The 113885-nt window shown below is 62.0% G+C and carries 106 protein-coding genes, 1 tRNA gene and 1 pseudogene (1 of these 108 running past the window's edge); 50 read left to right on the top strand and 58 right to left on the bottom strand.

Annotated features, from left to right (window positions below):
• Positions 1–459, bottom strand: partial view of a phosphoribosylamine--glycine ligase gene (purD, locus tag CORTU0001_RS11030; RefSeq protein ID WP_034668830.1) — the 5' end (the start) only. Its footprint begins 816 nt before the window's first position; the window shows 459 of its 1275 coding nt (coding positions 1–459); it begins with the start codon at positions 457–459; the stop codon falls past the left edge of the window.
• Positions 460–494: 35 nt separating this feature from the next.
• Between purD and CORTU0001_RS11025 the strand changes: the two genes are divergently transcribed.
• Positions 495–923: an HIT family protein gene (locus tag CORTU0001_RS11025; protein WP_005330004.1), complete on the top strand. Its 429-nt coding sequence runs from the start codon at positions 495–497 to the stop codon at positions 921–923.
• Here CORTU0001_RS11025 and CORTU0001_RS11020 read toward each other — a convergent pair.
• The 3 genes from CORTU0001_RS11020 to CORTU0001_RS11010 form a co-directional block, all read right to left on the bottom strand.
• A complete protein-coding gene (locus CORTU0001_RS11020) occupies positions 920–2431 on the bottom strand; it encodes a sensor histidine kinase (protein WP_005330002.1) in 1512 nt (503 codons plus the stop codon). The two genes, CORTU0001_RS11025 and CORTU0001_RS11020, sit on opposite strands and share 4 nt — an antisense overlap.
• A 12-nt stretch (positions 2432–2443) precedes the next feature.
• On the bottom strand, positions 2444–3148 hold the full coding sequence (locus tag CORTU0001_RS11015; RefSeq protein ID WP_005330000.1) for a response regulator transcription factor: 705 nt from the start codon (positions 3146–3148) through the stop codon (positions 2444–2446).
• Between the two features lie 186 nt (positions 3149–3334).
• The gene (locus CORTU0001_RS11010) at positions 3335–5080 is read right to left on the bottom strand and encodes a pyruvate dehydrogenase (protein ID WP_005329998.1); all 1746 of its coding nucleotides are present in this window, start codon (positions 5078–5080) and stop codon (positions 3335–3337) included.
• Positions 5081–5262: 182 nt separating this feature from the next.
• On the opposite strand from CORTU0001_RS11010, the gene CORTU0001_RS11005 reads away from it, so the two are divergent.
• Both CORTU0001_RS11005 and CORTU0001_RS11000 read left to right on the top strand, forming a co-directional pair.
• On the top strand, positions 5263–6774 hold the full coding sequence (locus tag CORTU0001_RS11005) for an MFS transporter (RefSeq protein ID WP_005329997.1): 1512 nt from the start codon (positions 5263–5265) through the stop codon (positions 6772–6774).
• Positions 6740–7294 (top strand): TetR/AcrR family transcriptional regulator, encoded by a 555-nt coding sequence (locus CORTU0001_RS11000; protein WP_005329996.1) that lies wholly within the window; start codon positions 6740–6742, stop codon positions 7292–7294. Before CORTU0001_RS11005 ends, CORTU0001_RS11000 begins: the two co-directional genes overlap by 35 nt.
• A 225-nt stretch (positions 7295–7519) precedes the next feature.
• Here the strand turns inward: CORTU0001_RS11000 and CORTU0001_RS11315 are convergent, their stop codons facing one another.
• The 9 genes and pseudogenes from CORTU0001_RS11315 to CORTU0001_RS10960 form a co-directional block, all read right to left on the bottom strand.
• Positions 7520–8338, bottom strand: a complete 819-nt coding sequence (locus CORTU0001_RS11315; RefSeq protein WP_050776611.1) for a hypothetical protein — start codon at positions 8336–8338, stop codon at positions 7520–7522.
• Between the two features lie 15 nt (positions 8339–8353).
• Positions 8354–8503 (bottom strand): annotated as a pseudogene (locus CORTU0001_RS12095) (WhiB family transcriptional regulator); the annotation flags it as partial.
• Between the two features lie 141 nt (positions 8504–8644).
• Positions 8645–9169 (bottom strand): hypothetical protein, encoded by a 525-nt coding sequence (locus tag CORTU0001_RS10990; RefSeq protein ID WP_005329994.1) that lies wholly within the window; start codon positions 9167–9169, stop codon positions 8645–8647.
• A 13-nt stretch (positions 9170–9182) separates the two neighbouring features.
• Complete coding sequence (locus CORTU0001_RS10985) at positions 9183–9911, bottom strand: hypothetical protein (protein WP_005329993.1); 729 nt, start codon at positions 9909–9911, stop codon at positions 9183–9185.
• Positions 9912–9924: 13 nt separating this feature from the next.
• Positions 9925–10368 carry a hypothetical protein gene (locus CORTU0001_RS10980; protein WP_005329992.1) on the bottom strand — a complete coding sequence of 148 codons (444 nt, stop codon included), beginning with the start codon at positions 10366–10368 and terminating at the stop codon, positions 9925–9927.
• A 297-nt stretch (positions 10369–10665) separates the two neighbouring features.
• On the bottom strand, positions 10666–12093 hold the full coding sequence (locus CORTU0001_RS10975; protein ID WP_005329991.1) for a DNA primase family protein: 1428 nt from the start codon (positions 12091–12093) through the stop codon (positions 10666–10668).
• Between the two features lie 22 nt (positions 12094–12115).
• On the bottom strand, positions 12116–12601 hold the full coding sequence (locus CORTU0001_RS10970; protein WP_034668810.1) for a hypothetical protein: 486 nt from the start codon (positions 12599–12601) through the stop codon (positions 12116–12118).
• 228 nt (positions 12602–12829) lie between these two features.
• Positions 12830–13117: a hypothetical protein gene (locus CORTU0001_RS10965; RefSeq protein WP_034668809.1), complete on the bottom strand. Its 288-nt coding sequence runs from the start codon at positions 13115–13117 to the stop codon at positions 12830–12832.
• Between the two features lie 69 nt (positions 13118–13186).
• Entirely contained in the window at positions 13187–13375 is a 189-nt protein-coding gene (locus CORTU0001_RS10960) for a helix-turn-helix transcriptional regulator (RefSeq protein WP_005329988.1), read from the bottom strand.
• A gap of 152 nt (positions 13376–13527) precedes the next feature.
• On the opposite strand from CORTU0001_RS10960, the gene CORTU0001_RS11765 reads away from it, so the two are divergent.
• Both CORTU0001_RS11765 and CORTU0001_RS10955 read left to right on the top strand, forming a co-directional pair.
• Positions 13528–14148 (top strand): hypothetical protein, encoded by a 621-nt coding sequence (locus CORTU0001_RS11765; protein ID WP_157749127.1) that lies wholly within the window; start codon positions 13528–13530, stop codon positions 14146–14148.
• Positions 14105–15289, top strand: coding sequence for a tyrosine-type recombinase/integrase (locus tag CORTU0001_RS10955; protein WP_005329987.1), 1185 nt, complete (start codon positions 14105–14107; stop codon positions 15287–15289). The genes CORTU0001_RS11765 and CORTU0001_RS10955 overlap by 44 nt, the downstream gene beginning before the upstream one ends.
• A 69-nt stretch (positions 15290–15358) precedes the next feature.
• Here CORTU0001_RS10955 and CORTU0001_RS10950 read toward each other — a convergent pair.
• Positions 15359–15431, bottom strand: a tRNA-Thr gene (locus CORTU0001_RS10950).
• A gap of 151 nt (positions 15432–15582) precedes the next feature.
• On the opposite strand from CORTU0001_RS10950, the gene thrE reads away from it, so the two are divergent.
• The 5 genes from thrE (at position 15583) to otsB (ending at position 20553) form a co-directional block, all read left to right on the top strand.
• Complete coding sequence (gene thrE / locus CORTU0001_RS10945) at positions 15583–17319, top strand: threonine/serine exporter ThrE (RefSeq protein ID WP_005329986.1); 1737 nt, start codon at positions 15583–15585, stop codon at positions 17317–17319.
• A gap of 86 nt (positions 17320–17405) precedes the next feature.
• Positions 17406–17777, top strand: coding sequence for a hypothetical protein (locus CORTU0001_RS10940; RefSeq protein WP_005329985.1), 372 nt, complete (start codon positions 17406–17408; stop codon positions 17775–17777).
• 14 nt (positions 17778–17791) lie between these two features.
• Positions 17792–19234, top strand: a complete 1443-nt coding sequence (locus tag CORTU0001_RS10935) for an alpha,alpha-trehalose-phosphate synthase (UDP-forming) (RefSeq protein WP_005329983.1) — start codon at positions 17792–17794, stop codon at positions 19232–19234.
• Positions 19231–19752 (top strand): META domain-containing protein, encoded by a 522-nt coding sequence (locus tag CORTU0001_RS10930; protein WP_005325746.1) that lies wholly within the window; start codon positions 19231–19233, stop codon positions 19750–19752. Before CORTU0001_RS10935 ends, CORTU0001_RS10930 begins: the two co-directional genes overlap by 4 nt.
• 18 nt (positions 19753–19770) lie before the next feature.
• Positions 19771–20553, top strand: coding sequence for a trehalose-phosphatase (gene otsB / locus CORTU0001_RS10925; protein WP_005329982.1), 783 nt, complete (start codon positions 19771–19773; stop codon positions 20551–20553).
• 26 nt (positions 20554–20579) lie between these two features.
• Here otsB and CORTU0001_RS10920 read toward each other — a convergent pair whose 3' ends face one another.
• The gene (locus tag CORTU0001_RS10920; protein ID WP_208853871.1) at positions 20580–21677 is read right to left on the bottom strand and encodes a LacI family DNA-binding transcriptional regulator; all 1098 of its coding nucleotides are present in this window, start codon (positions 21675–21677) and stop codon (positions 20580–20582) included.
• Between the two features lie 80 nt (positions 21678–21757).
• Between CORTU0001_RS10920 and CORTU0001_RS10915 the strand changes: the two genes are divergently transcribed.
• The 5 genes from CORTU0001_RS10915 (at position 21758) to CORTU0001_RS10895 (ending at position 26238) form a co-directional block, all read left to right on the top strand.
• Positions 21758–22723 carry a metal ABC transporter solute-binding protein, Zn/Mn family gene (locus CORTU0001_RS10915; protein WP_239236026.1) on the top strand — a complete coding sequence of 322 codons (966 nt, stop codon included), beginning with the start codon at positions 21758–21760 and terminating at the stop codon, positions 22721–22723.
• Positions 22723–23424 carry a metal ABC transporter ATP-binding protein gene (locus tag CORTU0001_RS10910; RefSeq protein WP_005329980.1) on the top strand — a complete coding sequence of 234 codons (702 nt, stop codon included), beginning with the start codon at positions 22723–22725 and terminating at the stop codon, positions 23422–23424. The genes CORTU0001_RS10915 and CORTU0001_RS10910 overlap by 1 nt, the downstream gene beginning before the upstream one ends.
• Positions 23402–24316 (top strand): metal ABC transporter permease, encoded by a 915-nt coding sequence (locus tag CORTU0001_RS10905; RefSeq protein ID WP_208853870.1) that lies wholly within the window; start codon positions 23402–23404, stop codon positions 24314–24316. The genes CORTU0001_RS10910 and CORTU0001_RS10905 overlap by 23 nt, the downstream gene beginning before the upstream one ends.
• Before the next feature lie 11 nt (positions 24317–24327).
• Complete coding sequence (locus CORTU0001_RS10900; protein ID WP_005329978.1) at positions 24328–25164, top strand: CE1 family esterase; 837 nt, start codon at positions 24328–24330, stop codon at positions 25162–25164.
• Positions 25165–25227: 63 nt separating this feature from the next.
• Entirely contained in the window at positions 25228–26238 is a 1011-nt protein-coding gene (locus CORTU0001_RS10895; protein WP_005329977.1) for an HNH endonuclease signature motif containing protein, read from the top strand.
• A 15-nt stretch (positions 26239–26253) separates the two neighbouring features.
• Here CORTU0001_RS10895 and rlmB read toward each other — a convergent pair whose 3' ends face one another.
• From rlmB to CORTU0001_RS10870, 5 genes are read right to left on the bottom strand one after another with little or no spacing between them, the layout of a single operon-like run.
• On the bottom strand, positions 26254–27201 hold the full coding sequence (gene rlmB / locus CORTU0001_RS10890) for a 23S rRNA (guanosine(2251)-2'-O)-methyltransferase RlmB (protein ID WP_005329975.1): 948 nt from the start codon (positions 27199–27201) through the stop codon (positions 26254–26256).
• Between the two features lie 22 nt (positions 27202–27223).
• Positions 27224–28612, bottom strand: a complete 1389-nt coding sequence (gene cysS / locus CORTU0001_RS10885) for a cysteine--tRNA ligase (RefSeq protein WP_005329969.1) — start codon at positions 28610–28612, stop codon at positions 27224–27226.
• 44 nt (positions 28613–28656) lie between these two features.
• On the bottom strand, positions 28657–29139 hold the full coding sequence (ispF, locus tag CORTU0001_RS10880; RefSeq protein ID WP_005329967.1) for a 2-C-methyl-D-erythritol 2,4-cyclodiphosphate synthase: 483 nt from the start codon (positions 29137–29139) through the stop codon (positions 28657–28659).
• Positions 29132–29854, bottom strand: a complete 723-nt coding sequence (gene ispD / locus CORTU0001_RS10875; RefSeq protein WP_005329966.1) for a 2-C-methyl-D-erythritol 4-phosphate cytidylyltransferase — start codon at positions 29852–29854, stop codon at positions 29132–29134. The genes ispF and ispD overlap by 8 nt, the downstream gene beginning before the upstream one ends.
• Positions 29826–30410 (bottom strand): CarD family transcriptional regulator, encoded by a 585-nt coding sequence (locus CORTU0001_RS10870; RefSeq protein ID WP_005325718.1) that lies wholly within the window; start codon positions 30408–30410, stop codon positions 29826–29828. The genes ispD and CORTU0001_RS10870 overlap by 29 nt, the downstream gene beginning before the upstream one ends.
• A 192-nt stretch (positions 30411–30602) precedes the next feature.
• Between CORTU0001_RS10870 and CORTU0001_RS10865 the strand changes: the two genes are divergently transcribed.
• Together CORTU0001_RS10865 and radA are read left to right on the top strand one after the other, a co-directional pair.
• Positions 30603–31190 (top strand): hypothetical protein, encoded by a 588-nt coding sequence (locus tag CORTU0001_RS10865; protein ID WP_005329965.1) that lies wholly within the window; start codon positions 30603–30605, stop codon positions 31188–31190.
• Between the two features lie 73 nt (positions 31191–31263).
• Positions 31264–32634, top strand: a complete 1371-nt coding sequence (gene radA / locus CORTU0001_RS10860) for a DNA repair protein RadA (protein WP_005329963.1) — start codon at positions 31264–31266, stop codon at positions 32632–32634.
• A 3-nt stretch (positions 32635–32637) separates the two neighbouring features.
• Here radA and CORTU0001_RS10855 read toward each other — a convergent pair whose 3' ends face one another.
• Both CORTU0001_RS10855 and CORTU0001_RS10850 read right to left on the bottom strand, forming a co-directional pair.
• The gene (locus CORTU0001_RS10855) at positions 32638–33342 is read right to left on the bottom strand and encodes a flagellar basal body-associated FliL family protein (RefSeq protein ID WP_005329961.1); all 705 of its coding nucleotides are present in this window, start codon (positions 33340–33342) and stop codon (positions 32638–32640) included.
• Positions 33343–33406: 64 nt separating this feature from the next.
• The gene (locus tag CORTU0001_RS10850; protein ID WP_005329958.1) at positions 33407–34021 is read right to left on the bottom strand and encodes a carbonic anhydrase; all 615 of its coding nucleotides are present in this window, start codon (positions 34019–34021) and stop codon (positions 33407–33409) included.
• Positions 34022–34056: 35 nt separating this feature from the next.
• On the opposite strand from CORTU0001_RS10850, the gene CORTU0001_RS10845 reads away from it, so the two are divergent.
• Positions 34057–34917 (top strand): HhH-GPD family protein, encoded by an 861-nt coding sequence (locus tag CORTU0001_RS10845; protein ID WP_005329955.1) that lies wholly within the window; start codon positions 34057–34059, stop codon positions 34915–34917.
• Between the two features lie 56 nt (positions 34918–34973).
• Here CORTU0001_RS10845 and CORTU0001_RS10840 read toward each other — a convergent pair whose 3' ends face one another.
• Positions 34974–35144, bottom strand: coding sequence for a DUF4236 domain-containing protein (locus CORTU0001_RS10840; protein WP_080970400.1), 171 nt, complete (start codon positions 35142–35144; stop codon positions 34974–34976).
• A 196-nt stretch (positions 35145–35340) separates the two neighbouring features.
• Complete coding sequence (locus CORTU0001_RS10835; protein WP_005329940.1) at positions 35341–38109, bottom strand: ATP-dependent Clp protease ATP-binding subunit; 2769 nt, start codon at positions 38107–38109, stop codon at positions 35341–35343.
• A 219-nt stretch (positions 38110–38328) separates the two neighbouring features.
• On the opposite strand from CORTU0001_RS10835, the gene CORTU0001_RS10830 reads away from it, so the two are divergent.
• On the top strand, positions 38329–39528 hold the full coding sequence (locus tag CORTU0001_RS10830; RefSeq protein ID WP_005329936.1) for a hypothetical protein: 1200 nt from the start codon (positions 38329–38331) through the stop codon (positions 39526–39528).
• A gap of 13 nt (positions 39529–39541) precedes the next feature.
• On the opposite strand, the gene CORTU0001_RS10825 is transcribed toward CORTU0001_RS10830, so the two are convergent.
• On the bottom strand, positions 39542–40963 hold the full coding sequence (locus tag CORTU0001_RS10825; RefSeq protein ID WP_005329935.1) for an MDR family MFS transporter: 1422 nt from the start codon (positions 40961–40963) through the stop codon (positions 39542–39544).
• 112 nt (positions 40964–41075) lie between these two features.
• Here CORTU0001_RS10825 and CORTU0001_RS10820 point away from each other — a divergent pair, with 112 nt between their 5' ends.
• The 3 genes from CORTU0001_RS10820 to crtI are packed head-to-tail and all read left to right on the top strand — an operon-like array spanning position 41076 to position 44952.
• Positions 41076–42512 carry a GuaB1 family IMP dehydrogenase-related protein gene (locus tag CORTU0001_RS10820; protein WP_005329933.1) on the top strand — a complete coding sequence of 479 codons (1437 nt, stop codon included), beginning with the start codon at positions 41076–41078 and terminating at the stop codon, positions 42510–42512.
• Positions 42513–42537: 25 nt separating this feature from the next.
• Complete coding sequence (locus tag CORTU0001_RS10815) at positions 42538–43413, top strand: phytoene/squalene synthase family protein (protein WP_005329931.1); 876 nt, start codon at positions 42538–42540, stop codon at positions 43411–43413.
• A 9-nt stretch (positions 43414–43422) separates the two neighbouring features.
• Complete coding sequence (crtI, locus tag CORTU0001_RS10810; protein WP_005329930.1) at positions 43423–44952, top strand: phytoene desaturase family protein; 1530 nt, start codon at positions 43423–43425, stop codon at positions 44950–44952.
• 62 nt (positions 44953–45014) lie between these two features.
• Here crtI and lysS read toward each other — a convergent pair whose 3' ends face one another.
• The gene (gene lysS, locus CORTU0001_RS10805; protein WP_005329928.1) at positions 45015–46592 is read right to left on the bottom strand and encodes a lysine--tRNA ligase; all 1578 of its coding nucleotides are present in this window, start codon (positions 46590–46592) and stop codon (positions 45015–45017) included.
• Positions 46593–46782: 190 nt separating this feature from the next.
• Between lysS and CORTU0001_RS10800 the strand changes: the two genes are divergently transcribed.
• The 6 genes from CORTU0001_RS10800 (at position 46783) to CORTU0001_RS10775 (ending at position 54660) form a co-directional block, all read left to right on the top strand.
• Positions 46783–48885 (top strand): PhoX family protein, encoded by a 2103-nt coding sequence (locus CORTU0001_RS10800; protein ID WP_005329926.1) that lies wholly within the window; start codon positions 46783–46785, stop codon positions 48883–48885.
• Between the two features lie 226 nt (positions 48886–49111).
• The gene (locus CORTU0001_RS10795) at positions 49112–50824 is read left to right on the top strand and encodes a carbon starvation CstA family protein (RefSeq protein WP_005329923.1); all 1713 of its coding nucleotides are present in this window, start codon (positions 49112–49114) and stop codon (positions 50822–50824) included.
• The gene (locus tag CORTU0001_RS10790) at positions 50808–51065 is read left to right on the top strand and encodes a cory-CC-star protein (protein ID WP_005329921.1); all 258 of its coding nucleotides are present in this window, start codon (positions 50808–50810) and stop codon (positions 51063–51065) included. Before CORTU0001_RS10795 ends, CORTU0001_RS10790 begins: the two co-directional genes overlap by 17 nt.
• Complete coding sequence (locus CORTU0001_RS10785; RefSeq protein ID WP_005329920.1) at positions 51056–51997, top strand: ArsA family ATPase; 942 nt, start codon at positions 51056–51058, stop codon at positions 51995–51997. The genes CORTU0001_RS10790 and CORTU0001_RS10785 overlap by 10 nt, the downstream gene beginning before the upstream one ends.
• 49 nt (positions 51998–52046) lie before the next feature.
• A complete protein-coding gene (locus CORTU0001_RS10780) occupies positions 52047–53345 on the top strand; it encodes a C1 family peptidase (RefSeq protein WP_005329918.1) in 1299 nt (432 codons plus the stop codon).
• Positions 53346–53358: 13 nt separating this feature from the next.
• Positions 53359–54660: a C1 family peptidase gene (locus tag CORTU0001_RS10775; protein WP_005329916.1), complete on the top strand. Its 1302-nt coding sequence runs from the start codon at positions 53359–53361 to the stop codon at positions 54658–54660.
• A gap of 12 nt (positions 54661–54672) precedes the next feature.
• Here CORTU0001_RS10775 and CORTU0001_RS10770 read toward each other — a convergent pair whose 3' ends face one another.
• Genes CORTU0001_RS10770 through dacB form a run of 13 tightly spaced genes read right to left on the bottom strand, consistent with a single transcriptional unit; the run spans position 54673 to position 66026 of the window.
• Positions 54673–55293: a GNAT family N-acetyltransferase gene (locus CORTU0001_RS10770; protein ID WP_005329915.1), complete on the bottom strand. Its 621-nt coding sequence runs from the start codon at positions 55291–55293 to the stop codon at positions 54673–54675.
• Positions 55293–56183, bottom strand: a complete 891-nt coding sequence (locus tag CORTU0001_RS10765; protein ID WP_005329913.1) for a pantoate--beta-alanine ligase — start codon at positions 56181–56183, stop codon at positions 55293–55295. Before CORTU0001_RS10765 ends, CORTU0001_RS10770 begins: the two co-directional genes overlap by 1 nt.
• Entirely contained in the window at positions 56180–56854 is a 675-nt protein-coding gene (locus tag CORTU0001_RS10760) for a Rossmann-fold NAD(P)-binding domain-containing protein (protein WP_005329912.1), read from the bottom strand. The genes CORTU0001_RS10765 and CORTU0001_RS10760 overlap by 4 nt, the downstream gene beginning before the upstream one ends.
• On the bottom strand, positions 56855–57892 hold the full coding sequence (locus CORTU0001_RS10755; RefSeq protein ID WP_034668822.1) for a DUF6779 domain-containing protein: 1038 nt from the start codon (positions 57890–57892) through the stop codon (positions 56855–56857).
• 5 nt (positions 57893–57897) lie between these two features.
• Positions 57898–58371: a DUF3180 domain-containing protein gene (locus tag CORTU0001_RS10750; RefSeq protein WP_005329908.1), complete on the bottom strand. Its 474-nt coding sequence runs from the start codon at positions 58369–58371 to the stop codon at positions 57898–57900.
• Entirely contained in the window at positions 58368–58853 is a 486-nt protein-coding gene (folK, locus tag CORTU0001_RS10745; RefSeq protein WP_005329907.1) for a 2-amino-4-hydroxy-6-hydroxymethyldihydropteridine diphosphokinase, read from the bottom strand. The genes CORTU0001_RS10750 and folK overlap by 4 nt, the downstream gene beginning before the upstream one ends.
• Positions 58853–59233, bottom strand: coding sequence for a dihydroneopterin aldolase (folB, locus tag CORTU0001_RS10740; protein ID WP_005329905.1), 381 nt, complete (start codon positions 59231–59233; stop codon positions 58853–58855). Before folB ends, folK begins: the two co-directional genes overlap by 1 nt.
• A gap of 3 nt (positions 59234–59236) precedes the next feature.
• Positions 59237–60199 carry a dihydropteroate synthase gene (folP, locus tag CORTU0001_RS10735; RefSeq protein ID WP_005329903.1) on the bottom strand — a complete coding sequence of 321 codons (963 nt, stop codon included), beginning with the start codon at positions 60197–60199 and terminating at the stop codon, positions 59237–59239.
• Between the two features lie 37 nt (positions 60200–60236).
• Entirely contained in the window at positions 60237–60830 is a 594-nt protein-coding gene (folE, locus tag CORTU0001_RS10730) for a GTP cyclohydrolase I FolE (RefSeq protein ID WP_005325658.1), read from the bottom strand.
• Positions 60830–63187: an ATP-dependent zinc metalloprotease FtsH gene (gene ftsH / locus CORTU0001_RS10725; protein WP_005329901.1), complete on the bottom strand. Its 2358-nt coding sequence runs from the start codon at positions 63185–63187 to the stop codon at positions 60830–60832. Before ftsH ends, folE begins: the two co-directional genes overlap by 1 nt.
• A gap of 12 nt (positions 63188–63199) precedes the next feature.
• On the bottom strand, positions 63200–63787 hold the full coding sequence (hpt, locus tag CORTU0001_RS10720; protein WP_005329899.1) for a hypoxanthine phosphoribosyltransferase: 588 nt from the start codon (positions 63785–63787) through the stop codon (positions 63200–63202).
• A gap of 12 nt (positions 63788–63799) precedes the next feature.
• The gene (gene tilS, locus CORTU0001_RS10715; protein WP_034668804.1) at positions 63800–64750 is read right to left on the bottom strand and encodes a tRNA lysidine(34) synthetase TilS; all 951 of its coding nucleotides are present in this window, start codon (positions 64748–64750) and stop codon (positions 63800–63802) included.
• Positions 64740–66026 carry a D-alanyl-D-alanine carboxypeptidase/D-alanyl-D-alanine endopeptidase gene (dacB, locus tag CORTU0001_RS10710; protein WP_034668802.1) on the bottom strand — a complete coding sequence of 429 codons (1287 nt, stop codon included), beginning with the start codon at positions 66024–66026 and terminating at the stop codon, positions 64740–64742. Before dacB ends, tilS begins: the two co-directional genes overlap by 11 nt.
• Positions 66027–66093: 67 nt before the next feature.
• Between dacB and CORTU0001_RS10705 the strand changes: the two genes are divergently transcribed.
• The 5 genes from CORTU0001_RS10705 to CORTU0001_RS10685 all read left to right on the top strand — a co-directional run bounded on the left by CORTU0001_RS10705 (position 66094) and on the right by CORTU0001_RS10685 (position 72416).
• The gene (locus tag CORTU0001_RS10705; protein WP_218840696.1) at positions 66094–66582 is read left to right on the top strand and encodes an inorganic diphosphatase; all 489 of its coding nucleotides are present in this window, start codon (positions 66094–66096) and stop codon (positions 66580–66582) included.
• 242 nt (positions 66583–66824) lie between these two features.
• Positions 66825–67646, top strand: a complete 822-nt coding sequence (locus tag CORTU0001_RS10700; protein ID WP_005329893.1) for an endonuclease domain-containing protein — start codon at positions 66825–66827, stop codon at positions 67644–67646.
• A 53-nt stretch (positions 67647–67699) separates the two neighbouring features.
• On the top strand, positions 67700–67996 hold the full coding sequence (locus tag CORTU0001_RS10695) for a rhodanese-like domain-containing protein (protein ID WP_005325643.1): 297 nt from the start codon (positions 67700–67702) through the stop codon (positions 67994–67996).
• A 37-nt stretch (positions 67997–68033) separates the two neighbouring features.
• The gene (locus CORTU0001_RS10690; RefSeq protein ID WP_005325642.1) at positions 68034–68492 is read left to right on the top strand and encodes a MarR family winged helix-turn-helix transcriptional regulator; all 459 of its coding nucleotides are present in this window, start codon (positions 68034–68036) and stop codon (positions 68490–68492) included.
• Positions 68493–72416 (top strand): Pls/PosA family non-ribosomal peptide synthetase, encoded by a 3924-nt coding sequence (locus CORTU0001_RS10685; protein WP_005329890.1) that lies wholly within the window; start codon positions 68493–68495, stop codon positions 72414–72416.
• 22 nt (positions 72417–72438) lie between these two features.
• Here CORTU0001_RS10685 and CORTU0001_RS10680 read toward each other — a convergent pair whose 3' ends face one another.
• The 7 genes from CORTU0001_RS10680 to CORTU0001_RS10660 form a co-directional block, all read right to left on the bottom strand.
• Entirely contained in the window at positions 72439–74085 is a 1647-nt protein-coding gene (locus tag CORTU0001_RS10680; protein ID WP_005329888.1) for a metallophosphoesterase family protein, read from the bottom strand.
• A gap of 105 nt (positions 74086–74190) precedes the next feature.
• Positions 74191–75339, bottom strand: a complete 1149-nt coding sequence (locus CORTU0001_RS10675; protein WP_005329885.1) for an alpha/beta hydrolase — start codon at positions 75337–75339, stop codon at positions 74191–74193.
• Between the two features lie 276 nt (positions 75340–75615).
• Positions 75616–76515: a polyphosphate kinase 2 gene (gene ppk2 / locus CORTU0001_RS10670; protein WP_005329883.1), complete on the bottom strand. Its 900-nt coding sequence runs from the start codon at positions 76513–76515 to the stop codon at positions 75616–75618.
• A 153-nt stretch (positions 76516–76668) separates the two neighbouring features.
• Positions 76669–76803, bottom strand: coding sequence for a hypothetical protein (locus tag CORTU0001_RS12025; protein ID WP_005329882.1), 135 nt, complete (start codon positions 76801–76803; stop codon positions 76669–76671).
• 35 nt (positions 76804–76838) lie between these two features.
• A complete protein-coding gene (locus tag CORTU0001_RS11760) occupies positions 76839–77012 on the bottom strand; it encodes a hypothetical protein (protein ID WP_005329879.1) in 174 nt (57 codons plus the stop codon).
• Between the two features lie 688 nt (positions 77013–77700).
• Positions 77701–79347 carry a chaperonin GroEL gene (gene groL, locus CORTU0001_RS10665; RefSeq protein WP_005325634.1) on the bottom strand — a complete coding sequence of 549 codons (1647 nt, stop codon included), beginning with the start codon at positions 79345–79347 and terminating at the stop codon, positions 77701–77703.
• A gap of 232 nt (positions 79348–79579) precedes the next feature.
• Positions 79580–81550 carry an OPT family oligopeptide transporter gene (locus CORTU0001_RS10660; protein ID WP_005329877.1) on the bottom strand — a complete coding sequence of 657 codons (1971 nt, stop codon included), beginning with the start codon at positions 81548–81550 and terminating at the stop codon, positions 79580–79582.
• A 228-nt stretch (positions 81551–81778) separates the two neighbouring features.
• On the opposite strand from CORTU0001_RS10660, the gene CORTU0001_RS10655 reads away from it, so the two are divergent.
• Positions 81779–83146 carry a dipeptidase gene (locus CORTU0001_RS10655; protein WP_005329875.1) on the top strand — a complete coding sequence of 456 codons (1368 nt, stop codon included), beginning with the start codon at positions 81779–81781 and terminating at the stop codon, positions 83144–83146.
• Between the two features lie 33 nt (positions 83147–83179).
• Here the strand turns inward: CORTU0001_RS10655 and CORTU0001_RS11755 are convergent, their stop codons facing one another.
• Complete coding sequence (locus CORTU0001_RS11755; RefSeq protein WP_157749126.1) at positions 83180–83347, bottom strand: hypothetical protein; 168 nt, start codon at positions 83345–83347, stop codon at positions 83180–83182.
• Positions 83348–83490: 143 nt separating this feature from the next.
• Between CORTU0001_RS11755 and CORTU0001_RS10650 the strand changes: the two genes are divergently transcribed.
• From CORTU0001_RS10650 to CORTU0001_RS10620, 7 genes are read left to right on the top strand one after another with little or no spacing between them, the layout of a single operon-like run.
• Entirely contained in the window at positions 83491–86472 is a 2982-nt protein-coding gene (locus CORTU0001_RS10650) for a Na+/H+ antiporter subunit A (RefSeq protein ID WP_005329874.1), read from the top strand.
• A complete protein-coding gene (locus CORTU0001_RS10645) occupies positions 86473–86973 on the top strand; it encodes a Na(+)/H(+) antiporter subunit C (protein WP_005329872.1) in 501 nt (166 codons plus the stop codon).
• Positions 86966–88792 carry a Na+/H+ antiporter subunit D gene (locus CORTU0001_RS10640; protein ID WP_005329870.1) on the top strand — a complete coding sequence of 609 codons (1827 nt, stop codon included), beginning with the start codon at positions 86966–86968 and terminating at the stop codon, positions 88790–88792. The genes CORTU0001_RS10645 and CORTU0001_RS10640 overlap by 8 nt, the downstream gene beginning before the upstream one ends.
• Positions 88785–89312, top strand: coding sequence for a Na+/H+ antiporter subunit E (locus tag CORTU0001_RS10635; protein WP_005329869.1), 528 nt, complete (start codon positions 88785–88787; stop codon positions 89310–89312). Before CORTU0001_RS10640 ends, CORTU0001_RS10635 begins: the two co-directional genes overlap by 8 nt.
• On the top strand, positions 89312–89587 hold the full coding sequence (locus tag CORTU0001_RS10630; RefSeq protein ID WP_005325614.1) for a monovalent cation/H+ antiporter complex subunit F: 276 nt from the start codon (positions 89312–89314) through the stop codon (positions 89585–89587). The genes CORTU0001_RS10635 and CORTU0001_RS10630 overlap by 1 nt, the downstream gene beginning before the upstream one ends.
• Positions 89584–89964 carry a monovalent cation/H(+) antiporter subunit G gene (locus CORTU0001_RS10625; RefSeq protein ID WP_005329867.1) on the top strand — a complete coding sequence of 127 codons (381 nt, stop codon included), beginning with the start codon at positions 89584–89586 and terminating at the stop codon, positions 89962–89964. The genes CORTU0001_RS10630 and CORTU0001_RS10625 overlap by 4 nt, the downstream gene beginning before the upstream one ends.
• A gap of 15 nt (positions 89965–89979) precedes the next feature.
• Positions 89980–91464, top strand: coding sequence for a glycosyltransferase 87 family protein (locus CORTU0001_RS10620; RefSeq protein WP_005329865.1), 1485 nt, complete (start codon positions 89980–89982; stop codon positions 91462–91464).
• Positions 91465–91488: 24 nt separating this feature from the next.
• Here the strand turns inward: CORTU0001_RS10620 and CORTU0001_RS10615 are convergent, their stop codons facing one another.
• The 3 genes from CORTU0001_RS10615 to CORTU0001_RS10605 all read right to left on the bottom strand — a co-directional run bounded on the left by CORTU0001_RS10615 (position 91489) and on the right by CORTU0001_RS10605 (position 93915).
• Positions 91489–92625: a glutamate--cysteine ligase gene (locus CORTU0001_RS10615; protein ID WP_005329863.1), complete on the bottom strand. Its 1137-nt coding sequence runs from the start codon at positions 92623–92625 to the stop codon at positions 91489–91491.
• 181 nt (positions 92626–92806) lie between these two features.
• The gene (locus CORTU0001_RS10610; protein ID WP_244262115.1) at positions 92807–93616 is read right to left on the bottom strand and encodes a LytR C-terminal domain-containing protein; all 810 of its coding nucleotides are present in this window, start codon (positions 93614–93616) and stop codon (positions 92807–92809) included.
• 23 nt (positions 93617–93639) lie between these two features.
• The gene (locus CORTU0001_RS10605; RefSeq protein WP_208853869.1) at positions 93640–93915 is read right to left on the bottom strand and encodes a DUF3263 domain-containing protein; all 276 of its coding nucleotides are present in this window, start codon (positions 93913–93915) and stop codon (positions 93640–93642) included.
• Between CORTU0001_RS10605 and CORTU0001_RS10600 the strand changes: the two genes are divergently transcribed.
• The 4 genes from CORTU0001_RS10600 (at position 93914) to cls (ending at position 97922) form a co-directional block, all read left to right on the top strand.
• Complete coding sequence (locus CORTU0001_RS10600) at positions 93914–94537, top strand: peptide deformylase (protein WP_005325608.1); 624 nt, start codon at positions 93914–93916, stop codon at positions 94535–94537. The two genes, CORTU0001_RS10605 and CORTU0001_RS10600, sit on opposite strands and share 2 nt — an antisense overlap.
• On the top strand, positions 94537–95526 hold the full coding sequence (locus CORTU0001_RS10595; RefSeq protein WP_005329855.1) for an N-acetylglutamate synthase, CG3035 family: 990 nt from the start codon (positions 94537–94539) through the stop codon (positions 95524–95526). The genes CORTU0001_RS10600 and CORTU0001_RS10595 overlap by 1 nt, the downstream gene beginning before the upstream one ends.
• 122 nt (positions 95527–95648) lie before the next feature.
• The gene (locus CORTU0001_RS10590; protein ID WP_005325598.1) at positions 95649–96458 is read left to right on the top strand and encodes an exodeoxyribonuclease III; all 810 of its coding nucleotides are present in this window, start codon (positions 95649–95651) and stop codon (positions 96456–96458) included.
• Positions 96459–97922 (top strand): cardiolipin synthase, encoded by a 1464-nt coding sequence (gene cls, locus CORTU0001_RS10585; RefSeq protein WP_005325597.1) that lies wholly within the window; start codon positions 96459–96461, stop codon positions 97920–97922.
• 115 nt (positions 97923–98037) lie between these two features.
• On the opposite strand, the gene CORTU0001_RS10580 is transcribed toward cls, so the two are convergent.
• The 3 genes from CORTU0001_RS10580 to CORTU0001_RS10570 are packed head-to-tail and all read right to left on the bottom strand — an operon-like array spanning position 98038 to position 100340.
• The gene (locus tag CORTU0001_RS10580; RefSeq protein WP_005329852.1) at positions 98038–98817 is read right to left on the bottom strand and encodes an ABC transporter permease subunit; all 780 of its coding nucleotides are present in this window, start codon (positions 98815–98817) and stop codon (positions 98038–98040) included.
• A gap of 6 nt (positions 98818–98823) precedes the next feature.
• Positions 98824–99816 (bottom strand): ABC transporter ATP-binding protein, encoded by a 993-nt coding sequence (locus CORTU0001_RS10575; protein WP_005329850.1) that lies wholly within the window; start codon positions 99814–99816, stop codon positions 98824–98826.
• A 29-nt stretch (positions 99817–99845) separates the two neighbouring features.
• Entirely contained in the window at positions 99846–100340 is a 495-nt protein-coding gene (locus tag CORTU0001_RS10570) for an NUDIX domain-containing protein (protein WP_005329848.1), read from the bottom strand.
• 70 nt (positions 100341–100410) lie between these two features.
• Between CORTU0001_RS10570 and CORTU0001_RS10565 the strand changes: the two genes are divergently transcribed.
• The 3 genes from CORTU0001_RS10565 to CORTU0001_RS10555 are packed head-to-tail and all read left to right on the top strand — an operon-like array spanning position 100411 to position 105439.
• Complete coding sequence (locus CORTU0001_RS10565) at positions 100411–101856, top strand: hypothetical protein (RefSeq protein ID WP_005329846.1); 1446 nt, start codon at positions 100411–100413, stop codon at positions 101854–101856.
• Positions 101856–102869, top strand: a complete 1014-nt coding sequence (locus CORTU0001_RS10560; protein ID WP_005329844.1) for a glutamate ABC transporter substrate-binding protein — start codon at positions 101856–101858, stop codon at positions 102867–102869. The genes CORTU0001_RS10565 and CORTU0001_RS10560 overlap by 1 nt, the downstream gene beginning before the upstream one ends.
• Positions 102866–105439 carry a serine/threonine protein kinase gene (locus CORTU0001_RS10555; protein WP_005329837.1) on the top strand — a complete coding sequence of 858 codons (2574 nt, stop codon included), beginning with the start codon at positions 102866–102868 and terminating at the stop codon, positions 105437–105439. Before CORTU0001_RS10560 ends, CORTU0001_RS10555 begins: the two co-directional genes overlap by 4 nt.
• Before the next feature lie 115 nt (positions 105440–105554).
• Here CORTU0001_RS10555 and CORTU0001_RS10550 read toward each other — a convergent pair whose 3' ends face one another.
• Both CORTU0001_RS10550 and pta read right to left on the bottom strand, forming a co-directional pair.
• The gene (locus tag CORTU0001_RS10550; protein ID WP_005329836.1) at positions 105555–106778 is read right to left on the bottom strand and encodes an acetate kinase; all 1224 of its coding nucleotides are present in this window, start codon (positions 106776–106778) and stop codon (positions 105555–105557) included.
• On the bottom strand, positions 106779–108140 hold the full coding sequence (pta, locus tag CORTU0001_RS10545) for a phosphate acetyltransferase (protein ID WP_005329835.1): 1362 nt from the start codon (positions 108138–108140) through the stop codon (positions 106779–106781).
• A 228-nt stretch (positions 108141–108368) separates the two neighbouring features.
• Here pta and CORTU0001_RS10540 point away from each other — a divergent pair, with 228 nt between their 5' ends.
• Both CORTU0001_RS10540 and CORTU0001_RS10535 read left to right on the top strand, forming a co-directional pair.
• On the top strand, positions 108369–109730 hold the full coding sequence (locus tag CORTU0001_RS10540) for an FAD-dependent oxidoreductase (RefSeq protein ID WP_034668793.1): 1362 nt from the start codon (positions 108369–108371) through the stop codon (positions 109728–109730).
• A gap of 3 nt (positions 109731–109733) precedes the next feature.
• Positions 109734–110216 (top strand): GNAT family N-acetyltransferase, encoded by a 483-nt coding sequence (locus tag CORTU0001_RS10535; RefSeq protein ID WP_005329833.1) that lies wholly within the window; start codon positions 109734–109736, stop codon positions 110214–110216.
• Here the strand turns inward: CORTU0001_RS10535 and purT are convergent.
• The 3 genes from purT to CORTU0001_RS11750 all read right to left on the bottom strand — a co-directional run.
• Positions 110213–111565, bottom strand: coding sequence for a formate-dependent phosphoribosylglycinamide formyltransferase (gene purT, locus CORTU0001_RS10530; RefSeq protein WP_005329832.1), 1353 nt, complete (start codon positions 111563–111565; stop codon positions 110213–110215). The two genes, CORTU0001_RS10535 and purT, sit on opposite strands and share 4 nt — an antisense overlap.
• A 151-nt stretch (positions 111566–111716) precedes the next feature.
• Positions 111717–112574, bottom strand: a complete 858-nt coding sequence (locus CORTU0001_RS10525; protein ID WP_005329825.1) for a class F sortase — start codon at positions 112572–112574, stop codon at positions 111717–111719.
• A gap of 155 nt (positions 112575–112729) precedes the next feature.
• Positions 112730–113885, bottom strand: a 1156-nt coding sequence (locus CORTU0001_RS11750; RefSeq protein WP_005329816.1) for a VaFE repeat-containing surface-anchored protein, incomplete at its 5' end; no start/stop codon positions are given.

The following is a 113885-nucleotide window of genomic DNA, read 5'->3' as shown; positions in this document are numbered from 1 at the left end:
GGCCAGTCCGTCGTCTTTGACCACGAACTGCGGGCCGAAGCGGTCGAGCGCGGCCTCAATGTCGTCCTCGCCCGCACCTGGGCGCAGCTGTTCCGCGCGGGCGGTTTTGACGCCGGCGGACTCCATGACGTCCTTGGCAAAAGCCTTGGATCCCTCGATCTGGGCTGCGTCCTTGCTAGGTCCGAAGACAGCGATGCCGGCCGCGCGCAGGGCATCGGCCACGCCGGCGACGAGGGGAACCTCAGGTCCGATGACAACGAGGTCCGCGGCGATGCTCTGGGCGAGCTCCACCATGCGATTAGCGTCATCTACCTCGGAGTAGTCCGGGTGGACGGTAGCGAGGGCGGACATGGCCGCGCTGCCTGGCGCGGCGTGGATTTCGGTGCTCTTAGGGTCGGCGGACAGGCCCTTGACAAGGGCGTGTTCACGGCCGCCCGAACCAATTACGAGAATGCGCATGCCCACCATCATAACCAGCGGGTAGCCTGGCACACATGGCTTCTGTATTTACAAAGATCATTAATGGTGAACTACCCGCTCGCTTTGTCTACCGCGATGAGACCTGCGTGGCTTTCCTCTCCATCGAGCCGCTGCGTTACGGCCACACCCTGGTCGTGCCCATCGAGGAAGTAGATAAGTGGACCGACCTGGATCCACAGACCTGGGCCCACCTCAACGAGGTCGCCCTGGAAATCGGCGGCGCTATCAAGACCGCGTTTGATACCCCGCGCACCGGCTACATCATCGCCGGATTCGATGTCCCGCATACCCATATCCACCTCTTCCCCACCGAGAAAATGGAAGAGTATGACTTTGCCAAGGCCTTCGACGCCGATAACACAGACGATGCCGCGATGGATGAGGCGGCCGCCCGCATCCGTCAGCACCTCGGCTGCAACGAGGACGGCGTTCGGGAGGACTAGGTCTCAGAGGGGGCGTCGGCAAGCGCGGGCAGGCGCACCGTAAAGGTGGTGCCGCGGCCGAGCTCGGAGTCGACGCTAATGCTGCCATCGTGCTGCTCCACTAGGGAGTGGACGATGGCCAAGCCCAGGCCGGAGCCGCCGGTATCGCGGGTGCGCGAGGTATCGGCGCGGTAAAAGCGCTCGAAGATATGCGCCGCATCTTCCTGGGACATGCCCTTGCCATCATCGCTGACATCGACCAGTACATCATTGGCCTCGCGGCGCAGGCGCAGCGTCACCGCGGCATCCTCGCCGCCGTGGCGGATGCCGTTGGTCACCAGGTTGAGCAGCACCTGATGCAGGCGGCTGGCATCGCCATTGACCACCGGGATGGACTTGGCATCATTGGCCACCTTAATCTCGCGGCCGGGGAAGGCGGCACGCGCGGAAGAGCCCACAGACAAGGCCAGCTCCAGCAGGTCTACGGGGTGCAGGTCTAGGCGCGTCCCCTCGGCGCGGGTAAGAGCCAACAGGTCCTCCACCAGCAGGGACATGCGCTTGGACTCATCATCGATCTTAGAAAAGACCAGATCCACGTCTTTGGTGGCGCCCGAGCGATAGAGCTCGGTATAGCCGCGCAGGCTGGTCAGCGGCGTGCGCAGCTCATGCGAGGCATCGCCGACGAAGCGACGCATCTGTTCCTCTTTCTCCTGCGCGCGCACGACGGAGCGCTGCAGCTGCCCCAGCATGATATTGAGTGCGGCGGCCAACTGGCCCACCTCGGTGTGCAACGGCCACTTGGGAACTCGCTTGTCTAGGTCACCTGCCGCGATTTCTGACGCCGTCTTTTCCACCACCCGCAGCGGCCGCAACGCCCTGCGGATAAACCAGAAACCCACGGCCGCAATGGCAGCCAGGGCGATGGCGGCAATGGTCACTTGGACCATGGCTAGGCCGTGCAGGATTTCCTTCTCGTGGGTCATATCCTTGGCAATGACCGTGATGACGCCGTTGGAATCCGCGAAGGCGAGCGCGCGCCACTTGGTGTTGTTCTCGATGGAACCCACGGTGGTGGGGTAGCCGCCGAGCGGGATCTTCTCCGCATTCGGGGTAGTCGACGATGGTCCCGAGTAGCGGATGGTGCCATCGGGCAGGTAGTTCAGCACCACGTATTCGGTAGGCGGGCGCTTGGTGTGATCGCCGATGAAAAAGTCATTGCTGATATCGCGCCCCCATGTGGTCGACGCGGAGCGCAGCTCATCATCGACGTTATTGAAGAGCACGTTGCGCATGATGGAATTCACCGCAAAGGACGAGCCCGTAATGCCGAGCCCGGAGACCACGACGAGGAGGATGACCAGCCACGTACGCAGCGGCATTGCCTGGGGAATCTGGGAAAACATCCGCCGCTTGGAGGACTTTTTCTCCCCCTCGCCTTGGCCCAGGCCTTCATGCCACATGGACTGCGGGCGCGCCGTCGCCGTCGCGGGCGCAGGTGCCTGACCTTTGGTCTCCTGTGAATCTTCCATCACTTAAGCACTTTAGGAGCGCGGGGTGCGCAGTACATAACCCACGCCGCGCACAGTGTGGATCAGCTGCGTCTCGCCGGTATCGATCTTGCGGCGAAGGTAAGAGATATAGGACTCGACCACGTTGCCATCGCCGCCGAAATCGTAGTGCCACACGTTGTCCAAAATCTTGGACTTAGACAGCACCACTTCCTTGTTTTGCATGAGGTAGCGCAGGAGGTTGAACTCGGTGGGCGAAAGCTCGATGAGCTCACCGGCCTTGGTGACCTCATGGGTGTCATCATTGAGCGTTAGATCCGCGTAGCTCATGGTGGCATCGTTGGTGGATTCTTCCGCCGCGCCACCGCGGCGCATGATGACGCGCAGGCGGGTGATAACTTCTTCCAGGCTAAATGGCTTGGTCACGTAATCATCCGCGCCGATGGTCAGTCCGTGGATGCGCTGGTCCACACCGTCCTTAGCGGTGAGGTAGAGCACCGGGCCGTCCAGGCCTTCTTGACGCAGCTTGCCCAGCAGCTCGAAGCCATCCATACCCGGCATCATGACGTCCAAGATGTAGGCATCTGGGTTTACTTCGCGGGCAATGCGCAGCGCCTCGTTACCGGAATTGGCGCTGTAAACCTCGAAGTCCTGGAACTTCAGCGATACGGTAAGCAGCTCCACAATATTGGGTTCGTCATCGACGACAAGAACCTTGGCGAGTTTAGTGTCTTCCATGTTCTCCTCAGACTCCCTTAAAGGTTGTGATTTTCTAACACGTCATCATGGCACGCTTGCTTTCCAGCCTACTGAAGAGTTTCTGCCTGAATCCTGTGAACGTGGATGCTCGGCCTGCTCGGCGCAAAAGAAAACCACGCCCCTCCCCAGGTGAGGAAGGGCGTGGCAGCTAGCGCAGCGCGCTATTTAGAAGTCCTGCGGGCGCGGGATATTGCGCAGGTTGGACTTTGCCATGGTGATCATCTGGCCAACGCCACCGTCCAGAACGGTGCGGGTGGCAGCCTTGGAGAAGCCCATGAGCTGCTCGATGGTCAGCGTCGGTGGCAGGGAGAGGGCGTTGGGGTCAGTGACGACGTCGATAAGAGCCGGGCCGTTATAAGCCAGCGCCTTCTTGATCTGCTCCGGTGCATCCTTCGGATCCTCGATGCGGAAGTGCTTGATGCCGGAAGCCTCTGCAATCTTGGCAAAGTTGACGGAATCGTGGTCGGTCTCGTGCTCCGGCAGACCCTGCACCAGCATCTCCAGCTTGACCATGCCCAGGGAAGAGTTGTTGAACACGAACATCTTGATAGGCAGGTTGTGCAGCTTCACGGTGAGCAGCTCACCCATCAGCATGGACAGTCCGCCGTCACCGGAGAAGGTGATGACCTGGCGGCCCGGGTTAGCGGCCTGTGCACCCAGTGCCTGTGGCAGGGCGTTGGCCATGGTGCCGTGGCGGAAGGAGCCGATCTGCTCGCGCTTGCCGTTAGCGGTGATGTAGCGAGCGCCCCACACGTTGCACATGCCGGTATCGACGGTGAAGATGGCATCTTCATCCGCGTTCTTGTCAATGAGGTCAGCAACGTACTCTGGGTGGATCGGGGTGTGCTTGTCCACGTTGGAGGTATAAGCCTCAACGACGTGCTCCAGCTTGCCGTAGTGCTTCTTGAGCATCTTGTCCAAGAAGGAGCGATCCTTCTTCTCATCCACGTGCGGCAGGATGTTCTCGATGGTGGCGGCTACGTCACCGGTGACCGGGTAGGAAATCTTGGTGCGGCGGCCGATGTGGGAGCCGTTGATGTCCACCTGTGCCACGTTGGCATCCGGCAGGAAGTCGTTGTACGGGAAGTCGGTACCCAGCAGGATGAGCAGGTCAGCCTCGTGGGTGGCCTCGTGTGCCGCACCGTAGCCCAGCAGGCCGTTCATGCCTACGTCGAACGGGTTCTCGTACTGGATGTACATCTTGCCACCCAGAGCGTGGCCGATGGGAGCCTTGATCTTCTCCGCCAGCTTGAGCACCTGCTCGCGGGCGTCCTTGACGCCGGCGCCAACGAACAGGGTGACGGAATTAGCCTCGTTGATGGCCTGGGTCAGGGCAGCAGCCTCGGCCGGATCCGGGAAGACGACCGGGCGGCCGGCAGAGATCTTGGACTCGACGAAGGAGTCATCCTCAGCGTCCTGCATGGAAACGTCACCCGGGATAACGAGGACGGAAACGCCATTGCCGGCCATGGTGGACTGGATAGCGTGGTGCAGGACAACGCCGCCCTGCTCAGCGGAGTTGACCATCTCGCAGTAGCCAGAGCACTCCTGGAAGATTGCCTCTGGGTGGGTCTCCTGGAAGAACTTGGAGCCGATCTGGCGAGATGGGATGTGGGAAGCCAGTGCCAGCACCTTAGCGCCGTTACGGTGGGCGTCGTACAGGCCTTGGATCAGGTGGGTATTGCCCGGGCCGCAGGATGCGGCACATACGGCCAGCTTGCCGGTGGTAAGGGAATCTGCCTCGGCAGCGAAGGCTGCTGCTTCCTCGTTGCGGACGTGAATCCACTCGATGGAGGAGCGACGAACGGCATCCACGATCGGGTTCAGGGAGTCACCGACGAGGCCATAAATGCGCTCGACACCCTGCTTTTCCAGGGTGTCAACTAGCTGTTCTGCATAGTTACGTGCCATTAAAAATCATCCTTAACTCTTAATTGGTGTTAATACCACTGTGCTACTTAGACCGCAGTAAAGTCCACTGTTCTCTTATACACTCACACACTGCGCCCAGCTGTGAGGAAGGTAATACTAACCTATCTTGAGCTGCAAACTGCAACGACCGTTCGGTACTGTTTGGTACTGTTTACTGCGCTATGAGTATCCACCCGCCCCGCGCACAAGACCACGCCGCTGCGGCCTCCACGGCCGCCCAGCGGTGGTCTTTCTGCGCCGTCATCTCTCTGGGGTTACTCATGGTTGGGCTGGATAATTCCATCCTCTACACCGCATTGCCGCAGCTATCGCAGCAATTGCACACCACCGATACCCAGCAACTCTGGATTATCAACGCCTACGCGTTGGTGCTCTCCGGCCTCCTTCTTGGCGCCGGCACGCTGGGCGATCGCACCGGCCACCGGCGGATGTTTCTCATCGGCTTGGCCGTCTTCGGCGGCGCTTCCCTGCTCGCCGCGTATTCCCCCAGCGCTTGGACGCTGGTCTTAGGCCGCGCCTTCTTGGGCTGCGGCGCCGCCATCATGATGCCGTCTAGCCTGGCGCTTATCCGCCTGACTTTTCCCGATGAGGTGGAGCGCAACACGGCCATTGGCATCTGGGGTTCTGTCGCCGTCATCGGCGCGGCGGCTGGCCCCACCGTGGGCGGCTTCTTTTTGGAGCACTTCTGGTGGGGCTCGGTCTTTTTGCTCAATGTCCCGGTTGTGGTCGTGACCATTGTGCTGACCTTGTTCCTTGCCCCGCCAAACGCTCCGAACCCCCTAAAACACTGGGACTTCCCCTCGTCCCTGTATTCCCTTATCACTCTCGCCAGCCTAGTGCTGGCCATTAAATCCCTGGCACACAACTGGCCGGTGAGCGCCGCCGCAGGCATCGTCTTCATCTGCGGCGCGCTCGCCTTTGGCCGCCGCCAGGCTCGCTTGTCAGATCCCCTGCTGACCTTCGACATCTTTAGCTCCCGCATCTTCAGCGGCGGGTCCCTAACGGCCGGCGGCGCCATGTTCGGCCTCTCCGGCCTGGAGCTGGTGAGTACCCAAAAGCTGCAGCTTGTCGACGCCCTCTCGCCCCTCCACGCCGGCCTCATCATCTCCGCCATGGCGCTCTCTGCCATCCCTACCTCCATCTTGGGTGGTGCCACCTTGCATCGCGTGGGGTTCCTCCCACTCATTAGCGGCGGATTCTTGCTCATGGCCGCCGGCATGGCCCTAGTGGTGGTGAGCCGGGGTGAGACGCTTCCCCTACTCGTCTCCGCCCTCGTGCTCACCGGCCTAGGCGCGGGCCTGGCCATGTCCGTGTCCTCCACCGCCATCATCAATGCCGCTCCACTTCATCGCACCGGCATGGCCTCCGGCGTAGAGGCGGTCTCCTATGAATTCGGCACCCTGATCTCCATTGCACTGACCGGCACCCTCGTGCCGCTACTCATGGCCCGCGAACTGCCGCCCCACCTCGCGGAACTGGGTACCGACGCGCTGCATCACCCCGCTTCCCACGCGGCCGCCGCGAGCGCCTACAATGCCGGATATCTTTCCACCATCGGCGGCCTAGCTTGCTTCGCCTTGCTCCTAGCCGCGATAACCGCCTGGTGTTTCCGCGATAACCCGAAATCAGGAGATCCCTATGCCGCGACTCAACAAAAAGACCGCAGCCCTTGAAGCTGCGCTCGACATCATCGCCGCCGAGGACGTCTCTGGCTTGACCTACGAATCCCTGGCGCAGGCGACCGGCATGTCCAAGTCCGGACTCATTTATCACTTCCCTACCCGCCATGATCTGCTCGTAAACTGCCATGGATTTTGCGCCGCACGCTGGGAAGCAGAACTCGAGAAGCTGGCCGGCGGCCACCCGGCAAGCGAGCTCAGCTGGGCCGAGCGTTCCCGCGCGCTCGTATTGTCGATGGGCAAAAATGATCCGCTCATCAAGCTGTTGATGTGTGTACATTCCCAGACCCACCCGGATTTTTCCGCCCAGTGGGCCGAGGTGGATGCGCGCTGGATGGTCGATCCTTCCGCCGCCGAGACGGACGAGGATAATCTGCTGATCATGCTTCTTAGTACCGGCCTGTGGGTGCACGATCACCTCAACCAGCGCAAGCTGTCCCCCGCCAATCGCCAGCGCATGGTCGACCGGCTTTTTCGGCTTATCGACGCCCCCTCGAAAACCACCGAAGGCTAGGCCCACGCCGGGGCCCAGCCTCCTTTTGAGCTGGAGACGAGACTTGAACTCGCAACCTACGCTATACAAGTGGCAAGTTTGTGCTAATAATTCAGGGAATGTAGCAACCTGCATTTTGTGGCACTTTATCCCATCTACCTGCAGTTACCGTACTGCATGGAACAGTTTGGAAACGGGAACAATTTTTCAAAATAGCCAATAGATAGCCACCTCTCCGGGCTTAAATCAGAGCGGGGGAACCTCCGCTTCAACTAGCCAATGACGGCCCCATTTATTGACCACTTCCACGCCCCGGCCATGCAGCCTTGTCAGCATCTCCGAAACGGTAAAGCCATGCATCTCCGAAAGGTATTCCAAGTTCACTACCTCAGCCACGGGTACGCAAAGCTCCTCAGCGGCCTTAGCACGTGATTTCGCCTCACGCTTTTGGACTAGCGGAGACTCATAACCGAATGCCCCAAGATTGACGTGGAGGTTCGCCTGCCTACAGTAGGGAGATCTGTCCATCCTCCAGAGCGCCCCGGATTTAGTCGCCCTGCTTTTCGTCTTGCCCTTAGTGAACCCTAGACACTTTGCAGCGTCTTTCAGGGGAACTATGTAGTCAACGGGTACGCCCAATTCAACGGCAATTTCTTTGCGCTTGCGGTTGATGTAACGGTGACGCTTCAGATGGGCTTCCCGCCCGTGGTGGTGGCGCTTACGGTCAACCACTTTCATTAGGCCGCGCCTAACCCGGCGCTCCTCTTCAGGCAAGGAATCCAGATACGCCTTTAATGCCGTCCTGCAGTCCACACAGAATTGGCGGCTGTAGTGCATGACCATGCCGGGCGGAATCTCCTCCGGGGTACGTGTCCAGCCATGTAAGGTGCGCCCACAATTCAGGCACGGCTTCCCGGTAACATTCCCCTGCTTTCTGGCACGGCCCTCATAGACCGGGGCTGCTATCCCGGCTATCATCTCCAGCTCGTGAACGGTGCTTTTGCCGTGTGTGACTACCCCGGCCATGATTACCCCGTCCGCTGGAAGTTTCTCCCCCGTCAACATGCTGCCTGCTTCTAGCGCAACACGTGCGCATTCTTTGCGCATTGGGCAGTGCTCGCACATACGGATAGCGGCGTTAATCGACCGTTGGGGAACGTTGTCCGGGTCGATGAAAGCGCGGTTTCGGGTGTTAATGCAGGGCGCGTTAGTCAGTGTTGGGGCTGTCACCCCAATGTTCTATTAAAAATGCCGTGGCGGTTAGTTAGTGCAGGTCAAGACGTTTAAGTCACTGTTACTTTTGGCATGAAAAAGCCCGCCATTTCGGAAAAGAGTACAAACGAAACGGCGGGTCTTTTAGGGTTACGGGAGTTAGATCCGGTCTAGGTCACGACCATATCGACCGGGCGTGATGGAACCCTTTTGCATCACGTTGCCATTGTGCATGTAGAACGGGGCGCGGTCTGTCACGATGTGGCCGTCCTCATCGCGTTCCGGTTCGTCTAGCTGCTCTACGAGGCCGCGTAGGTTGCGATATGCCTCCACCTCAACGGCGCGGGCCTCACGGTAGGCAGGCAGGCCCTTAATGGCCTCCTCGTGAGCCTCAGCGGCCTTAGCGGTGGCCTCCTCCAGTACGGTGTACGCTTCCTCCACCGCTTCCATAACAGCGTCCTGTTGGGCGGTGTGGCGCTTAGCGGCCTCAGCCTTAGACTTATCTACCGCTGCCTTTTCCTTACGGCGTGCTTCCAGCTCGGCGGTGTACTTATCTAGCTCACGGCGGGCTAGTGCCTCTTTCCAGTCGGGCACCTCAGCCCCACTATTCCTATCGTTCTGCAGCTCAGCCAACTGCTCACGGAGGGCCTTAAGAATGGCCTCTAACTGCTCGATGGTGCGCATAGTCTCTTGTCTCCTATTCCGTTGGGGCAGGGGTATTGAAAGCAGGTGCCGGGCGTAGCTTTTCAAAGGTGATATGGCTGTCCGTCTCCATATCGTCGCTGAAGTAGTTCACGAGATAGTTCTTAATCTGGTCTAGCTTCATGGTGTCGCCTGCAGTGCTCATGCGCGGGTTCTGCAGGGAGGTTTCCAGATCGTCCAGCTGCTCATTGACAAGGCGGGCGGTGGTTTCAGCGGCGTTAGCGGTGTGCTGTGCGTTCCTCAGCGCCGGGTTTTCCTCAGCTTCACACCCTCGCATTAATTCCGCATTGGTAATCCCACGGGCCTGCATCTCCTCGAACAGCATGGTTCGGGCTGGAGACGGGCCCATCTCCTTAAACACCGCTTGAAGGGCTGCAAGGTTGTTGTTGTCTCCGTCCGTCTTAGTAAGGTCTTCACGCTGCAGGTAACGCTGTGTTGCCATTTCTGCAGCCAGTGTCTCAGTGGAGTCTTTGGCCCGTGGGTAGACCTTGGCGTACTCCCCGGCCTGTTCCTTGGCTACGGCTTCTGGGAGGGCAGCTGCGGCTTTTCGTAGCTTGCTGATGGCGGCGGTGTAGCCGTGCTGGTCAGCTACTCGCTTCAGCTGGTTGCGCTTGCCCTCGTCTGAGTAGTCAGGGTTCTTGGCGAACCACGTGATTGCCTTGTCCATCTCAGCGCTTAGAAACGTGAGCTGAGGCGTTAAGTTGTTGAAGTTGAATGTGGTCATTGGTTTGGGTCTCCTATAGGTAGGTGTTCAGCGGGTCGAGCGCGTCCAGGGCCTTGTCCAGGGCCTTGTCCTGTTCTCGTTGTTGTGGGGTGCGGTCGTTGTGCTCCTTGTGCTCAGCGACATGCGCGGCAATCTCTAGGTCGCGTTGAATTGCGATAGCAGCGGCGGTGACGTGGCGGCGAATGTCCGCGTCCTCTCCCTCAGCACTCAGTGCCTTATCCAGCTCACGTTGTGCCAATGCGCGGAACTTAGCGGCGACCTCATTGCGCTCATTAGCAGCGCGGCGCGACCGTACTCGCACAGCCGTGGTGGGGATCTTCCCCTCCCACGTGATGCCCAACTCGCGGCAAGCACGATCCACTTGGTGAGTGGTGGTGCCTAATTCCTTGGCAATTGCGTTCCGTCCCCGGCCCTGGTCGTACAGTTCCCGGACGGCCTGATAATCAATATCGCTCACGATATGCTCAACTCTTTTTTAGTCGGTCGATTAGTTGACCACCCCATTAAAAGGACTCTGGGAACGCGGTCGCCCCCCGTTTGCAAGCTCTGTAATTACGTCCAGACGAAATTTGTCGCTCTGAAGTTGGTTGGAACATGTTCTTGGTGTTCTTGCTGGTCAGGGCGTTATGTGGTTTGTTCCAGAACATAGATTGTGTGTTCCTGTGTTCCGGCGTTGATTATTGGTTTGTTCCGGAACACGGTTGGAACACGCTAAAAATTAGGCGTGACCTGTTGGAACACATGGAACATGTTCCTAGGCACTTTGCTGGTGAGATTCTTTAGCTAGGACAAGGGGAATACTTTTGATACCAAACACATACCGGCCCTTTTTGGTGTACGCATCCGGCTTAGTGTTCTTAACCTCAATATCGGGCGAGACTGAATCCAATTGTTGGGCAAGGTTTTGCTGATTCATGTTCGAGCGCCCTACCTCTTCACACCAGCTCTTGTACGCCGCATGAACCGCCTTTAGCTCTACATAATCACTTGGGTTGCCTGTAACCCTGTAGGTGGGTTCTTCGTCCAGGAAGTTCGCCACGGGGCTGTTGAGGTCGCTCATCATGGATTGAATATCAGCCATCGTTTCCGGCTCCGTGAAGTGGTGTTGCTGTTCCAGTCGTTTCAGTCCATCCAATGCCCAGTTAAAGATGCCGGGTAGCTCCGCTTTGAGCTTCGCTCCTAGTTTTTCGTCCCTCTCCTCTTCTGGCACGGACTTGCTCAGCTTAACGGCAACGAATCGTCGAATCATCGCGCCGGATGCGTCCGGGAACCTTGGCACCTCATTTGATACCAGCATGATGCGCGTAGGCAGGGTGCCATTCCAGTAGGACTGATTCTTTCGGTTAATGGATACCGCATCTTCTCCGATAATGGATAACAGGCGTTCCACGGTGGTTCCGCTGGTGTGGCTGTAGTCGCTACGTGCGTCTTCAATGACGGCTAGGGGTTTGCCGATTAAGTCCGATAGTCCAAACTCACTACCTAGTTTCGTTAAGGATGGGGAGACTACGTTTTCGACTCCTACAAGTTGTTGGATTGTGCGGCTTAAAGTTCCTTTACCACCACCCGGTGGCCCTACTAGCACCAGCGCCTTTTGCAGGTCTGTACGTCCACTTATGGCGTATCCTGCGAACTCTTGGATTGCTGCGCGTCCTGCAGGATCGTGGGCGAAAGTATCGTCTAGAAACTTTTCAAAGGTTGGGCATGTGGCGGTGGCATCGTAGGAAAAAGGAAGCGACCAGGTATTAAACAGCTCCATATGGTTGCCCTGCATGAATTTACCTGTGCGGAAGTTGAGCACACCATTTTGCAGAACAATAAGGTCATGAGGGTTCATGATGTGGCCCTGCTCAATCCAGAATGGCGCATCCTTTTTGTCTTTGAGCATAAGGGCAATCTTTAACGGTTCCATGAGATTCGAGACACTGGCTGTCGTTGGCGACCAGGGCTCCGCGCCTTTGGGCTTGGATAGCATGACTTCACCTAGGCGTGTCCAGATGGGGCGTTTGACTTCTAGCTCGTTTTCTTCCTGTTCCCAGTGGGTGCCGTTGAACAGCCACCACTGTCCGCGCCAGTACGCGGTGTTACGATTCCCCTCCGTACTGAATACGTCACCCACCAGCTTTTTCGCCACAAGCATAGCGTTGGAAATCGGCGGGTAGAACTCTGGTTCTTCGGCCATAGTGTTATCAGTCTCCTTGGGTTTAGGCGGCGTTTACGGCTGTTACAGGGCGTATGCGCATCCGGGCGGCGCGTACTTGGTCTATGCCCTTTAGAATCGCGTCCAGCTCCTCTAGTGCGCTGTTATCGGCGTTAGTGACTAGACGTTCGCCGTAGTCTTTGACTTCACGCCGGTAGGCTTCATCCACCACTTGGGACACGAATCGCGGTAGCTGCTCCGGGTGCCCGCGTGTTTCGAGTAGCGCGTTTAGCTCCGCACGTAATCCGTTATCCGCGTCTTTAAGCTCCCCAGCCTCAAGAAGTAGGGAATGCAGTTGGATGATTACACTTCCGGGTTCTTGGTGGTTGGCGAACTCTACGGTGTCCAGGGCGTGAAAGATGCGCTGGTGTATCCAGTTCGGGAAGTCTGCGGCCTGTAGACGGGCCATAGCGGCGTTAGCTTGCTCGGCGGGTGCTGCTATCACCGATGCCAGTACTTCACGACTTAACGTGGTTTCTAGGGCGCTCATCGTAGGCCCCCTACTCTGGCTAGACGATGGTTAGATGCGTAGCCGGGTAATGGTTCACAACGTGCAGCAGCTGCTTTGCGTCGCTTGTATTGACGGCGGCGCTGATTTGCCTCCTCCATCGCCTGTGCGCTGGGGCGGTATTTTTCTTGGGCTGCTTTGAGATCCGCAATCATCTCCGGTGTAAGACTGCTCCGAAAGTTTTTGTCTGGTGACGTTGTAATCCCGTTGTTAGGCATGGTCGCTCCTCTTGTCCGCTGGAATTCCAACGGGGTAAAGGTTGATTGGCGTTAGTTCTTGCGCAATCTTTTCTGCGTCACTCAGCTTTTCAATGAACTGATGAATCTCCTGAGTAGAAAAGTCCACGGCTCCCCACCAGTCACCAAAGGTTGGCTGGAGGCGAATTACGGGTTCCCCGTCTTGGGGATCACGTGTCACTTCGATGTTGAATAGACCAAAGGGCGCGTTCGCTTCCACTTGAACGTAGAAGTCGCTATCATTGAGATGTGCTTGAGGCATCTGATTGTCTCCTTTAACCCCCCTTGTAGCTGCAACTACTTGGGGGTTCTTTCGTGTTTTGATCGGGTTTTAGGCGGCTGCGATTTCTTTATCCAGCCATTCTTGAACTGCAGTGTTGAGGTAGTAGATGCGGCCAGCGATACGAATAAATTCCGGCCCTTTGCCCCGACTTCTCCACGTTGCAAGCGTGGCAACCGATAATCCGATTTGCTCAGATACCTGCTTTGCCGTCATGGCATCTCGTTTCAGATTTAGCATTGGACAATCCTTTCTTATAGTCAGTGTCAGACTTTGAGGGAGTGTGCATATCTTTGCTTGCACAATTTTGAGACTAATTATAGACTCTAACCCTGTCAAGCTTTGAGGGAATTTGTCTTGACCCTAAGAACTCAATAGTGGACACTCGATTTATGAGCAAATGGCATGTGACCTCCGTAGGAGAGTGGCAAGAAAGGCCCAACAGTAAAGGAAAATTCGGCAAAGGGCCTTTCATCGAGGATGCTTCAAAGGGAGCACCAGCACATGCGTACTGCATCATCGACAACGGAACACAGCGACTCTCATTAGAACTTGTCTTTACTGACTTCGGAAGATATGAAGTTGAGGGCATCGTAGCTTTCGACCCCGAAGACTCTTATATAGGCAGTTCCACGCTTCGCCAGTTGCCCCTATCCCGCCTCGCCAATGAAGCAACAACAAAGCTGGGGGAGTACTACGGTGCAACGTTTGGTCGGGGTATTAAGCCGATACCGACGGTGCCAGATCATGTAATAAAAGAATGGCCTCGTGGAAATACTTCCCTTGTACTTGAGTGGGTAAGGGACGTTTACCAAGCAGCACTCAACACTGGAGTTCCCCCAACTCGCACAGTATCCGAACAATTTGGTGTGAGCCGCGACCGGGCGGCATATATGGTTCGCCGCGCTCGTGAATTAGGTGTCCTACAAGTGAGCTCTGAGAATCACCCCGGAAAGCGAACTACAGAACATGCCAAGAAAGAAACTACCCGTAGGACAAATAGGGACGATTAGGTATGAGGAAGTAGGCTACCGCCGCTGGAGAGCACTAGCCTACGTCCGCACTTTTGCCGATAAGCGTATCCGCGTCACTGGCACCGGGCGCACAAAAAGCGACGCTGAAGCCACCCTGAAAGCCAACGCCAACGATCGCGTCTTTGAGAATGCAGGGGCCATTATCGACGGCAACACCACCCTGCAAGAACTCCTAGAACTAACCGTAAAAGCTATGCGCGCTGGCACTATCGGCAATAAGAAACTACGCATCCAATCGGTTAACACCTATGAACGTCAACTATCCCTTTTCGAGGGGACGCGGGGTGAAAGGGCGATTGGTAATCTTCGCCTCTGCGAGTGTGACAAGTCGATAATCGCTAACTGGCTAGTGAAGCTGTCAGAGCGCACCCCCGCTAACGCTAAGCTCGCAAAGATTCTACTGTCCCGCGCCTATGACCTAACCGTCGTCCACGGCGTGAATGTGTGGCCTATCAACCCAACGCACGGAGTAAAGCTCCGGGCCAATGACAGTGAAGAATCTGAACCGGTCGCTTTGTCTCTCGCTGAGATTCAACAGATTTGGGAAAATGTTCAGTCTTGGCAGACACCCTACAAGCACACTGATTTAGTGGGAATTGTGGGCGCGCTTATCGCCACGGGGTTCCGCCCGTCTGAGGTGCTGGCGCTCCAGTGGTCTGATTTCCAGCTAGACGCTAAGCCAAAGGCTAAGGCGACGCTCTCCGGTGCGATTGTCAGGCAGGACGGGAAGCTAGTCCGCCAAGGCTACACAAAGACCAATAGCGGCTTTCGTACGGTTACCCTCCCCGATTGGTTCAGAGACATGCTCATTGAGCGTTTAGTGAATGCCGACAATGTACTTGTCTTTCCGAATAACCGGGGCGGGTTCCTAGACATTGTGAATGTTCGTAGACAATTTCGGGAAGCGCGGGGTGAGGTATTTTCTCACGTGAAGTTTAAGTCTTTCCGCTCCTCGGTTGCTACGGCCATTGAGAATGTGGACGGCGTAGAGGAGGCCGCTAGGCAGTTGGGGCACGCTTCCCCGGCGATTACGGGTCGCTATTACGTGAAGCGGGCGGCTGATGCCGGTGACCATACGGCGGTGTTGGAAATGTTTGCGCCTGCGCAAAGTAGCCAATAAATAGCCACTTTTACTACTTGTAAACGTTAACCCCCCTAACTGTTTATGCAGCTAGGGGGTAATCTTTTGAGCTGGAGACGAGACTTGAACTCGCAACCTACGCATTACAAGTGCGTTGCGCTACCAATTGCGCCACTCCAGCACCGCGGGAGAAATCCCGCTCGTTGCATAGTACCCGAGCACCGCCGCCGAGGGGAAAGCCGGTCCCCCATCTATGCATTGACAGGGTGCAGGGGCTAAAGTTCAGGCAGAATCTATCCCACATTCCCAGCGCTTTTTCGAGGGTTATTTCCGTGTCATTTTTGTCCGCTATGCGGGAGCGCCTGCGCGCTTCCTCGGGCCAGGTAGCCATCATCGACGCGGCTAAAGCCGCACCGCCGCCATCACCACTCGCCCCGGTCGATCTCACCGACGCCGCCCAGGTCAGCGGCGTTATGGAGATCGCCGCTCGCATTGGTGAAATCCTCATCGGAGCCGGCACCGCCAACTCGGATGCGCGCGCCCAAGTGCACCTGGCAGCGTCGTCGTATGGCTTGCACTACTGCCACGTGGACATCTTGATGAATACCATCACCATCCACACCACCATTGGCACCGGCGAGCAGCGCAAGAACCTGCACGTCTTCCGCGTGGTGCCGAGCATTGGCGTGGATTTTTCCAAGCTCGCGGCCGTCGATAAGCTCATTCGCTCCATCCACTCCGGCCAGATGCCGCCGGCCATGGCGGAGCAGCGCCTCGATGAGATCGACCGCATGCCCGCGCCCTATAAGCCGTCCACGGTGATGCTCGGCTGGGGCGCGATGGGTGGCCTGATTTCCATGATGCTCGGCGGCGACCTGCTCGTCGGCGTGGTGGCGTTTGTAGTCTCCGCGTTCATCATGGGCTTAAACGCCTGGTTGGCTAGTTACCGCCTGCCGCCCTTTTATCAGAATGTGGTCGGCGGATTTTTCGCCGTCTTCCCGGCCGCCATTTTGTACAACATCGCGGCCTCCTTCGGCATTAATTTCTCGCCCACGCAGATCATTGCCTCCGGCATCATCGTGCTGGTGGCGGGGCTGACGTTGGTGCAATCGCTTGTCGACGGCATCACGCGCGCCCCCGTGACTTCCTCCGCCCGCTTCTTTGAGGCGCTGCTATCTACCGGCGCCATCATCGCCGGCGTCGGTGTGGGCATCCAGATGGCCGATTCCCTGGGCTTTAACCTGCCGCCGCTGGCCACGCTGGCCCCGCCGGTCTACCACGAAATTCCGCTGCTAGTGCTGCTTGGCGGCACGGGTTCTGCTGCCTTTGCGCTGGCCTGCGGCGCGGCCTGGATTGAGATCACCATGTCCGGCCTTACGGCCGCGGCCGGCATGATTTTCTATTACTTCGTGGTGGTTTCCTTCGGCATCGGCCCGGTGATTGCCTCGGGCCTGTCTGCCGTGGTCGTCGGCCTGGCCGGCGGTTTGATGTCGCGCCGCTGGGGAATCCCGCCGCTTATCACCATGATCGTGGGCTATACGCCGATGCTGCCCGGCCTCATGCTCTACCGTGGCATGTACGCCTCGCTCAATAAGCAGATGATTACCGGCTTTACCAATATCGCGATGGCGCTGGCCATCTCCGGCGCCTTGGCCGCCGGCGTGGTACTGGGCGAGCGCGTGGCTCGCCGCCTGCGCCGCCCGCAGTATTTCCGCCCTTACTCCACCTTTAAGCGCATCGGCCGCTTCTCCTTCCACAAGGCCACGCACTTGGCCCGCAAGGCCCCGCGCATCCCGCGCGTGCCGATGTCCCCGTTTGCCCCGCGCGTCAATCGCCCAGAGCTACCACCGAAGCTCGGGCCGAAACCGCCGCAGCAACACCCGCGCCACGAGGCCCAAAACCATGCGCCACACACCCGCTCGGCCGCAGACCTATGGCCGGAGGATTCCCAGTGGCCGGCGCAGCCGCAGCAGCGCGAGAAGACCACCTATACCGTGCCCGGCACCGAAACGTTTCGCGCCCAGAAACCGGAGCAGCCAGGCCCCGAATCCGGACCCGAACGGCCCTAAACGCCGCCGGTAGCGTACAATATTTGCTCTGATAGCTTTTCTTGCAAGCGCTTAAGTAGTTTCCACAACGTTCAGGAGGACACGTCGTGCCACCCAAGGTCCAAGACACCCACCCACAGGCTGACCAGAATCACGCCCTTGAGGAGGAGACCTCCCGCGCAGCCCGCCGCATCGTGGCCACCTATGCGCAGGACTTCCTCGACGGCGTGACCCTGATGTCCATGCTGGGCGTGGAGCCAAAGGGCCTGGTGCACAAGAAGGTGCTGGCGGAGCAGGCCGACGCCGCTCCAAAGAAGTCGACCAAGAAATCCAGCAAGAAGGCCACGAAGAAGTCGACGAAGAAGTCCACCAAGAAATCGACGAAGAAGTCGACCAAGAAGGCTACAAAGAAGGCCACCAAAAAGGCGACGAAGAAGGCCTCCAAGAAGGCAACGAAGAAGTCCACCAAGAAGTCTTAAGTTATTCTTGCACCATGAGTGAGCGTGGCAATGACTTCGTGGTGGTGGCCAACCGCCTGCCGGTAGATCTAGAAACCCGGCCCGATGGCAGCCATACCTGGACGCCCTCACCGGGCGGTCTGGTCACCGCCTTGTCTCCAGTCCTCGAATCGCACCAGGGGTGCTGGGTGGGCTGGCCCGGTGTGGCCGATGCCGCACCAGAGCCCTTCCGCACCGATGCCGGCGTGCTGCTGCACCCGGTCAAGCTCACCGAGTCCGATTTCGAGGGCTTTTATGAGGGTTTTTCTAATGCCACCCTGTGGCCGCTCTACCACGATCTCATCGTCACCCCTACCTATGACCGCGATTGGTGGCACGCCTATCGCGAGGTCAACCTGCGTTTCGCAGACGAGGTAGCCGAGGTCGCCGCCGAGGGCGCCACCGTGTGGGTACAGGACTACCAGCTGCAGCTTTTGCCCGGCATCCTGCGCCAAAAGCGCCCGGATCTCACCATCGGATTCTTCCTGCACATCCCCTTCCCTTCTGCCGATCTTTTCCGCCAGCTGCCCTGGCGCGAGGAGCTCGTGCGCGGGCTACTTGGCGCAGACCTCATCGGCTTCCACCTGGAGGCCAATGCCCGCAACTTCTTGGAGCTTGCCCGCCGCCAGGGCCTCGACGTACAAGGCGAGGCCAGCACCCGCGAGGTCACCGCGCATATTCGCCTGCCGCAGGGGCGCACCATCGGCGTGGGCGCCTTCCCCATTTCCATCGCCGCGAAAGACTTTGCCGCGTTCACTGGAGAGGAGAAGGGGGACGTCGCCAAGCTGCGTAAAGAGTTGGGCTCACCCCAACGCATTATTTTGGGCGTGGATCGTCTCGATTACACCAAAGGCATCCTGCAGCGGCTGACCGCCTTTGAGGAGCTGCTGGACACCGGCGCGCTCGACCCGGAGGAGGTGACGCTGGTGCAGCTCGCCACGCCGTCGCGCGAGCGCCTCGACCACTACAAGGCCACCCGCTCCAAGGTGGAAGAGGCCGTCGGCCGCATTAACGGCCGCTTTGCCCGCGTGGGCCACCCGGTGGTGCACTACCAGCACCGGGGCGTGGCAAAGAGCCTCCTGCGCTGCTACTACCGCATGGCCGATGTCATGCTGGTCACTCCCTTCAAGGACGGCATGAACCTGGTGGCCAAGGAATACGTGGCCTGCCACGACGATGGCTCGGGCGCGCTGGTGCTCTCCGAGTTCGCCGGCGCGGCCGATGAGCTCAACCAGGCCTACCTGTGCAATCCCTTCGATATCGAGTCCGTCAAGGCCGCCTTGCTCAACGCGCTCAAGGCGCTTGACGACGCCCCCTCAACCATGACCCAGCGCATGCTCACCATGCACCAGCAGGTCACCGAGCACGACGTGCAGCTATGGTCCCAGTCCTTCCTGGGCTGCCTGCGCCAAGCAGAAGAACAGGGGGCGGGCGCATGATGTCTCGCTTTCCCCGCCTGGCCGCAGTGCCCATTGCCGCGACCTGCGCCGCCGCATTACTGGCCGGCTGCGGCTCCGGCGACGAGGAGCCCCAAGCCCCTGGCGATGAGCAGATCTTGGATAAGCAGTGGCAGGTAGTCTCCATCAACACCACCCCGGATGCCGCCTCCACCATCCCGGAATCCATCCCGCAGGCACCCACGTTGAGTTTTGGCCAATCCACGATGGTGGGCACCACCGGGTGCGCCCAAATGGTGGGCAAGGTGACCTATTCCGCCGATGATGAGCGCCAAAACATCCGCGAGGGCAACCGCCTCCACTTCGATGAGGTGGAGTTTGACGAGACCGCCGAAGATTGCCACGGCGCGTCCGTGTGGGCCGATAACCTGCTGCGCAACCTGATTTCCGCGGACCACGATTTTCACTACACCGTCAATTCCAATAACCAGCTCGTCTTGGAACTGGTCACCGATGAGGTGGACTCGCCGTCTATCAAGTTGGTTTCCCTGGGCGGTTAATTGCGTAGGCTGGAGGCCATGACGCTTTCAACTGCCATCAAGGCCCTTGCCGCCGCCGAGCACCTCGCGGTGGTCTCGGATTTCGACGGCACGCTCTCCCCCTTCGCCACGGCCATCTATGAGGTCGAAATGAACCAGGAATCACTGCGCGCCCTGGATAAACTGGCCCACCTGCCGGACACCACCGCGGCCGTGCTCTCCGGCCGCCACCTCGAAGGCCTCAAGCGCGTGTGCCCTCTGCGCGAGCCCGTTCTCTTCGGCGGCTCCCACGGCGCCGAGTCCTCGTGGGAGGACACGGAACTGACCCCCGCGATGCGCGAGCACCTCGCCACCAAGGAAGCCGAGATCCGCGCGATCATGGAGCGCTTCCCCGGCGCGGATATCGAGGTCAAACCCTTCCAGCGCGTATTGCACCTGCGCGCGCTCGAGGATTCCGATCCAGAAGCTGCCGCCCAAGCCTATGAAGCCGCCCTCGCGCTCGATCCGAGCGGCTTCCCCCGCACGGCCGGCAAGTCCGTGGTGGAGTTCTCCGCCACCCAGGCCACCAAGGGCACGTGGATTGAGAACCTGCGCGAGCGCACCGGAGCCACCGCCATGGTCTTCTTGGGCGATGACGTCACCGATGAGGACGGTTTCCGCGCCCTGCACCAGCCGCCAGACGTTGGCGTCAAGGTCGGCGAGGGCGATACGTCGGCCGTAGTGCAGCTTGCCGACGTCGACGCCGTCGCCCACTTCCTCACCGAGCTCGCCGCCGCCCGCGCGGCCCATGTCGGCCGCCCCGACAACGGCGGCGCTGCCTAACGCGCCGCTGCCTAGCGAAGCGGCACCTAGCGCGGCGGAGCCACCGTCCGCCCGGCCGCGAAGCTGGTCTGCAGCACGCGCCGTAGCATCGCGGCTTCGCTCGCGTCCGAGCCCTCCGCGCCGGCGATAAGCTTGGCGAGCATGTGGCCGGCGGCCGCGCCCTTGGCCTTATTGGGCTGGACGATCGTCGTCAAGCCAAGGCGCTGCGCCGCATCAATGCCGTCGAAGCCGGTAACGGACAGCTCGCCGGGGACGTCGATGCTCCGCTCGCGCGCATAGGTCATCACGCCCAGCGCCATGGAGTCGGTGGTGCACAGGACGGCGGTGAGGTCTGGGTGGGCGTCGAGAAGCAACTGCGCGGCCGCACGCGTGGTCTGCGCATCGTTGATGTGCTGGGTAACCACGGGCACGGTCTCGGGCGCGATGCCCGCCTGTGCAAAGACGTCCATGGCTCCCATGACCCGGGCGCGCTGCACGTGCATATCGGCGCCCTGGAGCTCACCCCACGAAATGGGGCCATCGTGGCGCTCGCGCTTGAGGCGAATCGCCAGCACGCCGATCTTGCGGTGGCCGGCCTCCACCAGCGCGCGGGCGGCCGGGGCAATCGCCGCGCGGTCATCGATGCCCACGAACGGCAGGCCCGAATCCGTCGGCTGATCGCAGACCACCACCGGCAGCCCGCGGCCGCGCGCCGCCTCGAGGTAGGCGTCCCCGGCCGCCACGGAGTAGACCACAAAGCCATCCACCGCGGCCGAGCCCACCAGGCTGGCCGCCTCCGCCTCGCCCTCCGGGCCGGCGGGGATGAGGGTGAGCGTGGTCTGCGCGCCGGCCGAGGCTTCTGCCATGCCGGCCAGGAAATCCACCGAGGCCATGTCCTCGAAGGCATAGGACAGGTGCTCGGTCAGCAGCACGCCCACCGAGCCCGCGCGGCGGGTGCGCAGGCTGCGGGCCGTGGGGTCCGGCCCGGGGTACCCGCGCGCCTTCGCCGCCGCCAGGATGCGCTCGCGCGTTGCGGCCGAAAGCTGATCCGGCCGGCTATAGGCATTGGAGACCGTCGTGCGCGAAACACCCAGCTCGGCGGCCAGCGAGGCCAGCGTCTTGCGGGTGGGGCTGCGTTTCACCATGACCGCAAGCATACCCTGCGGCCGTATTTTCAATACATATTCAATTGACAATGGTTCCCATCAAACGCACACTGGAAACTATGCATACCTCACTTCGCGCATCCGCAGCCCTCCTCGCGGCCGGTGGCCTCCTGCTGACCGCCACCGCCTGCTCTTCCGACACCGAGGACTCGGCCGCCGAGCCGGGCGCCCAGAAGAAGATTTCCATCGTCGCGTCCACCTCCATCTGGGCCGACGTCGCCCAAGCCGTGGCCGATACCGCCTCCGGCGTGGACATCGAGGTCAAACCCATCGTCGAGGGCAACGGCGTTGACCCGCACCACTTCGAGCCTTCCGCGGCCGATATCGCCAAGGCCGAGGACGCGGACCTGCTCGTGGTCAACGGCGGCGGCTACGATTCCTGGATTTACCAGGCCGTTTCCGATCAGGACAACATCGTCTCCGCCCTGCCGCTCACCGACCACGGCAAGCTGGCCGATGACCCCAATGTCATGACCATCGACGCCGCCAAGGCCACCGCCAAGAAGGACCCGGAGAAGGTCACCAACATCGAGGGCAACGAGCACATTTGGTACGACCCGGCCGCGCTCGACGAGGTCGCAGGAAATATCGCTGACCAGATCAACGAGCTCAATACCGATGCCAACGCCAGCACCGAGCGCGTGGATTCCCACGTCGACCGCCTGCGCGACAAGCTCAAGGAACTGCCGGGCGATCTCTCCTACGCGCAGACCGAGCCGATTGCGGACTACATCATGAAGTACACCTCCGGCAAGGACGTCACCCCGGAGGGCTACCGCAAGGCCACCATTTCTGAGGGCGAGCCCACCGCGGCCGACCTCGCCGCTTTCACCAAGGCCATCAAGGAAGACAAGGTAGACCTGCTCATCTTTAACCCGCAGACCGAAACCGATACCGCCGGCCGCATCAAGTCCGCCGCGGAGGATGCGGACGTCTCTATCGTCGAAATCGGCGAAACCCCGCCGGATGGCAAAGAATTCTGGACCTACTATGACGAGGTCACCGATTCCCTGGGGAAGCTCTAGTGCTCATCCACTTTCATGACGCAGCGGTTGCCCCGCTGTGGTCCAGCCTTAACCTCGCCGTTGACCGCGGCGAGTTTATCGCCGTTTTGGGCCCCAACGGCGTGGGCAAATCCACCCTGCTCGGCACCATCTTGGGAACCCGCAAGCTCACGGCCGGCAGCGTCGACGTTAACTGCCGCGTCGGCTTCATCCCGCAACAACGCATGTTCCCGGCCGACCTGCCCCTGCGCGCCCGCGACTTAGTCTCGCTCTCCCTGGCACACGGCGCTTTCCGACGCCGCCGCCCGCCCCGCCATCGCGTCGACGAGCTCCTCGCTGAGGTCGGTGCCACCGGCCTGCGCGACCGCCGCGTCGGACAGCTTTCCGGCGGCCAGCAGCAGCTTATCCGCCAGGCCCAGGCGCTGGCCAATGACCCCGAGCTCATCCTCGCCGACGAGCCGCTGCTCTCGCTCGACCCGGCGCGCCAGCAGGCCACCGTGGACAAGCTGGATGCGCTGCGCCGCGAGCGCGGCACCTCCATCATGTTTGTCACCCACGGAATCAACCCGGTGCTCGGCGTGACCGATAAGGTGCTCTACCTCGCCCCCGGCGGCCATACCTTCGGCACCGTGGATGAGGTCATGCGCTCCGATGTCCTTTCCGAGCTCTACGGTTCCAAGGTCAACGTCTTAAACGTCGATGGGAGGCTCATCGTTGTCTAGCTTTATGGAAGACACCCAGTACTTGCTCAGTGTGGATTTTGTACAGTCCTCGCTCATCGCCTCCGCGCTGCTGGGCATCCTGTCCGGCGTGATGACCTCGCTCATCGTGTTGCGCCAGATGTCCTTTTCCGTCCACGCCACCTCCGAGCTCGCGCTCATGGGTGCCTCCGCCGCACTGCTTTTCGGCCTCAACCTCGGCTTCGGCGCCGTGGCCGGCGCCATCGTGGCCGCCATCATCCTCGCCGTACTGGGATTCAAAGGCCAGCAAGACAGCGCCATCGGCGTGGTCATGAGCTTTGGCTTGGGCCTCTCGGTGCTGTTTTTGCACCTCTACCCCGGCAACGCGAATACCGCGATGACGCTGCTGACCGGCCAGATCGTCGGCGTCTCTTCCGCCTCGGTATGGCTCTTGGCCGCGACCACCGTGGTCATCCTCGCCGCCGTAGCCATCCTGTGGCGGCCCATGCTCTTCGCCTCGGCCGACCCGGTCATGGCCCAGGCCGCCGGCGTACCCACCCGCTTCATTTCCGTCGCCTTCGCCGTGCTCGTAGGCTTGGCGGCCGCGCAGTCGGTACAAATCGTCGGCTCGCTGCTCGTCATGGCGCTGCTCATTACCCCGGGTGCGGCGGCCGTGCAGATTACCTCCTCGCCCCTGCGCGCGGTCATGTGGGCCACCATTTTCGCCGAGGTCTCGGCCGTCGGTGGCTTTGTCTTATCGCTCGCGCCCGGCCTTCCGGTCTCGGTCTTTGTTACCACGATTTCTTTTGTCATTTACCTGGTGTGCCGCCTCATTGGCTGGCAGCGCAATAAAAAGGCGGTGCGCGACGAGGTCGCCGCAAAGCGCTTCCACGCCGACTGCCACAGCACCGCCGAAGAGCACCACGCCGACTAGACTGGGCGGCTATGCACGTACACCGCCGCACCGCGGATGTGGATGGCCGCACCCGCCGCTTTCTCGTCATCGCGCCGGATAACCCCGGCCCGCGCCCGAACCTCTTGCTCTTCTTCCACGGCTCGCTGCAGTCCGGAAACGTGATGCGCCGCTTTACTAACGGCACCTTCGACGAGCTTGCTGATGCCACCAATACCGTCCTCGTCTACCCCGACGGCGTCGACCGCCATTTCAACGATTGCCGCAGCATCCTGCCCGTCACCGCCCGCGCGGAGAACGTGGACGACGTTGCCTTCGCCGCCTACCTCGTCGAGGAGATGCAGCGCGAATTCGGCACCGCCCGTACCTTTGCCTGCGGCTATTCCAACGGCGGGCAGATGGTGCTCCGCTTGCTTTTCGACGCCCCCTTTAGCCTCACCCGCGCTTGCATCTTCGCCTCCACCCTGGGCGAGGGCGATAACCACGCGCCCAGCAACCCGGCCGGCTACCGGCCCACGCCGCTGCTGTTTTTCCACGGCACCGCCGACCCGTACGCGCCATACGAGGGCGGGGTCGCCGGGCTGGACGCCGAGCGCACCCGCGGCCGTGTGCTTTCCGCCCCGGCCACCGCCGAGCACTTCGCGCTGGCCAATGGCTGCCAGCCACCCCGCGACTACCACCCCACCGCGGATGTCACCGCCACCGCATACGACGGCGATTTCCCCGTCGAGCTGTGGACCATGGAGGGCCTCGGCCACGTGATTCCCTCTAGCATGAAAACCGACCCACGCATAGGCCCAAATACGGATTCCTTCCGCGCTGTGGATAAAGTCCGTGAGTTCTTCGGCCTCGACGACGCGCAGGCCTAGTTATCCACAGCTGCGCGCCACGCACCGCGCGCCGGCGTGCACCCGCACTTAACGTGTGGAGCCGTGAACGCGCTACAGAATTTCTTGACAGGCCTGGCCGCCGGCATGGACATTATCGCCGACTGCCACGGCCTTACTAAGCGCGCGCTTATCGACGCCGGCTGCCCCGACACCACCGCCGCCCGCCTGCTTGCCCTCGCCGATACCTACTTCGGCCCCACCGCCTTTAGCCGCCTCCAGCGCGGATCCATCACCGCGGCCCGCACCAACGAGCACAGCCTCACCGCGCTGCTGGCCATCGAGCGCCACGCCACCAAGCTGAAGAATAAGCGCCAGGCCTGGGCGCTGCGGCGGGAGCTGTGTGGGATGAAGGGGGATGCGTCGGACGTCGACAAGCAGGGGCGCAAGCGCGTGCGCGAGATTAAAGGTCCGCCGCAGCGCAAGCCCGGAGTCAAGCTCTACCGCCGCGCCGATGGGCCGTGGACCATGACGATTACCGGCAAGTCTGCGGACATCGCGGATATGCACGCCGCGCTCGATAAGGACGCCCCGCTCGATTCGGTGCGCAAGATTTTTCAAGGCGACGCCGCCGCTTCCCGCACGGCCGTGACCACCAATGTGGTGCTGCGCCTGGACGAACTCGACCGCGTCGTCGACACCGCCGGCGATGACATCACCCTGCAGCTGACCAATGGTGCCCGAATGACCGGCGCGGACCTAGTGCGCCGCGCCTTTACCGCGCACGGCTACGTCACCTTGATCCACCCCGTGAGGGGCCCGGTAAACCTGTACCGCAGCGAGCGGCTCGCCTCGCCGAAGCAGCGCACGATGGCCGCCGCGGAAAACCCCACCTGCCCGTGGCCGCAGTGCAATTACCCCGCCGATGAATGCCAAGTCCACCACCTCACCGCGTGGCGCCACGGCGGCGAGACCAACCCCGAAAATCTCACCATCGCCTGCCCGTATCACAACGGCGTCAACGACGATGATCCCAACGCCCCGCCGCTGCGCGGCCGCCTGGCCAGGGTGGATGGAACCATTAAGTGGCTGCCACCCTGGGCGGAAAGCGACTAGAAACCTCGCCGGAGGTTACTGGGCCGCGCGGCGCTGGCGTGCGAATTCGGAGAGCACGGAACCGGCCGCGACGGAAGCATTGAGGGACTCGACCCAGTCGGTCATCGGAATGGACATGATGACGTCGCAGTTCTCGCGCACGAGGCGGGAGATACCCTTGCCCTCGGAGCCGATGACGATGACCACGGGATCCGTCGCGCCGTTATAGGTGTCCAGCGTGTGCTCGCCGCCGGCGTCTAGGCCGATGACCTGGTAGCCGCTCTTTTGGAATTGCTGCACGGTGCGGGTGATATTCGTCGCGCGGGCAACCGGCAGGCGCGCCGCCGTGCCGGCCGAGGTACGCCACGCCACCGCGGTTACGGAGGCGGAGCGGCGCTCAGGAATGATGACGCCATCGCCGCCGAAGGCCGCCACAGAGCGGATGACCGCGCCGAGGTTGCGCGGGTCGGTGATGTTATCCAAGATGACGAACATGCCTGGGCGTGCGTTCTCGGCCGCACGGGCGATGAGCTCATCGACATCGGCGTACTTATACGGCGGGATCTGCAACCCGATGCCTTGGTGCATGCCGTTACCGGTCATGCGGTCCATCTCGTGGCGCTGCACCTCGATGATGGGGATATTGCGGGTATTGCACATGGCCACGGCCTCGGACAGTCGCTTGTCGTTGCGGGTACCGGCCACGATGTAGAGCGTGGTGGCCGGCACCTTGGCGTGCAGGCACTCGATGACCGGGTTGCGGCCCACGACCATCTCGGCGGTCTCTTTCTGGTGGCGGCCGGAGTTGCGGCGGTCGCGCTCCAGCTTGGCCTTGTGCTTGGCGTGGTAGATGCGGTCCTCTGCCTTGGGCGTCGGGCCCTTACCGGCCAAGCCCTTGCGGCGCTGACCGCCGGAGCCCTTGGTTGCGCCCTTCTTATTGGTCTTGCGGATTCCCGCGCCACCGCGGCCGTGGGTACGTGCCATAATTTATGTCCTTTCGGAGTGCTTAACGCTGCGCCAGCGACCAGGTCGGGCCGTCTGGGGTATCGGTGATGGTGATGCCGGCGGCCGCGAGGCGGTCACGGACGGCGTCGGCAGTAGCGAAGTCCTTATCCGCGCGCGCCTGGGTGCGCCGCTCCAGCTCAGCGTGTACCAGCGCATCCAGCGCGGCATCCGCCCCGCTAGCTTGCGCTCCATCTTCCCACTCCAGCGGGTCAAAACCAAGTACGTGCGCCATCGCGCGGACCTGGCCAGCCAGCGTGCGTGCCTCGGCCTCATCGCCGGCCGCGAGCGCCTTATTGCCAGCGCGGACGGTGGTGTGGATTTCCGCCAGGGCCTTGGGCACCGCGATGTCATCATTCATCGCGTCTGCAAAGCCCTGCGTCCACTCGCCAAGCTCCAGATCGTCAAAGTGGCCGAGGAAGTCCTCGATGCGGCGGTAGCCAGCGGCGGCCTCGGTCAGCGCGGTCTCGGAATACTCCAGCACGGAGCGGTAGTGTGCCGAGCCCAGGTAGTAGCGCAGCTCCACCGGGCGCACCAGCTCCAGCATATTCGGAATGGACAACACGTTGCCCAGGGACTTCGACATCTTCTCGCCTGACATCGTCACCCAGTGGTTGTGCATCCAGTAGTTGGCGAACTTATCGCCGGCCGCATGCGACTGCGCGATTTCGTTCTCGTGGTGCGGGAACTGCAGGTCTAGGCCGCCGCAGTGGATATCGAAATTAGAGCCCAGATAATAGGTGGACATGGCCGAGCACTCCAGGTGCCAGCCAGGGCGGCCGTCGCCCCACGGGGTAGGCCAGCTGGGCTCGCCCGGCTTCGCGGCCTTCCACAGGGCAAAGTCCTGCGCGCCGCGCTTGGCGGAATCCTCGCCCTCGCCCTGTTCCATTTCCTCTACCTTGTTGCCGGACAGCGAACCATAATCGGAGCCTTCGGCCTTGGTCCACGCGGCAACGTCAAAGTAGACGGAGCCATCGGCGGGGTAGGCAAAGCCGGCGTCGATAAGCCGTTGCATATAGTCGACCATCTGGGTGACAAAGCCGGTTGCGCGCGGCTCGACAGAAGGCGGGATAACGCCCAGGGTGTTATAGGCCTTGGTGAACTCGCGCTCATAGGTGGACACCCATTCCCACCAGGGGCGATTATTCTCGGCCGCCTTGGTGAGGATCTTGTCATCGATATCGGTGACGTTGCGCACCAGGGCTACGTCATAGCCTTGGGCGAGCAGCCAGCGGCGCAGGATGTCGAAGGCGACACCGGAACGCAGATGCCCAATGTGCGGTTGGGCCTGCGGGGTGGCGCCGCACAGATAAATCGAGGCGTGGCCGGGGCGAATCGGATCGAAATCGCGTTGGCTGCGGGTGGCTGTGTCATAAATGCGCAAAGTACTCACGCCACCCAGTCTAATTGACGCGTGCGCGGGGTTAGTGTGGTGGGCTAGGCGCGCCAGACTACCGCCGTGGCAACCGCCGCGCGGCCCTCCTTACGGCCGGTAAAGCCCATATGGTCCGTCGTGGTGGCAGAGACGGACACGGGGGCACCAAGGATTTCGCTCAGTACCGCTTCGGCCTCTTCGCGGCGCGGGCCCATCTTGGGGGTCTGGCCGATGAGCTGCGCTGCGGCGTTGCCGATGATAAAGCCTTCGGATTCGAGGAGTTCGCGGCATTCGCGCAGCAGTTTCGCTCCGGATACGCCGTCGTATTCGGGCCGGCCGACGCCCACGAAGGAGCCGAGGTCGCCGAGGTGGGAGGCGGATAAGAGGGCGTCGACAAGCGCGTGCGCTACCACGTCGCCATCGGAGTGGCCCTCGCAGCCAGCATCGCCCTCGAAGAGCAGGCCGGCGATCCAGCAGTCCTTGCCGGCCTCGATCTGGTGGGCGTCGGTGGCGATGCCAACACGCGGGATAATCGGGTTAGTCATGGGTCTCCTCAGTCAGGGCGTGGGCCAGGGTGAGATCGATGGGCGTGGTGATTTTGAACGCCAGGGTATCGCCTGGCACGGTCGCCACGTGCTCGCCGTGCCATTCCATGAGGCTGGCGTCATCCGTAGCGGTGAATTCGGGCTGCTCGGCCCAATAATCGAGGTTGGCCTGGCGCAGCGCGGACAGGCGGAAGGCCTGCGGGGTTTGCACGGCGCGCAGGCGGGAGCGGTCGGGAGTGCTCACTACGGCGTCGGCCGCGACTTCCTTGATGGTATCGGCCACGGGAACCACGGGCACGGCCGCGGGGGCGCCTTCGAGCACACGCTTAGCGACGCCCCGCACCATCACCGGCGGAGTCAGCGCCCGGGCTGCATCGTGGATGAGCACGACGGCGTCGTCGTCGGGGATTGCCTGGAGGCCGGCCCACACGGAATCGGCGCGCTCGCTGCCGCCGTGCACGAGGCGGATGGGCGCGGCGTCGATGCGGCCGATGATGCGGGCGGCCTCGGGTTCCATATCTGGGCTGACCAGCACAATGACCTCATCGACCACGCCGGAGGCCAGCAGCGCGCGTACGGAGCGCTCCAGGAGGGTGCGCCCGCGCAGCTCGACATAAGCCTTGGGCACCTCGGCACCGAGGCGGGTGCCCTGGCCGGCGGCCGCGATGAGCGCGATGACGCGCGGTTTAGTCTTCGTCGTCGAAGGAGAGGTCATCGAGATCGATGTCGTTGTCGATATCGGTGGTGATGGACTTATCGTCTACCAATCCGGCCGCGCGATGGCGCTCGATGGTGGCATCGATCTCTTCCATCATGGTGTCGGCCTTCTTCTCGTCGACCGGCTTGGCCAGCGCGAGCTCGCCCACCAGGATGGTGCGGGCCTTGCCCAGCATGCGCTTCTCGCCGGCCGAAAGGCCACGGTCCTGGTCGCGACGCCATAGGTCGCGAACGACCTCGGCGACCTTATTGATATCGCCGGAGGCCAAGCGCTCCTGGTTAGCCTTATAACGGCGGGACCAGTTGCCAGCCTCTTCGACGTCCTCGTCACGCAGCACGGAAAAGACCTTTTCTAGGCCCTCCTTGCCCACGACGTCGCGCACGCCGACGTTATCGGCGTTCTTGATGGGCACGCGGACGACTAGGTCGGACTGGTTGATGTGCAGCACCAGGTATTCCAGCGTCTCGCCACCCATCTCGCGGGTCTCGATGTCCTCGATGACGGCCGCACCGTGGTGCGGGTAGACGACGACCTCGCCGACCTTATACTCCATTGCCACTCCTTGTGTTCCCGATTTATCCCGGTTGACTAAGGCCGCCATTTTATCACGAGCGGCCGCCCCGCCTGCGGATACCCCCGTATACCCCCACGGTCTACCCGCCCGGTTTGGGACTAACTGTGTACTTTATTGCCAAAGGGACTAGGCTAAAGCGTTGACAAGCCCTGTGATCGCAATTGATGGAGGATGCTCAACGTGCAGTCCCTGAAGTCCGCCGCCCGCCGCGGTGCCATTATTTCCGTAACCGCCGTCTCCGCTCTGGCGCTGGCTTCTTGCTCGGCGGGCCAGGTCGCCCAGACCGCCGAAAAGGTGGCTGCGGTCGATGGCGCTTCTGCAAGCACGGAAGACAACAAGGTTGCGGTTCGCGATGTCACCATCCTGGTAGAACCGGACGGCTCCGCTGCCCTGAAGTTCACCGCCGTAAACCAGGGCTACGACACCGATGTCATCTCCCTGGAGTCCGTCAAGGTCGACGGCCAGCGCGTCGAGATGGACAAGGCTCAGCCACTGCACCGCGACCAGTCCATCATCGCGGATTCCCAGAAGAACCTGGACGCGACCACCCAGCAGGATTCCGAGACTGTCCAGTACATCGCCACCTCCCTGAAGAACGATGACTTCGGCTACGCCGGCAGCCGCCCGGTTACCTTCGAATTCTCCAATGGTTCCATCGACGTGGACGCCACCATTGCCGCCACCCAGATGCAATCCGGCGAGTTCGACCGCGACGTCGAGTCCTCCGAGGGCTACTCCTCCGAGGCTCCAAAGAACTAAGCCCCGCCGCCCCAAAGTCTCGCCTCCAGCCCGTTTCGGGCCGGGGGCGTTTGCGTGTTTTAGGCTAGAGGCCATGGCCAAGAAATCTCGCCCCATCCACACCTGTTCCGAATGCGGCTACGTCTCGCCGAAATGGCTCGGCCGCTGCCCCGACTGCGGGTCCTGGGGCACGTTGGAGGAAAGGGCGCCGGTGGTGGCAGGGCCTGGGACAGCGGGGACGTCGGCAAGCAAGGGCGTAGCGCCGTCGAGCCCGGCGCAGCCGATTACCAAGATTGGGGCGCAGGCGACCAAGACGGTGCGCACCGGCATCGGCGAGCTCGACCGCGTGCTAGGCACCGGCATTGTGCCCGGCTCAGTGGTGCTCATGGCCGGCGAGCCCGGCGTGGGCAAATCCACGCTGCTGCTGGAAGTAGCCTCGCGGTGGGCCCAGCTCGGCCGCACCGTGCTCTATGCGACGGCCGAGGAATCCGCCGGCCAGGTCCGCTCCCGCGCCGAGCGCACCGGGGCGCTGCAGGAATCGCTGTACTTGGCGGCCGAGTCCAACTTGGATGCGGTCTTTGGGCACGTGGATAAGCTCAAGCCGAGCCTCATCATCGTCGATTCGGTGCAGACCATGCACGCCGTGGGGGTGGAGGGCGTATCGGGCGGCGTGGCGCAATCGCGCGCGGTAACGGCCGCGCTGACTTCGCTGGCGAAGTCCACCGGCATTCCGGTGCTGCTGGTGGGCCACGTGACCAAGGACGGCAACGTGGCCGGCCCGCGCGTGCTGGAGCATCTTGTCGACGTCGTCTTGAACTTCGAGGGCGACCGCCAATCCAGCCTGCGTATGCTGCGCGGCATCAAGAATCGCTTTGGCGCTACCGACGAGGTGGGTTGCTTCGAGCAGACGGCCGGCGGCATTCGGGAAGTCGCGGACCCTTCCGGGCTGTTTCTCTCGCACCGCGGCACGACGCCGGATGGCTCGGCCGTGACGGTCGCGATGGACGGCGTGCGGCCGATCCTCGCAGAGGTGCAGGCGCTGACGGTGGACCCGGTGGCAAAGAACCCGCGGCGCGTGGTGACCGGGCTAGATTCCAACCGCGTGCCGATGGTGCTCGCGGTGCTGCAGGCGCGTGCGGGCCAGCGCACCAACGATAAGGATGCTTATGTCGCCACGGTGGGCGGCATGCGGATTACGGAGACCGCCACGGATCTGGCGGTGGCGCTGGCAACGTGGTCCTCGCTGCACGAGCAGCCGCTGCCGGCCAAGACGGTGGTCATCGGCGAGGTGGGCCTGGCCGGCGAGTTGCGGCCGGTGCCCAATGTGGAGCGGCGCTTGATGGAGGCCGCGCGGCTGGGCTACAAGCACGCGATTGTCCCACGCGGGGATATCGAGCCGGTAGAGGGCATGCGTGTGCACCAGGCCGGGACGCTGGGGCAGGCCATCGCCGCGGTGTCGAAGTAGCGCCTAGCGCAGCGTGAAGTCCTGCGGCGGGGAGGAGTTATCGCCGATGACGGTGTGGGCGAAGTAGGCCCCAGGTTCGGCCGCGGGGCGGTCGGTGCACTCGCCCGGCTTGGAAGCCTGGCGGGACCATTCGGCCTCGAATTTCACGTCCTTGCCGGCCGGGAAGGTCTGCGAGCCGGTCTGCACGGAGGCGTAGCAATCCGTATCGGACCACACGCGCTGGTTATCGGCCATCTTGTAGACCTCGAAGCGCAGCAGGTTCTTATCTAGGTCGATTTTGCAGTCCGCGGCCGTGGGGTTGGTGACCGTCATGAAGAACTTCGGCAGCTCGCCCTCCGGCACGGAGTAGTTCAGCATGGAGGTGCGCACCTGGAGGTCCGCGAGGTCGCAGGTCTTCTTGGCCGCCTCGGAGCTTGCAGGCGCAGCGCTCAACTGCTCGCTTTCGGCCGCCTTGCTTTCCGATGCCCCCTCGGCCGAGGTCTCCGCAGCCGTCTCCGAGGCGGCTTCGGAGGTCTTCGGGGCGGCAGAAGACGAGGTCTGCTCCGGCGTGGGCGCAGGGGCGGCGGTATCGGCCGGCTCATCGCTACTGCCCCCGAAGGCGGCCACGGCCGCCCAGATCAGCACCACGGCCAGCACGAGCACGATGATGAGCGCCGCCACGCGGCGGCGCTTGTAGATCTCTTCAGGTAGGGGCTTTTTCTGCGTCACGCTGTCAATTTTAAGCGGTGGGTGCGGGCCGGTGCGCTAAGCCCGCGCCGCGTGTCAGGCTGAGCTACTTCACGCCGAGGGTCTGCAGTGTTTCCACGCTGGAGTCTTCCAGCAGGTAGCGCGCGCCGATAACGCCCAGGGCGCCCTCATCCAGCAGGCGGCGCACGTTGGGAACGCTGGCCACCAGCTGGGCGACGGTCTGGCGGGTGTGTTCCCGCTCGACGTCGTCAGTCGTGGCATTCGGGCCCGCCACTAGGGCGGAGGCGGCAACCTTCTCGATAATTGGTCGCTGCAGGCCGGTGGGTAGCTCGCCGCCGCCAACGAAGCCGGTAGCCGCGCCCACCGCGCCGCAAGATTGATGGCCGAGGACCACCAAAAGGTTGGGCTTGAGGGCGGCGAGGGCGTAGTCGAGGGAGGCTAGGACGGCGTCGTCAAGAATGTGGCCCGCGGTGCGGATGACAAAGGCATCGCCGAAGCCGATATTGAAGACGTGCTCGATAGGGGCGCGGGAATCGGAACAGGAAATGACCACCACGCGGGGATCCTGGCCATGGGTCAGGCCTTCGCGGTTATAAATCTCGCGTACGTCGACGGTCTCGCCGTCCAGTACGCGCTGATTTCCCGCCTTAAGGGCCTCCCATACGGCCTGCGGTTCGTGGGCAACATTACGTAAAGGCATAGGCCACATTCTAATGCCCTAGACTATCTCCCACGATGGATTCGCAAGCTCTTCTTTCCTGGTTCGATGCCAATGAACGCGACCTGCCATGGCGCCGGCCTGGCACGAGCGCGTGGGGCGTGCTGCTCAGCGAGGTCATGAGCCAGCAAACCCCGGTCGCGCGCGTGGCTCCGGTGTGGGAGGAATGGATGCGGCGCTGGCCCACCCCGGCGGACTTTGCCCAGGCCTCCCGGGCGGAGGTCCTGCGCGCCTGGGGCAAGCTGGGCTATCCGCGGCGCGCGCTGCGTCTGTGGGAGTGCGCGGCGGCCATTGGCGAGGGCGAGGTGCCGGCGGACGTCGATGAGCTGCTGCGCCTGCCGGGCATCGGTGACTACACCGCACGCGCCGTGGCCTGCTTCCACTATGGGGTAAATGTGCCGGTGGTCGATACCAATGTGCGCCGGGTGTATGCACGCGCGGAGGACGGTAGGTTCTTGGCGCCGCAACCGTCGAAGCGGGAGTTGGCGGCCGTAGCGGAGCTGCTGCCGGCCGATAATGGGCCGCGCTTTTCGGCCGCGCTCATGGAATTGGGAGCGCTAGTGTGCACGGCGAAGAACCCCTCCTGCGAGCAGTGCCCGCTGCGCGCAAGCTGTGCGTGGCAGCTCGCTGGCCGGCCGCAGCCCAGTGCAGAGGAGCAGGCACGGGCGAAAAAGCGCGTGCAAAAATTCGTCGGCACGGACCGACAGGTGCGCGGCAAGATTCTGGACGTGCTGCGCGCGGCGGAGCGGCCGGTGCCGCAGTCCGAGATTGACGTGGTCTGGCCCGATGCGGCGCAGCGCTCCCGGGCGTTGGCTTCGCTGCTTGCCGACGGCCTCGCCGAGCAAACCGACGCCGGCCTGTTCCACCTCCCTATTTAGGGGGTTAATAATGGCCGGCTATAATCGCAGGTCGCGATCCCGAAGGTGTGATCTGGTTAACGCCAACGGCCGCGGAAATTGAATCCACCCGGCAAGTTCACCCACATGCCGCCGCGGGAATTGAAGGTGACCGGCCCTACCTTGGTAGACATCGACGCGCCGGATCCAGAGACGTTGATCCAGCTATTCTTGCCGGTCTTTTTTCTTGAACGATACTGAAGTCCCATAAGCATATATTTTAGCAATTCCACTTCCACCGTTCCTACTGCGCAGTAGGTTTTGGGCATGGAAAAGATTTGACGGGAAACCGGCATCTTCTGATTGCGCGGGCTAAATGGGGTCCGAGCCCGCGGAACTGCACAGAAAAAGCCACCCAGCCTCGCAGAAAGCGAAGTGCTGGGTGGCTTTAATCCTTGCCCCGAGTTACATCGGCTGGCCGGCGCCTGCTGGCGGCGGGTTGTGGCCGTCGTCATCGGAGTCGGAACCGGAGCCGGACTCTAGGTCGGTTCCGGCGGCGGTGGAGCCGCCATCGCCCGGAACGTCCGGGGTGATGGTGTCGGGCTCGCCGGCATCGGTGGAATCGGCGTCGTTTTCCCGCACCTCGGCATCGTCAAGCTGCGGCTCCTCGGTGTCCTCCGGCAGAGGCTTCGGGCGCGGGCTGAAGGTGAACTTTGCGCCCGTGTTGTCCTTGGACTCGCCGTCCCAGCCCTCGACGTCGACGGTGATGATCTCACCGGCGCCGATTTCGCCGAAGAGGATCTTCTCGGAGAGCTGATCCTCAATCTCGCGCTGAATGGTGCGGCGCAGCGGACGAGCGCCCAAGACTGGGTCAAAGCCTCGCTTAGCCAGGAGGTCCTTGGCCTTCTGCGTGAGCTCGATGCCCATATCGCGCTCATCCAGCTGCTTGGCCACGCGGCCGATGAGTAGCTCGACCATCTCCACAATCTGCTCTTGGGTGAGCTGGTGGAAGACGACGATGTCATCGATACGGTTCAAGAACTCTGGGCGGAAGTGCTTCTTCAGCTCGTCGTTGACCTTCTGCTTCATCCGGTCGTACTGGGCATCCGAATCGTTTTCGGAGGAACCGGTAAAGCCCAAGCCCACCGGCTTCGAGATGTCCTGGGTGCCCAGGTTCGAGGTGAAGATGAGAACGGTGTTCTTGAAGTCGACGACGCGACCCTGGCCGTCAGTAAGGCGGCCATCTTCCAGCACCTGCAGGAGGGTGTTGTAAATCTCCTTGTGAGCCTTCTCGATCTCGTCGAAAAGCACGACGGAGAACGGCTTGCGGCGAACCTTCTCGGTCAGCTGGCCACCCTCTTCGTAGCCGACGTATCCCGGAGGGGCACCGAAGAGGCGGGAAGCGGTGAAGCGATCGTGGAACTCACCCATGTCGATCTGGATGAGGTCATCATCCGAACCGAAGAGGAAGTTAGCCAGGGACTTCGACAGCTCAGTCTTACCCACACCGGACGGGCCGGCGAAGATGAAGGAACCGGACGGGCGGCGCGGATCCTTGAGGCCCGCACGGGTGCGGCGGATGGCGCGGGAGACGGACTTGACCGCCTCGTCCTGGCCGATGATGCGCTTGTGCAGCTCCTCTTCCATGTTGAGCAGACGGTTGGATTCCTTCTCCGTCAGCTTCAGCACCGGGATGCCGGTCCAGTGCGCCAGAACCTCGGCGATCTGGTCCTCGCCTACCTCGGCGATTTCCTCCAGGTCGCCAGAGCGCCACTGCTTTTCCTTCTCTGCGCGCTCCTCGCCCAGCTTGCGCTCCTTATCGCGCAGGCCGGCTGCCTTCTCAAAGTCCTGGGCATCGATGGCCGCTTCCTTTTCCTTGCGGACCTCAGCGATGCGGTCATCGACCTCGCGCAAGCCCTTCGGCGCGGTCATGCGCTTGATGCGCATACGAGCACCAGCCTCATCGAGGAGGTCAACGGCCTTATCCGGCAAGAAACGGTCATTGATGTAGCGGTCCGAGAGGGAAGCTGCAGCATGCAGCGCCTCATCGGTGTAGGACACGCGGTGGTGCGCCTCGTACTTATCGCGCAGGCCCTTCAGGATCAAGAAGGTGTCATCCAGGGAAGGCTCCTCCACCTTGACTGGCTGGAAGCGGCGCTCCAGGGCGGCATCCTTCTCGATGTGCTTGCGGTATTCCTCAAGGGTCGTAGCACCGATGGTCTGCAGCTCGCCACGAGCCAGCTTCGGCTTCAGTAGCGAGGCTGCGTCGATGGCGCCTTCAGCAGCACCAGCACCAACCAGGGTGTGGATCTCATCGATGAACAAGATGATGTCGCCGCGCTGGTTGATCTCCTTGAGCACCTTCTTCAGGCGTTCCTCAAAGTCACCGCGGTAACGGGAGCCGGCAACCAGGGAGCCCAAGTCGAGCGAGTAAAGCTGCTTGTCCTTGAGGGTCTCCGGAACCTTGCCGTTGACGATGTCGAGCGCCAAGCCCTCAACGACGGCGGTCTTACCAACGCCCGGCTCACCGATGAGAACCGGGTTATTCTTCGTACGGCGAGACAGCACCTGCATGATGCGCTCTACCTCGGACTCACGGCCAACGACCGGATCGAGCTTGCCGTCCTTAGCGGCCTGAGTGAGGTTGCGGCCGAACTGGTCGAGCACCAGGGAATTGGAACGCTCGCCGGAACCGCCGGAGCCGCCACGGCCGCCCGCGCCGGCACCTGCACCAGCACCCGCGCCGACCGGACCGGAGCCCTGGCCGTTGGAGGAACCACCCTCCTGCTGGCCGCCCTCATAACCGGACAGCAGCTGGATAACCTGCTGGCGCACGCGCGGCAGGTCGGCGCCGAGCTTGGTCAGCACCTGGGCGGCAACGCCGTCGCCCTCGCGAATGAGACCCAATAGCAAGAACTCAGTACCGATGTACTTGTGTCCCATCTGCAGGCCTTCGCGCAGGGAAAGCTCCAGCACCTTCTTGGCGCGTGGGGTAAAGGGGATGTGGCCGGTATGCGGCTGGCTGCCTTGGCCGATGATTTCCTCGACCTCGCGGCGGACATCCTCCAGGGAGATACCCATGGATTCCAGCGCCTTGGCGGCTACGCCTTCGCCCTCATGGATAAGGCCGAGCAGGATGTGCTCGGTGCCGATGTAATTGTGGTTAAGCATGCGTGCTTCTTCCTGCGCCAACACAATGACGCGGCGAGCACGATCGGTAAACCTCTCGAACATGATTCCCCTATACTTTCGCTTCTAATGTGATACCCACTCTAACGCGGCAGTCCGCCGATAATTTCCCGTTTTGTTCCCAGATGCCCGCAATACCGCCAGAATCCACCATATGCGCAGCTCACACGGGTGTACGCCGGTAGCGAACAGGGGCATGGGCATGTAATCTAGAATCGTTTTATCGTTCCCTGCCCCTCCCTACGATTTAAGGACGTCGCGACCGTGCCCCAGCTTCCTGAGTTCTTTGCCACCCAGCACAATCTGCACGAATTGGCCGTGTTGGATGAGGCTCCATCGTCTACCCTCTTTGCGGTCGAAGATGGAAACACGCACCAGCAGCTGAGCGTGGAAATCTTCGCGCCGGAAATTACCGGCGTGGTGGACAAATCCACGGCACTGCATGGGTTGCACCACCCTGCCATCGCGCCGCTGGTAGGCACGGGCACTACCGCGGACGGGCAGGAATTCATCGTGCGCGAAGGGGTTTCCGGAACCCAGCTTTCTGAGCTTCCCAATGATCTCAGCCGCGAGGAGGCCGCCGACGTCTTCGGTCCGCTGGCGGGTGCGGTGGACTTCCTAGTTTCCCGCGGGCGGGCAGATTTTGCGGTGCATGGGCTAAGGGAGGCACGGGTGGGCGTCGATAAGCAACGCCAGGTTTCGGTGCTGGCTGCGGCCGGTCCGTCCGGCGAAGAGCACGGCGATGCAGTGGCGGCGTTTGAAGAGCTTGTTGCCCGCAAGTGCCCGGAGTATAAGCCCACCGGCAATGCGGGTAGTGCCAAGGATGTTGTGGCTCACCTGCGCCCGCAGCGCGAATTCGATACCGCGCAGATTCCGCGCGTGCAGGAGCCGGAGCCACGCCCTCAGCAGCAGTTTGCCCCACCACAACAGCCGCAACCGATGGCCCAGCCCATGGCGCAGCCGCAGCAACCGATGGCACCCGCCCCGAAGAAGAAGGGCAAGGGCGGGCTCATTGCGCTGATTACGGTGCTGGCGGTGGCCGCGATCGCTGCTGCGGCCGCGCTGTGGTTCTTCCTGTCCTACCCCAGCTGGAATGACAAAGAGCAAAACCTTGCGGATGCGTACCCGGACTTGGTGGGCTCCCGCAGCGGTCAGGACGGCTTCGATGGGGCTAAGTGCTCCTCGCGCGAGCCGGAGCCTGGCCAGGAGGCCAAGATTTCCTGCGTGGGCGATGGGTTCAACTACATCGTGACCTACTACCCCAGCGTGGAGGAGCGCGATGCCGTGCTTCCCGACGCCGAACCGGTAGAGCTTTCCAATGACCAGTGCACCATCCAAAGCTTTGAGACCACCGCGGATGTTCCTACCTACGTGATGGCCGTGGAAGGCACCCAGTCCGCATTCCTGGTCTGGGGCGATAAGGCTGAAGAGGAGCGGCTGAACCTGCCGCTGTGCGCCTCTTAATTTGTCCTTGTTCCTATTCCGCGGAGGGTACGCGCTTGAGGAACGGAGCGAGTACGACAACCACCAGCGAAAGCACGCCGGCAAAAAGGAAGGCCCAGTGTGCGCCATGAGCCGTCGCGGCGACCTCGTTCATGCCTTGGGCCGCACCGGACTTGGTGCCACGGGTCAGGAAGGTCATCAGGAAGGCGGTGCCGGCCGCGCCCGCCAGCTGCTGCAGGGTATTGAGGATGGCGGAGCCGTGCGAGTAGAGCTCGTCTGGCAGGGAGGCTAGGGACGTCGTCATCAGCGGCGTCATCATAAGCGCGATGCCCAGCGCAAAAAGGATGTGCATGCCAATGACCATCCATACCGCACTGTCCTCGTTGAGCAGGGTCATCAGCCACGTGCCCGCGGCGAGGAGCAGGGCGCCGGGGATCATGAGCGGGCGGGGCCCGTGGACGTCATAGAGACGGCCGACCATCGGCGAGATGCCGCCTTGGAGCAAACCGCCAGGCATGACGACGAGCCCGGTGACCAGCGAGCTTACCGCCAGGGAGGTCTGCAGGTAGATGGGTAGAATATTGACCACGCCGAGCAATAGCCCAAACATGAGCAGCATGCCCAGTACCGCCACGGTGAAGTTGGGAACCGTAAACGGGCGCATGTCCAAAAGAGCGCGATTGTCCTTGGCCAGGCGCAGCTGGCGGCGGGTGAAAAGCGCCAAAGCCACGAGACCAACGATGAGGACGACGATGTCTACCAGGCCATCGCCCTCCAGTATGTTTTCCAGGGACGATACGGCGTAGACCAATCCGCCGAAGGCGAAGACGGACAGGACGACGGACGGGAAATCCAGCGGGGTATCGCGCTTATCTCCCACGTTGACCAGGCGGAAATAGCCGGCGGCGCAGATGAGGCCAAGCAGCGGCACCATGGTCCAGAAGATGACGTGCCAGCTAGACATGCCCAACACGAAGCCGCCCACCGTGGGTCCGAGTGCTGGGGCCACGGAAATGACCACGGAGATAATGCCCATGACGCTGCCGCGGCGCTGCGGCGGGACGAGGGTCATCGCCACCGTCATCAGGGTGGGGATCATCAAGGCGGTGCCGGCCGCCTGGAATACGCGCCCCACCAGCAGCACGCCGAAGGCCGGGGCGAGCGCCGCCAACACCGTACCGGCAAGAAAAACGCCCGACGCGGCCAAGAAGATCTGCCGGGTGGTGAACTTATCCATGAGAAAGCCGGTGGTCGGGATGACCACGCCCATGGTGAGGAGGAAACCGGTAAGCAGCCACTGGGCGGAGGTCGCGGGGATGCCAAAGTCCGCCATGATGGTGGGCAGCGCTACCGACAGGGCGGTCTCGTTCAGGATCATCACCATCGCGCCGAGGACGAGGATGGTGAGGTTGATTTTTACCTCTGCGGAAATGTGGGGATCTGGTTTCTGAGACACCCAGACAGGATACTGAGGCCGCGAGTGCGGGGAAAGTCGAGGAGTATAGTTTTAGTGTCTTCATCCGCGCGGTGAGACCGCGCCACCCGAGCCTAAAACGAGGTACACCCCAGTGCGTTTTCTCAACGATTCCCACCCGCCGTACGAATTGACCTACTCCGACGTATTTATGGTCCCGAGCCACTCCGAGGTGGGCTCGCGCCAGTCGGTAGACCTCACCACTGAGGACGGCACCGGAAATACCATCCCGCTCATCGTGGCCAATATGACTGCCGTGGCCGGGCGCCGCATGGCAGAGACCATCGCCCGGCGCGGCGGGCTGACCATCCTGCCACAGGACCTCTCTTTAGAAGCGGCCGCAGAAACCATCGCCTCTGTGAAGGCGGCGGACTTGGTCTATGACACCCCAATTACCGTGAAGCCGCACCACACCGTGGGCTATACCAGCAACCTTTTGCACAAGCGCGCCCATGGTGCCGCCATCGTGGTCGACGGGGACATGCCCATCGGCATCATCACCCCAAAGGACCTGCGCGGACAGGATAACTTCACCGCCGTTGGCCAATTGATGACCACCGACTTGGTCACGCTGCCGGTGGGTATTGACCCGCAGGAGGCCTTTACCAAGCTGCGCAAAACCTCCCGCAAGCTAGCCCCGGTGGTCAACCCGGATGGCACCTTGGCTGGAATCCTCACGAGGAAGGGCGCGGTGAGGGCGAAGATGTACAGGCCGGGCGTCGACAAGCAAGGCCGCTTACACATCGGTGCTGCGGTGGGCATCAACGGTGATGTGGAAGGCCGCGCCCGTGCCCTAGCGGAGGCCGGTGCTGACGTCCTAGTCATCGATACCGCTCACGGCCACCAGGAAAGCATGCTCACCGCGCTGCGCAAGGTTAAGGCGCTGGATCTGGGGCTTCCCATTGCGGCCGGCAATATCGTCACGGCTGAGGGCGTGCGCGAGCTGGCTGCGGCCGGCGCGGACATTATCAAGGTCGGTGTGGGCCCGGGTGCGATGTGCACCACCCGCATGCAAACTGGTGTGGGCCGCCCGCAGTTCTCGGCCGTCCTGGAGTGCGCTGCGGCCGCCCGCGAGGTAGGCGCCCATGTTTGGGCCGATGGCGGCGTGCGCGACCCGCGCGACGTTGCCCTCGCACTTGCCGCGGGCGCCTCCAATGTGATGATTGGCTCTTGGTTCGCCGGCACCTTCGAGTCCCCAGGTGACCTGCACAAGGATGCCGACGGTGCCTTCTATAAAGAATCCTTCGGTATGGCTTCGCGCCGGGCGGTGCGCGGCCGCAATTCCGATACCGAAGCTTTTGAACGCGCCCGCCGCGAGATGTTCGAAGAGGGCATTTCTACCTCCCGCATCTACCTCGACCCCGAGCACGGCGGTGTGGAGCACCTGGTGGACCGGATTGTCTCTGGCGTGCGTTCCTCGTGCACCTACGCCGGCGCCGATTCCCTGGCCGCCTTCCGCGAGCGCGCCACCGTGGGCGTGCAGTCTGCGGCCGGCTTTGCCGAGGGGCAGCCACGCGCCACGAACCGCTAACAGGCTGCATGCTACGTTGACAGATATGTTGACTCGCTATGACCAAGCGGCCTCCCGCGCGGCCGCGCAGGTTATGGGGCAGTACTCCACCAGTTTCTCCCTGGCCACGCGGCTTTTGCGCGGGCGGGTGCGCGCCGATATCCGCCACCTATACGCGGTGGTGCGCATTGCAGACGAGCTTGTCGACGGCGCCGCAGCCCAAGCCCACACCGACCCCGCCGCCGCGCTAAGTGCCTACGAGCAGACCATCCTGGCCGCACCGCAGCAGCGACTGCACACCGACCCGATTGTGCACGCTTATGCCATCACCGCTCGCCGCTGCGGCTTCCACCGCGAGCACCTTGTTGCCTTCTTTAGCTCCATGCGCGCGGACCTGACCCAACGCGAATACTCCCCGTCGGAGCTGCAGGACTATATCTACGGCTCAGCGGAAGCCATCGGGCTATTGTGCCTGCAAATTTTCTTGGCCGAGGAAGACGTCTCCCCTGCCGACCGCGCCGCCATGGAGCGCGGCGCCCGCGCGCTAGGGTCAGCCTTTCAGAAGATTAATTTCCTGCGTGACCTGGCTGAGGATAGCTCCACTTTGGGCCGCACCTATTTTCAGCAGGCCCCATCGGGACGAATTGATGAGGCCACCAAGTCCGCGCTTATCGCAGAGATCCGCCGGGAGCTCGCCACCGCTGCGCTCACCATCGACTTGCTGCCGGCCTCTGCACGGGTGGGGGTGAGCGCGGCGGCGGATATCTTTGCCGAGCTCACCAATCGCCTTGCCGCCACCCCGGCTACGGCGCTTGCCGCTACACGGGTATCCGTTCCGAACCACACCAAGGCTTGGCTCGCGGCCCGCGCGGTGCGCCGTCGCGGCCACAGCAGCCATACCCCACACCCAGCCAGAGGTTAAGGAGACGTCATGCACGCCGTCGTCATTGGAGCCGGCATCGCCGGACTCGCCACCGCCGCTTTGCTCGGCCGCGAGGGCTACGAGGTCACCGTTGTGGACTCGCTGGATGAGGTAGGCGGGCGCGCCGGCAGCTTTGCGGAGGCTGGCTTCCGCTGGGATACCGGCCCGTCGTGGTACCTCATGCCCGAGGCTTTCGATCACTTCTTTGCGCTGTGCGGCACCTCCACCGAGGCGGAGCTGGACTTGGTAGACCTCTCCCCCGCCTACCGCGTCTTTCATGGGGATGCGCCGGTGGACGTGCACTCCGGCACCGAGGAAGTCACCGCGCTTTTCGAGTCACTGGAGCCCGGCGCAGGCGAGAAAGTCCGGGAGTACTTAGCGCAGGCCAGCGATACCTATGACATGGCGCTCAAGCACTTCCTTTACACCACCTTCTCCGCGCCGCTGAACCTGGTGCACCGCGATATCCGCACCCGGTTGTCCCGCCTGGTGGCGCTGCTTTCGGCGAACCTGAAGCAGCATGTGGGCCGAAGCTTTTCTGATGCCCGCCTGCGCCAAATCTTGAGCTACCCGGCGGTCTTTTTGTCCTCCGAGCCGGCCGCCGCACCGGCACTGTATTCCTTGATGAGCCATACCGACCTGGTGGAGGGCGTGCGCTACCCGCAGGGTGGCTTCGCGGCCGTGGTCCAGGCCATCTACCGGCAGGCTCAGAAGTTTGGCGCCACCTTCCGCTTGGGCGAGGAGGTGACCTCCATCAAGGTCGCCAACCGGCAGGTCACGGGCGTGCGCACGAACAAGGGCGCAATCCACGCCGATATCGTGGTCTCGGCGGCGGACGTGCACCACACCGAGACCCAGCTTTTGCCGCCGCAGTTGCGCACGTACCCGGAGCGCTATTGGGGCCGGCGCAATCCCGGTCTGGGCACCGTGCTTATTTTGGCCGGGGTGAAGGGCGAGCTGCCAGAACTAGCGCACCATACGCTGCTTTTTAGCCAGGATTGGGATCCGGATTTCCGCGCCGTCTATTCCGGGCCGGAGCCCTCCCGGCCGTTGGGCGCCTCGGAGTCCATCTACGTGTCCAAGACCTCGGCCACCGACCCGAACGTAGCGCCCGCGGGCCACGAAAACCTCTTCATTTTGGTACCGGTGCCGGCCGCGGAGGCGCCTGGGTTCGGCAACGCCTACCACGCAGACGAATCCGAGCGCGTTGCCGCGATTGCCGACGCCGCCCTCAACCACATCGCGGCCACGGCCGGGGTGCCAGATTTGGTAGACAGGGTCGTCATCAAGCGCACGCTCGGCCCGGCCGATTTTGCCGAGCGCTACCGTGCCTGGTCGGCCGGTTCTATTGGGCCCGCGCACACGCTGCGGCAATCGGCGTTCTTGCGCGGGCGTAATGCCTCGCGCAAGGTCGATGGACTCTATTACGCAGGAGCCACCACCGTGCCGGGCGTGGGCGTGCCGATGTGTCTGATTTCGGCCGAAAACATTATTAAGCGCCTGCGCGGCGATAAATCCGCAGGGCCACTTTCGCACTAGCCCAGGCACGGCAAAAGCCGCCAGCCACGTGGGCTGACGGCTAGAGATTGGCCGCTGGGCTGCTACTTCTGCTCTGGTTTAACCAGTGGGAAGAGCACGGTTTCACGGATGCCCAGGCCGGTCAGGGCCATCAGCAGGCGGTCCATGCCCATGCCGGTGCCGGCCGTAGGAGGCATGCCCTGCTCCATTGCAGCAAGGAAGTCCTCGTCCAGCACCATGGCCTCGTCATCGCCACCGGCGGCCAGGCGAGCCTGATCCTCAAAGCGCTCGCGCTGGATAACCGGGTCCACCAGCTCGGAGTAGCCGGTTGCCAGCTCGAAGCCGCGGACGTAGAGATCCCACTTCTCGGTCACGCCCGGCTTGGAACGGTGCTGACGGGTCAGTGGGGAGGTCTCAACCGGGAAGTTCTTGACAAAGATGGGGCCTTCCAGCTGGTCCTCGCACAGGACCTCCCAGATTTCCTCCACTAGCTTGCCGTGGCCCCAGCCGCCATCCTTGGGGACGTCAAGGCCGATGACGTCTGCAATGCCCTTGAGCGTCTCGACGTCGGTATCGATGGTGACCTCCGGCTGGCCCGGGAACTTGCGCTGCAGGGCTTCATTGAGGGAGGGGTACATCTCGATTTCGGGCCACTCTTCGCCGCCGAAGTCGAACTCGGTGCCATCCGCCAGGGTGACGGTGGTGGAGCCAAAGACGTCGCGCGCTACGGCCTGGATGGACTCGCGCGTCATGCGGGCACAATCGTCGTAGTCGCCCCATGCAGCGTAGGTCTCGAGCATGGCGAACTCCGGCGAGTGAGAACGGTCCACGCCCTCGTTGCGGAAGTTGCGGTTGATTTCGAAGACGCGGTCAATGCCGCCGACGACGGCACGCTTCAAGTACAGCTCCGGCGCAATGCGCAGGTAGAGGTCAATATCCAGCGCATTGGAGTGGGTGATAAACGGGCGAGCGGCCGCGCCACCGTGCAGGGTCTGCAGCATCGGGGTCTCGATTTCAACGAAGTCCTGGCTTTCCAGGTAGTTGCGCAGCGCGCGCATGACCTTCACGCGGATCATGGCGTTCTTGCGGGCCTCTTCGCGGATAATGAGGTCGTTATAGCGCTGGCGCACACGGGTATCTTCTGCCATATCGGCAAAGGACACCGGCAACGGACGCAGGGACTTAGCGGCCATGGTCCACTCGGAAACCATGATGGACAGCTCACCGCGGCGGGAGGAAATCACGCGGCCGCGCACGGAGATGAAATCGCCCAAGTCAACATCGGACTTCCAAGCGTCGAGGCGCTCCTTGCCTACCTCGGCCAAGGAAAGCATGGCCTGCACCTGGGTGCCATCGCCATCTTGCAGGGTGGCAAAGCACAGCTTGCCGGTATTGCGCATAAAGATAAGGCGGCCGGCAATGGCGTGGGTTACCTCGGTTTCCTCGCCTGGGGCCAGGTAGGTCACGCCTTCTTCGGCGCCCGGCTCTTCGCCCTCGGCCACTACGCGGAAATCGTGGCGCAAATCCTTCAAAGAAATGGTGCGCTCAACGGTGACCGGGTAGGCCTCTACGCCGGATTCCAGCAGGCGATCGCGCTTCTCGCGGCGGATGCGCAGCTGCTCAGGGACATCGTTTACTTCATTATTCTTCTGCTCGCTCACGTTAGCCTAGGGTAGTCGATCCCCACCGCAGCACGCGATTTAGCCCACGCCCCCCTCACCCCGGAAAAGATTTACGCATAATTCACTTCACCGTCACCTCAGCGCCAACACACAGTTACTGAGATCCCCTTATATAAATGGCTGTCCCCGTGTCTAAACAATATTTTCGACCTTTTTTGGAGCAGTAATAATGGCGCTTAAAGGCCGCAACCTTCTCTCTAGTCTCTTTGCCTCCTCTCGTTCCAGCCTGACCTGCACCTACAAGTGCGGTAATGCTTGCTTTGGCGAGTGCGAGAACAAGTCCAATAACCCGTATTTTGCTGACCAATTCTCCCGCCGTACCGCGCTGCGTGCGGGCAGCCTGTCCGTCGTCACCGTTGGCGGCGGCGCTGCTCTGGCGGCCTGCTCCAACCCGGATGATGCGTCTAACGAGGCTTCTTCTTCCGAGGGCAAGGGCGGCAAGACCTCTGAGGCTAACGTTGAGCTCACCTCCGCAGAGGGCATGAAGTTCGACCCAGTTCAGCCAAACGAGAAGGACGAAGTGGTCATCCCGGATGGCTACGAGCAGTCCGTTCTCATTGCCTGGGGCGACCCACTGTTTGAGGACGCGCCGGAATTCGATGATAAGAACCAGACCGCCGAGGCAGCCGAGAAGCAGTTCGGCTTCAACAATGACTTCGCGGGCCTTATCGAGCACCCGGACGATGACAACCGCCTTATCTACGTCTGCTCCCACGAGTACACCACCGAGCCGCAGATGTTCCCCAACTACGATGCGGATAACCCCACCGAGGAGCAGGCCAAGATCGGCTGGGCTGGCCACGGCCACTCCATCGTGGAGGTGTCCAAGGTAGGCGATACCGGTGAACTCAAGCGCGAGTTCGGCCCGCTCAACCGCCGCATCACCGCCACCACCGAATTCACCCTGGTGGGCCCAGCTGCCGGCTCCGACTACGTCAAGACCTCCGCCGATAAGACCGGCAAGAAGGTCAAGGGCACCCTGAATAACTGCTCCGGCGGCATCACTCCGTGGAATACCATGCTTTCTGGCGAAGAGAACTTTGACCAGTACTTCGCCCACGCCAAGCTGGATGACAAGAAGGCGCAGGAGTCCCTGGAGCGCTTCGGCATGGAAGACGGCGAATCCCAGCGCAAGTGGGAGCGCTTTGATAAGCGCTTCGATGTCTCCAAGGAGCCGAACGAGCCGAACCGCTTTGGCTGGATCGTAGAAATCAACCCGCTGGACCCGAAGTCAACCCCGGTCAAGCACACCGCGCTGGGCCGCTTCAAGCACGAGGCCGGCAACATCCACATCGCATCCGATGGCACCGTCGTGTGCTACTCCGGCGATGACTCCCGCTTCGAGTACATCTACAAGTTCATCTCCACCAAGAAGTACAAAGAGGACGACATCGAGCACAACCTCACCATCTTGGACCACGGCACCCTGTACGTGGCCAAGGTAGAGGGCAACTCCCCAGAGGACGAGATTGACGGCTCCGGCGTGCTGCCAGAGGATGGCGCCTTTGATGGCAAGGGCGAATGGATCAAGCTGCTGACCTCCGATACAGAGAACAACAAGTTCGAGTCCCACGTTGATGGCATGTCTGCCGAAGAGGTTGCCGTCTACACCCGTGAGGCCGCCGATAAGGTGGGCGCCACCAAGATGGACCGCCCTGAGGATATGCAGGTTCACCCAGACTCCGAGAAAGTCTACGTGGCCCTGACCAATAATAAGTACCGCGGCGCTACCGGCGAGAATGCCAAGAAGAACAAGGAAGAGCCGATGGAGTGGGCTCCTATCAAGGAGAACAAGAACGGCCTGGTCATGGAGATTGAAGATGACCACGCTGGCGAGAAGTTCACCTGGAACCTCTTCCTGGTCTGTGGTGATCCGAAGGAAGCAAATACCTACTTTGGTGGCTTTGACAAGGAGAAGGTCTCCCCAATTTCTTGCCCGGATAACCTGGCCTTCGATAGCCACGGCAACCTGTGGATCTCCACCGACGGCAACGCCCTTGAGTCCAACGATGGCCTCTACGCCGTGACCACTGAGGGCGATACCCGCGGTGAGCTCAAGTGCTTCCTGACGGTCCCGGCAGGCGCTGAGACCTGCGGCCCCATCGTCACCGATGAGCGCGTGATGGTCAACGTTCAGCACCCAGGCGAGACCGACGACGCCACCTTCGAAAAGCAGACCTCCCACTGGCCAGAGGGCGGCAAGTCCACTCCTCGCCCGGCAGTGGTTGTGGTGTGGAAGAAGGACGGCAACATCGGCGTCGATAAGAAGTAACCACCACCTGGTTTAAGCACCCACCGCGCGGCCCACGTTCCCCCACTGGAACTGGGGCCGCGCAGTCGTTTTCCCTATCGGCAGCATGAGGAACTGCGCCGCCTGCGCCTTCCAAATATAAATCCACCCGCCGGTCTCCCCCACGGGCTAATACCTATGTGAGTTATGGCATACTATTCGCACGTGTGATACACGCCACCTGACTGCCCATGAGGAGACGTACACCATGAACTCTCTTGTCCTCGCCATCATCGGCATTGCGATGATGGGCGCCGGCTATCTGCTCTATTCCAAGCTCCTAGGAAAGAGCATTTTCCGGCTATCCCCGAACTACTCCACCCCGGCCCACACCATGGAAGACGGCGTAGACTATGTACCCACCAATAAATACGTTCTGTGGGGCCACCACTTCACATCCGTGGCGGGCGCCGCGCCCATCATTGGTCCGGCCGTAGCCGTCATCTGGGGCTGGGTCCCGGCGTTTCTCTGGGTCACCCTCGGCACCATCTTCTTTGCCGGCATGCACGATTTAGGCGCGCTGTGGGCGTCGCAGCGCCACAAGGGCCAGTCCATTGGCACTTTGTCTGGTCGCTACATTGGCAAGCGCGGGCGTAATCTCTTCCTCATCGTCATCTTCCTGCTGCTGTTGATGGTGAATGCGGCCTTCGCCGTGGTCATTTCGAACCTGCTGGTCTCCACGCCTACGGCCGTTATCCCCACGTGGGGCGCCATCGTCGTCGCGCTGCTTATCGGCCAGGCCATCTACCGCCTGAATTGGAACCTGCCGCTGGTCTCCATCGTGGGCGTTGTCGCGCTCTACGCGTTGATGATCATCGGTGACCGCGTGCCTGTGGTCCTGCCAGATACGGTCCTGGGCATCCCCGCCAACGGCGTGTGGATCATCTTGTTATTCATCTACGCCTTCATCGCTTCGATGCTGCCGGTGTGGGTGTTGCTGCAGCCGCGCGACTACATCAACGGCCTCCAGCTCTTTGTGGGCCTGGCCATCTTGTACGGTTCCTTCCTTATTACCCGCCCTTCGCTTGCCGCACCGGCGTTGCGCGACAACGTGCCGGACGGTACCCCGGGCATCTTCCCGCTACTCTTTGTCACCATCGCCTGCGGCGCTATCTCCGGCTTCCACGGCGTGGTGGCCTCCGGCACCTCGTCCAAGCAGGTGGATAAGGAAACTGACGTGCGCTTTGTGGGGTACTTCGGCGCCGTAGGCGAGGGCTTGCTCGCGCTGGGCACCATCATCGCCACCACCGCGGGCTTTAAGTCCCTGCAGCAGTGGGAAGAGATCTACTCCGAGTGGAATGCCGGCGGCGTGGAGGCTTTCGTGCAAGGCGGCGGCGCACTCATAAATGAGGGCATGGGGATTCCCACGTCCCTCTCCGGCACCATCTTGGCCACCATGGCCGTCCTCTTCGCCGCCACCACCATGGACTCGGGCGTGCGCCTGCAGCGCCTAGTGGTGCAAGAAATTGGCGAGATCATGGGCGTGCGCATCAAGGCCTTGGCCGCCACCGTCATCGCGGTGGGCTTGGCCTTCGGCCTGACCTTCTCCGCCGGCGCGGATGGCTCCGGCGGCATGACCATCTGGCCGCTGTTCGGCACCACCAACCAGCTCATGGCGGGCCTTTCCTTGGCCATCGTGGTGGTCATCCTGACCCACCTGCGCCGGCCGACGTGGCCGGTGGTCTTCCCGCTCATCTTCGTTACCGCCATGTCACTGTGGGCCGCACTGCTCCAGCTGAAGTCCCTCTTTACCAGCCAGAACTGGCTGCTATTCTGCATGGACGTCATCATCGTGGTCGCCGCCATTTGGGTCATCGTGGAGGCCGTCGGCGCGATTTCTCGCGCCCGCAAGGAGACCCCGCTGGAGTGGTCCGATGAAGACCTTGATGCCCCGTTGCCCGAGCATGCTCGACAAGCTTAAGGCACTTGCGGCCGGGCTCAATGAGTACTACCAGGCCCCGTATCGTGCCAGCTTTGCCAAGGCCCAGCAGCAAGAAGATGATCTCTTCCTGATGCTGGTCGCCTCGGAGGCGCTCGGCATCCCCAACCCGGCCAGCTACTACACCCTGGAGCTTTTGCCGCTGGTCTATGAGGATTTCCACGCCTGGCATACCCGCATGGGAATGGATAGATCCCCGCTGGAGAATATTCAATGTTGTTAGAGACCGCACCCATCATGTTCTTTGGCGGCAAGGGCGGGGTGGGTAAAACTACCCTGGCCACCGCTACCGCGCTGCGCCTGTCCCGTGAGCACCGCGTCTGCCTGGTGTCCACGGACCCGGCGCATAACCTGGGGCATATTTTTGGTGCCTCGCTTGGCGACGCCCCCGTAGACCTCACCCCTACCCTGTCCGCCATCGAGATCAACCCTGCACGCGCGACCGAGCAACACCTAGCGCAGGTAGGGAACTCGATGCGCCGCTTTATGCCCGAGCACCTGCACGGTGAGGTGAAGAAGCACCTCGACTTGGCCCGGCAATCGCCCGGCACACAGGAGGCGGCCCTATTGGAGCGCATAGCGGCGCTCGTCGTGGAGGAGTCGGACTTCGACTACCTCATCTTCGATACCGCCCCCTCTGGGCACACTTCGCGGCTGATGGCCTTGCCGGAGATCATGGCCGCCTATACCGATGGATTGCTCTCCCGGCGCGAGAAATCCGATAAATTCGGCTCGCTGGTGCGCGGTATGTCGCAAGGAAGCGGCGCGGATAATGACCCAGTGGACCGGCGCAATCAGGAAATTCGCGCCACGCTTTTCCAGCGCCGCGAGCGCTTTGCCCAGCTGCGCACCGCTCTTACCTCCCCGTGCACCGTGTTCCACATCGTGCTCACCGCTGAGCGCCTGCCTGTGCTGGAATCTGCCGAGTTTCATGCGGACCTCACGAGCAACGGTGTGCGGGTGGGATCCATGCTGGTTAACCGGCGCACCCCGGAGAACCAAGGCGAGTTCTTGGCCGCCCGACGCGCCGCCGAGGATGAGGCGCTCGCACTCCTGCGCACCCAGCTGCCCGATACCCCGGTGCGCGAGGTTCCGTGGTTGCCGGAGGAAGTGGGGACTCCGGGGGCCGTCGGCAAGCTGGCGGCCTACCTCTAGCTCCACCCGCCCGCGCCGCTGTGGGCTTGGGTCTGCTAAAACCGAAACTATGACTTTGCTCACCAACGAATACCTATCCCACTTGCGCGAGGAGGCCGCGGCCGATTCCCGGCTGCGCATCGCGCGCAACGCCATTACCAACGTCGGGGCGGCCAAGGCGGCCCTGGACCGCGACCGCATTACGGCCCTCTACCCCACCACCGAGGTCAAGCTGGATAGCTTGGGCGTATCGGACCAAAAGCGCTCAGGCCGCTGCTGGATGTTCGCGGCGCTGAACGTCTTCCGTCACCGCGCGGCCAAGGAACTCAATGTAGATAGCTTTGAGTTTTCCTTCACCTACCTGCAGTATTTTGACAAGCTAGAGCGCGCCAACCTGGTGCTCAACCAGCTGCTGGATAAAAAGGGCGCTGGCTGGGACGATCGCACCGTGGCCGCAGTACTCGATCACGCCAGCGCCGATGGCGGCTGGTGGTGCTTCTTTAGCAACCTCGTAGCCAAGTACGGTGCCGTGCCTGCCGAGGTCATGCCGGAGGTACGCTCGTCTGGAAATACCGCGGAGATGAACCGCGATCTTGCCACCGTGGTACGCCGCGCCGCCGCGCTAGATGGCCCGCGCGAGGACATCATCGCCCAGGCACGCACCGATTTCCACCGTATCCTCGCCATCCACCTAGGCACCCCGCCGGAGGAATTTACCTGGGCGTACCGCACCAAGGACGAGCAATTCGTGCGCCTGCACTCCACCCCGCAAGAGTTTGCGGATAAGTATCTGCCGAACTTGGACGAGTACGTGGTGTTGGCCGATGACCCCCGCTCCACCAACCCCAAGCATCGCGTATTCAGCAGCGCCGAGGAGACCAATGTGTTGGGAGGCGCTCCGCAGGAGTACGTGAACGCAACCGTGGAAGAGCTCAAGGAGACCGCCAAGCGCAGCCTGGCGGCCGGCGAGCCGGTGTGGTTTAGCTGCGATGTCAACCGCCAGTTCTCCTTCCTCAACAGTGTATGGGACGAGGGATTGGTAGATACCGATGGCCTCTACGGCATCGATTCCTCCATGAGCAAGGAGGAGCGTTTTACCTCCGGCGAGACCGCGCCCACCCACGCGATGGTGCTCACCGGCGTCGACGGCGACCGCGCCTGGCGCGTGGAGAACTCCTGGGGCTCTAAGCCGCCACGCAAGGACGACGGCGAGGATGTGCCCGGCAAGGGCTTTGCCACGATGGCCGATGCCTGGTTTGACCAGAACGTCTTCCACATCGCCGTCCGCAAGGAGCACCTGAGCGACACGCTTGCCCAGGCCCTTGCCACCGAACCGATTGAGCTTCCCCTCTGGGACCGGATGAACTAAGGAGAATCGAGAAATGACAGAGATTAAACCGAACGAGGTTCATGCCGCCACCGCCGAGCTCACCAGCGATGCCACGCTGCGCCTGGTACGCAATGGGGTGGCCCAGGAGGGCGTCGACAAGCTCAGCCTCGACCGTGAGCAATTGCGCCATCTCACACCGGTAACCAGCCATAAGCTAGATTCTTGGGGCGTGGCCGACCAGAAGGCTTCCGGCCGCTGCTGGATTTTTGCCGGCCTTAATTCCCTGCGCGGCGGGCTCATGGACAAAGCCAAGCTCAAGGATTTTGAGCTCTCGCAGACCTATATTTACTTCTTTGACAAGCTGGAGAAGGCCAATTGGTTCCTTACCGCCATGGCTGAGCTCAAGGACCGCGAGATTACGGACCGCACGGTGACCAAGCTCATGGATGATCCCATCGATGACGGCGGCCAGTGGTCCATGTTCGTCGCCCTGGTGGAAAAGTACGGCGTGGTGCCGCAGTACGCCATGCCGGAGACCGCCTCTTCCGAGGCCACGGCGATGCTTAACCGCAATCTGCAGACCGTGCTGCGCCGCGCCGCCCACCGCATCCGCAGCGGCGAAGAGGGCGCGCATGAGCAGGCGCTTGCCGACGTCTACCGTATCCTCACCGCCAACCTTGGCCTGCCGCCCGAGGACTTTGTGTGGCAGTACCGCGATAAGGACGATGAGTTCCACCGCGCGGGCACCTATACCCCGCAGGAGTTTGCCGAGGAATACCTGCCGGCGGACCTAAGCGAGTACGTCTGCGTGGTCAACGACCCGCGCAATGCCTACGGCGAGCTCTACACCGTGGAGTACCTGGGCAACGTGGCCGGAAAGCGCGTGACCTACTTGAACGCGCCAGTGGAGGTGCTGCGCGATGCCGCGCGTGCCTCCATCGAAGACGGCCAGCCCGTCTGGTTCGGCTGCCATACCGACCAGCAATCCGATGATGAACACGGCGTGTGGGCCAAGCACCTGCACGAATATGAGGCCTTCTACGGCGTGGAGATGGATCTGGACAAGGCGCAGCGTTTGCGCCTGCACGAGTCCCTCATGACCCACGCGATGGTCTTTACCGGCGCCGATATCGCAGACGACGGCACCGTCAATCGCTGGCGCGTGGAGAATTCCTGGGGCCCGAAGAAGGCCGATAAGGGCTTTTGGACCATGGCCGATGACTGGTTCGACGAGTTCGTCTTCGAAATCGCCGTGCACCCCTCCCGCCTGCCGGAGCAATACCAAGCGGCGTTGCAGTCCGAGTCCGTCACCACCCTGCCGGCCTGGGATCCGATGGGCGCGTTGGCGCGCTAAGCCTGCGCAGCGCTAAGCCTGCGGCGCCCCAAGGCGGCGCACATAGAGCATGCACTCCAAGTCGCGGTCCTCGTTGACCGCGATGGTGCGCTCGCCCACTTGCGTGAAACCACGGCTGTCATAGAACTGATAAGTGCAGCCGTCATCGGTAAACAAGTAGACATTCTTTCCCTCGTGACGGGCTTCGAAGGCCTCGAGCAGCGCCGTGCCCACGCCGCTCACGCCGGAATTGGGATCCGCGACGAGGAAGCCGATTTCGCCATCAATGGGGTGCTTACCCAAGTACTTGAGCAGCATGTCCTGATTGGCGGCATCGTAATCGTCGCGGTGCCCGCCCGGGCGCAGGTTATTAAAGATTTCCACCGCGTGAACAAACGCCTTGCGCCACCACGGATATGGCAGCGCGGGCTTGCCTTTCATGGAGGCCAACAGCACGCCGAGGAATCGGTCGCCATCGTAAGCCGCCAAGATATCGGTGGCCTTGGCGCGCTCTAAATCCCAAAAGTAGCGGCCATAGGCGCGCTCGAAGCGCGGGTTCTTCACAAACCAGTGCAGGTGCATGCCCTCAATGGCAAAAGAAATAGCCTTGGGCTCATCGCGCGGGTCAAGGTCGCGGATCTGGATATCGGTCATTAGTCCTCCGATGGCTGCTGGGAAGCGGTACCCTGCGCGCGCTGTTGCTCGCGCTCGAGCTCGGCCTTGGCTTCGTGTTCTTCAATATTATTAAACCCGATGCCCAGCGGCAGCCCGACATTATCGATGAGCCGGACGCCGCCGATTGTCGCGGCGACGAGCAAGCGGGCATCGCCCTCCTCGGGAGGCGTGCCGAGGTCGCGGCCGCGCACCTCGAGGTAGTCCGGCTCAACGCCTGCTGCGCGCAAGACTTCCGCGGCAACCTCGCGGACCTTCTCCGCACCGGCTTCGGCGGCATGTGCGCCGGCGGTCAGCGCGGCGGATAGGGCCGCAGCCTGGTCGCGGGAGTCGGCCGGGACGTTGGTATTGCGCAAGCTCATCACCACGCCATCGGGCATGCGTACGGCGGGCACGCCCTGCACGCGGACACCCAGGTGGAAATCTTGAACCGCGTGGTGGATGGCGAGGAGGAGCTCGTAGTCCTTTTCACCAAGGAGGACGTCGGTAGGCGAAAGCGTCAGGATGAGCGCAAGGTACAGCGAGAGATCCTCGCTGAGGTCCGGCTCGAGGGCGGTCGCGGCGTCGGCCGGAGCCGCGGCGATCCGGCGGCCGTGTGGCCACAAGGTTTCTGTTGAGTAATTCCACACGATGTCCACGCCCTCGGCGCGCAGGAGCTCAAGATCTTCCTCGTGCGGGGACTGCAGGGCCACGACGGTAACCGCGCCGCGGATGTGCTTGGCCGCGCGCACCAACGCGATATGGCCAGCATGCACGCCATTGGTCAACGGCACGAAGGCCACCGGACGGCCAGTCTTGTGAAAAGCACTACCGACCATGCGGATGCGCTCAATGTCGTTGATGACGGTAGCGTTTCCCATCTCCAGGCTCATCGGCTCTCCTCTTGTAGGGCCCACATTTCTAGCTCCTCGCGGCCGTCTACCTCGCCTAGGCGGCGGGCAACCTCCACATAGCTGCGGCGCAGGCCGGGATCGGTGGCGCCGCGGTAGGCAGCAATGGCTTCTTGACTATCAAAGTCACTGCCTACCGGCGGCCATTCCTCCGTCGGGGCGAAAAATTCTGCTTCCCGTGCCGCAGGTACCTGTAGCCGGTGCAGCATGTCGGCATAGTAGACGCGTGCGGCAAAAGGGGCACGCTCGGCGTCCGATAATGCGAGAACATCGGCGTGAAACTCCCCGGCGATGAGTTCCACGATGGTTTCACCTAGCTCATCCAAGGTGGTTGCAGCCCACCGTCCAGAAACGATAGGGGCAAGCGCGGCTACCACACAGCCGCGAGTCTCCAGCGGATCCAAAACCTGTACGCCACGCGACAGGCAGGTGTGGACGGCAATAAGACCGCGGTGAACGTGGGGTTCCAGTAGTTCTACTGCAGCATCTAGGCGAGCATCGCCGACCGCAATGATAAGCGCCTCAAAGGAAGAAAGCTCCGCTGGATTGGAGATTTCAACAATCTCGTGGCCGGCACGCGCCATTTCTCCGGCTAGGTTGATACCAGCCGAGCTACGACCGAAGAGTGCTACCCGCATGCGTGGCGGGCGCATTTATTTATCCTTCTTTTTCTTCGCCTGGGCCAGCAGCTCGGCCACGGAGACCGCGCCCTCGCGCTTATCATCGCTGCGGCGGCGGCCGCGGGAATCGGGCTCATCGGCGGCCGCGCGGTGATGCGCGCGGCCCGCCTTCTGGCGCACCGGCTCGGACTTTTCTGGGGCTACGTGCTGGCCGGAGCCCGGGTACTCCGCACGCTCATCGCGCTGTGGTGCCGGCTGCTGCGGAATGTCCTGGGTTTCGTCATTGGCCGTGGTGGCAGCCTCTGGCTTGCGATGGCTACCGTGGTGCTCGCTGGCCGCGGACGTGCGGGTATTCTTCAGGGAATCATCGCCGCCGGTATCCCAGCGCACGGCCTGGAAACCACCAGTATTAAAGGTGGAGGCACCAGAAGCCTTGCCGGAGGTACGCTGCGCACGAGTCTTTTCGCTGATGATGTCATTAAGCGGATTAGCCTCGGCGTGCGCCGCGGATGGCTGGTTACCCAAGCGGCCAGCGATGGCATCGGCGGACGGGGCGCCAGAAGAGGACTGGGTGAAGTCCACATTGCCCTCCTCAGAGCCAGGGCGAGCAGCGGCCGCGGTTTGGGCCTCGAGCTGCATGATGCGGCGCGCCTCGGCGTGCAGAGCGGCCGGTTCATAGGTGAAGTTCTGGCCGGAAAGATCTTCAATCTGCTTGCGGATGGAAGCCAGCTCGGTGCGGATCTCATCCAGCAGTTCCTGATCCGGCAGCGGCTGGCCATCGGCTGTGCGGGCCTGCTTGAGCTCGGCGCGGTGAGCGCGCTCCTGCAGCTCCAGCTTGGTCACGGATTCCTCGGCCTGGCGGCGGTAGCGCATCACCAGGAAGAAGCCAAGCACGGCAGCCCACAAAGCGGCGATGAGCGCAATCTTAAGGGCTGCGGCAGAGCCGGAAATCAGCATGACGATGCTGGCTACAACGGCCAACACCACGAGGACGATGAGCCCGGTCTGGCCCAGATCCGGCTTGGTCGTCTTGGCGGGAGTTTTGCTAGAAGAAGAGCGCGGCTCAGTCATGCTCACTAATGTACCGCCTGTACCCCATCTGGTGGGGGCGGGGTCTCGCAGTGTCGCTCTAGCCGCAGGCCAGCAGCAGCCATCGCGAGGCCACCGAGCGCAGAGGCAATGACGCCCACGAGGTCATCGGAGGCCGCGGTGAGCGTACCCGCGTTGGGGATGACGTAGACGGCAATGCCGGCATAAATGCCACCCACGATGGAACCCGTCCATGCCGAGGCCTTTCCTACCAGCATGAACTGCGTGATGGTCATGGGGTTGAGCTGCGAATTATCCAGGCCAATGCCATGCTCGTCCTCGGTGGCTTGATCCACCTTCCAGGTCAGCGCCACACAGATGACGGCCATGAGCCACAGCGTGGCGGAGACCGTTACCGGGATTTGCAGCATGGAGCCATAAAAGCGCGTGGTGAGGATGGCCGCTGCGGCGGCAAAGAAGACCCCGGTGCCGATGAGGGCACCCAGCGAGGTCCGTGTCATAGCTCCTCCATCATGCCCAGCCGGCGAATCTCGGCGCGCTCTTTCGGGTCGAGTGCTGCTACCCGCTTGGCGACGCCCTCCCCACTCAACCTAGCACCAGCATCGGCCGCCAACCACGGAATCAGCACGAAGGCACGCTCGTGGCCATAAGGATGCGGGACGATAAGCTCCGGGTCCTCGGAGGTATAGCCCTCGATATCGATGATGTCCACATCCAGCGTGCGCGGTCCCCAGTGGCGCACGCGGACGCGCTCGGCGGCCTCTTCAAGTTTTTGCCCGCGGCGCAGGAGTTCCTTCGGAGTCTCGTCCACGTCCACGATGAGCACCGCGTTGAGGAATTCGTCTTGGTCCGTCACGCCCCATGGCGGGGTGGCATAGACGGGCGAGGCGGCAACGATCTCGCCGGCAAACTCGTCGAATACCGTGCGCAGAAGCTCCACGCGGTCATCCATATTGGAGCCGATGGACAGCACCGCACGCATTAGAGGGTCCTCGCGTGCTTGCGGGAGCGGCGGGCGACCACGGCGACGTCGGCAAAAGTGCGCGGAATCGGCGCTTGCGGCTTATGCAGGGTGACCTCCACGGCATGCAGGCCCTCGAAGGTGTCCATGATGGTATCGGCCACCTCGCTGGCGACGGTCTCAATGAGGTCGCGGGCGGGGCCTTCGATGATATTCGCGGCGACGTCGGCAAGCTCGGCGTAATTGATGGTCTTGGTCAGATCATCGGTGGCGGCGGCCTCTGCGAACTCGGACCAGCAGGTGATATCCACGATGAAAGGCTGGCCCGTACGCTTTTCTTCCTCGAAGACGCCGTGGTAGCCGAAGCACTCCAGGCCGGTGAGCTCGATGCGGTCTGCCATGTTTTACTCCTTCGGGTTGCGCGGTAGGGCGGTGGATTTCATAGTGCCATTGCCATCGGCGCCATTGCTATAGCTGCCGCTAGCATTGGCCCCACCCTTGTAGCCATCGCCGGCGTTCCAAGCCGCGGCCACATCGACGGCGTCGCGGGAGACGGCGACCTCGTGCACGCGGACGCCCCACGCGCCCATCTGAGCGGAAATGGCGGTCACGGCCGCAGTCGCGGGATCGGCCAGCAGCGGGCTGGATTCCACGCCACGGTCTTCCCGGATGGCGGCGAGGAAACGCTTGCGCGAGGCTCCCACCAGCATGGGGAATTCGGCGTCGAGGAACTCCGGCAGGGCCTTGAGCAGCGCCCAGTTATCCTGTGGGGTCTTAGCAAAGCCCAGGCCCGGATCGAGCACGATATTATCGCGGCGCACGCCGGCCGCCAGCGCGTTATTCGCCAGGCGCTCGAGGGTCTCATGCACATCGCGCACCACATCGCCGCCGTGGTCGGCGCTACCGGCCGCAGAACCAAAGGCACCTTCCTGCAGCGTGCGCCAGTGCATCAAGCACACGGGCACGCCGGCCTCGGCCATCGCGCGATACATCTCCGGATCAGCCAGGCCACCGGAGACGTCATTAATCATGTCCACACCGGCCGCTGCCGCCGCGCGGGCCACCGAGGCGCGCATCGTATCCACGGAGGTGCGGATGCCCAGCTCGCTCAGCGCCTCAATGACGGGAACCACGCGGCGCTTTTCGACGTCCGCCTCCACCCGCACCGCACCCGGCCGGGTGGACTCACCACCGACGTCAATCATGTCCGCACCCTGCGCCACGAGTTCGCGGGCGTGGTTGATGGCGGCATCGACGTCCAACCACTTACCGCCATCGGAGAAGGAATCCTCCGTGACGTTGACGATGCCCATCACCAGCGTGCGGTTGGCGATGCTCAGATCCGATACCGAGGTTGCCTGCTGCATGGCGTGCTCCTTCTCGCTTTCGTGGTAACCGGGGGACTTAGCTGCGAATCAGGCTGAGTACCTCGGCGCGGGAGGCGGCATTATTTTTGAAGCCGCCGCGCACCGCGGAGGTGGTCGTCGTCGCACCCGGCTTGCGAATGCCACGCATGGCCATGCACAAGTGCTCGCACTCAATGACCACGATGACGGACTGCGCACCGAGAACCTCCACCAAGGCGTCCGCTACCTGCTGGGTGAGGCGCTCTTGGACCTGGGGGCGCTTGGCGTACATATCCGCCAGGCGGGCGAGTTTGCTCAAACCGGTGACGTGGCCGTCTTTGCCCGGGATGTAGCCGATATGCGCCACGCCGTAGAACGGCACCAAGTGGTGCTCGCAGGTGGAATAAATGGGGATATCGCGCACCAGAACCAATTCTTGGTGGTCCTCGGCGAAGGTCTTGTGCAGGACCTCGGTCGGGTCCTCGTGCAGTCCGGCGAAGACCTCGCGGTAGGCGCGGGCCACGCGGGCCGGGGTTTCGCGCAAGCCCTCGCGGTCAGGGTCCTCCCCTACCGCAAGGAGCAGCTCACGCACCGCTGCCTCCGCTCGGTCTTGGTCAAAGGCGGCGCGAGCGGGAATGTGATTATCAGGCATTAGTTATCTTCTTGCTTGTCGTCCTCGCGCGCATAGGGGTTCTTGCGGCGATCCTTCTCGTCCCAGCCAGGGGTAAACCACTGGCTGGTCTCAGCCTCAGCATCCGCGCCGGCATCCGGCTTGTGGTGCTTTCCGCCACCGGCAGCGGGGCGTGCGGCCGGACGGGCGGTTGGCTCGGAAGCCGGGGCAGACTGGGCGTCGCGGGACTGCTGGGTCGGCTGGGCCGACTGGGCCGACGAGGAGTTCGCGGATTCCTTCGCGGGACCGCTGCCCAGCTCGCGGGCAGTGTCCGGGTCGACGTAATCGCCGGCGTGCTGACCAAAGTTGAAGCCCACCTCACCCTTCGGTTCTTCGCCGGCGAGGCGGCGCTCACGGGCGGCCCGGGAGGCATCGAGAAGCGTCATGCGCTTAGGAAGCTCCTCGCCGCGCTCCTTCGCCAGCTCAACCGGGGTCTTCACTGGGGCGTAGCCAATCTGACGCGGGAAGCGATCGTCTTCACCTGGGAAGACGTCGAAGGCCTCGCGCGGCTCGATACCGTCGAAGATGCGCTCCAGGTCGGGGCGACGCAGGGTTTCCTTCTCCAGCAGGGCCTCGGCCAGCTTATCCAGGTAGTAACGGTTGTTGCGCAGGATGTCATAGGCCTGCTCGTGCGCGCGCTCGAGCAGGTAGCGCATCTGCTCATCAATCTTGGAAGCAACCTCATCGGAGTAATCGATGGAGCCGCCACCACCCATCTGGCTGAAGGGATCGCCCTGCTCCTTGCCGTACTTGACGGTGCCCAGGTCCGGGGAGAAGCCGTACTCGGTGAGCATGGAACGAGCGATCTTGGTGGCGTTTTCAATATCGGAAGACGCACCGGTGGTCGGCGCACCGAAGACCAGTTCCTCGGCCGCGCGGCCACCCATGGCAAAGACCAAACGAGAGAAGAGCTCGTCACGGGTGTACATGCCCTTGTCGTCTTCCTGGGAGGTCATGGCGTGGCCGCCGGTGCGGCCGCGGGCCAGGATGGTGACCTTGTACACGCGCTCAATATCCTTGAGTGCCCACGCGGAAAGCGTGTGTCCGCCCTCGTGGTAAGCGGTGACCTTCTTCTCGTGCTCGGAGATAATCTTGCCCTGGCGGCGCGGGCCGCCCACGACGCGGTCGGTCGCCTCTTCCAATGCGTCATAGGTAATGACGTTGCCGCCGATGCGGGCGGTCAGCAATGCGGCCTCGTTGAGCACGTTGGCCAGGTCCGCGCCGGACATGCCGGCGGTGCGCTTGGCCAGCTGCGCTACGTCAACCTCTTCTGCCAGCGGTTTATTCTTTGCATGCACGCGCAGGATCTGCTCGCGGCCGGCCAAGTCCGGGTTGGTGACCGGAATCTGGCGGTCGAAGCGGCCTGGGCGCAGCAGCGCCGGATCCAGGATATCCGGGCGGTTGGTGGCGGCGATGAGGATTACGCCCTCGCGGTCACCAAAGCCGTCCATTTCTACCAGCAGCTGGTTGAGGGTCTGCTCGCGCTCATCGTGGCCGCCGCCGGTACCGGAACCGCGCTGGCGGCCCACGGCGTCAATCTCGTCCACGAAGATGATGCAGGGGCTATTTTCCTTCGCCTGCTTGAACAGGTCGCGCACGCGGGAGGCACCCACGCCGACGAACATCTCCACAAAGTCAGAACCGGAGATGGAATAAAACGGCACGCCGGCCTCGCCAGCCACGGCGCGGGCAAGCAAGGTCTTACCGGTACCCGGAGGGCCATAAAGCAGCACGCCGCGCGGGATCTTGGCGCCTAGGTCGTGGTAGCGGGTGGGGTCATCCAGGAAGTCCTTGATCTCTTGCAGCTCGTCCACGGCCTCGTCCGCGCCGGCCACGTCCTCAAAGGTATTGGTCGGCATATCCTTGGTCAATTCCTTGGCCTTGGAACCGCCGATGCCAAACATGCCACCAGCGCCCTGCTGCATGCGGGACATGAGCCAGAAGAGCACGCCGAAGAGGATGATCATCGGCAGCAGCATGCTGAGCATGGAGCCCAAGAAGGATTCCTGCGTGACATTGGTCTGGTACTTTTCGGCACCGGAATCCTTGACGGCGTTAAAGACCTGCTCGGAGGCGCGGGCCGGGTACTTGGCCACGATCTCCTGCACGCCGTCGCGCTCGTCTACCGTGATTTCGTCCTTGAGCTTGATGCGCAGGCGCTGCTCGCGGTCATCGATTTCCACCTCATCGACGTTTTTGTCCTTGAGCTGGGTCAGCGCCACGGAGGTATCCGCTTGCACGTAGCCGCGGGCGTCGTTGCTAAAGAAGGTAAAAGCGTACAGCGCGATAAGGATGAGGGCCGCAATCCCGCCGTAGCGAAGAATCTTGTTGTTTTTCATTACTGCGCGATTTTAGTTGGTGGTATAGACATCAGGGTGGAGGGTGCCCACGTAAGGCAGATCGCGGTAGCGTTCCGCATAGTCCAGCCCGTAGCCGATGACGAATTCATTCGGGATATCAAAGCCGACATCCAGCAGATCAATATCGGCCTTGACTACCTCCGGCTTGCGCAGCAGGGTGACCACGTTCAGCGAGGCGGGGTTGCGGCCTTCCAGGTTGCGGATGAGCCACGACAGGGTGAGGCCGGAATCGATGATGTCTTCCACGATGAGCACGTTGCGCCCGGCAATATCGCGGTCCAAATCCTTCAAGATGCGCACCACGCCGGAAGAGGAGGTGGAGGTGCCGTAGGAGGATACGGCCATAAACTCCAGCTCGGAGGGGATGGATAGCTTGCGCGCAAAGTCCGTGAGGAAGAATGCGGCGCCCTTGAGCACGCAGACCAACAGCAGGTCGTGCTCAGAGTCGGCATACTTTTCTGAGACCATATCCGCGAGTTCTTGAACGCGGCTTTGCAGTTCCTCTTCTCCAATGAGGATTGCTTCTACATCGTCACCGTAGCGGTTTGCGGGAACGGCGAAGTCTTTCTTGTCGTGCACGTGTGCGCTCCTTTAATGACCAGACAATAGTGCCAGTTTGCCACCTATACGGGCTACTTCCAACCTCTGCCCCACCTGCCGCGCCGATCGCACGGCCACCGGGCCTTGCCCGCGCCAGTGGGTGCACAGCTTGCCGACGTCCCCCACTCCCCTCCTTGTTACCTCTACCCCCTCGCTGACCAGCCACGCCGCGATTGCCCGCCGGCGCCGTGGTTCCGCCATCGCCGCCAGCTCGGCGCAGTCGGTGGTGGGTGGGGTGCGCAGGGTGGCGTCGTCAAGCGCGGCGTCGCCTGCGGCTTGCGCCAGCGCTGGCACCGCGTCCCCGCCGATGATGCGGCTCAACTGCGGAATGACCTCGCGGCGCAGCGCCACGCGGCGGAAATTCGTGTCCTCGTTCTGCGGATCCCGCCACGCGGAAAGGCCCAACTCCGCGCAGGCGCCCTCCGTATCGGCCCGGCGCACGCCCAACAGCGGCCGCACCACACGGGCGCCTTCGACCTCGCTGCGCTCGCTCATGCCGGTCACCCGCCCGCGCAGCGCGCCGAGCAGCAGTGTTTCCGCCTGGTCATCGGCCGTATGCGCCACGGCAACCTCTAAACCTTCGTCCGCGCACGCGGCGGCCAGTGCCCGATACCGCGCCGCTCGCGCGGCCGCCTCCATCGACTCCGCCCCCGCCACAGCGCCCGTCTCAACGCTGAGCACCTGCGCCCGCGCGCCCAGCGTTCGCGCCTGTTCGGCCGCGCGCTCGGCCTGCGCCCTCGAGCCATCTTGCAACCCGTGGTCCACGCACAGCGCGAGCACCTCGTGCCCCTCCGCCACCAGCGCCGCCATGAGAGCCAGCGAATCCGCTCCTCCGGACAGCCCCACCGCCACTGCATGGTCAAGGCCAGCAGCGCGCACGCCGCGTCGACACGCTAGAAAGTGCGGCGAAACCCGCGGCCAAAAGGGCTTATTAGAACTCATGCAGTGCAGAAGCCAATGCGTCTTGAGCCTTGCGGGCGGACAAAATATCGCCGTCATTAACAATGAACGCAAAGGCATACACGCGCCCGGAATTGCCCTGCGCGGTGCCGGCCAAAGCCGAGACCCCAGTCAGCGTGCCCGTCTTAGCGCGCACATAGCCCTTGGCCGCGGAATCGCCGTAGCGCTCGTACAGCGTGCCATCGCCGCCGGCCACCGGCAGGTAGGACACCAGCGGGCGCAGGCGCGGATCCTTGACCGCGCCATTAATGAGCTGCGTCAGCAGACTGGCCGTGAGGCGATTGTCCACCGAGAGCCCGGAATTATCCTTTATGTCGACGCCCTCGACGTCGAAGCCCTCTTCCCGTAGGACATCCAGCGTGGCCTGCGTATCGCCTTCAAAGCTGGCTTCCTTGCCACGGGAAACCGCCAGCTCACGCGCAATGGCCTCGGCCATGACGTTATCGGAATGGCGCACCATTTCTCGGGCGCGGTCCGCTAGCGGCGGCGAATCCACGCTCGCCACTTCCTGCGCGTTCTCCGCCACAGAGCCCATGCCTACCTTGCCCGCGCCGAGGCGATCGCCTAGCTGCTTAGCCACATCCAAAGCCGGCTCATGACTCCTCGGCACGTCCCCCGTCGTCGCGCCCAGGCGACCACCGTAGAGCATGGCCGGTTCCATTGGCGCGACGAAGCCGCCGTCCACGTTTTCCGGATCCCACCCCGGGGCCTGCGCCTCGCCGGACCACGCGGAGGTATCGATGTAAACGCCATCGACCTGCTCGACGTTCTTCGAAATCTGCTCGGCCAAATCATCGAGCTGCTCATGCGTCATCCACACATCGCCCGCGGCCTTGATGACCACGTTCTTTTCGTTCGACCCACGGTAGACCTTGGTGGTGATTTTCTCATTCTCATCCAGCGCCAACGTGGCCGCCGCAGTGGTGAGGACCTTCGTGGACGAGGCCGGGGTGAGCCGCTTATCCGCGTCGCGCTGCCACACCACGTCACCGGTTTCAGTATCGATCACCTCGCCGCCAAAAGTGGCAAGGTCTTTATTCTTAGCGAGCTCATCCAGCTTCGCGCTCAGCGCATCCAGATCTGCCTCGCCCGGCTGTGCTGCGCTCAACGGCTCCTCAGGAGCCTCGACCGCCTGCGCCTCCCCGTGCGAGAGATCGCCATATTCGCGCTGGAGGGTAACGCCCAGCGCAGCCGTACCTCCGACCGCTGCCGCTACCACGAGCGCGGTCGCTGACCACCAAACATGCTTTGCTTTCATTGCCTTTAACCCTAGCGCGAATCCGCAACGCGCTAGACTATGGGCAGTAATTGATACCCAATCCCCCATGGAGGACATCGCTGTGAGCGTTGAAGTAACCATTGAAATCCCGAAGGGCTCCCGCAACAAGTACGAGGTTGACCACGAGTCCGGCAAGGTCTACCTCGACCGTTACCTGTTCACCCCGATGGCTTACCCGGCTGACTACGGCTTCATCGACCACACCCTGGGCGAGGACGGCGACCCGCTCGACGCACTGGTCATCCTGCCGGAGCCAGTCTTCCCGGGCGTTGTTGTTGAGGCCCGCATCGTCGGCGTCTTCAAGATGACCGACGAGGCCGGCGGCGACGACAAGCTGCTCGCCGTCATCGATGACCCGCGCTGGGAGCGCTACCAGGACATCAACGATGTGGAGCAGCACATCAAGGACGAAATCGAGCACTTCTTCGTCCACTACAAGGACCTGGAGCCGAACAAGGAAGTTACCGGCTCCGGCTGGGGCGACAAGGCCGAGGCAGAGAAGATCCTCGACGAGGCTAAGGCTCGCTTCAAGTAAGCGCTTCTGAGCGCGGGCCCCTTCGGCCCCCTCCCGGGCGTTTCGATCAAATAGCACCGCGAAAGCGGCGGTTTTCAAGACCGTATTTGATCGAAACGCCCCTTTTTCGCCCTTCTTCGCATCCGCAAGCCCCTCCCCGCGACACCATCCCGTCCCCGCAGTACAATTCGATCACATAGCAGGCCGAAACCACCGGCCTCGGGGGACCTAATTGATCGAAATGAACGCCTAGGGGTGGGCGCATGAGAATCTTCACCACGCGCAGGGCCGCGCACCGCGCTATCAACAACCAAGCCGTGAAAATCTGCCACGGCCTCTATACCGAAGGAAAGCCCTCGCCGCGCGAACTCGCGGAAATCGTCTCCCATCGCTGGCCCGATTCGGCGCTCGACGGCTACTCGTGTGCCCACCACTACCTCGGCCACGCTTTAAGTTTCCCACTCCATTTCCTGCGCGCGGGAATGATGGCCTCCAGCCCGTACTTCCGCAGCCGCCGCGCCCGGCCGAAGGCGCTTGGCCAGCTCAATGGCATTAACGTGTGCAATCCGCTGCAGGCCACAGAAATCATGGCGGAGGAAGACGCCGTCGCCTTCCTCGAGGCCTGCTTTGCCGGCCAGTACGGCGCTTCCCAGATGGAGGGCCACATGCTTGATTTTCAGCGCTTCCCGCAGCACACCCGGCGCGTGCTGGAAAACACCATCCTCGGCGCTGATAGCGTCCCCGAGCGCAACCTCACCCGCGCGCTTCGGCCCCATGTCACCGTGCACAACAACAGATACATTGGCCCTTACCGCTGGGATTTACTCTTGGAGGAGCACAAGCTGGCCATCGAGGTCGACGGCTACGCCTACCACCAGGGCGAGAACCGGCAGCGGTTCGAAATTGACCGCCAAAAGCTTAACGACGCCGTCCACAGAGGCTACAAACCCCTCCACTTCACCGCCGCCACACTCGAGCACCACCTCGACATGGCCGTTGGCCAAGTCCTCGCGATAGTCCACGGAAAAGGCGACCTTGTACAGCCACCGTGGCAGTGGCACCACTACTGGCGGTTCCAGCGCTAGCACTGGGGCACGCGGAGCAGCATAAGGACCTATGCGTGACTAGGGTATGGGGCATGAAAAACGTTCAACCAACCGAAGTACCAGAAGGCGCTCAGCTCATTGATGTCCGCGAGAATGATGAGTGGGCGGTGGAGCGCGCGAAGGGCGCAACCCATATCCCGATGAGTGAGATTACGGGTCGCATCCAGGAAATCGATCCAGACAAGGACATCTACGTCATCTGCCACGCAGGCGGCCGCAGCATGCAGGTCTGCCAGTATCTGGAGCATGCGCTGGGCTGGGACACCATTAACGTCGATGGCGGCACGGATAAGTGGAAGGCTGCCGGGCTTCCCATCGAAACGGATTAATTGGCCTTAACCAATCTTTTGGGATTATTATGATGGTATGGCTTCCACGAATAATTCTGTAATCCCAACTGCCCTGCTCGAATCCCCGTCGTTCCAGCTGGAGCGCCTCCGCCGCCGCACCCGCGATGGCGTCGAGGCCGCCCTGCAAACCAAGCAGACGACGCTGCGCGAGTACTGGGTCCTTACCTGCCTGGTAGACGCGGATGCCGCGTCGCAGTCCTACCTCTCCGAGACCCTGGCCATTGATGCTTCTGACATGGTGCGTCTTATCGACGCCCTCGAGGACCGCGGCTGGGCCAAGCGCGAGCGCGATCCGAAGGATCGCCGCCGCCAGATTGTCGCGTCCACCAAGAAGGGCGCGAAGGTCCACAAGGACCTGGCGGAGCTTGTTGCCACTGCCGAGGACGAGGCCTTGGATGAGTCCACCAATAAGCAGCTCAAGCACCTGCGAAAGTTGGCCAAGTCCATCATTGCCGCGGACGAGGACGAGGCATAAATGGCGGGCCCCGAATCGCTCGTCCCGCAGCAGTACCTTCTAGGTAGCGCGGCGCCGCGGCCCCGCACGCTGTGGGACATCATCACCACTACCGCGGAGATGCACCCAGACGCCGCCGCGCTGGACGACGGCGAAATCATCACCTACTCCGAGCTCATCCACGAGGTCGAGCTGTGGGCCACCGAGCTGCACGCCAATGGCGTGCGCCGGGGCGATCGCATCGGCATTCGGATGACCTCCGGCAAGCGCGAGCTCTACCTCGCCATTTTGGCGACCCTGGCGGCGGGCGCGGCCTACGTGCCTGTCGACGCCGATGACCCAGACGAGCGCGCCGAGATGGTCTTCGGCGAGGCCGATATCGATGGCGTCTTTACTGATGAAGGCTTCCGCTTCCTGCGCGATTCCGCGCGCCCGGACGCCCCCGTCAGGTCCGCCGAGGAGCCGACCGAGAACCCCAATGCCCCGCGCCCAGAAGACACCGCGTGGATTATTTTCACCTCCGGTTCTACCGGCAAGCCGAAGGGCGTGGCCGTAAGCCACCGCTCCGCGGCTGCTTTCGTGGATGCCGAGGCCAGCCTCTTTTTGGTCAATCACCCGCACGGGCCGCTCGGCCCGGAGGATCGTGTGCTCGCCGGGCTGTCCGTCGCCTTCGATGCCTCCTGTGAGGAAATGTGGCTGGCCTGGGGCCACGGTGGCTGCTTGGTCCCGGCGCCGCGATCTCTGGTGCGCTCCGGCATGGACTTGGGCCCGTGGCTCATCCGCCGCGATATCACCGTCGTGTCTACCGTGCCTACCTTGGCGGGCCTGTGGCCGGCTGAGGCGCTGGATAATATCCGCCTGCTCATCGTCGGCGGCGAGGCCTGCTCGCAGGAGTTGGTGGACCGCCTGGCCACCGAGGACCGCGAGATGTGGAATACCTACGGCCCCACCGAGGCCACCGTCGTCGCCTGTGCGCAGCAGATGCTGCCAGGCCGGCCGGTGTCCATTGGCTTGCCGTTGAATGGGTGGGACCTGGTGGTCGTCGACAAGCAGGGCATGCCTGTGGAATTAGGCGGCGTCGGCGAGCTGGTGATCGGCGGCGTGGGACTGGCGTCCTACCTGGATCCGGCTAAGGACGCGGAGAAGTACGCCCCGCTGGAGTCGATGGGCTGGCAGCGTGCGTATCGCACCGGTGACCACGTGCGCCTGGAGGAGGACGGGCTGTACTTCGTCGGCCGCGTGGATGACCAGGTGAAAATTGGCGGGCGCCGCATCGAGCTCGGCGAGGTCGAAGCCAATGTTGCGGCCTTGGATAATGTCTATAACTCGGCCGTGGCCGTGCAAAAGACCCCGGGCGGCGAGTCCGTCCTAGTGGGCTATGTCTCCCTCGAGGATGAGGCCAAGGGCTTCGATCACGAGGCCGCGCACGCCCGCCTGGCCGAAACCATGCCGGCCGCACTCGTCCCGCGCATCTGCGTGATGGAGGAGCTGCCGGTGCGTACCTCCGGCAAGGTAGATAAGAAAGCCCTACCGTGGCCGCTGCCGGGAGTGGGCGTGGAATCGACCACGCTGACCGAGACCGAGAAGTGGCTCGCGGAGCTGTGGGTAGAAACCCTCGGCGTGTCCGTGGAAGACGAAAACGCCGACTTTTTCTCGCTCGGTGGCACCTCGCTGGCGGCCGCGACCCTCGTGGGCCATATCAGGGAGCGCTACCCCACCGTGGCCGTGCGCGACCTCTACGATCACCCGCGCTTGGGCTCGCTGGCCGAGCTCATCGCCGGCGCCGAACCGCGCCCCGCGGCTGCCGATGTCCCCATGCGCGAGGTCACCAAGGTCAGCTTCGGCACCCGCCTCGCCCAGACACTGATTCAGATCCCCGTCATGACGCTGGCCGCCTCCAGCTGGCTGGCCTGGCTCATGCTGGGTTCCACCGTGGCGGCATCGCTGGGCTTTGAGTGGGCCGCGGCCTATCCGTGGTGGCTGGTCATTGCCATGCTCATCGTCTTTGTCACCCCAGTTGGCCGCATCCCCATTGGCGGCTACGGCGCGCGTCTTATTACGGCCGGCATTAAGCCGGGCGATTACCCGCGCGGCGGTTCGACGCACCTGCGCATCTGGGCGGCCGAGCGCTGGGCTAATACCTCCGGCGCGAGCTCGCTGGCCGGTGCTACGCGCGTAAATAACTACGCCCGCGCACTTGGCGTCAAGGTCAAGCGCGGCGTGGACCTGCACTCCCTGCCGCCGGTGACCGGCCTGCTCACTTTGGGCAAGCACGCCGCCATCGAGCCCGAAGTGGACCTCTCCGGTTATTGGCTGGACGGCGATATCCTGCATGTGGGTGCCATCGACGTCAAGGAAGGCGCTCGCGTGGGCGCACGCTCCACGCTGCTGCCTGGCACCGTGGTGGGCAAGTATGCCCACGTGGAAGCCGGTTCCACCGTTACCGGCCGCAAGAAGATCAAGGACGGCCAGCGCTGGTCCGGCTCGCCTGCCCAGAAGGTGGGTCGCTCCAAGCACCGCTTCCCGTCCCATACGCCGAAGCGCCGGCCGTGGTGGGTGGCTATTTATGACGCCACCTCCGTCCTGCTGGCCATCCAGCCGGTTGTAGCGCTGGCGGTAGGCGCGGCCATCGTCTTGGCCCTCGTGCATTCCACGGGCGGCGATAGCTTCGTCGGTGCGGTCTTCTTCGCGCCCGTCGGCGCGCTGGCGGCCTTTGCCACCTATATGCTGCAGACTTGGCTGGGCGTGCGCATCCTCTCGCTGGGCATTAGCCCGGGCGTAGCACCCGTGCGCTCGGCCAAGGGCTGGCGCCTGTGGGCCATCGAGCGCCTCATGGATGAGGCCCGCACCAAGCTCTTCCCGCTCTATGCCTCGCAGCTGACCCCAGCATGGCTGCGCTCGCTCGGCGCAGAGATTGGCGCCAACGTGGAAATCTCCACCGCGGTCATGATCCCCAAGCTCACCGAGGTCAAAGAAGGTGCCTTCCTTGCCGATGACACCATGATCGGCGGCTACGAGCTCGGCGGCGGCTGGATGCGCACCGGCGAGACCAAGGTGGGCAAGCGCTCCTTCGTGGGCAACTCCGGCATTACCGCACCCGGCCGCAAGCTCTCGAAGAACTCGCTGGTTGCCGTGCTTTCTTCTACCCCGAAGAAGACAAAGGCCGGCGCCAACTGGTGGGGTGCGCCGCCAGAGCGTATGCGCCGCGTGACCGTAGAGGTGGACTCCCCCGCCAACTCGGGCGAGGCGCTGACCTATAACCCGGGCTTTGCCGTCAAGGCTGCCCGCGGCGTGGTGGAAACCATGCGCCTTTTGGCACCGATGTTTTCTGCCATGCTGCTCGCGGCAACCCTCAGCGTCTACGACTCGCTTCTCGACGCCCTCGGCTTCCCCCTCACCTGGCTCCTTTCCGGCCTCGTACTCATGGGCATGGGTGCGGTGGCCATGGCCGTCACCGTCGCGGTGAAGTGGATCTGTGTGGGCAAGCACCGCGCGGCCGACCACCCATTGTGGTCCGCTTTTGTCTGGCTCAACGAGCTGCAGGATACCTTCGTGGAGGTCGTCGCCGCGCCGTGGTTCTTCCAGCACACCTACGGCTCCGGCGAGATAAACCTGGGGCTGCGCGCCCTCGGCGTGGAAATCGGCCGTGGTGCGTGGATCGATTCCTACTGGTTCCCGGAAACGGACCTCATCCGCGTCGGTGAGGCCGCCACCGTGGGCCCTGGCACCGTGGTGCAGACCCACCTCTTCCAGGACCGCGTGATGAGCCTAGACACCGTCACCATCCAGGACGGCTCCACGCTGGCCGCCCACTCGGTGGCGCTGCCGGCCTCGCTCATCGGCACGGCCTCCACCGTAGGCCCCGGCTCGCTGGTCATGCGCGGTGACCGCGTGCCCACCAACGCCGTATGGCAGGGCAACCCCATCGAGCCGTGGAAGCGATAGGCCACCGGCAGTAACCTGCGCCCTACCGCGCGAAGTCCTGGTATTTAATCATCTCGCCGGACTTGAAGTCCCAGGCCTCCACCCGGACGCGGTCTGCAAAGACCTTGACCCGCAGTCCGGTGGAGGCCTCTTCCTTTTCTTTGACGATTGTCTCGTCATTATCGCCATCCGGCAGGTACTCATTGAGGATGGCGCCGGTGTTGACCACCGGGAAACCGGTGCGGCCGGCCTCGCCGGTGCCGTCGTAGCGGCGGGTTCCCCACCAGTTATTTTGGTGCAGCGAGGAGTGGCTGTGGCTGCTAAACCACACGATGTTGTTGTACTTGTTGACCACATTGGAAAGCGCCTCGAGGTCCTCAAAGTCATTCTGGTACCACGCCGAATGAGACATCGAAACCGTCTGCGGCAGCAACGGATGGCTAAAGACCAGTGCCGGTGTGCCCTTAGCATCCCAATACGCTAGGCGCTCATCTAGCCAGTCGAGCTGCTCCTTGCTAAGGCGCTGGAACGGCTCCTTGCCGTGGCGCAGAATATCGGAATAGAACTCGGTATTCACCGAAATCAGGGGCACCCCGTCCACCACCTCTTCCTTCCACGGCTTGTCTTGGCCGGAGTACTTCAGGAAGCGATCAAGGTAGGTCTTAGAGCCTTCCTTGCCATACATTTCGTGGTTGCCGATGGTCCACAATTCCTTGCCCGAATCGTGTGGCACCTCGCTGTGCGCGGCCAAGAAATCATCCCACTGCTGCTGCGAGCCATCGTCCACGAGGTCGCCGTTGAGCACCAGCGCCCCGGCCTTATCCTCCATACCGTTCAACTGGCGGATCGCGTCTTTGTAGTCTTGGGGGTCGCCCTGGACGTCGGAAAGCACGTCCACGGTAGCTTGCGGCGAGCCTTGAAGCTCACCGAGCGGCTTGACGACGCCCACGTTGTCCACCGCCCACCACCAGTCATCATTGCCGTTGTTGTAGCTGAAGCGGATCTGCATATTCTTCGCGCCGGCCGGCACGTCCACACCAATGGACTCGTGCTTGGAGAATACGTCCTTATCAAAGGCGGCGATTTCCTGGGCCTCCCCACCATCGAAGGAGACCGTCACCGTGGCATTTTGCCCGTCCTTGCCTTGGCGGTAATGGTGGTCGAATTCCACATTCACCCGCTCCTGCCCCGCCACCGGGATGGCCGGGCTCTTTAATCCCGCGGTCATGGAATCACCCTCGGCCAAGCGCTGCTGCTTGTTGTCGATGATGGCGAAAGTGTCATGCGCCTGGGTGAAATAGTGGCGCATATCGGTACCAGATGCCCAGGTCCAGTGGCGCATATCGCTAAAGGTCCAGCCCTTCCAGCGGGCCTCGCCCGAGTCCACGCCGTGCACGTCCGCGCTCCACCCCTCCGGCACGCGGTGGGTAAACCATGCCGGGGTATCTACCCCGTCGAAGCTTTCCTGCCACAGCACCCGCGACTCAGCGCCCTCCCCCGGCTGCTCATCGTTCCCCGCGGAGGAACCCTCGGACGAGCCCTGGGAAGACCCCCAGGAAGAGCCCAACGATGACCCCAAAGAAGAACCAAAGGAGGAACCAGGAAGTGAGGACTGGGCCGCCGCAATGGGCGCACCCACCATTCCTGTGAGGGCCAGGACAGAAGAGAAAGCACAGAGTTTATTTTTCATAATTCAATTTCTATCCGGCCTGGGCAACGAGGCGGTTACATATACGTAAACTCTTGGCAAGCACTGTATGCCTGCCAAGAGTTCGCGCTTTGAGCTCCACGCATTTTAGGCGTGGCGGTCGAGCCAGTCCACGACGGTATCGAGAGCTTGATCGGCAGCCGGCTCATTGAAGACCTCGTGCTTCTGGCCTTCCCAAGTCACATACTCCACGTCTTCAGAAGAGATGGAGTTGTACCAATCCTGGGAGAAGTACGGCGGCACGATGCCGTCCTTGGTGCCGTGCATGATGAGCGTCGGTGCGGTGAAGAGATCCGCATTGACGGCGTCATAGTTCGCGATTGCTGCCAACTGCAGGGCGGTACCGGCGCTGGTTTTCTGCGCGATAAGCGGGCTCGAGGCATACTCGTCCTTGACCGCCTGGCTGGTGGAGACCCCATCCGTGAATGGGTTAGACAGCTTGATATCCTTGCTCCACTCCGGCGATTGTGCGCCGATTTCGGTGCGGTGCGGAATGAGGTTCTGCGCGTAGTGCGCATTAAAGCTGGTGAGTTGGGCCAGCGGCAGGCGCTCAAAGATGGTGGGATCCAGCTTCTTCTGGGTCTCCGAAATATCATCCGGGGTGATATTCTTTCCGGCCACATTCTTGCCTGAAAGGTTCAGCGGCGCGCCGCCACCGTTGGTGATGATGCCATCGACCTTGCCCGGCTCGCGGATGCCATAGGCCTCCACGGTCAGCGCGCCCATCGAGTGGCCCAGCAGGAAGGTCTTTACTCCCTGGTTTTCCTCCTTGGCCAAGTCCACCACATGGTCAAAGTCATCCAGGATGTACTGGAAGTTATCGATGTGTCCCAGTGGCACGCTGCCGCCAGCGGACTTTCCATGCCCGCGGTGGTCTACACGGTAGACGTTGTAGCCCGCATCCAGCAGGCGCTTGGCGACGTAATCATATCGCCCCGAGTGTTCAGAAACACCGTGCGCAAGAACCACCGCACCGCGTGGGTTGGCCACCTTTTGCTTGCGGTAGTAGATCTTGACTCCCTCGCCGTGAGCACTGTCGAAGTAGCCTTCCTCATCGGATACCTGCTTTTCCGAGACAGTTGGGCGCCCCAATACATCTGGTTTCTGGTCTGCCGCGGGCGCAGGCGCCGGGGCTTCCTGGGCGATTGCCCCTGCCGTGAGCGTGCCAGACACCGCAACTGGTGCCGCCAGTACTGCTGTCGCCGTCAGGCAGGCGGTTACGTGCTTCTTCATCATCACTGTCTCCTCATGGTGCTGTAGGTCATATCCTTGCGTTAGATGAGATTGAGATAACAGTGATGCTAAGTATTCTAAGACGGAGACCACAAATAGTTTTCGACAATGTTACCTACGGTTCCGTAACATAACCGCACGGAAATACCCCTTTAAAATCCACAATTTCCCGCGAAACTATTCCTCCCCATTTACCCCCTTTTGGTACCCCGAAAACAAAAAGCGGGAAACCCGGACTTACCGAGTTTCCCGCCTAATGTGCGGCCAATTTAGCTCAACCTAGTCACCAATCTGGTCGCGACCACGCTTGACGATGTTCTCATCGACCTCGCCCACCAGCTCGTGATCCTTGTTCGTGTACTCGAACTTGGATAGCACATAGCGCATGGCGTTAATACGGGCGCGCTTTTTGTCGTTGGACTTAATGGTGATCCACGGCGACTCTTCCGTATCCGTGTAGCGGAACTGCTCTTCCTTCGCACGGGTGTAGTCATCCCACTTATCCAACGAAGCCAGGTCCATCGGGGATAGCTTCCACTGGCGCACCGGGTCGATCTGGCGGATAGCGAAGCGGGTGCGCTGTTCCTTACGGGTAACAGAGAACCACAACTTGGTCAGGGAGATACCCGAGCCCAGAATCATGTTCTCCAACATCGGAACCTCACGGAGGAACTCCGCGTGCTGGCTTTCGGTACAAAAGCCCATAACGCGCTCCACACCGGAACGGTTATACCAAGAGCGGTCAAAGAAGACGATCTCGCCACCGGCTGGGAAATGCTCGATATAGCGCTGGAAATACCATGAGGTGGATTCGCGCGGCGACGGCTTCTCCAGAGCCACAGTGCGAGCACCACGCGGATTCAGGTGTTCGTTAAAACGCTTAATGGTGCCGCCCTTGCCGGCCGCGTCGCGCCCCTCAAAGAGGATGATGTGGCGCTGGCCGGTTTCCTTGGTCCAGTTCTGCCACTTCAGCAGCTCAATCTGCAGCGCGCGCTTAACGGACTCGTACTCATCGCGAGTCATACGCTCATCGTAGGGGTAATTTTCACGCCAAGTCTGAACCGGGGAACCATCCGGCATGATTAGCGAAGGATCATCCTCATCGGTTCCATCGACGACGTAGCCGTCAGTTTTAGCCAGGTCGATCTCAGGAAGGTCGTCGTCTTTAATATCAGCCATGCATTTAGTGTAACCCGAATGTAGACATCAAGCGCGCCAAATTTCTGTAGTTACCCCTGCCTCCAAATGAACAACAAAACAAAAAGAAGGCCTACCGAAACGGTAGGCCTTCTTGCTTCAGCGAGCGTTAATGCTCAGGGCTGAAGGATGTTCTTATGCGAACATACCGATCAGCTTGGAAGCACCCGCAGCAACCTCGGTCAGCGGCTCAATGAGGGTGTAAGCAGCATTGAACAGGCCACCGAAGATGTCGAAAGCAAAGTTCAGGGTAGAGGAAAGATTCTCCATTTTAGTATCTCCTTAGAAAATTAGAACTGGTTGAATTAGTTGGAGCTGAGAGCCGGAAGAGCTGCGTCAGCTACCTCAAGGGAGGTCTTGAAAGAGTCGAAAGCATTAGCAATGCCGACCCAGTTGGACAGACCCTCGACAACCTTGTGCCAGCCTTCCCAGGTGTTAACGAAGTTGTCCAGGTGCATCTGGATGGTGGAGAGATCCATGTTTGAACTCCTAATATAGATCCGAAGCTATTTGCCGCGGAGGGGTTTGCAGTTTGCAGACACCCTCAGTGGGCGTCACAAGAAGTATTTTGGCACAAGTTCAATCTAAAGCAAGTCAATTTTGCATTGGTGTCTTCACATCTACCCAATTTGATAAGAAAAGAGCTATATCCTATAGGGGGTATTGGAAAATTTTCACCTCGCGGCACAATTGCCCTGAACTGCGATTTTCGTTTGCTAAATAGTCGATTGTGTTAAATAAAATTTAACACTGTAACGCTTCGGGGTGTAGCGAACGATAGTTATGCCCGTAAACCAGCCTTCCCAAGCGAAAAAATTTTTCTAATTCAGCCCGTGAAAATTACCCCTATACGGGGTCAGTGGGGCGCATGGTTCGCGTGTTAAGTCCCGTGGCACTGAATTGTGCGCCTGTCTGAACAGTGAATCAGATACAGATAGTTGAACATTCGCACCAATTAGAAAACTACAGTGACAAGCAGATTCAGCGATTGGCTCGCGAATTTGCGGCACGCCCATATCGCATCGGCAATGCAAAGTGGTGCAGACACGCCGAAGCGCCCCGCCTCATGCGCTCTAAAGCACAGAAGCGGGGCGCTCAAAGGGGCTAGAAGGCCGCTAAGGGCCGCATCCGAGCCCCCCTCCTAGGCAATGTGGGACCGTGGTGGGCTTAGAAGCCCATGCCGCCCATGGCGTCAGCGTCCGGCATGCCGTTGTTGGCACCGGCCGGCTCAGGCTTGTCAGCGACGACAGCCTCGGTGGTCAGGAACAGAGCTGCAATGGAAGCAGCGTTCTGCAGAGCGGAGCGGGTGACCTTAACCGGGTCATTGATGCCAGCCTCCATGAGGTTGACGTACTCACCGGTAGCAGCGTTCAGGCCCTCGCCTGCCGGCAGGGAGGAAACCTTGTCAGCAACCACGCCCGGCTCCAGGCCAGCGTTGTGTGCAATCTGCTTCAGCGGTGCAGACAGTGCCTCGCGCACGATCTTGACGCCGGTAGCCTCGTCGCCCTTGAGGTCATCCAGGGAGTCCAGGACGGAAGCGGCCTGCAGCAGTGCTACGCCGCCGCCGGCAACGATGCCCTCTTCCACGGCAGCCTTTGCGTTGCGGACTGCGTCCTCGATGCGGTGCTTGCGCTCCTTGAGCTCAACCTCGGTAGCGGCACCGACCTTGAGGACGGCAACGCCGCCGGAGAGCTTAGCCAGGCGCTCCTGCAGCTTCTCGCGGTCGTAGTCAGAGTCGGAGCTTTCGATCTCGGCACGGATCTGCTTGATGCGGCCGTCGATCTGCTCCTGGGAGCCAGCACCCTGAACGATGGTGGTCTCGTCCTTGGTGACGACAACCTTGCGTGCCTGACCCAGGTACTCGAGCTCGGCGGTCTCGAGGGAGAGGCCGACCTCTTCGGAAATGACCTGGCCACCGGTGAGGATGGCCATGTCCTGCAGGGTGGCCTTGCGGCGGTCGCCGAAGCCCGGTGCCTTAACGGCGACGGACTTGAAGGTGCCGCGGATCTTGTTCACAACGAGGGTAGACAGGGCCTCGCCCTCAACGTCCTCAGCGATAATCAGCAGCGGCTTGCCGGACTGCATGACCTTCTCCAGCAGCGGAACCAGGTCCTTGATATTGGAGATCTTGGAGGAAACCAGCAGGATATACGGATCCTCCAGGACTGCCTCCTGACGCTCCATATCGGTAGCGAAGTAGCCGGAGATGTAGCCCTTATCAAAGCGCAGGCCCTCGGTTACCTCGAGATCAACGCCGAAGGTATTGGACTCTTCCACGGTGATAACGGAGTCCTTGTTTACGGAGCCGTTGCCCACGGTGTACATAGCCTCAGCGATCTTCTCGCCGATAGCCGGGTCAGCAGCGGAGATGCCAGCGGTGGTAGCAATCTGCTCCTGGGTTTCTACTTCCTTGGCGGAAGACAGCAGGGAGTCCACAACCTTCTTGGTTGCGGTCTCGATGCCGCGCTTGATGCCCATTGGGTTGGAACCTGCGGCTACGTTGCGCAGACCCTCGCGTACCAGAGCCTGTGCCAGCACGGTTGCGGTGGTGGTGCCGTCGCCTGCGACGTCGTCAGTCTTCTTGGCAACTTCCTTGACCAGCTCGGCGCCGATCTTCTCGTAAGCATCCTCGAGCTCGATTTCGCGAGCGATGGAAACACCGTCGTTGGTAATGGTCGGGGCGCCCCAGGACTTTTCCAGGACGACGTTGCGGCCCTTGGGGCCGAGGGTGACCTTGACGGCGTCGGCAAGCGTGTTGAGGCCGCGCTCGAGGCCGCGACGGGCCTCTTCATCAAAAGCGATAATCTTTGCCATTGTGTTTGTGCTCCTTGGTTTATTGAGGACGACACTCACGTCTTTCTCGCTGCGGACGCCCGCGACGGCATGGCTGGTGAGTGTGAACCAACCTCAACCACAACGATGTAGATTTATCTGGCACTCATACTGTGCGAGTGCTAACGACCATTCTGGCACTCTCCTACCGCGACTGCAAGAAAAAATGGCGCCCCCGCGAAGGGACGCCATTATATAAGGAATGGATCAGAAACTAGGAGCTCTTCACCGTGCGCTTGGTCCAGCGATAGATGAACGTCAGCGCAATAATAAAGAGGATCACGCCCACCACGGTGGCGGAGGCACCACCCTCAAAGATTTCCAGCGGGCTCTCGCCGCCAGCGGCGGCGATGATGCCGGCGTTGACCACACCAAAGAGGGACTCACCCACGATGAGGCCGGTGGCCAGGAGGGTACCCATACGCTTGGCAAACTCTGGGTGGGATTGCTTCGCGGCCCACTTGTCATAGAAGGTTCCCAAGATGGCACCGATGGGGATGACGATGGTCAGGGCGGCCGGTAGGTACATGCCCATGCCGGCGGCCAGCGGGGACAGCGAGTACTTATCGGTGAACTTGCGCAGGAGCTCGTCAATAATAATGAGAACAGCGCCAATGGCCATGCCGATGAAGATGAGGTTCCAATCCAGCGAGTTATCGAAGATTCCGGAAGCAACGGAGGACATCAGGGCGGCCTGCGGGGCGGCCAAGGCGTCTTCGCCGGCGCCTTCCATGCCTTGGAAGCCGAAGCCATTGAGCATGACCTGCAGAATCGGCGGGATGACCAGGGAGCCGAAGACCACGCCGATGATGAGCGCTACCTGTTGCTTCCACGGAGTAGCGCCGACGAGCTGACCGGTCTTGAGGTCCTGCAGGTTGTCATTGGAGATGGTGGCAATGCCAAAGACGATGGCCGCGGTGAAGAGCGTATAGGCCACCAAAGACAGAGGATCCGCAGTGGTACCGCGGGTGACGGCCGCGATGAGCAGCGAGGCGGCGAGCACGGCGATGATGCCGATGGAGGAAATTGGCGAGTTAGACGCACCAATCAGCCCGGCCATGTAGCCACACACGGAGGCGATAATCAGGCCTACCAAGAGCGTAAAGAGGACAGAGACGGTGATGAGCACGGCCATGTGGTCGTGAATATCGGTACCGCGCACGAAGTCCCACAACAGCAACGCGATAGGCACCATGAACGCCACGATGGTAGTGGCAACATAGGGGAAGGGAATATCGCGTTCGGTGACGTCCACGGTGGAGCCAGACTTGCGGGCACGCGAGGAGGCCAGGGATTGGCGGATGCCCACAGCAATGGGAGCGGCGATCTTGAGCAGGGTCCAAATGGCGGCAATGGCCATGGTGCCCACGCCGATGAAGCGGATGTCATCGGAGAAGGTGGTATCGACGACGTCGGCAAGCGCGGTGGCGCCCGTAATATCGCCGGTGGTGAAAATGGGCAGCAAAATGAAGTAGGAAATCACCACGCCAACCAGCATGGCAATGCCTACCGGCAGGCCCACCAGGTGGCCCACGCCGATAAGCGCGGTGGACAGGCTGGTACCCAGGGTGGTCGCGCCGGCGCCGAGCTTGAAATAGGCGGTGACCTCGGAGGCGGCGGCCTTCATTGCGGTCAGCAGCGCCATGACGGCCGAGGTAATGCCACCCGCGACGATGACACGCAGGCCCTTGGCATTTTCTTCTTGGCTGGTGCCGGACGCATTTTCATCGCCCACCTTGAGAACCTCGGCCGCGGCCACGCCCTCCGGGTAGGGAAGATCGGAGCCGGTGACCAAAGCGCGGCGCAGCGGGATGGAATACATCACGCCCAGCACGCCGCCGATGATGCACACGCCGGCCGTCTGCACGAAGCCAAAGCCCTGCCAGTACCCCACCATGACCAGGCCCGGGAGGACAAAGATGATGGCGGACAAGGTGCCCGCGGCAGAGGCAATGGTCTGCACGATGTTGTTTTCTTTAACGTTGTGGCCCTTGAACCGGCGCAGCACCGCCATGGAAATCACGGCGGCCGGGATGGAGGTAGCAAAGGTCAGGCCCACCTTCAGGCCTAAGTACACGTTGGCGGCGGTGAAGATGAGGGTAATCAGGCCACCGATAATGATGCCGCGCAGCGTCAGCTCGGGCAGGGAGGCCTTGGAACCTGCGGCGGATGATGCGTTCGCCATGCCAGGTCCTTTCTATTCTCGGCTATGAAAGTTTCTCGTTTCACCCTGCGTAGCAAACCGCGGCCTGCCACGTCCGTTTCTGTCTGTTTGGCGCCGGTTCCTTCCCGGAATAGGGCCCGAACGGACAGACTCCGCACAGGGTGGAATGAAAAAATTTTAGTTCACCACCCCAGCGTTTTCCTATTCCGGTTGCTCTATAGCTTGGGGAGGGCGGGTACCGTAGAGAACATGACTGCACTTAATGAAAGCATTCGCAACGACCGCGAGACCATTTTCCGCCAGCTCAGCGAGCTCGTGGCCTTTAACTCCGTCCACGACGAGGAAGGTCTGGAGGACCAGACCAAGGGCGCAAGCCAGTGGGTTAAGTCCGCACTGGAAGAGGCCGGAGTGAGCGTGGAAACCATCACCACGGCCGATGGCTCCACCGCCATCTTGGGTGAGCGCAAGGGCGATGAAGGCGCCAAGACGGTACTGCTGTACTCCCACTATGACGTGGTGCCGGCCGGCAACCGCGAGGCTTGGGAATCCGATCCGTTCACCCTTACCGAGCGCGAGGCCGCTGATGGCTCCACCCGCTGGTACAGCCGCGGCGCCGCCGACTGCAAGGGCAATGTGGCCATGCACCTAGCCGCCCTGCGCGCGGTGGACAATAACGGTGGCACTAAGGTGAACCTGAAGTACCTCATCGAGGGCTCCGAGGAGCGCGGCGGCGAGGGCCTGTCCCAGCTCATCAAGGATCGTCCGGAGCTTTTTGCTGCCGACGCCATCCTCATCGCCGATGCGGGCAACGCCGCCGTGGGCCAGCCCACCTTGACCACGTCCCTGCGCGGCGGCGCGCAAATCGGCGTGCAGGTCGACACCTTGGCCTCCGCCGTGCACTCCGGCCAGTTTGGCGGCGCGGCACCGGATGCCGCCAAGGCGCTGATGCGCGCCATCGACTCCCTCTCCGATGAGTACGGCCGCACGGTTATCGACGGCGTAGATACCACCGCCGAGTGGTCCGGCCAGGAGTACCCGGCCGAGGCCTTCCGCGCCGATGCGCAGCTGCTGGAGGGCACCAAGATTATGGGTGAAGACGACCCAGCCGGTGCCACCCCGGTGGCCAACATGGTTTGGTCCCGCCCGGCCATCACCGTGACTGGCTTTACCTCCACCCCGGTGGCAGAAGCGGTCAACGCCGTGCCCGCCACCGCTTCCGCGCAGCTCAACCTGCGCGTTCCGGCCGGTGCCGATGCCGCCGCGATTGCCGACGCCGTCTGTGAGCACCTCCGCGCCCACACCCCATGGGGCGCGCACGTTAAGGCCGAGGTGCTCGAGGCCAATGCCGGCTTTTCCACCGATCCGGAAAAACCCGCTGCAGCCCTGCTGGGCGAGTGCCTCACCGAGGCATACGGCACGGATACTGCCGCACAGGGCATGGGCGGTTCTATTCCGCTGACCACCGAGCTGCAAGAGGCTCACCCCAACGCGGAGATCGCTCTCTACGGCGTGGAGGAGCCAAAGTGCACCATCCACTCGGCCAATGAGTCCGTCGATCCCACCGAGATCGAGAACATCGCTGCCGCAGAAGCGCTCTTCTTGCAGCGCTACGCCTAAGGGCTCGTCCCTCCCAGCCGCCGCGGCTTCGGCTTAGCGGCTTGCCACCAACTCCCCGCGTCCCAAACCAATGGGATGCGGGGTTTCTTTCTGCCCTAAATCGGCCCGAAATAGCAGCATATAATACAGCGTCAAAAATAATTCTTTCAAAGCCGTAGAAAAGCCGGTAAAATGGCAAAAGTTGGCCCCGCGCTCGGCCATGTTGCTTGCACTATGCCACCGCGGCGTACTCAGCGGCGTGCGGCTCGTGAATGTTCTCGTCTCTCATTAGTTGTGATGCTCGTGGTATTCGCGGCAGCGGGGCAAGAGAACGTGACACAACCAAAAGGAGCGCAGTAACCAACGTGCTAATACTCCTGGGTACTCTCATCGCTGCCACCGTGGTAGCACCGCTGCTCATCATGCGAATGGGTCGCCCGGCTTTTGGAATTTTGGCACTGGTCCCCGGCGCTGGCTTCGTGTGGACCCTCGTGCATTTCCTGCGCGGCACCTTCACAGACGGCGGCGCGGTCGAACGCACCGTGGAATGGATGCCGTCCGCGAACCTCAGTTTTGACCTCCGCTTGGACGGGCTAGGCGCACTATTTAGCCTCATCATCCTGGGCATGGGCGCGCTTGTCCTGGTGTATTGCTGGGGCTATTTTGACGGCACGCGGCGCCGCTTGGCCATGTTCGCCGCGCAAATGGTGGGCTTTGCCACCGCCATGTTTGGTCTAGTGGCCGCGGACAATTTCCTGCTCATGTACGTGTTCTGGGAGATTACCTCCCTGCTGTCTTATCTCTTGGTTAGCTACTATGCGGAACGAGCCTCCTCCCGCCGCGCGGCACAGCAGGCGCTGATGGTCACCGCTCTGGGCGGGCTAACCATGCTCATGGGCATTATCTTGCTCGGACGGCAAACTGGGGCGTGGACCTTTAGTGATATTTCCGCCTATGAGAACTTTGCGCAGACGCCCTATGTCACGGTGGCCATCGTGCTCATCTTGGCGGGTGCACTGACAAAGTCTGCAATTGCACCGGCGCACTTTTGGCTCCCCGGAGCGATGGCGGCCCCGACTCCAGTCTCCGCTTATCTCCACTCCGCCGCGATGGTTAAGGCCGGCATCTACCTAATCGGGCGCCTGGCGCCCTCAATGTATGAGGTGGCCACCTGGCACGTGGTGGTTATCTCCCTAGGCGTATTTACCATGCTGCTCGGCGGCTGGATGGCGCTCAAGCAGCGCGACCTGAAGCTGATTTTGGCTTATGGCACCGTCTCCCAGCTAGGGTTTATCACCTCCATCATGGCCGTAGGCTCGCGGGAAGCCATGCAGGCTGGTCTCGCGCTGACCTTTGCACACTCGCTATTTAAGGCGGCGCTTTTTATGGTCGTCGGCGCTATAGATCACTGCTCAGGCACAAGGGATATCACCAAGCTATCCGGAATGGGGCGCAAAGAACCATTCCTCTTCGGCATTGCGATCATTTCCGGGTTCTCCATGGCCGGCGTCCCACCTCTATTTGGCTTCGTGGCCAAAGAGGCCGTGCTGGAAGCCACCATGCACGAGGAGCTCTTGGCCGGCATGCCACGCAATATGATGCTTGTAGCCTATGTCCTCGGTTCTATCCTCACGATGGCCTATACGCTGCGCTTTTTGTGGGGTGCCTTTGCCACCAAGAAGGAGGTCAATGGAACGGAGCCGGCAGAGGCCGTCGCCAAGATGCATCCCGTAACTATGGGATTATGGCTCTCTCCTGCCCTGCTCACTGCCCTAACCGTGGCACTTGGTGTGTTCCCCAAGCCCCTATCGGCGGCCTTTGACCAGCACCTCGACTCCACCTTCGCCCCGAAGGAGCATAGCGAACTAGCCCTGTGGCATGGACTTTCCGTGGCACTCGGCCTCTCCGCGCTCATTATCGTGGGCGGTATTATTATGCACTGGCAACGCCAGGTCCTGGTCAAGTGGCAATTCGCCTATCCTGCGCTGGGCAATGCGGATGATGCCTATGACTCGGTCATCGCTCTTTTACGCCAGCTCTCACTGCGCACGACGGCAACCACGCAGCGCGGCTCCCTGCAGCTGAACTTGACGGTTATCTTTGCCACATTGATGCTGCTGCCACTGGCTATGATCATCAAGGGCGATCTCACCGATATCCGCATGATTGTGGCGGAAAATCCTTGGCAGATCGTCGCCGCCTTCATCATCATGGTGGCCGCCGTAGCCGCCACGGTCACCGATAACCGTCTGTCCGCCGTCATCATCGTGGGCGTGACCGGTTATACGCTCGCCTTTATTTTTGCGCTCCACGGTGCACCAGATCTTGCGCTGACCCAGCTGCTGACGGAGACCATCGTAATGGTTATCTTCATGCTGGTCCTGCGCCGCATGCCTGCCTCCACCGAGTGGAAGCAAGACCCCAAGATGGGTCGCCTGCGCGCGTGGCTATCGGTGGGCACGGGCCTGACGGTCACCGTGGTTGCAATGTTTGCCATCAACGCTCGCCAGTCCAAGCCCATCTCCGAGTTCATGCCGGATCTGGCCAAGGAGATTGGACACGGCGCCAATGCTGTCAACGTCTTGCTGGTGGACCTGCGCGCATGGGATACCTTTGGCGAAATCACGGTGATCATCATCGCCGCCCTAGGCGTGGTCTCTCTGATTTATCGCACCCAATCCTTCGGCCGCGAAAGTCGCCGTCCCACCCTGCGGGTTACCGGCCGACGCTGGCTGGCGGCCGGGGTGGAATCGGAGCAGGCGCTCAACCGCTCACTGATGATCGATGTCTCTACCCGCGTGCTCTTCCCGTCCATGGTCGCGCTGTCCTTCTACTTCTTCTTCGCCGGCCACAACGCCCCGGGTGGCGGCTTTGCCGGCGGCCTCGTCGCCGCGCTGGCGCTCATCCTGCGCTACCTGGCCGGCGGGCGTGCGGAATTGGAAGAGACCCTGCCTATCGACGCCGGACGCACCATGGGCACCGGCCTCTTCTTGTCCGCCCTGGCCGCAGTGGCTCCCATGTTCTTTGGCCACCCGCCGCTTACCAGCGGGTACACCTCGCCGGAGATTCCGCTCATTGGCAAGGTTTCACTGCCTTCAGCGTTGGTCTTTGACGCAGGTGTCTACCTCATCGTGGTGGGGCTAACGCTCTACATCCTGAGTTCCTTGGGCGCCAAGTTGGATGAGGAAGAGGATATGCGTAAGCAGCGCGCCCGCGATCGCGCTCGCTCGCTGGCCCGGCAGCAACGCCAACGCACCGCCAAGCAAAAGGCGCAACGGGCCCAGCGCAAGGAAAAGAAACAAGCCGCCACAGCAAGCACAACCGCCACCACAGGGAAGGAGAAATAAATGGAAGCCAACCTCTTCCTCCTCTTGGCCGCCGGTGTGCTCGTAGCCGCGGGCGTCTACCTACTCCTGGACCGCGCCATGACCAAAATGCTGCTTGGACTGTTGCTTTTGGGCAATGGCGCCAACCTCTTCTTACTGCAGTCCGGCGGTTCGGCCGGTTCCCCGCCTATCGACGGCCGCGAGTCGGAGCCTTACGGCGCCGAGATTGCGGATCCACTGGCGCAGGCGATGATTCTTACCGCCATCGTCATTTCCATGGCGTTGACGGCTTTCATCCTCACCTTGGCATACCGGCAGTACCGCTACCGCACGGACGATGTCATTGAAGATGACGCGGAAGATACCGCAATTGCCGCCAAAGCCGCGCGCCCCGGCAATGCGGCCGCCGGCCCGGACCACGATGCGTCCAATGATCCGACTACGGGCCGCGCCACCAAGCAAGGCGATAATTTCGGCCCCGCATCTTTCGAGGAGCCGGTAAAGGGGGCCCGCGATGAGTGAGACCGTACAGCCGCTTGTCGATGTCCTCTTTCCTTACATCGGCTACCTCATTCCGCTGCCCATTATCATCCCGGCAGTGGCCGCGGCCCTCGCCTTGATCTTTTGCCGCACGCCCAATGCGCAGCGCCAGATCGTATTTTTCTCGCTGCTCATTACCGCGGTAGTTAATGCCATCCTCATCCTCATTGCGGATTTTGAGGGCATCCAAACGCTGCAGGTAGGTGGCTGGGACGCCCCAGTGGGCATCACGCTTGTAGCGGATCGTCTGTCTGCGGTGATGCTCTTTACGTCCTCCGTGGTGCTGTTTTCTGTCATTTGGTATGCCATTTCCCAGGGCGTGCGCGATGGCACCAAGGACGACCCGGTGGCCGTCTTCCTGCCCACCTACATGCTGCTGACCATGGGCGTTAATATCTCCTTCTTGGCCGGCGACCTCTTCAACCTCTACGTGGGCTTCGAGGTCTTCCTCGTGGCGTCGTATGTGCTGTTGACCCTAGGTGCCTCGGCCGGTCGCGTGCGCGCCGGTGTGGGTTACGTGATGGTGTCCATGGCCTCATCCATGATTTTCTTGCTCGCATTGGGATTTGTGTATTCTTCCGTGGGCACGATGAACATGGCCCAGATTGGCCAGCGCATGCAGGACATCCCGGAGGGCACCCGCACCGCCATCTTTGCCACACTCCTCGTCGCCTTCGGTATTAAAGCGGCCGTGGTGCCGCTGGACGCTTGGCTGCCAGACTCGTATCCCACGGCGCCGTCACTAGTCACGGCCGTCTTCGCCGGCCTGCTGACCAAGGTCGGTGTCTACGCCATCATCCGCGCCCGCACCACCGTCTTCACCGCCGGTGGGCTCGATACCGTGCTCATGTGGGTCGCCCTCGCCACGATGTTGGTGGGCATCTTAGGCGCGATTGCGCAGTCCGATATTAAACGCCTTTTATCCTTTACCCTGGTTAGCCACATTGGCTACATGATCTTCGGTGTTTCCCTCGGCACCGCCCAGGGCCTGTCCGGCGCCATCTTCTACGCCGTGCACCACATTCTGGTCCAAACCGCGCTATTCCTTGTGGTCGGACTGGTTGAGCGCCAGGCCGGCACCTCGTCGCTGCGCCGCTTGGGTTCGCTCATGTACTCGGCCCCGCTGATCGGAATTTTGTATTTCATCCCGGCCATTAACCTGGGTGGCATCCCACCGTTCTCCGGATTCTTGGGCAAGGTCATCTTGTTGCAGGCCGGTGCGAATGAAGGTTCCTGGATGGCATGGGTGCTCATCGTCGGTGCGGTGGTTACCTCGCTGCTGACCCTCTACGTCATGATGCTGGTATGGGCCAAGGGCTTCCAGCGCGACCGCGCCGATGCCCCGGAAGGCAACATGGCGCTCGCGCGCCCCGCCCCGCTTTCCGATATCACCGATGAGGTGGAATTTTCCTCCCGCCAGGATGTGGGCCGCGTGCCCTTTGGCATGATTGCGTCTACTACCCTGCTGGTGGCCGCGTCTACGTCCATTACCTTCCTGGCCGGCCCAATGTCCGGCGTGACTACCCGCGCTGCCGAATCCGCACAAGATACGTCCATCTACCAGTACGCGGTGCTGGGCGACCGCGCGGATGATCCCACCCGCCACCTCAACCAGAAGGAGCGCTACACCGGCGGCGCGGACTCCTATGAAAATCGCCGCAACCCCTCCCCTGAGGCGGAGCCTCCGGCCTCACCGGGCTTAGATGCCCGCACCGACCCAGAAGCCGGCGGCCGCGATTCGCATTCCACGGATGTAAAGTCCCCGGACGCCGCCAAGAGGAAGGATATTAGCGATGACTAACACGCGCTTTTCCGGCCTGCGCCACCGCTTCCGCCCGTGGTTCATCGTCTGGCTGGTAGTCATGTGGTGCATGCTCATGGGCGAGGTTACCGTGGGCAACCTGGTAGCCGGGCTTATCATTGGCTTCGTCATTGTCTTTGCCCTGCCGCTGCCGGCCATGCCTATCACCGGCATCGACGTCTCTTGGGGCAAGCTCGTTGCGTTCATGATCCGCTGGTTCTGGGAGCTGTTCTACGCCTCGCTCAAGGTGGGCTGGCTGGCCGTGCGCCCGCAGCCGGTGCCCAAGACCGCCATCTTGGAGCTGCCCATGCGCTTGGATAATGAGTTCGTACTCTCCCTGGCCGTAACGCTGTATAACCTGCAGCCAGGCGGCACGGTGACCGATATCGACATTGCCAATCGCATGATTACCGTCCATATCTTAGACGCCCGCGATGAGGCCCAGATTCAGCGCGAAATCGGCGCCGTGGCCCACCTTGAGGCCTCATTCATCGACATCTTTGAAAGGAGCCACCCCTAATGGATCCGCAGATCTATAACGCGATTTTGTTGGTGGCCGCCGCGCTGCTGGTGGTCTCCTTCCTCATCACCGTCTGGCGCATTGTCACCGGCCCCAATTCGCTGGACCGCTTGGTGGGCATGGATGGCTTTACCGCGATGTTCCAGTGCGCGCTGGCTACCTATATGTGCTGGTCGCTTAACACGACCGTAGTCTCAGCCATGCTGGTCATTGCGCTACTGGGATTCATTTCCACCGTATCCGTCACCAGGTTTAGGAAGAGGGATAGCCAATGAGCTGGTCCTTTATTGCAGATGTACTCTCGCTCATCCTCATTATTGGCGGCAGCGTCCTCACCTTGGCCGCGGCCATCGGCATCGCCCGATTCAAGGACACGATGTCGCGCGTACACGCGGTGAGCAAGCCACAGACCACCGGGCTTATCCTCACGATCCTGGGCGCGTTTATCCGCATCACGGGCGCGGAATCCTTCAGCGTGGCCGAGCGCGGGGATTTAGGAATACTCGTTTTGCTGGTACTGTTTGCCATGTTCACTAGCCCGGTAACCGCGCAGCGCACCTCGCGTATTGCACGCCGTGAGGGCCTGTACGGCACCGAGGAATCCATGTCCCGCAACGACCGACCCGCCGCGAAGTCGCTGCGCCGCAAGTAGGAGACGCTTTTCACCGTGAAAAAGCTTTATGGGCTTCCCACTATGGTGACTTTGCTCGCCGCTCTCGTCGGCGTCATCGTCTACCGCTTCAGCATCTTCGACGGCAATAGCGCCTTTGTGTGGCGCGTTCCCCTGGATCTGAAGATTTATTGGCTCGCCGGCGGCGAGGTGGCCCAAGGCGCGGACCTCTACGATAACGCCTACATTGGCGACCTGCCTTTTACCTATCCGCCCTTCTCCGGCACCCTTTTCACGTGGCTTTCCACGCTTGACGACGCCCCCTTAATCCTCCTTTGGCAGGGCGGCACCGCCCTCGCCTTGTTCACGGTTATTATGCTGGTTCTGCGCGAGCGCGGCCTCAAGCTCTCCCCGGCAATGTGGCTGTTGGGCCTTTTGCTGCTGTGCTGCACCCCGGCGAATGAGCCGGTGCACGGCACCTTATTCTTTGGCCAGATCAACATCTTTTTGATGCTGCTGGTGGCCTTGGACATCCTCCCGCGCAAGCGCGCTTTGCCGGGCATCGGAATTGGTTTGGCCGCGGGTATGAAGCTCACCCCGGCCTATATGGGTCTGGTCTTGCTCTTCCAGAAGCGCTGGTGGCAAGCGATCATCGCCATCCTTACCTTCGCAGTGACCGTTGCCATTGGTTTCGTCACCATTCCGGATGCCGCCGATTTCTGGACCGACGCTATCTTTAAGTCCTCCCGCGTGGGCGAGCACACCAACCCAGGTGCGCAGTCCATTCGCTCGGTGATGGTCCGCGCGTGGGGCATCGATGGCGGCTGGATCTGGCTCGCCGCCGTGGTCGTGGTCTTCATTTTGACCTGCCTGGCGCTGCGCACCGCGATGAAGCACCGCAATAATTCCGCCGCACTTGCGCTTGCTGGCATCAGCTCCTGCTTGGTCTCCCCCTTCTCTTGGTATCACCATTGGGTGTGGACGGTGCCGCTGGCCATCGTCGTGCTGGTTGCCGTCAACCAGGGTCTGGGCAAGCGCCTGCCCGGCATCCTTGGCGCGCAGGTCGCTGGCCTCGTATCGGTGCTGGCGATGTGTGCGGTGACCCTGCCGTTCATCTCCGCCCCCGTGTGGCTGTCTGCTGCTAGCCGCTCGCTCAACCACTGGGATCTGCAGCCGTGGGGAATGTTGGCCTTCACCGGCGCCGGCGTCCTCTTTATCGCCTTCTACGCGGTGTGGGGTTTTATCCCTGGCACCCAGCCGGAAGAGGAAGCGCCCGCCCCAGGCCGCCACCATCTGCCTGCGCAGCCCGCTGGCGCAAAGCCCGCTGGCGCGGAGGCCGGGGCACGCCCGGCGCGCTCGTTTAATACCGCAACTACGAGCCGTGGGGGCCAGGGGCATTCACGGGCAGCGCAACCCGTCAGCGATGAAACGGCAGAAATGCCCGCGGTAGGGCCGGAAACGCGCGCGTTCCCGGCGGCCCAGGACATCACCGATATCCCCGATACCCCAGCCTACGGTCGCCACTCACGCCCAGAGGACTAGCCCCGAGCCAGCCTGCTCGCTGCTTTAGAGCGGGCGGAAGGTGTGCAGCTCGCGGCAGGTCTCCTCGACCACCTCGCGCCAGCTTCCGGTCTCTTTGAAGAGGCGGCGCTGCCGCTCATAGCCGGCGCCGCCATCGATAATTTCGTGGATGAGTTTGAGCTCGTTGACGCATCCCAGCTCGCGCGCGATGGGGATAAGCTCGTCCACCATCTCTGCTAGCTCGTCTTTGACCCATGCCTCATCGGTCTCGCGGGAGGTAATCACTAGCGCGTCCATGCCGTAGCGGGCACCGCGCCATTTATTTTCTGCTACGTGCCAGGGCTGCAGGATGGGGAGGGGCTCCGCGGCGTCGAAAAGCCGGTCGTAATAGACCACCAAGCAGTGAGTAAGCGCCACGATGGCGGACAGCTCGCGCAGGTTGGACGTCGCATCAGAGACGCGCACCTCCACCGTGCCCCACTTGGACGCCGGCCGAATATCAAAGTGCATGGAACCGGTGTGATTGATAACGCCGGAAATGGCTTGGTCGCGCATATAGGACTGCCACTCGGCCCAATCCCGGAATTGGTACGGCATGCCTGCGGTGGGCAGCTGTTGGTACAGCATGGTGCGGTTGGAAGCATAGCCGGTATCGAGGCCCTCCCACCCAGGCGAGCACGCAGAAATGGCTAGCAGGTGGGGGTACTTGGTCATCAATGCATTGATGATGGGCCATACGCGGTCCTCGTGGCTAACGCCCACGTGCACGTGCGTGCCCCATAGCAACATCTGCTTGCCCCAGTACTGGGTGCGCGCGATGATTTCTTGATAGCTGGGCTTATCCGAAAGCGGGTTCTCCCGGAAGTCCGTAAACGGGTGGCCGCCAGAGGCCCAGACGTCTATGCCCAGCTTATCGGCTGCTTCTTCCACTGCTTTCAGGGAAGTGTTCAGGTCAGCGATGGCTTCCGGCACAGTATGGCAGACGCCGGTGACCAGCTCCACCGTGTTCTGGAGGAATTCCTTTTCCAGATGAATCTCGGGGTGGGCTGCAGCGGCGAGGTCAATGAGTTCCGCGCCGCGCGGGACAAGGTCGCGCGTGTCACGGTCCACGAGCGCCACCTCCCATTCCACGCCGAGCGTTGGTTCGGGAGAGCGGGCGAATTGTTCTGCCGGGATCTTCACCCATTCAGCTTAACGGGTGACAGGTATTAAGGCGTGAATTTTATTTAACCTGTTCGCACCGGTGGACGGGCGGTCGCGGACAAGTTCAGATCACAAAAGTCCAAGGCCATCCGGCCGAAGAACTATGGTGCTTGCTCTTCGGCCGGATGGCCTTGGACTTTAAGTCAGGTGCGCGGCTTGCTTAGGCCTGCGGTACCGCCAGGGCGACGACGACGGCGCCTTCATCGGTTGCTTCCTTAGGCAGGTCGCGGTTCATCGGGGCGACATCAGCCTGGTAACGAGCGGCGACCTCCTTGGCCAGTGCTTCAGCGGAGGCATCGCCTTCTGGGAAGAAGACGGTGGTCTTTGGAACGGTGAGGACATCGCCAGGCAGGTTGCCCACGTAGCCAACCTTGAAGCCGCCGCCCTTGAGGGAATCGGCTTCCTTCTTGGCCTTGTCTACCTCGCCGGAGTTATTGAGGACGCTGACCTTAATATCGTTGCGGTCGCGCGCGGCGGAGTGGGCGTTTTCCTCGCCTGCGGCGGCATCTCCCTCGGCCGCGGCTCTCTCATCGGCAGCGCCGGAGGCAGCCGGGTCGCCTGCGGCATCGCCTTCACCTGGGGTGGGCGCCGGTGCGGGGGCTGGGGCACTCGCGCCCTCGGAAGCGCCTGGCGCGCCAGGGGCACGGGAACCTGCGGCGTCGGGGCCGGCAGATCCTTCGGGCGCGGCACCGATGGTGGAACCGGTGGAGTTTTCCTGCTTGCTCTCGGAGGCAACGGTGGAGTCATCGTCGCCCGAGGTCATGGAGTACAAAGCCCAGAGGCCGAGCATGACGGCCACGGCGATGAGGACCATCGCCAGGCCGCGCAGCGGGAGGCCGCCCTTTTTAGCGTGCGCGCCTCCACCAGCGGGGCGCTTAGCTGCACGGGAAGCGGACGCACCGGCAGCGGAGCCGGCGCGGGTTTCGTCGGATACCTTGTCGGTCGAATTTTCCGGATTCACATTAGTCACATACGCAACACTAGTACTCAGAATTAACTATCTGAGGTATTTCCCCGCGCGGCGCGCCGCGTGTCTTCTCGCTCCTCGCGCAGGCGCCGCAGCCGTGCGACCAGAAGCGGGTGGGATTGGGCGGCCGCGGGAGCGTCGAGAAGCAGGTTTAGGCGCTGGTGGTAGCGCACCGGGGAGATATCCAGCTGCGCGCGGATGGCTTCTTCCTTGCGGCCGATGCTGCGCGGCGCGGTTTCCTCGAAGTCCAAAATGGCGGCGTCTAGGTCAGACAAGGGGTTCATGCCTAAACTGTAAGGCATGACTATTCGCCCCATCGTTATCCACGGCGAGACCGTGCTTCATGAACCCACCCAACCGGTGGAAGAATCCGAGATTTCCACCCCGGAAATGCAGCAGCTCATCGCGGACATGTATGAAACCATGGACGCCGCCAATGGCGTGGGCCTGGCCGCTAACCAGGTAGGAATTGGCAAGCGCCTCTTTGTCTACCACTGCCCCGATACGGATGGCCCCAATGGCACCGAGCTGCCGTCCGAGGAGGCGGGCATGCGCAAGGGCTGCGTCATTAACCCCGTGCTGGAGACCTCCGAGATTCCAGAGACCATGCCTGCCGACGACGGCTCCGATGACGAGGGCTGCCTCTCCGTGCCGGGCGAGGGCTTTCCCACCGGCCGCGCCGACTGGGCGCGCGTGACCGGCAAGGACGAAAACGGCAATGACATTTCCGTCGAGGGTTATGGCTTTTTCGCCCGCTGCCTGCAGCACGAGACCGGCCACCTCGATGGCTTCCTCTACACCGATACCCTCATTGGCCGCTATAAGCGCCAGGCCAAAAAGGCCATTAAGCGCCACGGCTGGACCGAGCCGGGCTACTCCTGGGTACCGGGTGAGGACGCCGATCCCTTCGGCCACGACGACTAATGTCACGCATTTTCCGCTCCGATGCCGTCCAGGTGGGCGAGCGCGTGGTGGCCCGGCGCGACTTCGGCGGCGTGCATAGCGATGTCATCGGACATGTGCTGAGCCTCAATCCGCTGGTCATTCGCCCACAAGAGGTCGGCGGCTACCCTTCCGACTTGGAGGCGGTGGAGATCCCGCCGGAGCAGCTGAAGATCATTAAGCGCCTTTCCCCGCGCATGGTCCGCAATTCCGATATCCGCGCAGTGGAGGTTGCCGCGGCCGCGGCTTCCCCTGGCACAGACCACGCCTGGACCAGCGACGGTTCCTGGCTGTTGCGCGCGAGCGACGGGGTTTCCGGCCGCTCCAACTCGGCCGTGCCCGTGGGCCCTTCCGCGGGCTTCACTCCGGTGCCGCTGGAGGAGATTAAGGCCTTCTACGCCCGCCACAACCTTCCGGTGCGCCTGGTGGTCCCGGAGCGCATTGGCAAGCCGGCCGAGCGCCTGCTCGCCGACCCCGCCTGGGAGACCGAGCCAGAGATCCTCACCATGGTCCTGCGGGATCTGCCCACGCTTGCCGACGCCCCCTCTCCCTCCCCCACCTTCCACATCGCCGCCCAACCCGATGACGAGTGGCTGGCGATGTATCAATCCCGCACCGATGCCCTTCCCGCCGAGGCGTTGCAGAGCCTTGGCACTCACGTCGAGGGAACGCTCGGCTTTGGCCGCCTAGTCCTCGATGGCGAGACCATCGCCATTGCCCGCGGCACCCTGAGCGAATCCGGCGATGGCACCACGTGGCTGGGTCTCTCTTCCATCGAGGTAGCCAAGGACTTCCGCCGCCGGGGATACGGCACGCTCGCGCTCCAACATTTGCTGCACTGGGGCCACGACAACGGCGCCGAGCACGCCTACCTCGCCGCCCCAGCCTCGAATATCGCCGGCGTGCGGCTGGCGGAGAAGCTCGGCTTCATCGAGCAGCACCGGCGCATCTACGCCCGCCTGCGCGACTAGCTCTCCGCGCTGCGGACTTCCGGTCTGGGCGGTGAACGTTATGGGACTCCTTGTGGGCTGGGTAGTGAGCCTTATGGGACTGCCCGCTGACCTCGCTGCAGCGGGCAGGTAACCTATGTGGCATGCGCATCGCCACGTGGAATATTAACTCCGTCCGTACCCGCACACAGCGGGCGCTGAACCTTATCTCCAAGCACGACATCGACGTTTTGTGCCTGCAAGAAACTAAGGTGAAAGACGATAAGTTTCCACGCGAGGTCTTCGAGGATGCGGGTCTCCATGTCACCTGCCACGGGCTCAACCAGTGGAACGGCGTGGCCATTGTGTCCAAGGAAGAGCCCGAGGACGTCTTTATCGGCTTTCCGGGCCAGCCAGGCTTTGCCAAAGATCCAGAAAAGCCGCAAGACCGTGAGGCCCGAGCACTAGGGGCTCGCATCCGTGGCGTAGAAATCTGGTCACTCTACGTGCCCAACGGCCGCGAGATCACGGATCGCCATTATGACTACAAGCTGGACTTTCTCTATCACTTGGCGCGCTATGCGGAAAATCATGCGCAGTCCAAATTGCTTATGAGCGGTGATTTCAATATTGCCCCGCGCGATGAGGACGTGTGGGATATAGAGGCCTTCCGTGGCAAGACGCATGTCACCGAGCCAGAGCGCGCCGCGTTCCAGATGCTGGAAGAAGCAGGCCTCGAGGAAGTTACTCGCCGGTTCACGGAGGACCAGCGCTATACCTACTTCGATTACAAGGGCATGCGCTTCCAAAAGAACGAAGGCATGCGCATCGACTTCCAGTTGGCTTCAGCCCCGCTTGCCCAGCACGTGACCGGCGCGCAAGTAGACATGGTCGAGCGCGCCGGCGATAAAACCTCCGATCACTGTCCGCTTCTCGCAGATTACAATCTGCCCGATTTCAATTCCGTGCGATAAATGTCTTGGTCTCTTGATCTCAGCTTCTGGCAGCTCGTATTCCTGATCCTTGATTACGGCATCAAGATCATTGCCGTTGGCTTCGTGCCCGAAGGCCGCCGACCTTCCAGTTCAACCGCGTGGCTGCTGGCAATTCTGGTGCTGCCGTTTATCGGCCTGCCGCTGTTTTTGCTCATGGGCTCGCCATATATCAACCGGCGTCGCCACCGCATCCAGCAAGAAGCCAATGAGAAGATTGAAAACGTCACAGCCCGCACCCCGGATCATCCGCAGGGCCTCCTTTCGGCGGAAGTAGAGTCGGTTATTCGGCTTAACCGCGAGCTGACTGGGTTCCCAGCATTGGTGGGCCATAACCTTGGCCTGCACGCGGATTATGACGAGTCCATTCGCGCCATTGCCGCCGCTATTGACCGCGCCGAGAAGTATGTATCCATCGAGATCTACATCCAGTCCTGGGATGAGACCACAGACGTCTTCTTTGAGTCGCTGCGCAGGGCTACCGCCCGAGGTGTAAAGGTGCGCTTGCTCTTGGATCAGATCGGCAGCTTCAAGTACAAGGGCTACTTCAAGCTGGGCAAGCGGCTAACGGAGATTGGCGTCGACTGGCATCTCATGCTGCCCATCCAGCTGCACAAGGGCCGCTTCCGCCGCCCTGACCTGCGCAATCACCGCAAGCTGGTGATTATCGATGGCAAGGTGGGCTTTATTGGCTCGCTGAATATGATTAAGCGCCAGTACAAGACCAAGGACCGCTACTGGATTGACTACATGGTGGAGCTTTCCGGCCCGATTGTGACCTCCATGTCCGCAATCTTCGCCGTGGATTGGTACCTCGAGGCAGAAGAGAACCTGCCGCTGGATGAGCTGCCGTATGACGACGCCCAGACTGCCGACGCCAACCACCTCCAGATAATCCCCTCCGGGCCGGGCTACACCACTGAGCCAAACCTGCGCATGTTCAACTCCCTGGTACACCACGCCAAGGACCGGCTGGTGCTGTGCTCGCCCTACTTCGTCCCGGATGAATCCCTACTGGAGGCCGTGACCACCGCCTGCTACCGCGGCGTGGACGTGGAACTTTATGTATCGGCAAAGGCGGACCAGTTTATGGTCAACCACGCCCAATCCTCCTATTACCAGGCGCTGCTGGAGGCGGGCGTGCACATCTACCAATTCCCCTACCCCTTTGTGCTGCACTCCAAGTTCATCATCACCGACCCGGATGATCCCGGCCGCGATCCGCTGTGCATGTTTGGTTCTTCCAATATGGATCCGCGCTCGTTCGGCCTGAACTATGAATCCACCATGTTGGTGGCCAAGGGCGACCTCATTGACCAGTTCAACCAGCTCGTCTCCAACTACCGGGCCGTATGCCACGAGCTGACCCTTGAGGAATGGAATGAGCGCGGCTTCATCCGCCGCTACGTGGATAATGTCATGCGCCTAACCTCCGCGCTGCAGTAGAGACAACACGACCCATCGCTGCTTCAGTGGAGACAGTCTAGAGACAAGAAACCGCCCCAGTAGGCAGCGAATGAACTGCCCGCCGGGGCGGTAAAGAGCTTAAGCGGTGAGCTGCCTAAGCGTCGCGCTTTTGCAACAAGAGGACACCGAGAACCCAGAGGATTACGGCCCAGGCAATAAATACCAGGCAGAATCCCCAGGATTCCTTCCACGGAGCATCCACCGGATCTATCTCCCAAAGCCAAGACTGGAAAGACTTGAACGGCATGAAGTTAACCAGCTTGCTGCCAACCTTGGGGATGCTGGCCACAAGATTATCCACGCCGAGGAAGAGGATGAGGCCGATAGCTACGGCACCAGCCGTCGAACGCAGCAGCAACCCTAAGCCTTGCGAGAAAAGGACGAGCAGCGCGGCAGCCAGCGGGTACTTCCACAGCTGCTTTTGGCCCATCTCATCGTCCCAAGGGTGGAATTGCGCGGCTACCTCATCGTGGGCAAAAAGCTCGGTAAGTAGGTAGGCGCCCGCCACAGCGATAAAGGTCAGCGCGGCCGCGATAACCGCGTACATGAGCAGCTTAACCAACGCCACCGACCAGCGGCGCGGGGTAGCCATAAACGTGATGGTCTGCGTACCAAAGCGGTACTCGGTGGTCACGATCATGATGGCTTGGATCATGAGCACGGGCAGGCCGAGGCCGAAAAGAACAGACACCGCGCCATCCGGGGTGATAACATCCATGCCCAACGCTGCATCCTCGGGGTTTTCTGCCGGTTGGGTAAGGCGAGCATTCAAGATAGCCCAGCCCCACACAAAGAAGAGGAATATGAAGGTGGTCCACCAGAAGGAGCGGGTGGTGTGCAGCTTGGTCCATTCGGACTTCAAGGTATTCAGCATGGCGAATTAAACCTCCTGCTGGGTGGGTCGAGCGAACGGAGTAGCGGCGCCAGCGGTGCCAGCGATGCCCGGGTTGGGGGCGCCGCTGGAGCCGTGGTACTGGACGGCGTCGCCAGTAAGCTCCATGAAGGCATCCTCCAAGGAGGCGCGCTTGAGGCTGAGCTCATTAAGCGGCACCCCTGTGGAGTAGGCCAGCTGGCCCACGAAGTCCGTGGTCTGGTTGGAAATCACCAGGCGGGGGCGGCCTTCCTCGTCGGTGGACTCGGTAAAGGCGATGCCCTCAGAGCGCAGCGCGGAGCTAAAGGCATCGAGATGGTCGGAGCGCACCAGCACGGAGGACTGCGAGTGGTCCTTCACAAAGTCATAGGTGGGCTGGTCAGCCACCAAGCGGCCCTTACCAATGACCACGAGGTGATCGGCGGTCTGAGACATCTCCGAGAGCAGGTGGGAGGAAATCAAAATGGTGCGGCCTTCATCGGCTAGGGCGCGCACGAGCTGGCGGACCCAGCGAATGCCCTCCGGGTCGAGGCCGTTGACCGGCTCATCCAGGATGAGGATACCGGGGTCACCGAGCAGCGCGCCGGCTAGGCCTAGGCGCTGGCCCATGCCGAGGGAGAAGCCGCCGACCTTCTTACCGGCGACGTCGGAAAGCCCTACCAGCCCCAAGACCTCATCAACGCGGGAAGTAGAAATGCCGTTGGACTGCGCAATCCATTTCAGGTGGTTGGCGGCGCTGCGGTTGCGGTGCACCGCCTTGGCATCGAGCAAGGCGCCGACCTCACGCAGGGGCTGCTTCAACTCGTGGTAGTGCTTGCCGTTGATGCGCGCCCTGCCGGCCGTCGGCGTGTCCAAGCCCAGGATCATGCGCATGGTGGTGGATTTGCCCGCGCCATTGGGGCCCAGGAACCCGGTGACCATGCCGGGTTTTACCTGAAAGGTGAGATCGTCAACGGCGCGGACAGACTTATATTGTTTAGTCAGTCCTTCTACTTCGATCATGGCACTAGCGTGCCATAAATCCGGCAACTTTACCTGTTCAATGCCTCCACGCTCTCCCGCAGGGTGGGAAAGGCGTGACGGAAGGCGGCCAGGAGGGGGAGGCTTTCTACCTCTTCAAAAGGCACCCAGCGCAGCTCATAGGACTCTTCATTAGCTGTAGTAGGAAGCGGTGCGCCGGTGCGCGTGCGTGCTAGGACGGTGGTATAGGTCCACTCCCCCGGCAGATCCCCCGCCGCGGGATAGGGCCCGGCCGTTACTCGCGCGTCGAGCACCTCTACGTCCTGGGGTGCAATCGCGCATTCTTCATGCGTTTCACGCAGCGCGGCCTGGGTGGGCGTCTCCGTAAAATCGCGGGCGCCACCCGGAATCCCCCAGGTATCGCCGTGATTGGTCCACGCGGCGCGGTGCTGGAGGAGCACCTTGCGCCCGGCGACGAGGAACAGGCCGGCGGCACCAAACTTTCCCCAGACGCGAATGCCGCCGGGGCCTGCCGCCCAGCCGTCTCCACTGTGAGGGTTATGCATGCTGCCTATCCTAGCCACACACGCGGGTATATGGTGGCGCCCAGCACACTGCGGGCGCTATTCTAAGTGAATGACCGAGCAGGCAGTCCGGGCAGAAAGCGTGCACGACGAGCACGCTCACCCGAGCGATCACTGGCTCGATGAGGTCACCGCGCCCACCGGCCCGGCCTTCAGCGGGCTCAGTAGCCGCGCCATGGAATGGTTCGCGGGCCCGGCGCGCCTGCTGCGCCGCTTTTACTACTTCGCCTCCACTACCCCGGGCAAGCTTTTTACGGTCACGCTCATTCTCACCGTAGCCCTAGGCGCCGCCGGCTTATCGATGTCCCAGTCTTCCGCCGCCCGCCACTCCGACTTGGACGAGCTGCTGAGCACCACCGAGCCGATGTCGAACGCGGCGCACCACCTTTATAGTTCGCTCTCGGTGGCCGATACCGTGGCCACCACCGGCTTCGTGCAGGCGGGCGTGGAATCGGAGGAAAACCGCGATAGTTATAACGAGGCCATCGATGCCGCTTCCGTAGCGGCCACCGAATCCGTGCTGGGCACCACCCAAGAAGATGGCCGGGTGCGCGAGCTGGTGACCTTTATCCAACGCGAGCTGCCCGTTTATACCGCGATGGTGGAAAAGGCCCGCTCCAACCACCGGGCGGGCAATGCGGTGGCCAATTCCTATATGTCCAATGCCTCGGCGCTGATGCGCGAGCGTATCCTGCCGGCTGCCTCCGAGCTGTTTCAGCTGACCACCGCCAAGGTGAATCAGCAACAGCAAGAGCTCACCTCGCCGCAGTGGGTGCCGCTCTCCGGCCTCTTGGCGGCGCTCTTCTTCCTCGCCGTGGCCCAATGGTGGCTGTGGCGCCAGACCCGCCGGCGTTTCAACCGCGGCTTCTTAACGGCCAGCGTGCTGCTTTTCTTGGCTATTTCCTGGGTGGCTCTATCCAACCTCGCCACCTGGTCCACCGGTCACCAGGGCTTTGAGACGGCCTCGCGCCCGTGGGATTCGCTCACGGCCTCGCGTATTGAGGCGCAGCAGGCGCGTACCTCTGAGACCCTGGCGCTGGTGCTGCGCTCCTCCGAGGAGGATACGATGGTGCGCTTTTCCAGCTCCATCAACTCCATCGAAGGGGCCCTAGAGGATTATGAGGAAGCGCTCAATGATGAGGACGTGGAGGTCACTGACCCAGAACTCATCCACAGCGCCCGGGCGGCCGCCGAGCAGTGGCGCGGCACCCATGACAAGCTCATGGGTGCGCTCAAGGACGGCGACTATGACGAGGCTATTTACCAGGCCACGGCGACCGAGCCCAAGAACGGAGAGATGACCGCGGCGCGTTCCTATGACGAGCTCGACGCGGAGCTTTCGGATCTCATCGGCCAGGCGCGCATCGCCATGCGCAGCTACTTAGAGCGCGGCCTGACCGCCATGACCGCGGTGTCCTCGGCCGTGTTCCTGCTGACCTTGTGCGCCATTATTGCCGTGTGGCTAGGCATCCGCCCCCGACTGCAGGAGTACCTCTAATGCGCCGCCCACGCCTTACCCTCGCCGCGCTTGCCTGCGCCTGCGCCGCGCTACCGCTCGCCTCCTGCGATGTTCGCTCCACCCCGCCGCTGGAGGCGCCCGCCGAGCGCCCCCTCGACTCCCGGCCGGGCCCGCCGCTACCGGAAGGGGCGAAGGTTGAAAAGGCCGGCTCCACCGCCGCGCAGCGCGCCTCTGAGGAAGAGATTAAGGGCAGCTACCGCCCGGACGATAAGAAGGCGAAGGAGCGGGTGCCGGACATCGTCAAGCGCGGCCGTCTCATCGTGGGCGTGGACCGCTCCAATAACTTGATGAGCTACCGCGATGCCGCCACCGGTGACGTGCGCGGCTTCGAGGTGGATATCGCCCGCGAGATTGCCCGCGATATCTTTGGCGATCCCAATAAGGTGGACTTCCGCTTCATAGAATCCTCCGACCGCGTTAATGCCCTCAATACCGGCGCGGTGGACATGATCGTGCGCACCATGACCATCAGCCCAGAGCGCGAGCGCGACGTGGCCTTTTCCATTCCCTATATGAACACCCAAACCCGCATGCTGGTGCTCACCAATTCCGGTATTAAGTCCGTCAAGGACGCCGCCGGCAAGACCCTATGCGGTGTGGGCGCGTCCACCGCGCTGGAAACCATCCGCGAGCACGCCCCCAAGTCCGATATCTTGATTACCCGTTCCTGGGGCGATTGCCTGATGGCCCTACAGCTCAACCAGGCCGATGGCATCGTCGTCGATGATGCCTTGCTCTCCGGCATGGCCGCCCAAGACTCCTATACCTCCATCGTGGGCGAGCCGCTAGAGACCGAGAACTACGGCGTGGCCGTACGCCGCCCTAGCAAGCAGCACAACACCCGCCCGCTGCTGCGCCAAGTAAATTCCACGCTCGAACGCATCCGCCGCGACGGCACTTGGTCTTCCATTTTTGAGGAGTGGCTCGGCGCCTACCTGGAAGAGCCCACCCTGCCGGCTGGAAAGTACATCGAGGAGGACGCTAAGCCATGAGCCATAACCCGAATTTCAGCGATGACGAGCTCGAGTACATCGAGCCGGAGAACCTCGATACCCAGCGCGCCTTCCGCCAGCCGACCAATGCCGCCAACTCCGCGCAGGAGCCGGATGCGCTGGACGATGCCTCCTTGGACGACGGCCCAGCCACCGCCGCCGTTGCTTTCGACCCCTTTGCAGACGAGGACGAAGAGGGCACCGCAGCCGTGGCCTTTGATCCCTTCGCCGACGAGGATGAGCCCGGCGATGACGCTGGGACCTCCGCGGTTGCCTTCGATCCCTTCGCGGACGAGGACGAAGACGGCGATGGTTCCATCGACCCAGACCACATTTCCACCCTGTTAGCAGACCTGGATAATATCCGCGCCCAACGCGAACAGCAGCGCGCCCAAAAATCCCAAGAGGACTCCTCGCAACGCTCGCGCCGCCGCGCGCTCGACACCTTCCGCGAGCGTCGCGGCACCCACCGCTCTGAGCGCCGCGTGGCCGATGGCATGGTGCGCCTGCCGTTTATCACCCCGGCCGAACCCACCGATGCGTTGATCGACCCCACCGAGGAATCCTCCGGCAAGAAGATTCCGCCACCACAGCTACAGCCCGGTGACATGGTGGCTGGACAGTACGAAATCCTGGGCGTTATCGCCCACGGCGGCATGGGCTGGATTTACCTGGCCAATGATCACTTTGTCTCTGGAAGAGTGGTGGTTCTCAAAGGTATGCAGGCCCAAAAATCGGCCGATGAAACCGCCGCTGCGGTGGCAGAACGCGAGTTCCTCGCCGATATTACCCACCCCGGCATCGTCAAGATTTTCAATTTCATCGATGACGCCCGGGTGCCCGGCGGCTTTATTGTCATGGAGTATGTCGGCGGGCCGTCGCTAAGAAGCAGGCGCAAAAAGCAGCCGGATAAGCTCCTGCCGGTCGATATCGCGATCGCCTATATCTTGGAAGTCCTGCCCGCGCTGGAGTACCTGCATTCGCGCGGCGTGGTCTATAACGACCTAAAGCCCGATAACATCATCGTCACCGAGGACCAGGTCAAGCTCATTGACCTGGGCGCGGTCTCCGGCATTGGCGCGTTTGGCTATATCTACGGCACCAAGGGCTACCAAGCCCCGGAAGTGGCCACCGAGGGCCCTTCCATCGCCAGCGATATTTACACCATCGGCCGCACCCTGGCTTCGCTCTGCCTCAAGCTGCCTACCGAGGACGGCGTCTACCTGCCGGGCATTCCCACCCCGACCGAGGAGCCGGAGCTGCGCCGCTTCTTGTCGCTCTACCGCCTGTTGCAGCGCGCCACCGACCCGGATCCGGAGCGCCGCTTTACCTCCATCAAGGAGCTGCGCACCCAGCTCTACGGCGTGCTGCGCGAGGTCATTGCCATCCGCGACGGCCTGCAGTACCCCTCCCAGCATTCGCTTTTCTCGCCGCAACGTACCACCTTTGGCACCAAGCACCTGGTTTTCCGCACGGACCAGCTTATCGACGGCATCGATCGCACCGTCCAAATCACCGCCCCCGAGGTCGTCTCCGCCCTACCTACCCCGCTGCTGGACCGCGATGACGTAGGCGCCGGCCTGCTGCAGGGTGCATCCTATGCGGAGCCACAGGAAGCCCTGGAGACCCTCCGCCAGGCCATGCAGACCCCCGAGTACGAGCACTCGGCCGAAATTCCCTTGGGCGTGGTGCGTTCCATGATCGACCTGGGCTATACCGGCCAAGCCCGCCAGTGGCTAAGCTCCATCGAGGACCGCCTCGGCCGCGACTGGCGCTTCCAGTGGTACGCCGGCATCACCGAGCTGCTTCACGACGACTACCGCGACGCCCAGAAATACTTCTCCACCGTCCTCGATCTCCTGCCGGGCGAGGCGGCGCCCAAGCTTGCCATCGCCGCCATCAACGAGCTCATCCTGCAGCAGCTGGACTATAGCGATACCGCGCTTATTGACCCCACCGTGGCCCGCGCCTGCTCCAATATGCATTCCACGCTGGCCGATCTCCCCAACTCCGCCTTTGAGGGCCAGCCGGAAATCTGGAACCACGTCACCCAGGACCCGGCCGCGCTGCGCTTTAACTCCATGCGCCTCTACGGCATTGTGTGGTCCACCAACCCCACCACCGTCTCCTCCTCCTTTGGCCTCGCCCGCCAGCTGCGTTCCGAGGGCCAGGTGGAGGTAGCCGTCGTGGTCCTCGACAAGGTCCCCAATGCCTCGCGCCACTATCGCATGGCCCGCTTGACGACGATCCTCCAGCTCATCGTCCACGATCTTTCCGAGTCCCGCATCCGCCGCGCCGCCCGACGCCTCGAAGAGGTCCCCACCAACGAGCCGCGCTTCCTCCAGATTAAGATTGCCGTCATCTCCGCCGGCCTGAATTTCCTGCGCAATGCCGATCTCTCGCGCGCCGCCTCCCCCAATGATCTCTTCGAATACGCCTTTACCCAGCGTGGCCTGCGCACCGGTCTCTCCGAGACACTCCGCGCCCTTGCGCGCCAAGCACCGTTTAGCCGCCACCGCTACGCGCTCGTCGACCTAGCCAACCAGGTCCGCCCCGTCACCACTTTTTAGTCTGCCTTCCTGCTACCAGCCAACAGGGTGCAGAAAACTAGAAAAGGGGCGCGCGGTCTTTTACACCACACGCCCCGTTGTTCAAAGTCCAGCCGTTAGCTAGACGTGAGAATCTTTACTTGTAGAGGCCAGCCTCACGCGCCATTGCGGCGATTTCGGCGGACTTCTGAGCGATAGCCAACTCTTCGTTGGTCGGTACGACAAAGACCTTAACCGGGGAATCCTCGGTGGAGATCATGCGCGGCTGGTCGGAACGGACCAGGTTGCGCTCCTTATCAAAGTGGATGCCGTACATATCCAGGTTGTACAGGGAGTCCTGGCGAACCTCGGTATCGTTCTCGCCCACACCGGCGGTAAAGGTGATGGCGTCCACGCGGCCCAGGGCAATCATGTAGGAACCGATGAAGCGGCGCAGCTGGTGAATGTAGATGTTATAAGCCAGCCAAGCGTCTTGGTCCTCGTTGTCGATGCGCTCGCGCAGCGTACGGAAGTCGTTAACGCCAGAGATGCCCTTGACACCGGACTGCTTGTTGAGCAGGTTGTCAATCTCATCCACGCTCATGCCCGCCTGGCGGACGAGGTGGAAGATGATGCCCGGGTCAATGTCACCGGAACGGGTACCCATAGCCAGACCAGCCAGCGGGGTCAGGCCCATCGAGGTATCGATGGCGCGGCCATTGCGGATAGCCGCAGCAGAAGCACCGTTGCCCAGGTGGAGGGTGATCTGGTGGGTGTGCATCGGGTCGCGGCCCAAGAGGGCCGGTACCTGCTGGGAGACGAACTCGTGAGAGGTGCCGTGGAAGCCGTAGCGACGGATATCGTACTTGGATGCCACTTCATTATTGATGGCATACAGCGCAGCTGCCGGCGGCAGGGTGTTAAAGAACGCGGTATCGAAGACGGCAACGTGCGGAATATCCGGCAGCATCTTGCGGGCCACGCGGATGCCGTCCAGGTTGGCCGGGTTGTGCAGCGGAGCCAGCGGGATGAGGTCTTCAATCATGGACTCAATCTGGTCCACGATGAGCTGCGGCTCGGAGAAGAGGCGGCCGCCGTGAACAACACGGTGACCAACGGCGATAACATCCACGTCGGTCGGGCCAACGTTGTGCTCGCTCATGATGGCAAAAGCGCGCTCAAGGCCGAAGGAGTGAGTAGGGATTTCCAGCTCTTCCTTGTACTTCTCGCCACCGGTCTTGACGGTGACGGCGCCGAGGGGCTCGCCAACCTGCTCGACCAGGCCAGAGACCAGCGGCGTATCCGTGGCGCTGGACTCGGGATCGACCAGCTGGAATTTAACGGAGGAAGAACCTGAGTTAAGGACCAGAACGTATGACATTTATTTCTCTCCAGCCTGAATAGCGGTGATTGCAACGGTGTTGATGATGTCCGGAACGGTCGCGCCACGCGACAGGTCGTTTACCGGCTTGTTCAGGCCCTGCAGGATCGGGCCCACGGCGAGCGCGCCGCCGGTGCGCTGTGCCGTCTTGTAGCCGATATTGCCGGCCTCCAAGTCCGGGAAGACGAAGACGTTGGCCTGACCGGCAACGTCAGAATTCGGCATCTTCTTAGCCGCAACGCCTGGGTCGCAGGCGGCGTCGAACTGCAGCGGACCATCCACCTTGACGGAAGAATCCAGCTTCTTGGCGGCTTCGACGGCGGCCACTGCACGGTCAACGTCCGGTCCGGAACCGGAAGTGCCGGAGGAGTAGGACAGCATGGCCACGCGTGGGTCGATGCCGAACTGGGAGGCGGTCTGTGCGGAAACGATGGCGATCTCGCCCAGCTGCTCGGCAGTAGGGTTCGGGTTGACGGCGCAGTCACCGAAGGCCCACAGGCGGCCGCGCATGACCATCAGGAAGATGGAGGAGACCACGGAAGCGTTCGGCTTGGTCTTGATGATCTGAAAGGAAGGCTTGATGGTGTGGGCGGTGGTGTGAGCAGCGCCGGAGACCATGCCATCGGCCAAGCCCTTGTGCACCATCATGGTGGCGAAGTAGGAGATGTCCTTCATCGTTTCGCGAGCCTGCTCGAGGGTGACGCCCTTCTTCTTGCGCAGCTCGGCAAAGTCGGCGGCGAATTCCTCTGCCAACGGGGACTCGAGGTGGTTGATGATCTCGGCACCAGCCAGGTCGAGCTTGAGCTCTTCGGCGCGGGCCTTGATATCAGCCTCGTTGCCCAGGATGGTCAGCTTGGCAACCTTATCGCGCAGCACCACGTGGGCGGCCTCGAGGATGCGGTCATCGTCGCCCTCTGGCAGAACGATGTGCGAACCGGCGGCGCGGGCCTGGTCAATGAGCTGCTTCTGGAAGAGGTCTGCGGACATGACCGGGGAGACGTCGCCAAGCGCAGCAAGTGCGCCCGGAACCGCTTCCAGGTCGGTGAAGATGCCAGCGACGGTAGCTCCCAGGGATTCCGCATTGTGCTGGGCAAGCTCGCCGGTGCGCTGCGGGGCGCCGGAAATGATGGCCAGCGGCAGGCCAAGGGCGGCAGCTACCTCAGCATCGAAGGCGATATCGCCGGTGCCCTGCGCCACGATGTTCTCAGCGGCGGGAGCCTCAGCCAGTACGGCGGCGACGGTGGCATCGAAGTCTTCGAGGCGGATGAGCTCCGCGCCTAGGTCTTTAGCCAAGGCGGGCACGTCGAGGCCATCGAAGCCACGGCCGATAGCGCTAATAACTGCGGAATGGGATGCAGACATGCAATTTACCTTTCATTCACGGTCACTTGAACACAATTAACGCGCCTCATAACTTCATGTCAGTCATCACAGTTATCAGCGCGCGGTGACTACTCCACTGTACGCGATTTACCCCCTCCTATGCCCCATCGTGACCTCCCTAAACTGGGGTTAGTAATGCTGTGGTTTTTATCGCATAGTGACCGCGTAGAATATGCAGCACAACGAAAGAAAGGACACCCTAAGCACATGACTAACCCAGTGCGCGTCGCCGTGGTCGGCTCCGGCCCGGCAGGCATTTACGCCTCTGACCTTCTAGTGAAATCCGATCTCGATGTGCAGATCGATCTTTTTGAAAAGATGCCGACGCCGTTCGGCTTGATCCGCTACGGCGTGGCACCGGATCACCCGCGTATTAAGGGCATCGTGCAGTCCCTGCACAACGTTATGGAAAAGGAAGATATCCGCTTCCTAGGCAATATCGAGGTGGGCAAGGACATCACCGTCGAGGAGATGCGCGAATATTATGACGCCATTATCTTCGCCACCGGTGCTACCGCCGATAAGCGCATGGGCATCCCGGGCGAGGACCTCAAAGGCAACCATGGCGCCGGCGAATTCGTGGGCTTTTATGACGGCAACCCCAACTTTGAGCGCGATTGGGATCTCTCCGCAGAGTCCGTCGCCGTGGTTGGTGTGGGCAATGTCTCCCTCGACGTCTCCCGCATCCTGGCTAAGACCGCGGACGAGCTGCTCGTGACGGAGATCCCCGATAACGTTTATGAGGCGCTGAAGAAAAACCGCGCCAAGGAGGTCCACGTCTTCGGCCGCCGCGGCCCGGCACAGGCTAAGTACACGCCGAAGGAGCTCAAGGAGCTGGACGAGTCCCCGACCATCGAGGTCATCGTCAACCCCGAGGACATCGAGTATGACGCCGCCTCCGAAGAGGCCCGCCGCGCCGCCAAGTCCACCGACCTGGTGTGCCAGACCCTCGAGTCTTATGCCATGCGCGAGCCGGGCGATGCCCCGCACAAGCTCTACATCCATTTCTTTGAGTCCCCGGTAGAGGTATTGGGCGAGGACGGCCACGTCACCGCCATCAAGACCGAGCGCACCGAGCTCAATGGCGATGGCTCCGTAACCGGTACCGGCAAGTTCACCGAGTGGCCGGTGCAGGCCGTCTACCGCGCGGTGGGCTACCACCCGCAGTCCGTCGACGGCGTGCCTTTCGACGAGACCCAGGCCACCATGCCCAACGACGGCGGCCACGTGTTGGCCAATGTCGACGGCGAAAAGCTCCCCGGCCTCTACACCACCGGTTGGATTAAGCGCGGCCCGGTGGGCCTAATTGGCAATACCAAGTCCGATGCAAAGGACACCACCACCATGCTCATCGCCGATTACAAGGCAGGCGAATTGGAGCCGGCCACCAAGCGCGATCCGCAGGATATTCTGGACTTCCTGGCCTCCCGCGATATCGCCGTGACCACCTGGGAAGGCTGGCACCGCCTGGATGCCGCCGAGCGCGCCGCCGGTGAGCCGCACGGCCGCGAGCGCATCAAGATCGTCGAGTGGGACGAAATGGTCAAGCACGCCGGTCCACAGGCCTAACCCGTGCCGCATTTCATTACCGCCGCGCCCCTGGGGCAGCTGGCGGCCTTGGACGTCCACCAGCTCTACAAGCTGCGGGTGGACGTCTTTGTGCACGAGCAGCGCAGCCCGTACGCCGAGATTGACGCCACCGACGCCGACCCCCAGACCGTGCACGTGCTGGCCTGGGACGCGGACTCCCACGAGCTGCTTGGCACGGCCCGCGTCTTTCCGGCCGCGCCTACTGACGCCGCGCTTGCCGACGCCCCCGGCGCCCAAATCGGCCGCTTCGCGCTCGCGCCCGCCGCGCGCGGCACGGGCCTCGGCCGCGAACTTCTCCAGGCGGCCGTCGACCTAGGCGAGCGCATGCACCCAGGCAAGCCGCTCTACCTAGAGGCGCAGGCCGGCCTCGTGGACTATTACGCCGGCTTTGGCTTTACTCCGGTAGGCGAGCTATTCGACGACGAAGGAGTTCCCCACCAGCCGATGCTGCGCCCCGCTTCTTAGTCGGCGTCGTCCACGCCGGAGGCAAGCTTCGGGTCGAGCTCCACGCCGCCCTCGTACTCCACCACCTCGATATCGGGAACGTTATCGGCCTCAGGCTGGATGCCGCGCGCACCACCCTGGGCCAGCAGGCCCGGCGTGGAGGTCACCTCGATCTTGTGCGCCGCTAGTGCTGCGCGGTCGCGCGCCTCCTCCGCGCTTTCCGCGGTGGCAGACACCAAGCCCATGCGACGGCCCTTGTAAGCCCCGGGCTTGCCAAAGAGTTTGACGTCCGTCTCGGCGTAGTTGAGGGCCGCGGCGACGCCGGTATAGGCCACCTCATTCAGCTCCTCGTCCGCGTGGATGACCACGCTGGCACCCGGGGTGACCAGGGTGGCGTCAATGGGGTAGCCCAAAATCGCCCGCGCATGCAGGTCAAACTCGGAAAAACGCTGCGTGTAGGCGGTAAGCATAGCCGTATCCGCGGGGCGGGGGGACACGGAGGAAAAGTACACGTCATCGCCCGCAACGAAGAGCTCCACGCAGTACACGCCGCGCCCGCCCAACTCATTAGAGATGCGCGCGGCCACCGAGCGTGCGTTTTCCAGCGCGATCTCGCTCATGCCGGTAGGCTGCCACTCCTCCACGAGGTCGCCGCGCTCATGGCGGTGACCAATAGGCTCGCTAAACCACGTGGCCAACTTGCCCGTCGCCGGATCGATGGAGCGGATGGCCAGCAGGGTGACCTCAAGGTCGAAGTCCACGAAGCGCTCGGCCACCACGCGCTGCGAATCCGAGGACACGCGCCGCACGGTCTCCCATGCGGTGCGCACATCCTCTTCATCGCGGGCAATCATGTGGCCCTTGCCAGAGGTGGACACGTCCGGCTTAATAATGCACGGAAAGCCCAGCTCCCCTACCGCCTCTTCCAGCTCCTCCACGGAGCTAGCAAAGCGATACGCGGAAACCGGCAGACCGATATTCTCCGCCACCTCGCGCACGCACTGGCGGTCCTGCGTCATGGCGCAGGCGCGGGCGGAGGGGACCACGATGGCGTCGCTATGCGCCTCCATCTCCTCCAGCGCTTCTACCGCAACGGTTTCTACCTCTGGAACCACAAAGTGCGGCTGAATCTCCTGTGCCAGCTGCAGGATGCGCCCGGTGTCCTTGATATCGGCGACGTAGCTATACTGCGCCACCTGGTGCGCCGGCGCGCCCGCATACGATTCCACCGCGTGGACCTCCAAGCCCAGGTTTTGGAAGGACATGGCCAGCTGCTTGCCCAGCTCGCCCGAGCCCAGCAGCAATACCTTGGTGGCATTGCTGGTCAGCGGCGTGCCAATATGACCGGCGATCTCGCCTGGATTATCCATGAAAATGCTCCTTCTAAGCCGCAGGCAGCGGCGTTTACTGCCTTAAATTATTTCATATTTAGGCCCCAACCCCACCACCTACATGCCAGGTGAGCCGGATAAGCAAAGGCGCCCTGTGGGCAATTCCACAGGGCGCCTTGAAAGGTTCAGCCTAGGCTGCAGGTGCCTCAGCCGGAGCCTCGGCTGGGGCTTCGGCCGGAGCCTCCTCTGCCGGCTGCTCAGCGGGCTGCTCTGGCTCGCCTACCGGCTCCGCCACGGTAATGATGTTGTCCTCATAACCCAGCGCGCCACCAACGAACTGGCCGCCGCAGGTAATGAGAACCAGGCGGTTCTCGCCTTCCTTATCGTTAACCACGTCCGGGAATCCGGAGCCCTTAGGCAGGCGGTACGGCGCCTCAGTCACGCGGAAGGTGCGCTCCTGGCCGTCGATGACCACGGTAAATTCCTGATCCTTCTTCAACTTGGTGAACTTCTCCGCATAGCCCGTGCCCTGGCCCTGGTAGTTAATGTGACCGGTAATCACACTCGAGCCCACGTTGCCCGGCTCACCCGGCACAGCGGAGGCGGAGTACCAGCCCACGCGGGTGACGTCGTGTGGCGGAAGCAGCACGCCCTGGTCCGTGACCTGTACGGGGTCCACGGCCGCGTACTCGCCATCGATGCCTACGGACATGCCCTCAAAGCCCTTGAACTCACCAGGCGCGGCCTCATACTCGTGCTCCTGCTGGCCCGAATCATCTACGAAGGCATCGGACTTCGGCCCGGATTCCTCCGGCGCGCTCTCGCTGGCCACCGTCTCCGGCGCCGAACCGGCCTCATCCTCATCATCGCGCGCCAGGTACAGCACTACCTGCAACAAGACCAATGCCACCGCAATGATGGCCGCGATAATAGCGATCAGCTTGCCACGGCCCATGCCTCGCTTGCCGACGCCCCCTTCTTCCCCACTCGCCGGATACTGCGACATTCCATTGTCTTCCGGCTGCTGTGGTTCAGCATGCTTTCCCATAGCTAGCTTCCTTTACTTCCTCGTTTTGTCTACCTTGTGCAGGTTATATGCAAATCCCCTCCAGCGTGTGCAGTCACACCCTGGAGGGGATTTTTGGTGTTTAAGTCTCAACCCCGGTGGGGCGACCCGCGGGCCGCCTCACCGATGCTTATGGACTACTTGATGTAATCCTGCATACCCGGTTCAAGCTCGGTTGCGCCGGACGGTACGGACTTAATCTCAACGCGGTCGGCGTTGGATGGCAGTGCGTTGCCAGTCTCTTCAGGTTGCTGACCCTGGACCTCGACACCGCGGCCGTTTCCATTGTCAGAGTTGCCGCCCTTAGGAGCGTCCTGACCCTTGTCCTCGTGACCATTGCCGCCATCGTGGTTACCGGTGTTGTCACCGTGGCCACCGTTGTGGTTGCTGGTGTTGTCACCGTGGCCACCGTTGTGGTTGCCATGATCCTTGTGGTCGAAGTGATCCTTGATGATCTTGCCCAAGCCAATGCCCGGAATCAGGATGAGCCACCACTTATTGTCCTTGGAGGAACCGTTGGAGGAACCATCCGAGGAACCATCCGAGGAACCGTTGGAAGAACCGTTAGAGGAACCATCCGAGGAGCCGCCTGGCTTGTCCTGATCGTGGACCTCGTGGGAGATTACGGTCTGATCCTCATCGTTGATGTCCTTGTGCTCAGCAATGTGGTTCGGCTTCTCCGGAGTTACATCCGGGGTGTCCTCACCCTTGTCGTTGACCTCAGTGGAGGTGAGCTCCTCGAAGGCAACCGCAGCCTGGACAGGCTCCTTCACATCATCGTTCACGGTGATGGTGACAGGGACCATACCCTTGGACTTCTCCGGAGTGAAGGTCTTCTCACCGGTACCCAGAACAGACTTGCCGTCCTTCTTGGAAATGAGCTCAGCCTTCAGGGTGTATTCCTTACCCGGAACCAGACCCTCGTAGGTGACCTCATCGACAATCTTGGCACCAGCAACAACTGCGTGGGAACCCTTCTCGAAGTCAGCGTTAGTGGTGATCTTCGGAGTCTTCTCAGAATCCTCGGAAGTCACAGTCTGGTCATCGTCATTGATGTCCTTGTGCTCACCAACCGGGTTCGGGTTGTCCTCATCGGTCGGGTTGTCCTCACCATGCTTATCCACCTGGGTGGAAGTCAGCGTCTCGAAGGCAACAGCAGCCTCAACCGGCTCGGTCACATCATCGTTGACAACAATAGTGACAGCCTCAGTGCCATTAGCGCTCTCCGGGGTGAACTTGTGACCCTTGGTCTCACCCAGAACGGTCTTACCGTCCTCCTTGGAAATCAGCTGC

Source organism: Corynebacterium tuberculostearicum SK141 (genome assembly GCF_000175635.1).
In the GTDB taxonomy this organism is placed as follows: domain Bacteria; phylum Actinomycetota; class Actinomycetes; order Mycobacteriales; family Mycobacteriaceae; genus Corynebacterium; species Corynebacterium tuberculostearicum_C.
This window is presented reverse-complemented; position numbering and strand designations above follow the sequence as displayed.

Bases quoted from the DNA above. Each gene is read 5' to 3' on its own strand.
- CORTU0001_RS11025 (WP_005330004.1), top strand. From the start codon at position 495: ATGGCTTCTGTATTTACAAAGATCATTAATGGTGAACTACCCGCTCGC.
- CORTU0001_RS11020 (WP_005330002.1), bottom strand. From the start codon at position 2,431: ATGGAAGATTCACAGGAGACCAAAGGTCAGGCACCTGCGCCCGCGACG.
- CORTU0001_RS11015 (WP_005330000.1), bottom strand. From the start codon at position 3,148: ATGGAAGACACTAAACTCGCCAAGGTTCTTGTCGTCGATGACGAACCC.
- CORTU0001_RS11010 (WP_005329998.1), bottom strand. From the start codon at position 5,080: ATGGCACGTAACTATGCAGAACAGCTAGTTGACACCCTGGAAAAGCAG.
- CORTU0001_RS11005 (WP_005329997.1), top strand. From the start codon at position 5,263: ATGAGTATCCACCCGCCCCGCGCACAAGACCACGCCGCTGCGGCCTCC.
- CORTU0001_RS11000 (WP_005329996.1), top strand. From the start codon at position 6,740: ATGCCGCGACTCAACAAAAAGACCGCAGCCCTTGAAGCTGCGCTCGAC.
- CORTU0001_RS11315 (WP_050776611.1), bottom strand. From the start codon at position 8,338: ATGTTGACGGGGGAGAAACTTCCAGCGGACGGGGTAATCATGGCCGGG.
- CORTU0001_RS10990 (WP_005329994.1), bottom strand. From the start codon at position 9,169: ATGCGCACCATCGAGCAGTTAGAGGCCATTCTTAAGGCCCTCCGTGAG.
- CORTU0001_RS10985 (WP_005329993.1), bottom strand. From the start codon at position 9,911: ATGACCACATTCAACTTCAACAACTTAACGCCTCAGCTCACGTTTCTA.
- CORTU0001_RS10975 (WP_005329991.1), bottom strand. From the start codon at position 12,093: ATGGCCGAAGAACCAGAGTTCTACCCGCCGATTTCCAACGCTATGCTT.
- CORTU0001_RS10970 (WP_034668810.1), bottom strand. From the start codon at position 12,601: ATGAGCGCCCTAGAAACCACGTTAAGTCGTGAAGTACTGGCATCGGTG.
- CORTU0001_RS10965 (WP_034668809.1), bottom strand. From the start codon at position 13,117: ATGCCTCAAGCACATCTCAATGATAGCGACTTCTACGTTCAAGTGGAA.
- CORTU0001_RS10960 (WP_005329988.1), bottom strand. From the start codon at position 13,375: ATGCTAAATCTGAAACGAGATGCCATGACGGCAAAGCAGGTATCTGAG.
- CORTU0001_RS11765 (WP_157749127.1), top strand. From the start codon at position 13,528: ATGAGCAAATGGCATGTGACCTCCGTAGGAGAGTGGCAAGAAAGGCCC.
- CORTU0001_RS10955 (WP_005329987.1), top strand. From the start codon at position 14,105: ATGCCAAGAAAGAAACTACCCGTAGGACAAATAGGGACGATTAGGTAT.
- CORTU0001_RS10935 (WP_005329983.1), top strand. From the start codon at position 17,792: ATGAGTGAGCGTGGCAATGACTTCGTGGTGGTGGCCAACCGCCTGCCG.
- CORTU0001_RS10930 (WP_005325746.1), top strand. From the start codon at position 19,231: ATGATGTCTCGCTTTCCCCGCCTGGCCGCAGTGCCCATTGCCGCGACC.
- otsB (WP_005329982.1), top strand. From the start codon at position 19,771: ATGACGCTTTCAACTGCCATCAAGGCCCTTGCCGCCGCCGAGCACCTC.
- CORTU0001_RS10920 (WP_208853871.1), bottom strand. From the start codon at position 21,677: ATGGTGAAACGCAGCCCCACCCGCAAGACGCTGGCCTCGCTGGCCGCC.
- CORTU0001_RS10915 (WP_239236026.1), top strand. From the start codon at position 21,758: ATGCATACCTCACTTCGCGCATCCGCAGCCCTCCTCGCGGCCGGTGGC.
- CORTU0001_RS10905 (WP_208853870.1), top strand. From the start codon at position 23,402: ATGGGAGGCTCATCGTTGTCTAGCTTTATGGAAGACACCCAGTACTTG.
- CORTU0001_RS10900 (WP_005329978.1), top strand. From the start codon at position 24,328: ATGCACGTACACCGCCGCACCGCGGATGTGGATGGCCGCACCCGCCGC.
- rlmB (WP_005329975.1), bottom strand. From the start codon at position 27,201: ATGGCACGTACCCACGGCCGCGGTGGCGCGGGAATCCGCAAGACCAAT.
- ispF (WP_005329967.1), bottom strand. From the start codon at position 29,139: ATGACTAACCCGATTATCCCGCGTGTTGGCATCGCCACCGACGCCCAC.
- ispD (WP_005329966.1), bottom strand. From the start codon at position 29,854: ATGACCTCTCCTTCGACGACGAAGACTAAACCGCGCGTCATCGCGCTC.
- CORTU0001_RS10870 (WP_005325718.1), bottom strand. From the start codon at position 30,410: ATGGAGTATAAGGTCGGCGAGGTCGTCGTCTACCCGCACCACGGTGCG.
- CORTU0001_RS10865 (WP_005329965.1), top strand. From the start codon at position 30,603: ATGCTCAACGTGCAGTCCCTGAAGTCCGCCGCCCGCCGCGGTGCCATT.
- radA (WP_005329963.1), top strand. From the start codon at position 31,264: ATGGCCAAGAAATCTCGCCCCATCCACACCTGTTCCGAATGCGGCTAC.
- CORTU0001_RS10850 (WP_005329958.1), bottom strand. From the start codon at position 34,021: ATGCCTTTACGTAATGTTGCCCACGAACCGCAGGCCGTATGGGAGGCC.
- CORTU0001_RS10845 (WP_005329955.1), top strand. From the start codon at position 34,057: ATGGATTCGCAAGCTCTTCTTTCCTGGTTCGATGCCAATGAACGCGAC.
- CORTU0001_RS10840 (WP_080970400.1), bottom strand. From the start codon at position 35,144: ATGGGACTTCAGTATCGTTCAAGAAAAAAGACCGGCAAGAATAGCTGG.
- CORTU0001_RS10835 (WP_005329940.1), bottom strand. From the start codon at position 38,109: ATGTTCGAGAGGTTTACCGATCGTGCTCGCCGCGTCATTGTGTTGGCG.
- CORTU0001_RS10815 (WP_005329931.1), top strand. From the start codon at position 42,538: ATGTTGACTCGCTATGACCAAGCGGCCTCCCGCGCGGCCGCGCAGGTT.
- crtI (WP_005329930.1), top strand. From the start codon at position 43,423: ATGCACGCCGTCGTCATTGGAGCCGGCATCGCCGGACTCGCCACCGCC.
- CORTU0001_RS10800 (WP_005329926.1), top strand. From the start codon at position 46,783: ATGGCGCTTAAAGGCCGCAACCTTCTCTCTAGTCTCTTTGCCTCCTCT.
- CORTU0001_RS10795 (WP_005329923.1), top strand. From the start codon at position 49,112: ATGAACTCTCTTGTCCTCGCCATCATCGGCATTGCGATGATGGGCGCC.
- CORTU0001_RS10790 (WP_005329921.1), top strand. From the start codon at position 50,808: ATGCTCGACAAGCTTAAGGCACTTGCGGCCGGGCTCAATGAGTACTAC.
- CORTU0001_RS10785 (WP_005329920.1), top strand. From the start codon at position 51,056: ATGTTGTTAGAGACCGCACCCATCATGTTCTTTGGCGGCAAGGGCGGG.
- CORTU0001_RS10780 (WP_005329918.1), top strand. From the start codon at position 52,047: ATGACTTTGCTCACCAACGAATACCTATCCCACTTGCGCGAGGAGGCC.
- CORTU0001_RS10775 (WP_005329916.1), top strand. From the start codon at position 53,359: ATGACAGAGATTAAACCGAACGAGGTTCATGCCGCCACCGCCGAGCTC.
- CORTU0001_RS10770 (WP_005329915.1), bottom strand. From the start codon at position 55,293: ATGACCGATATCCAGATCCGCGACCTTGACCCGCGCGATGAGCCCAAG.
- CORTU0001_RS10765 (WP_005329913.1), bottom strand. From the start codon at position 56,183: ATGAGCCTGGAGATGGGAAACGCTACCGTCATCAACGACATTGAGCGC.
- CORTU0001_RS10760 (WP_005329912.1), bottom strand. From the start codon at position 56,854: ATGCGCCCGCCACGCATGCGGGTAGCACTCTTCGGTCGTAGCTCGGCT.
- CORTU0001_RS10755 (WP_034668822.1), bottom strand. From the start codon at position 57,892: ATGACTGAGCCGCGCTCTTCTTCTAGCAAAACTCCCGCCAAGACGACC.
- CORTU0001_RS10750 (WP_005329908.1), bottom strand. From the start codon at position 58,371: ATGACACGGACCTCGCTGGGTGCCCTCATCGGCACCGGGGTCTTCTTT.
- folK (WP_005329907.1), bottom strand. From the start codon at position 58,853: ATGCGTGCGGTGCTGTCCATCGGCTCCAATATGGATGACCGCGTGGAG.
- folB (WP_005329905.1), bottom strand. From the start codon at position 59,233: ATGGCAGACCGCATCGAGCTCACCGGCCTGGAGTGCTTCGGCTACCAC.
- folP (WP_005329903.1), bottom strand. From the start codon at position 60,199: ATGCAGCAGGCAACCTCGGTATCGGATCTGAGCATCGCCAACCGCACG.
- folE (WP_005325658.1), bottom strand. From the start codon at position 60,830: ATGCCTGATAATCACATTCCCGCTCGCGCCGCCTTTGACCAAGACCGA.
- ftsH (WP_005329901.1), bottom strand. From the start codon at position 63,187: ATGAAAAACAACAAGATTCTTCGCTACGGCGGGATTGCGGCCCTCATC.
- tilS (WP_034668804.1), bottom strand. From the start codon at position 64,750: ATGAGTTCTAATAAGCCCTTTTGGCCGCGGGTTTCGCCGCACTTTCTA.
- dacB (WP_034668802.1), bottom strand. From the start codon at position 66,026: ATGAAAGCAAAGCATGTTTGGTGGTCAGCGACCGCGCTCGTGGTAGCG.
- CORTU0001_RS10705 (WP_218840696.1), top strand. From the start codon at position 66,094: ATGGAGGACATCGCTGTGAGCGTTGAAGTAACCATTGAAATCCCGAAG.
- CORTU0001_RS10700 (WP_005329893.1), top strand. From the start codon at position 66,825: ATGAGAATCTTCACCACGCGCAGGGCCGCGCACCGCGCTATCAACAAC.
- CORTU0001_RS10695 (WP_005325643.1), top strand. From the start codon at position 67,700: ATGAAAAACGTTCAACCAACCGAAGTACCAGAAGGCGCTCAGCTCATT.
- CORTU0001_RS10690 (WP_005325642.1), top strand. From the start codon at position 68,034: ATGGCTTCCACGAATAATTCTGTAATCCCAACTGCCCTGCTCGAATCC.
- CORTU0001_RS10685 (WP_005329890.1), top strand. From the start codon at position 68,493: ATGGCGGGCCCCGAATCGCTCGTCCCGCAGCAGTACCTTCTAGGTAGC.
- CORTU0001_RS10680 (WP_005329888.1), bottom strand. From the start codon at position 74,085: ATGAAAAATAAACTCTGTGCTTTCTCTTCTGTCCTGGCCCTCACAGGA.
- CORTU0001_RS10675 (WP_005329885.1), bottom strand. From the start codon at position 75,339: ATGATGAAGAAGCACGTAACCGCCTGCCTGACGGCGACAGCAGTACTG.
- ppk2 (WP_005329883.1), bottom strand. From the start codon at position 76,515: ATGGCTGATATTAAAGACGACGACCTTCCTGAGATCGACCTGGCTAAA.
- CORTU0001_RS12025 (WP_005329882.1), bottom strand. From the start codon at position 76,803: ATGGAGAATCTTTCCTCTACCCTGAACTTTGCTTTCGACATCTTCGGT.
- CORTU0001_RS11760 (WP_005329879.1), bottom strand. From the start codon at position 77,012: ATGGATCTCTCCACCATCCAGATGCACCTGGACAACTTCGTTAACACC.
- groL (WP_005325634.1), bottom strand. From the start codon at position 79,347: ATGGCAAAGATTATCGCTTTTGATGAAGAGGCCCGTCGCGGCCTCGAG.
- CORTU0001_RS10660 (WP_005329877.1), bottom strand. From the start codon at position 81,550: ATGGCGAACGCATCATCCGCCGCAGGTTCCAAGGCCTCCCTGCCCGAG.
- CORTU0001_RS10655 (WP_005329875.1), top strand. From the start codon at position 81,779: ATGACTGCACTTAATGAAAGCATTCGCAACGACCGCGAGACCATTTTC.
- CORTU0001_RS11755 (WP_157749126.1), bottom strand. From the start codon at position 83,347: ATGGCCGAGCGCGGGGCCAACTTTTGCCATTTTACCGGCTTTTCTACG.
- CORTU0001_RS10645 (WP_005329872.1), top strand. From the start codon at position 86,473: ATGGAAGCCAACCTCTTCCTCCTCTTGGCCGCCGGTGTGCTCGTAGCC.
- CORTU0001_RS10640 (WP_005329870.1), top strand. From the start codon at position 86,966: ATGAGTGAGACCGTACAGCCGCTTGTCGATGTCCTCTTTCCTTACATC.
- CORTU0001_RS10635 (WP_005329869.1), top strand. From the start codon at position 88,785: ATGACTAACACGCGCTTTTCCGGCCTGCGCCACCGCTTCCGCCCGTGG.
- CORTU0001_RS10630 (WP_005325614.1), top strand. From the start codon at position 89,312: ATGGATCCGCAGATCTATAACGCGATTTTGTTGGTGGCCGCCGCGCTG.
- CORTU0001_RS10625 (WP_005329867.1), top strand. From the start codon at position 89,584: ATGAGCTGGTCCTTTATTGCAGATGTACTCTCGCTCATCCTCATTATT.
- CORTU0001_RS10600 (WP_005325608.1), top strand. From the start codon at position 93,914: ATGACTATTCGCCCCATCGTTATCCACGGCGAGACCGTGCTTCATGAA.
- CORTU0001_RS10605 (WP_208853869.1), bottom strand. From the start codon at position 93,915: ATGCCTTACAGTTTAGGCATGAACCCCTTGTCTGACCTAGACGCCGCC.
- CORTU0001_RS10595 (WP_005329855.1), top strand. From the start codon at position 94,537: ATGTCACGCATTTTCCGCTCCGATGCCGTCCAGGTGGGCGAGCGCGTG.
- CORTU0001_RS10590 (WP_005325598.1), top strand. From the start codon at position 95,649: ATGCGCATCGCCACGTGGAATATTAACTCCGTCCGTACCCGCACACAG.
- cls (WP_005325597.1), top strand. From the start codon at position 96,459: ATGTCTTGGTCTCTTGATCTCAGCTTCTGGCAGCTCGTATTCCTGATC.
- CORTU0001_RS10580 (WP_005329852.1), bottom strand. From the start codon at position 98,817: ATGCTGAATACCTTGAAGTCCGAATGGACCAAGCTGCACACCACCCGC.
- CORTU0001_RS10575 (WP_005329850.1), bottom strand. From the start codon at position 99,816: ATGATCGAAGTAGAAGGACTGACTAAACAATATAAGTCTGTCCGCGCC.
- CORTU0001_RS10570 (WP_005329848.1), bottom strand. From the start codon at position 100,340: ATGCATAACCCTCACAGTGGAGACGGCTGGGCGGCAGGCCCCGGCGGC.
- CORTU0001_RS10565 (WP_005329846.1), top strand. From the start codon at position 100,411: ATGACCGAGCAGGCAGTCCGGGCAGAAAGCGTGCACGACGAGCACGCT.
- CORTU0001_RS10560 (WP_005329844.1), top strand. From the start codon at position 101,856: ATGCGCCGCCCACGCCTTACCCTCGCCGCGCTTGCCTGCGCCTGCGCC.
- CORTU0001_RS10555 (WP_005329837.1), top strand. From the start codon at position 102,866: ATGAGCCATAACCCGAATTTCAGCGATGACGAGCTCGAGTACATCGAG.
- CORTU0001_RS10550 (WP_005329836.1), bottom strand. From the start codon at position 106,778: ATGTCATACGTTCTGGTCCTTAACTCAGGTTCTTCCTCCGTTAAATTC.
- pta (WP_005329835.1), bottom strand. From the start codon at position 108,140: ATGTCTGCATCCCATTCCGCAGTTATTAGCGCTATCGGCCGTGGCTTC.
- CORTU0001_RS10540 (WP_034668793.1), top strand. From the start codon at position 108,369: ATGACTAACCCAGTGCGCGTCGCCGTGGTCGGCTCCGGCCCGGCAGGC.
- purT (WP_005329832.1), bottom strand. From the start codon at position 111,565: ATGGATAATCCAGGCGAGATCGCCGGTCATATTGGCACGCCGCTGACC.
- CORTU0001_RS10525 (WP_005329825.1), bottom strand. From the start codon at position 112,574: ATGGGAAAGCATGCTGAACCACAGCAGCCGGAAGACAATGGAATGTCG.